Here is a 113,560-nt window from a genome sequence, read left to right as displayed (position 1 = left end):
GACCATCGAGTGCTTCGACATCTCGCACACGGCTGGGGAGGCGACGCAGGCGTCGTGTGTCGTGTTCCATCACCACAAGATGCAAAACAGCGAGTACCGCCGCTACAAGATCGAGGGCATCACCGGCGGCGACGACTATGCCGCCATGCGCCAGGTGCTCACCCGGCGCTACTCGCACGTGGCCGAGGCGCAGCGCGAGGCCGGCGGCGCCGAGGTCACCAACCGCCAGGCGCGCCTGCCCGACCTGGTGCTGGTGGACGGCGGCAAGGGCCAGGTCAGCATGGCGCGCGAGGTGTTCACGCAGCTGGGCCTGGACGTCTCGCGCATCGTCGGCGTGGAGAAGGGCGAGGGCCGCAAGGTGGGGCTGGAGGAGCTGGTCTTCGCCGACGGGCGGCCCAAGATCTGGCTGGGGCGCGACTCGGCCGCGCTGATGCTGGTGGCGCAGATCCGCGACGAGGCGCACCGCTTCGCCATCACCGGCATGCGCGCGGCCCGTGCCCGCGTGCGCGTGGGCGGCAGCCGGTTGGAGGACATCCCCGGCGTGGGCCCGAAGAAGCGCGCCCGTCTGCTGCAGCGTTTCGGTGGCGTGCGCGGCGTGCAGGAGGCCAGCGTGCAGGACCTGGCCACGGTGGAGGGCATCTCCCAGGCGCTGGCCGAGGACATCTACCGCGCGCTGCGCTGAGCCTTTCTCAGGAAAACCCCCATGCCACAATCGCGCTCCATGTTTCTCACCATCCCCACCGTCATGACCTGGACGCGCATCGTCGCGATACCGCTGATCGTGGGGGTGTTCTATTTGCCGCTGAGGCCCGAAACCTGCAACCTGGTGGCCACGGTGATGTTCATCGTGTTCGCCGCTACCGACTGGCTGGACGGTTTTTTGGCGCGCAAGCTCAACCAGACCTCGGCCTTCGGCGCCTTCCTGGACCCGGTGGCCGACAAGTTCCTGGTCTGCGCCTCGCTGCTGGTGCTGGTGCACATGCAGCGCGCCGACGTGTTCGTGGCGCTCATCATCATCGGCCGCGAGATCGCCATCAGCGCCCTGCGCGAGTGGATGGCGCAAATCGGCGCCAGCCGCAGCGTGGCGGTGCACATGCTGGGCAAGCTCAAGACCACGGTGCAGATGGTGGCCATCCCCTTCCTGCTGTACGACGCCCGCGTGCTGGGCGTGGACACGCGCCTGTGGGGCACCTGGCTGATCTGGCTGGCGGCGGTGCTCACCGTCTGGTCCATGGCTTACTACCTGCAAAAAGCCCTGCCTGAAATTCGCGCGCGCGTGTCGCGCTGAGCGGCCCGGCCGGCTTGTCAATCCGGGCTGCGCCCTAGCGCTTGCGTTTGCGAGACAGCCCGGCGGTGACTGTAAATGCGACTAGAATTTGCCGTTGCACTTGCGCAGCCGTCGACAGGCTGCAAGCGGTCACATCCCCTTCGCCACGCGCCTCTGCCGATGCAGCGCACGGCGCCGCCAAGGCGGACCAAGACGCCAGAGACCCAACCTTTTCACCTACCGTTTACGCGAGAGGCTTCCTGTGAACAAGACCGAATTGATTGAGCACATTGCCAACAATGCAGACATCTCCAAGGCCGCCGCGGCACGCGCGCTGGAGTCGACGATCGACGCGGTCAAGAAGACGCTCAAGCGCGGCGGCACGGTGTCGCTGGTGGGTTTCGGCACCTTCGCGGTGGGCAAGCGCGCAGCGCGCACCGGCCGCAATCCGCGTACCGGAGCAACGATTAAAATCAAGGCTGCTAAAGTGCCGAAGTTTCGTCCGGGCAAGGCATTGAAGGATGCCCTGAACTGACATTTGAGATTGAAGGGGGGTGCTTAGCTCAGTTGGTAGAGCGGCGCCCTTACAAGGCGTAGGTCAGCGGTTCGACCCCGTTAGCACCCACCACCCGAATCCCCCGAAAAAATCAATCACAAGGCGAACGCGAGTTCGCCTTTTGTTTTTGCCTCGCCGTTGAAAGACTGACCGACCATGTTCGAATCCATCCGCAAGCACTCCAAGCTGGTCATGCTCTTGCTGTTCTTGCTGATCATTCCTTCGTTCGTCCTCGTGGGCATCGACAGCAACTACTTCACCGGCGGCAGCCCGGTGGTGGCACGCGTCGACGGCAAGGACATCACGCAGGACGAGTGGGACAACGCCCATCGCATGGAAAGTGACCGCCTGCGCGCCCAGTCGCCGGGCATCGACGGCCGGCTGCTGGATTCGCCCCAGGCGCGCTACGCCACGCTGGAGCGCCTGGTGCGCGACCGCGTGCTGCAGGCCGCTGCCAGCAAGATGCACCTCATGGCTTCCGACGCGCGGCTGGCGGCCGAGCTGCAGGCCATCCCGCAGATCGCCGCCCTCAAGCGCGCCGACGGCACGCTGGACGCAGAGGCCTACCGCGCCCTGGTGGGTGCGCAGGGCCTGACGCCCGAAGGCTTCGAAATGCGCATGCGCCAGGATCTGGCCATCAGCCAGGTGCTGGGCAGTGTCATCAACACGGCCACTCCTGCTCCGGCGGACGCGGCCCTGGCCTTCGACGCACTGCTGCAGCGCCGCGAGATCCAGGTGGCGCATTTCAAGGCGGCAGATTTCGCCAACAAGGTGAAGGTGACGGACGCGGATGTGCAGGCCTACTACCAGGAACACCCGGCACAGTTCCAGCAGGCCGAGCAGGCCACGGTGGAATACGTGGTGCTGGACATGGACGCAGTCAAGGCCGGCATCACCCTGAGCGAGGACGACCTGCGTACCTATTACAGAGAAAACCTGGCCCGCCTGGCCGGCCAGGAAGAGCGCCGAGCCAGCCACATCCTTATCAACGCCACCAAGGACGCCCCGGCGGCCGAGCGCGAGAAGGCCAAGGCACGCGCCGAGGAACTGCTGGCTCAGGTGCGCAAGGCCCCGGGCAGCTTCGCCGAAGTGGCCAAGAAGAATTCGCAGGACCCCGGATCGGCTCCCGAGGGCGGCGACCTGGGCTTCTTCGGTCGTGGCGCCATGGTCAAGCCGTTCGAGGACGCCGTGTTCGCCCTGAAGAAGGGCGAGATCAGCGATGTGGTGGAAAGCGACTTCGGCTATCACATCATCCAGCTGACCGACATCAAGACGCCGCGCCAGCCCAGCTTCGAGGAGTTGCGCGCGTCGCTGGAAACGGAGCTCAAGCAGCAACAGGCGCAGCGCAAGTTCGCCGAGGCCGCGGAAGCGTTCGCCAACGGGGTCTACGAGCAGTCCGACAGCCTGACCGCCGTGGCCGAGAAATTCCACCTGCAGGTGCGCACCGCATCGGGGGTGACTCGCCAGCCTGCGCCCGGCGCCGAAGGCGCACTGGCCAGCCCGCGCTTCCTGGAGGCGCTGTTCCAGCCCGAATCGCTGCAGAGCAAGCGCAATACCGAAGCCGTGGAGATTGCCACCAGCACTTTGGCAGCCGGTCGCGTCACCGCCTACCAGCCCGCGATGACGCTGCCGCTCGACCAGGCGCAGGGCAAGGCCCGCACGCTGTACCTGGCCTCCAAGTCCGCCGAACTGGCGCGCGAGGAAGGTGTGGCCAAGCTTGCCGCCTGGAAGGAAAACGCTGGCGCCGCCTCGGGCCTCGGCCAGCCGGTCATCGTCTCGCGCGAACAGCCCCAGGGCCAGGCGCGCGCCATCGTGGATGCCGCGTTGCACGCGCCGGTGGATGGTCTGCCCGCCTGGGTGGGCGTGAACCTGGGGCCGGACGGCTACGCCGTGCTCAAGGTCAACCGCATCGTGCCGCGAGAAGGCGTGGACGACGCTCGCCAAACCATGGAACGTCAGCAGTACGAACGCACCTGGTCCACGGCCGAAGCGCTTGCGTACTACGAAGTGCTCAAGCAGAACTTCAAGGTTCAGATCAAGGCCCCGCGCCCCAGCGCCAATCCTTCTGAGTAGGGCGAATCGGCGAATTGATGCGTTTTGCCTAAAATCGGCTTTTTGCCGCGCTATAATGCATGGCTACGGTGGCTGTAGCTCAGTTGGTAGAGTCCAGGATTGTGATTCCTGTTGTCGTGGGTTCGAGTCCCATCAGCCACCCCAGATACCCCAGATAAACAAAGGCGCTGCAACTTTCAAGGTTGCAGCGCCTTTTGTCTTGTGGCGTGTCAGTGACAGGCAGCCAACCCCAGTGATTGCTCCAGCGCCGCTGCCGGCATCGGTTTGGCGAAGTGATATCCCTGTGCCTCCTCGCAACCCTGCTCGCGCAGAAAGGCCAGTTGTTCGGGCGTTTCCACACCTTCTGCGGTGGTGCGCATTCCCAGGGCCTGGGCCATGCGGATGATGGCGCTGACGATGGCGCGATCGTTGCCGTCGTGGCCCAAGTCGCGTACGAAGGACTGGTCGATCTTCAGCCGGTGGATGCGAAAGCGCTTGAGCTGGCTGAGCGACGAGTAGCCCGTGCCGAAGTCGTCCACGGACAGGCGCACGCCCTGAGCGTGCATCCGGTCCATGATCTGCGCGGCGGCACCGGGGTCGCCCACGGCCACGTTCTCGGTCAGCTCCAGCTCCAGCCGGTCGCCGGGCAGCCCGTGCTCGGCCAGCAACTGGGCGATGAGTTCGGGCAGCTGCGGGTGGCGGAACTGCGCGGCCGACAGGTTCACGGCCATGGTCAGCGGTGGACGGCCCTGGTCCTGCCAGCGCTTGAGCTGCGCCAAGGCCGTGCGCAGCACCCACTCGCCGATGGCCACGATCTGCCCGCTGTCTTCGGCGATGGAGATGAACTCGGCCGGGCCGATGGGGCCCAGCTCGGGGTGGTCCCAGCGCAGCAGCGCCTCCACGCCGCACATTGCGCCCGTGGTCAGGCACATCTGTGGCTGGTAGTGCAGCGTCAGCTGCTGACGCTCCAGTGCCCGGCGCAGGGCGTTGGTCAGCGTCAGGGCCCGGGCCGACTGGGCCTGCATGCGCGGTGAGAAGAAGCGGTAGCCATTGCGGCCCTCGGCCTTGGCGTGATACATGGCCGTGTCGGCGGCCTGGATCAGCGTGTCGAAATCTTCGCCATGGTCGGGAAACAGGGCAATGCCCATGGACGGCGACATGCACAGCTCATGGCGGCCCAGCTGCAGTGGCTGGCGTGCGGCCTCCTGCATTTTGGCGGCTACACGGGCGGCGCCCTGGGCGTTGGCGCCCACCAGCAGCAGCACGAACTCGTCGCCACCCAGGCGGGCCACGGTGTCGCGGTCGCGCACGGTACCGCGCAGGCGATGGGCGATCTCCATCAGCAGGGTGTCGCCGGCGCGGTGGCCCAGCGAATCGTTGACATGCTTGAAGTTGTCCAGGTCCAGGAACATCACGGCCAGCGGGCTGCCACTCTCGCGCGCCGTGCGCACGGCCTGCTGGCCGCGCTCGGCCAGCAGCACGCGGTTGGGCAGGCCGGTGAGGGCGTCGTAGTGCGCCATCCAGTGGATGCGCTCCTGGTCGTACTTGCGCTGCTCGATCTCGCGGTGCAGGTCGGCCACGGTTTCACGCAGCTCCTGCGTGCGGTCGCGTACCTGCTGCTCCAGCGCACTATGCATGTGGGCCAGTTGTGCCTGGATGCGCAGCCGCTCACTGACATCCAGAACGATCCACAGCGTGCCCTGCGACAGGTCCTGCGGGTCGATGGCGCGACTGCGCACCTCGCACACCACGGCGCGGCCGTCCTTCGTGCGCAGTGTCATCTCCCCCTCGAAGTCGCGGCCGTGCTTGATGGGGGTGTAGCACTGCTCGCCTGCGCGCTGCCAGTCCGCCTCGGTCAGGTACCAGTGGCGCGAACTCAGGCCCAGCAGTTCGCCCGGCTCGTAGCCCAGGATGCGTTCGAAGTGTCGGTTGCAGCGGGCGAGGTGGCGTTCGCGCAGCACCACGATGCCGACCATGGCGTGGTCGAACAGCATCTGCTTTTCGCGCACCGCAGCGTTCAGCTCGGCCTGTGCGCGCTTTTGCTCGTCGATGTCGTCGACGATCCAGATGGAGCCTTCCGCGCTGTCGGCGGGGTCGATCAGTCGGCCGGTCAGGTGGGCCCAGAACAGGCGGCCGTTGGCGCGCCGCATCTGGCGCTCCGTGCGATAGGCCAAGCCTTCGGCCAGTGTCGGGAAGGCGGCACGCCCCAGCTCGCGGAAGGCGTCTCGGCTGGGGTGCATGCCCTCGCTGCTGTGGCCAACGGCATCATCAGGCGAGCGCAAGCCGAAGATCTCAGCGTAGCGCTGATTGCAGCGCACCACCGCGCGGTGGCGGATGAAGACGATGCCGACGCCCGCACTGTCCAGCAACGTCTGCTGCTCGCGCAGGATGCGCTGCAGGGCCAGCGTGGAGGACTGCCTTGGCTCCAGCGCCAGGGCGTCAGGCAAAAAAGACATGGACTGGGGGAGGCTCCGCAAAAGAAGAGGCGGAAAGTGCAATTTGTACCAAAGTGTTGCTTTATCCGCAAGCAACGTTACATGGTCGCTGGTAGCTGCAAGGGCTAAAGGCGCGGCCGGCGGCGGCAGGTCCTGTCATGAAAATGTCACGAGGCCTTTCAATACTGGCGCCCGTGCCTCCCACCCTGCTCGCGTCATGATGTCCCTGCTGCTGCCTTCGCCCTCCGACGAACACGCCGGGCAGGGCAATGGGCTGCCGCCTGGAGGCGCCAGTGGCGCCAGCCTGGTCCTTCTGGACCGTGACCACAGTATCCTGGCCTTCAACGAGCGTGTGCTGGACTGGGCCGTGCGCGAGGATGTACCCCTGCTCGAGCGCCTGCGCTACCTGTGCATCGTCTCGTCCAATCTGGACGAGTTCTTCGAGGTGCGGGCGGCCGCGCACCTGGGTGCGACCCCTGACGGCGGTTCCAAAAGCGCCTACGGCGTCAACTCCTTCGAGGCCCTGGCGCTCAAGGCCCAGGCGCTGGTAGCGCGCCAGTACGCGCTGTACAACGACTCGCTGATGCCCGCCTTTGCGGCGCTCGGCATCCGCATCGTGCCCCACGGCGAGCGCACGGCGGCGCAGCGGCGCTGGGTGCGCGAGCACTTCGCGCGCGAGGTGCGGCCCCTGCTGATCCCCGTGGGTCTGGATCCGGCCCACCCCTTCCCGCAGGTGGCCAACAAGTCGCTGAACTTCATCGTGCGCCTGCGCGGCGGCGACGCCTTCGGGCGCGAGAACGAGATCGCCATCGTCAAGGTGCCCCGGGCCCTGCAGCGCGTCATGCGACTGCCGGCCAAGGTGGCGCCCTCTGGTACCAAATTCGTCAGCCTGTCGAGCATCATCCGCACCCACCTGGCCGACCTCTTCCCCGGCCGCCAGGTGGTGGAGTTCTCGCAGTTCCGCGTCACGCGCCACTCTGACCTGGCGGTGGACGAGGAGGACGTGCGCAACCTGCGTACCGCGCTGCGCCAGGGCCTCCAGCACCGCCACTACGGCCAGGCCGTGCGGCTGGAGGTCTCGGCCGGCTGCTCGGCTTTTCTGGCCGATTTTCTGCAGACGCAGTTCGCGCTGCCGGCGGCCGCCCTGTATCGGGTGCACGGCCCCGTCAACCTGGTGCGGCTGGGGCAGCTGGTGGACCTGGTGGGCGACACGGCGCTGCTGTTTCCCGCCTGGCGGCCGGCCTGGCCGGCGCAGCTGCCGCGGCCTGGCGGCATCCTGGCGCGGGTGCGCCGGCGCGACCTGCTCATCCACCAGCCGTTCGAGAGCTTCGACGGCGTGCTGGGCTTTCTGCGCGAGGCCGTGGGCGACCCGCAGGTGCTGGCCATCAAGCAGACCATCTACCGCACGGGAGCCGACTCCGAGCAGATGGAGCTGCTGCGCGAGGCCGTGCGCCGCGGCAAGGAGGTCATGGCAGTGGTGGAGCTGAAGGCGCGCTTCGATGAGGAAGCCAACATCAACTGGGCCGAGGCGCTGGAGTCCATCGGCGCGCAGGTGGTGTACGGCGTGGTGGGACTGAAGACCCACGCCAAGATGCTGCTGGTGACCCGGCGCGAGGGCGGCGGCCTGCGCCGCTACGGCCACCTGTCCACCGGCAACTACAACCCGCGCACCGCGCGGCTGTATACCGATCTGAGCTACCTGACCGCCGACCCGCACGTCACGGCCGACATGGACGCGGTCTTCGACCACCTGGCCAACCAGAACCGGGTGCCCAGGCTCAAGCGCCTGCTGCTGGCCCCGTTTGATCTGCAGCGGCGCATGATCGAAAAGATCGACGCTGCCGGCCTGGCCGCCGAGCGCGGGCAGGATGGGCGCATCGTGGCCAAGATGAACGCACTGACCGACGAGGCACTGATCGCCGCGCTGGTGCGCGCCGCCCGGCGCGGCGCCAGTGTGGACCTGATCGTGCGCGGCGCCTGCATGCTGCCGGCCGGGGTGCCGGGCATGACGGACAACATCCGCGTGCGCTCGGTCATCGGCCGCTTCCTGGAGCACACGCGGGTGTTTTACTTTCGCAGCGGCGCGCAGGAGGACGTCTACCTGTCCAGCGCCGACTGGATGAACCGCAACATGCTGCGCCGGGTGGAAATCGCCTGGCCAGTGACCGACGGCAAGCTGCGCCAGCGCATCATCGACGAGTGCCTGGTGGCCTACCTGCACGATGACCGCGACGCCTGGACGCTCGCCAGCGACGGCAGCTATGCGCGCGCGCCCCGCGCTCTGGACGGCCACGGCGCGCAGGGCGCCCTGATGGCGCGCTACGCGCCGCGCACGCCGGCCCTCAGGGGCGCGGCGGATCTGTGATGGATCTCATCCTCTGGCGCCACGCCGAGGCGATCGAGGCACGCGACGGCGAGGACGACCTGCAGCGCGCCCTGACGCCGCGCGGCGAAAAGCAGGCCGCGCGCATGGCTGCCTGGCTGGACCGCCAGGTGCCCGAGGGCCTGCGTGTGCTGGCCAGCCCCGCCCGGCGCACCGAGCAGACGGCCCGCGCACTGGGCCGCAAGTTCAAGCTGCGCGCCGAACTGCTGCCCGGCGGCAATCCCGATGAACTGCTGGAACTGGTGCAGTGGCCGGGTGCCCGCGGCGCCGTGCTGGTGGTGGGCCACCAGCCCCTGCTGGGCCAGACGGCGGCGCGGCTGCTGGGCATGCGCGAGGCGGATTGCGCCATCCGCAAGGGCGCCGTGTGGTGGCTGCGCCAGCGCCAGCGCCAGGACGTGGCGCAGACTGTGCTGATGGTGGTGCAGTCGCCTGACTTCCTCTAGCCGGCTATCCTTTTGATAGCTTCCAGCGCTTGACTGGCGGGCGCTAGAGGCACTTTTCATTCATATTCACGCCAGCTCGGCGCAATAGTCCCAGGGCGTCTTCTGCCAGGCCTGCGCCTCCTCGCGCAGCAGGTAGGCCGACTGCGGATAGGCCTGGGCCCAGCCCGGGCGCGTGCGCACGGTGCAGCAGCGGCCGTGCAGGCGCAGCTCAAGCCCTTCGGCGTCAGGCTCGCGGCGGGCGTGGCACACGGCCACGGCGGTGCGCAGGCACATCAGCTGCAGGGCCAGCACCGGGTCGGCGAGGGCGGCCTCCAGCTTGCGCAGCTTGCCGCGGTGGCCCAGCACCAGCTGGCTCAGGGCGTGCAGCTCGGCCTGGGCAAAGCCTGCCGCGTCGGCGTGATCCAGGATGTAGGCGCCGTGACGGTGGTAGCCGTCGTGCGAAATACGGCAACCGATCTCGTGCAGCCGGGCCGCCCACCGCAGCTGGCGCGTCGCGTCCTCGCTGCCGGCGGGTGCGGCCTGCGCGAACAGCCGGCTGGCCAGGGCCGACACGCGGGCGGCATGGGCCTCGTCCACGCCGAAGCGCTGCACCAGGCCCTGCACGCTGGCCGAGCGCAGGTCGGCGCCGGGCTGGTCGCGGTCCAGCAGGTCGTACAGCGCGCCCTGGCGCAGCGCGCCCTGGGCCACGGTGATCTCCTCCAGGCCCAGCAGATCGAACAGGGCGCGCACGATGCTCACGCCGCCGCCGATGACCGGGCGGCGGTCTTCCTTCAGCCCGTCCAGCCGCACCCGGTCGGCGTGGCGGGCGCGCAGCAGCTGCTCGTGCAGCCAGTCCAGGCCGTCGCGGGTGATGCGGCCCTCGCCGTGACCTGCAGCGGCCAGCACCGTGCCCACCGCGCCCATGGTGCCGGACGAGCCATACGCCACGTCCCACAGCCCGCCGTGATAGGCCTGGGCCGCCTCGTCCAGCACGGCGCGGGCGGCGGTCTCGGCAGCCTGGAAGGCCTCCCGCGTGAAGGCGCCGTCCGCAAAGTAGCGCGCCGACCAGGCCACGCTCCCCACGCGGTACGAGGCCACGGCGCTGGCCGTGAACTGCCGCCCCAGGATCAGCTCGGTCGAGCGCCCGCCGATGTCCACCACCAGCCGCCGCTCGTCCGACTGCGGCAGCAGGCGTGAGACGCCCTGGTAGATCAGCCGTGCCTCCTCGGAGCCGGAGACCACCTCGATGGGAAAGCCCAGGATCTCGCCGCCGCGGCGGATGAACTCCTCGCGGTTGCGCGCCTCGCGCAGGGTCTGCGTGGCCACGGCGCGCACCCGGGCGGGCGCAAAGCCCGCCAGCCGCTCGGCAAAGCGCGCCAGGCAGTCCCAGCCGCGCTGCATGGCATCGGCAGAGAGGTTGCGTTCCTCGTCCAGGTCGCCGCCCTGGCGGACCGTTTCCTTGCGGTATTCGACCCGGTGGATGAACCCGTGGTCGAGGCGGCCGATTTCGAGGCGAAAGCTGTTGGACCCCAGGTCCACGGCCGCAAGCAGTGTTCCGTCTTGCATGGATGTGCGCGTGCTGCGCGGTTCTTTTGGCGGGGCCGCATGGTACCTGCCGCCGCGCGGGTGGGCGGGTAGGCGTCAGCCGACGATGCGGCCGTCCCCCGCCAGCATGCTCTGCGTCACCAGTCCGCCGGCCGGTCGCCGCCCCTGGTAGGCCACCACGTAGCCGCCCAGGTGCACCTCGCGGCGCTGCCTGAAGGCGGCCAGCGCGCTGGCGCGGGTCAGGGGGCCGGCCACCGAGGCCAGCACCTCGGCCGTGTAGCGTGCGGCGATGAAGCCCGCCAGGCCCTGGGGCGAGGGCGGCTCGTCGTACAGCCGGCCCATCACCTCGCGGTAGGCGCGCACTATGGGCAGGCCGGCGGTGACCAGAGGCACCGGCTGGGTGGCGATCACCGGCACGTTGTGCCGCGCGCCGCCCAACTGGGCCAGCACCTGCAGGTTCACGTCGGCCAGGGCGACCACGTAGCACTGGCGCCCGCGCGGCAGCTCCAGCCGGGCCACGTAGTCGTGCAGCTCGGGCGTGCCGCCCACGAACAGCACGATGGCCGGCGGCGCGGTGCGGCGCTGCGCGGCGGTCAGCACCTGGGTGCGCAGCCCCATGGCCGTGCCAGCCTGCAGCACTCCGGCCTGCAGCTGCTGTTGCAGGCCGGGATGGGCGAAGACCACACCTGCCTGCTGCACGCCCATCGCCGCCAGCGAACGCACGGCGTGGCCGATCTGCGCCTGGTAGCCGGGGAAGATGCTGAACACGGTGTCGCCCTCGTCCTGCCACTGGCGGTGCAGCCAGGGCGCGGCCAGCGCCAGGGTGCTGCCGCCCGCCTGCAGCTGCGCCACGGCGGCGGCGGCGCTGTCGCCGGCGCAGCCCGAGAGCGCGACGCAGGCCGGATTCTGGTGCGCCGCCTGCCAGGCGGCCTGTATGGCGGCGGGCGAGCCGTCGGTCTCCAGCCCCAGATGCTGCACCGGCTGGCCGCGCAGGCCGCCCCGGGTATTGAGGTCCGCCCAGGCGGCGCGCGAGCCGATCAGGAAGTCGCGGCCCACGTCCTGATGGCGGGCCGACAGGTCGACGATCTGCGCCACGGCGATGGGGCGCCCCTCCTGGGCCAGCGCGCGGGGCAGGGCGCCGGCCGCGGCGCAGGCGCCCGCGGCACGCAGCAGCGCGCGGCGGCCCGGGGCCGTGAGGGTGGACTGGAACGAGGGGTGGCGGAACATGGTTTTTTTCTCCCGTGCGGTGCGCCGTCATGGGCGGCGGCGGGAGACTAAGCAGCGCCTGCGACAGCCATGTGACAAGGACGCGGCGCCCGTTCCGAAGAGAGAAAACGTATTTGTGACCGTCACGCTGTATGTCACGCACCTGTCACAGACGGCTCCTACATTGCCGACATAGCGATTTTTCCAACCAAGAGGTCTCTTCCATGAAACTCTCCGCGATTCGGGTTCTGGTGTCTGGTGTAGTGGCGTTGGGCGCTGTCACAAGCGCCTGGGCCCAGCAGGAAGCCACGGGCGCCGGTGCCAGCTTCCCTGCGCCGCTGTATTCCAAGTGGGCCGCCGACTACAACAAGGCCACCGGGGTGAAGATCAACTACCAGTCGGTGGGTTCGGGAGCCGGCCTGCGCCAGATCGAGGCCAAGACGGTGGACTTCGGCGCCTCTGACGCGCCCCTGAAGGACGAGGAACTGGCAGCCAAGGGTCTGGTGCAGTTTCCCACCGTGATCGGCGGCATCGTGCCGGTGGTCAACATCCAGGGCCTGCAGCCCGGCCAGCTCAAGCTGAACGGCCAGGTCATCGGCGACATCTACCTGGGCAAGATCACCAAGTGGAGCGACGCGGCCATCAAGGCGCTGAACCCCGGCGTGAACCTGCCGGACGCCACGATCGCCCCGGTGCGCCGTGCCGACGGCTCGGGCACGACCTTTGGCTTCACCAACTACCTGTCCAAGGTCAACGCCGAGTGGAAGTCCAAGGTGGGCGAGGGCACGGCCGTGAACTGGCCTACCGGAGCGGGCGGCAAGGGCAACGAGGGCGTGGCCGCTTTCGTGGCGCGCCTGCCCAATTCCATCGGCTACGTGGAGTACGCCTACGTCAAGCAAAACAAGCTGACCTACGCGCAGCTGCAAAACAGCGCGGGCAACTTCGTCTCGCCGGACGAGGCCTCCTTCAAGGCCGCCGCCGCGGGTGCCGACTGGGCCAAGAGCTTCTACCAGATCCTCACCGACCAACCTGGCAAGGATGCCTGGCCCATCACCTCGGCCACCTTCATCCTGATGCACAAGAAGCAGGACAAGCCGGTGCAAGCCGCCACGGCGCTGAAGTTTTTCGAGTGGGCCTACAAGAGCGGTGACAAGACCGCCTCCGACCTGGACTACGTGGCCATGCCCGAGAGCGTCAAGGGCGTGATCATGAAGTCCTGGGGCGACATCAAGGACGCCTCCGGTCAGGCCGTTTCCCTGAAGTAAGCTGGCGCGCTGGCCCGCCCCTCGCCCGGCGGGCCAGCCGGCTTGTTTTTCTCCCTCTCTAGGCAACGGACGTGTCCACCATGCTGCCAGCCCCCCAGGTGCCGCCGCTCGATGCGGCTCGCCGGCTTTCCCAAAGCACCCCGCCTGCGCGCCGCGCCATGATTTCCAGCGTGCTCGTCGACCGCATCTTCGGCTGGCTGGCGCGCGGCGCCGCGCTGGTCACGCTGGCGCTACTGCTGGGCATCATGGCCTCGCTGGTGCATGGCGCCTGGCCGTCCATCCAGGCCTACGGCCTGGGTTTTCTGACCAGCAGCGTCTGGGACCCGGTCAAGAACGAGTACGGCGGCCTGGTCATGATCTACGGCACGCTGGCCACGTCCTTCATCGCCCTGCTGATCGCCGTGCCAGTCAGCTTCGGCATCGCGCTGTTCCTGACCGAGCTGTCGCCCGCCTGGCTCAAGCGCCCGCTGGGCACGGCCATCGAGCTGCTGGCGGCCGTGCCCTCCATCGTCTACGGCATGTGGGGCCTGATGGTGTTCGGCCCCATCCTGGCCGCCTGGGTGCAGCAGCCGCTGCAGGCGCTGCTGGCCGGTGTGCCCTACCTGGGCGCGCTGGTGTCGGGCCCGCCGGTGGGCATCGGCATCCTGTCGGCCGGCATCATCCTGGCGATCATGATCATCCCGTTCATCGCCTCGGTGATGCGCGACGTGTTCGAGGTCACGCCGGCGCTGCTCAAGGAGTCGGCCTACGGACTGGGCGCCACCACCTGGGAGGTGGTCTGGAAGGTCGTGCTGCCCTATACCAAGTCGGGCGTGCTGGGCGGCATCATGCTGGGCCTGGGCCGCGCGCTGGGCGAGACCATGGCCGTCACCTTCGTCATCGGCAACATGAACCAGCTCAACACCCTGTCGGTCTTCGACGCGGCCAACAGCATCACCTCGGCCCTGGCCAACGAGTTCGCCGAGGCTGGCGAAGGCCTGCACCAGGCCTCGCTGATCTACCTGGGGCTGGTGCTGTTCTTCATCACCTTCATCGTCCTGTCGCTGTCCAAACTGCTGCTGGCCCGCCTGAAAAAGGGCGAAGGAGCACGCGCATGAGCACCCGCACGGAGATTCGCACCTCGCAACGGCTGATCGCCGCCGCCGACCTGGCCCAGGTGCGCGCCCAGCGCTACGCGGCGCGCAAGCGCGTGAACCAGGTGGCCCTGGCGCTGTCGCTGCTGGCCATGGCCTTCGGCGTGTTCTGGCTGATCTGGATCCTGTGGGAGACCGTCCGCCTGGGCCTGGGCGGCCTGAGCGTGGCCCTGTTCACCCAGATGACGCCGCCGCCCAACGAGGCCGGCGGCCTGGCCAACGCCATCTTCGGCTCCTTTGTCATGGTGCTGCTGGCCACCTTTGTGGGCACGCCCATCGGCATCATGGCCGGCGTCTACCTGGCCGAGTACGACCCGCGCGGCTGGCTGTCCAGCGTCACGCGCTTCGTCAACGACATCCTGCTGTCGGCGCCCAGCATCGTCATCGGTCTGTTCGTCTACGCCGTGGTGGTGGCGCGCTTCAAGAGCTTTTCCGCCTGGGCCGGCATCATGGCGCTGGCGCTGATCGTCATCCCGGTGGTCATCCGCACTACCGAAAACATGCTGGTGCTGGTGCCCGCCAGCCTGCGTGAGGCGGCCTACGCCCTGGGCACGCCGAAGTGGAAGGTCATCACCCTGGTGACGCTGCGCGCGGCGCGTGCCGGCGTCATCACCGGCGTGCTGCTGGCCGTGGCGCGCATCGCCGGAGAGACGGCGCCGCTCTTGTTCACCGCGCTAAACAACCAGTTCTGGAACGGCGACCTGTCCAAGCCCATGGCCAGCCTGCCGGTGACCATTTTCAAGTTCGCCATGAGCCCCTACGAGAACTGGCAGCAGCTGGCCTGGTCCGCGGTGTTCCTGATCACGCTGGCCGTGCTGGCCCTGAACATCCTGGCGCGCGTGCTGGCGCGGCAGAAGTAGTAGCAACGCAACGAGCAAACCCCTGAAGCGAGAGTTTCATGCCCTCCACCCGGACTTTTGAGCCCCCGCGAGCCAAGCTCAGCGTGCGCGACCTGAATTTCTATTACGGGCGCTTCCATGCGCTCAAGAGCATCAACCTGGACATTCCGGAGAACAAGGTGACGGCCTTCATCGGGCCGTCCGGCTGCGGCAAGTCCACGCTGCTGCGCACCTTCAACCGCATGTTCGAGCTGTACCCCGAGCAGCGCGCCGAAGGGCAGATCCTGCTGGACGGGCAGGACCTGCTGACGGCCAAGGAAGACGTGGCGCTGATCCGCGCCAAGGTGGGCATGGTGTTCCAAAAGCCCACGCCGTTCCCGATGTCCATCTACGACAACATCGCCTTCGGCGTGAAGCTGTTCGAGAGCCTGAACGCCACCGACATGGACGAGCGCGTGGAATGGGCGCTGCGCAAGGCTGCGCTGTGGGGCGAGGTCAAGGACAAGCTGCACCAAAGCGGCGCCAGCCTGTCGGGCGGGCAGCAGCAGCGCCTGTGCATCGCCCGCGGTATCGCCATCAAGCCCGAGGTGCTGCTGCTGGACGAGCCCTGCTCGGCGCTGGACCCGATCTCCACGGCCAAGATCGAGGAGCTGATCGCCGAGCTGAAGAACGACTACACGGTGGTCATCGTCACGCACAACATGCAGCAGGCCGCGCGCTGCAGCGACTACACGGCTTACATGTACCTGGGCGACCTGGTGGAGTTCGGCGAGACCGAGGCCATGTTCTTCAAGCCCCAGCGCAAAGAGACCGAGGACTACATCACAGGAAGGTTCGGATGACCGAGAAGCATCTTTCCACACAGTTCGACAGCGAGTTGAACGCCATCTCCGCCCGCGTCATGGAGCTGGGCGGGCTGGTGGAGTCGCAGATCCGCCAGGCCATCCACGCGCTGTCGCACTTCAGCCCCGAGGCGGCGCAGGAGGTCGAGACGCTGGAGCAGCGCGTGAACGCCATGGAGGTGGAGATCGATCACGAGCTGACCACCATCATCGCCCGGCGCCAGCCCACGGCGCGCGACCTGCGCCTCTTGATGGCCTTTTCCAAGGCCACGGCCAATCTGGAGCGCATGGGCGACGAGGCCACGCGCATGGCGCGCATGTGCCTGTCCATCATCGACAGCGGCGCCGCCCGCGCCCTGCCCACCAGCGACCTGCGCGTGGCGGCCGATCTGGCCTCGGGCCTGCTGCGCAAGGCGCTGGACGCCTTCGCCCGGCTGGACACCCGCGCCGCGCTGGCCATCCTGAAGGAGGACGACCTGATCGACGAGGAGTTCGACGGCTTCGTGCGCAAGCTGGTCACCTACATGATGGAAGACCCGCGCAAGATCTCGCCCAGCCTGGACCTGCTGTTCCTGGCCAAGGCCATCGAGCGCATCGGCGATCACTCCAAGAACGTGGCCGAGCTGATCATCTACCTGGTCGAAGGCCGCGACGTGCGCCACCGCGCGCTGCACGAGATCGAGTCCGCGCTGGGCTGAGCGCCCGCCCATCCACCACGCGTCCACCCTGCACCCGCCCTACCGCCGCATGAAGAAACTGCCCCGCGTGCTCATCGTCGAGGACGAGCCGCCGATCGCCGAGCTCATCGCCGTGAACCTGCGCCACAACGGTTTTGCACCCGTCTGGGCCGAAGACGGCGAGGCCGCCCAGCGCGAGCTGGACGCCGTGCTGCCCGACGTCATCCTGCTGGACTGGATGCTGCCCGGCATGAGCGGCCTGCAACTGGCCCGCCGCTGGCGCGCCGACAGCCGCACCAAGGCCGTGCCCATCCTGATGCTGACGGCGCGCGGCGACGAGCCCGACAAGGTCGCCGGTCTGGACGCCGGCGCCGACGACTACGTGACCAAGCCCTTTTCCACCCAGGAGCTGCTGGCGCGCATGCGCGCCGTGTTGCGCAGGCGCGCGCCCGAGCAGCTCAGCGACAGCGTGACGATAGGCGCGCTGGTGCTGGACGCCTCCACCCACCGCGTCAGCTGGCGGGACGAGCCTTTGAAGCTCGGCCCGACGGAATTTCGCCTGCTGCACTACCTCATGAAGCACGCCGAGCGCGTGCACAGCCGCGCCCAGCTGCTGGACAAGGTCTGGGGCGACCACGTCTTCATCGAGGAGCGCACGGTGGACGTGCACATCAAGCGTCTGCGCGAAGCCCTGGGCGGCGCCGGGCGCATGGTGCAGACCGTGCGCGGCGCCGGCTATCGCCTGACCGGCGAGGCCGCGCCCGATGCGCAGGCGTGAATGCGGCAGTACTACCAAAACAATAGCTGCTGCCGCGTGAAGAGCAAGGTTTTCAATGCGTTTCAATGCTGAAACCGCCTTCCATCAAGCGCAAGCAGCTCCTTAAACCATAGCGAATCCCGCCATGCTCCTGCGCCTGTTCGTCCTGATCCTGTGCCAGCTGGCTGGCGCCGCGCTCGGCTGGTGGCTGGCGCGCGCCTGGGGTGCGGCGGCCGGAGCGGCCCTGGGCGCCTGCCTGTGGCTGGCGGGGGACAGCTGGGCCGCGGCGCGACTGCTGGCCTGGCTGCGCGGCGGCGCGGCCGCCGAGGCACCGCGCCTGTCCGGCCCCTGGGGCGAGGCCGCGGACCGCGCCCGCCGCCTGCTGCGCGAAGGCCAGCGGCGCGAGCAGGCCAGCCAGGCGCGGTTGGACGAGATCCTGGCCGCGCTGCAGGCCTCGCCCAACGGCGTGACGCTGCTGGACGCCGCCGGGCGCATCGAGTGGTGCAACCAGATGGCGCAGGAGCACTTCGGCCTGGAGGCCGCGCGCGACGAGCTGCAGTCCATCGGCAACCTGGTGCGCGACCCCGAGTTCACCGCCTACCTGGCCGGCGGCGACTACGCCCAGGGCGTGGTGCTGCCCGGGCGCGGCAGCACCCCCTCGCGGCCGGTGCGCATCGCCGTGCACCTGCACCCCTATGGCGACGGGCGGCGCCTGCTGCTGTCGCGCGACATCACCCAACTGGAGCAGGCCGAGGCCATGCGCCGCGACTTCGTGGCCAACGTCTCGCACGAGATTCGCACGCCGCTCACCGTGCTGATCGGCTTCGTCGAGACGCTGCAGACCCTGCCGCTGGACGCCGGCGAGCGCGCCCACTACCTGGGCCTGATGGCGCGCCAGGGCGAGCGCATGCAGCGCCTGGTGCAGGACCTGCTGACCCTGTCGCGCCTGGAGGGCAGCCCGCTGCCCGGCCGCCACGAATGGGTCAGCGTGCGCGAGCTGCTGCGCCGCTGCCAGGACGAGGCGCAGGCTCTGTCGACCGCCCTGGCGCAGGGCGGGCGGGCGCACCACATCACCTTTCCCGAAGCGGCGCAGGCCGAGGCCGCCGGCGAGATCGCGGGCAGCGCCGCCGAGCTGCACAGCGCCCTGGCCAACCTGGTCAACAACGCCGTGCGCTACACGCCGGCAGGCGGCTCCATCACCGTCCGCTGGGAGGCGCAGCCGGGCGGCGGGGCGCGCTTTTCCGTCACCGACAGCGGCCCGGGCATCGCGCCCGAGCACCTGGCGCGCATCACCGAGCGCTTCTACCGCGTGGACCGCAGCCGCTCGCGCGACACCGGAGGTACCGGCCTGGGCCTGGCCATCGTCAAGCACGTGGCGCAGCGCCACGGCGCCGTGCTGCGCGTGGCCAGCCTGCTGGGCGAGGGGGCCACGTTCAGCGTCGAGTTCCCGGCTTCGCGGCTGCGTGCCGCGCAAGCGATCAGCGCTGCCGGGACTGCGCCCTGAGCACGAAGGCCAGCAGCGCCCAGAAGGCCAGCGCCACCCCGGCCAGGGCCGCCGCGCTGGCCATCCAGAAGGCCGCGGGTGAGTGCAGCGGCCCGAAGCCGGCCACGCCGCGGTAGGCCAGCGCGTAGCCGCCGCCCAGGCCCGCGCCCCACAGCATCACGCCATACACCAGCAGTGGCGCCAGCGTGATGTGCCAGCTGCGCAGCACGAAGATGCACAGCGTCTGCACCGCGTCGGCCACGTGGTAGGCCGCCACCCAGGCCAGCAGGCCAGTGGTCAGCGCGACCACGGCGGCGTCGCTGGAGTAGAGCGCCGCCATCGGCCCTCGTACTATCAAAAGAAGAGCTGCCAGCGCAATACCCATCAGCGCTGCAAGCCAAAAACCCTTCCAGACCGCGGCCGCTGCCTGGACCTCGTCCCCGCTACCGCGCCAGAAGCTGGCGCGGGCGCTGGTGGCAATGGCCAGCGACAGCGGCACCATGTACAGCACGGCCGCCAGGTTGCCCGCGATCTGGTGCGCCGCCGAGGCCAGCACGCCCTGGCGCGCGACGAACAGCGCCATCAGCGTGAAAGAGGTCACCTCCACCATGATCGCCAGCCCCGCCGGCACGCCCAGCCGTAGAAAGCGCGCCAGCTGCGCGCCCTGCGGCGGCTCGGGCCACCGCCACAGGGCCAGTGGCGCGTACATGGGCTGGCGGCGCATCATCCACAGGCCCAGAAGCGCCAGCGCGTAGTTCACGGCCAGCGTGGCCCAGGCGCAGCCGACCACGCCCTGAGGCTCAAGCCCGGCGCCGCCGAAGGTGAACCAGATGGACAGCGGCACCTTGAGGACCAGCGAGCCCAGCTGCAACCAGGTGACCAGCTGCGGCCAGCCCAGCGCCTGGTTCAGCGTGCCGTAGATACGAAACAGCAGCGCCGGCGGCAGGCCGAAGGCCAGGATGGCCAGGTAGTCCGCAACCAGGCCGCGCAGCTCGGGCGGTACGTCGGTGGCGCGCAGGACGGGCCCGGGCGCCAGCAGCGCGGCCATGCCCAGCACACTGGCGGCCAGCCACAGGTACAGCGACTGGCGCACGCTGGCGCCTATGGATCCGTGCTGGCCGGCGCCGCGCTGCTCGGCCCACACCGGCAGCAGGGCCTGCAGCACGCCCATCAGCGCCACGTAGACGCTGACGAACACCGCCGAGCCGATGGACAGCGCCGCCAGCGAGTCCTGCGAGTGGCGCCCGGCGACGATGGTGTCCGTCACGCCGAAGGCCATCACGGCCAGTTGCCCGGCCAGCACCGTCAGGGCGTGCCGGGCGATGGTGGACAGCTCGCTCATCAGTGGTCGGTTGCAGGGGCGGGCAGCACGGCGCGGCGCAGCACCAGCAGGCGGTCGCTGCGCTCGGTCGGACGGCTCACGCTGGCCACCAGCTCCCAGCGCTCGGCCGGCCCGGCCGCGGCCAGGCGGGCGCGGGCGTCGCCGTCGGCGATCAGCCAGTCGCAGCGGGCGGCCTGCGCAGCGGGCACCACCTCCAGGCCGCCGTGGTAGGACAGGGCGGCCAGCTGCGCGCGGCTCAGGTCCAGGCCGGACACGCAGCCCGGCTGTGGCCCCAGCACGGCGGAGACACCGGCGATCTGCGGCGCAAAGCTGCGGCCATAGTCCAAGAGCGGGAGCCACAGCGTCATGACCAGCAGCCAGCCCAGCGTAGCGCCGGTGGCGGGCAGCACCAGGCTCTTCCACAACGCGGCGCGGTGGCGCCCAGCGCGCCACCACACCAGCGCGCCCCAGGCCAGCGTGGCGGCTACCGCCACGGCGAAGGCCACGATGGAGAACTGCGGCACGTAGCCTGGCGCCAGCCGTGCCACATTGGCCGCCGGCTTGGCCGGCACGCCGGTCTGCACCGCCAGCCAGACCACCCACACGGCGATGGCGCCGATGCTGAAGAACAGCAGCGTGAACCAGTCGACGAGCGCCGCCAGGCCCCGGCGCAGCGTGGGCAGGGCGAACGCGGCCAGCGTGGCCAGGGCCGGCAGGGCCAGCAGCAGGGCGCGGTCGGCCGGCTGGGTCAGCAGCGCCGTGCCGGCCGAAACTAGTGCGAACCACAGCGGCAGCCACAGGTGGCGGTGCCAGGCGCGGCTGGCGATCTGCTGTCGCCAGCGCCAGCAGGTCCACAGCGCTAGCGGCCAGGCCGGCCAGGTGAACCAGATGAAAAGGCGCACCAGGCTTTGCCACTGCTTGGCCTCTTCATAGCTGACGACGCGCCAGCGCCACAGCCCCAGTGCCGTGGCCAGCAGCGCGGCGGCCGCTGTCAGCGCCAGCAGCAGGGCGGTACCCACGGTACGCTGGCGCGGCGTGGCCGGCAGTGCTTGCCACGCCAGCCAAGCGCTGCCCATGCCCAGTAGCGCCGCCATGGTCGGCGCGCCGCTCAGCACCAGCCCGGCGAGGCCCGAGGCGGCCGCCGCAGCGCCCCAGGCCAGGCGCGCCGGCAGCAGCGCGCCGCCAGCGAATACCAGGGTGCTGCAGGCCAGCTGGGTCAGGTAGCTGGTGGTCTCGTGCGAGTACTGCATCAGCCCCAGGCAGGCGATCAGGGCCAGCAGGGCCGCGTCGGCCATGGTGCGGGCGTAGTCCACGGGGCTGGCCTCGCCGCCGAAGGCGAAGGCCACCGGCTGTGCGCCGGGACTGCGCGCCAGCTCGCGTACGGCGTACCAGGTCGCGGCAAAGGTCAGGGCCAGCAGCGCCATGAAGGGCATGCGCGCGGCCAGGGCCGCTGGCAGCCAGCCGTCCAGCCCCTGGATGGCCCAGGCGCCCAGCCAGTAGGGCAGCAGGCCGTCGGTGTCCGGCGGCAGGCCGGCCAGCAGCGGCGCGGACCAGTCCGTGCGCCCCAGGGCCAGTTCGCGCATGTAGCCGAAGGCGGTCATGTCCTCGCCGCGCCAGGGCGTGCGGCCCAGGTAGCCGGCCACGGTGTAGGCCAGGCACAGCAGCGCCAGCGCCCAGCGCGGTAGCGGGCGCACGGCGTTACGGGCAACGATGGCGGGGGAGGGCAGGTTCACGCTGGAGGCAGGACAAGGCGGCGGCTGCCGCGACCGGCTGGAGGATAGCGGGGAAAACGCGCATGTCAGGCGCCGCGCGGCGCAGGGCGCGAGCAAGAAAAAAGGCAGCGCGGCGTGCCGGGCTGCCTTTGTGGGGGGGGCTGTGGCGCGCGCGGGGCGCTGCCGCAGCCTGCCTGCGGTGCTTACTTCGCGGCTGCGGTGCTCTTGCCAAAGCGGTTGCGGAAGCGCTCCACGCGGCCGCCCATGTTGTCCACGGACTTTTGCGTGCCGGTGTAGAACGGGTGCGACTCGGAGGACGTGTCCAGCTTGTACAGGGGGTATTCCTTGCCCTCGAAGGTGTCGGTTTCCTTCGTGTTCACGCACGAGCGCGTCACGAACTTGAAGCCGTTGGACAGGTCCACGAAGAGCACTTCGCGGTAGGTGGGGTGGATGCCTTCTTTCATGGTCTTGCCTCAGCAGTCAGCGGCGGCAGCCGTGCCGGATGGGAAACAACCCTTGTTTCGCAAAACATCCAGCGTACTTGCCGCACAGGAAAAGCCCGCGATTATACCGCGCGGCGCCAAGAGGGGCTACGCCTGACCCAGTGCCAGCGTGGCGTAGGCCTTGTCCAGCGCCTCGATACCGTGGCGCAGCACCTGGGCCGCGTCCACGCCGCAGGCCGCGGCAGGCACATCCAGCGCCTCGGTCTCGGGGTTTTCGTGGGCGCGCGCCAGGGCCAGCGCATCGCCGTAGATGCCCGGCTGGCCCAGCAGTGCCTGCTGCACGGCGTCCGGCAGGCGGGCGGCCTGGGCCAGCGCGGGCAGGCTCTGTCCGGTCAGCAGGTCGAGCATCGAAAACAGACCCTGCAGGAACAGCTCGTCCGGGCGGTCGGGCACACGGCCCTGGCCGGCCAGGCCTTCCAGAAAAAAGGCCCGCGTGAGGGCCTGCTCGGACAGCAGCCGCTCGCGGAAACCCGCCTGGCGGATGTCAAACAGCAGCAGCGACAGCCATCGGTAGCAGCGTTCGCGCCCGAGCAGCTGCAGAGCCGAGTCGATGGTCAGCACCGGCTCGCGCAGGCCCATGGCGGGCGAGTTCAGGTAGCGCAACAGCTTGAAGGTCATCACCGGGTCGGTGGTGATCTGCCGGGCAATGCTGCGCAGGTCTTCATCGCCGCGCAGCAGGTTCAAGAGCTTGAGGGTAAGCGCCTGATTGGTTTCGCTCTGGGGCGGGTGCCAGTCGTCGCGGCGGGTGACGAAATCGCCCAGAAAGTAGTCGAATCCCATCCGGAAGCACAGGTGGAATTCCTCGTAAGCGCGCAGCTCCTGCGCCATCAGCCGCAGGGCAGGCGCCTGGGGCGGGTGCTGGCGCTGCAGGGACTGGCGCAGCGCGTCCAGTTGCAGGCCATCCATTCCAGCGGTCTGGAACTGCACGTACTCGCCCTGGGCGGCCAGTTGCTCCAGGGCCGGATGCTCGGCCAGCGCGCGGGCGTCCAGTACCCAGCCGATGGCAAAGCCCGCCTGGCGCAGGGCGTCCAGTCGGGGCAGCAGCAGCTCGGGCCGCAGCGGCTGGCGGCCGGGTTTGAGCATCAGCACGCTGTTGTGCGCGGGCAGTCGGTCCAGCAGCGGGTTGTCCAGCGACACCGGCGACAGGCCGACGAAGGCCAGGCGGTGGCCCAGCAGGCTGTGGATGCCCAGCGACGCCAGGCTGCGCAGCAGGACGTCGTCATAGACCTTGTGCCGCAGGTCCTGCTTGCCCTGCAAGCGCGACTGCAGGTTGTTCTGCAGATTGAAGGTGTAGCCGGCGATGCGCTCGTCGCGGCCCAGCACGGGCTCGCGGCGCACGAAGGAGGGCGTGGCCGCCGGTGCGCTGGCCGTGGCCAGGGGCGCCAGCCGGTCCAGCGCTTCGAACTGCTGTCGGCTGCGCAGCTCGGGCGACGGCGGTGGTGGCGTGGGCGCTGGGCGCGAGCGCCCCAGCAGGCGGCGCAGGATGTCGAGCATGGTGGTGCGCTGGCCCGATGCCGCCGTGGGTGCCTTAGCCGCCGCGGCGCATGGCCTCGAAGAATTCGACGTTGTTCTTCGTCTCCTTCATTTTCTTGATCATCAGCTCCATGGACTCGATCTCGTCCATGTTGTACATGAACTGGCGCAGGATGCGGGTCTTTTGCAGGATCTCGGGCGGCAGCAGCAGCTCTTCGCGGCGCGTGCCGCTCTTGTTCATCTCGATGGCGGGGAACACGCGCTTTTCATAGAGGCGCCGGCTCAGGTGCACCTCGCTGTTGCCCGTGCCCTTGAATTCCTCGAAGATCACCTCGTCCATGCGGCTGCCGGTGTCCACCAGTGCCGTGGCGATGATGGTCAGCGAGCCGCCTTCCTCGACCTTGCGTGCCGCGCCGAAAAAACGCTTGGGACGCTGCAGCGCATTGGAGTCCACGCCGCCCGATAGCACCTTGCCGCTGGAGGGCACGACGTTGTTGTAGGCGCGGGCCAGGCGGGTGATGGAGTCCAGCAGGATCACCACGTCCTTCTTCAGCTCGACCAGACGCTTGGCGCGCTCGATGACCATCTCGGCCACGTGCACGTGGCGCGCCGCGGGTTCGTCGAAGGTGGAGGCAATGATCTCGCCCTTGACCGAGCGCTGCATCTCGGTCACTTCCTCGGGCCGTTCGTCCACCAGCAGCACCATCAGGTGCACGTCCGGGTTGTTGGCGGTGATGGCGTGGGCGATGTGCTGCATCATCACCGTCTTGCCGCTCTTCGGGGGGGCGACGATCAGCGCGCGCTGGCCGCGGCCGATGGGGGCGATGATGTCGATGATGCGGCCGGTGATGTTTTCTTCGCCCTTGATGTCGCGCTCGAGCTTCATCTGCTCCTTGGGGAACAGCGGCGTCAAGTTCTCGAACATCACCTTGTGCTTGTTCTGCTCGGGCGCCATGCCGTTGACCTTGTCCAGCTTGGTCAGGGCAAAGTAGCGCTCGCCGTCCTTGGGGATGCGCACCTCGCCCTCGATCATGTCGCCGGTGTGCAGGTTGAAGCGGCGCACCTGGCTGGGCGAGATGTAGATGTCGTCGGTGCTGGCGGTGTAGCTGGTGTCCGGGCTGCGCAGGAAGCCAAAGCCGTCGGGCAGGATCTCCAGCACACCGTCGGCGAACACCTGTTCGCCCGCCTTGGCGCGTTTCTTGATGATGGCGAACATCAGCTCCTGCTTGCGCATCCGGCCGCCGTTTTCGATCTCCAGCGCTTCGGCTTGCTTGAGCACTTCGGACACGTGCAAAGCCTTGAGTTCGTTGAGGTGCATGTAGTGACTCCTTGAGCGGAGTGAGGACAGGTGTCTTGGGGTGGGAGGGGCTGCGTTCCATGCGTGCCACGGAGCGTGGCGTGGAGGACGAGCCGGTGATCCGGGCCCGCCGCGACTGTGGGTGGTGCGGCGGTGCGATCAGCGTGCAAATTATGACAGGAAATCCCCGCAGGCCTGCAGCGCGTTGCGCCTGGCCTGGGCTACGGGGCAAAACAAAGCGGCTGCGCCAGGCAGCCGCGGTGTGCCGGCAGGGCCGGCGAATATCAGGCCAGTTGCTGGTCGATAAAGGCCGTGAGTTGCGCCTTGCTGAGCGCGCCCACCTTGGTGGCGGCCAGCTGGCCGTCCTTGAACAGCATCAGCGTCGGGATGCCGCGGATGCCGAACTTGGCCGGCACCTCGCGGTTGTCGTCCACGTTCATCTTGGCCACCGTCAGGCGGCCCTGGTAGGCGCTGGCGACCTCGTCCAGGATGGGTGCGATCATCTTGCAGGGACCGCACCACTCGGCCCAGTAATCCACCAGCACCGGGGTGCTGGCCTTGAGCACGTCGGCGTCGAAGCTGGCGTCGCTGAGTTGCTTGATGAGTTCGCTGGCCATGGGCGTTTCCTTCGGTTCCTTCCCGTGTCTGGGGCTGTCTGCTGCGTTTAAAGTCCGGTCATTGTGACAGAAACCCGAACCCCGCGCGGCGCTGCGGCCGTATCCCCGATGCTATGACAGTCATAGCGACAGACGATTGCCCGGCGCAGGGCTGGAGCGAGGTGTTCGCCCGCGTGCAGGCTCTCGCCGCCGAGCGTGGGGTACGCCTGTGCGCCGTGGTGGTGCTGGTGCCCTACGCCCAGCTCATGGCCCAGGCCGGCCGGCAGTGGCAGCGCCTGTACTCCCAGGGTTTCTCCCCGCGTTTTGAAACCACGCGCAACTGGGCGGGACGGTTCGCAGCCCCCGCGCCGCACGCCAGCGAATACACGGGCGAGAGGGCGCGCGACGCCATCACCGCCCGCGCCTTGCTGGAGCGCGCCGGCCTGGCCGAGCACCGCGAGATGCTGGCGCAATTGGTGCTCGAGATGGCCGGCCAGCTGGCCAGCGCGGTGGCCGCCGTCGCGCCCGACCAGCGCCCGCAGTGGGGCGAGGCGGCGCGCGCGCTGCTGCCTGCCGGCGGCGAGGGCGCCGCGCTGCGTTTCGAAGCGGCCGCCGCGCGCATCGCGCTGGAATGGGTGCTGGCCTCGCGCCACGCCGGCGACGTGCTGTTCACGCCGTTGGCGCGCCAGGCAGCGCGGCTGCTGGTGGTATTGGAAGGTCTGCAGCCCGATCCGCTGGCCCGCGCGCTGCTGGCGCACTGGGGTAACGACGGCTGGTCCGCCTCCCTGCATCTGCCCGTTGCCGACGCGCCGCGCATCGCATTGCACACCGTGGACGACGGCGAGGCCGAGGCCCAGCGCGCCGCCGCCTGCGTGCTGACCCACCTGGCGGCCGGCCGCGCCCCAGTAGCGCTGGCCGCCACCGACCGCGCGCTGACCCGCCGCATCAGCGCCCTGCTGCACGCTGCCGGCGTCAGCGTGCAGGACGAGTCCGGTTGGACGCTGTCCACCACGCGGGCGGCCGCTCGGCTCATGGCGCTGCTGCGCGCCTGTGCCTGGGACGCGCCGGCCGACGAGGTGCTGGACTGGCTTAAGCATTGCCCCGGCGCCGATGCATCGGCGCTGCGCGCGCTGGAGCGCTGGCTGCGTCGCCAGGGCACGCGCCAGTGGAGCGCTGGCGCCGCCGAGCTGGCCGCGCGCAGCGCCCACCTGCCGCTCGAGGCCGCGCTGGCCGCGCAGTGCGAGCACTGGCGCAGCCAGCTGCAGGCGGCGCGCCCGCTGGCCGCCTGGCTGGCGGCGCTGCGCCAGCTGCTGCAGGACTGCGGCGCCTGGGACGCCCTGCAGGCCGACGCCGCCGGCGAGCGCGTGCTGGCCGAGCTGCGTCTGCCGCCCGGCCTGGGCGACGACCTGCATGCCGTGGACGGTGCGGGCCGGCGCCTGAACCTGGCCGAGTTCACCCGCTGGGCCGGCGAGGTGCTGGAAAGCGCCCGCTACCGCCCCGAATACCCGGAAGGCGCGCCCGTCGTGGTGCTGCCCCTGGCGCAGCTGCTGGCGCGGCCCTTCGCAGCGCTGGTCGTGCCCGGCTGCGATGAAAAGCGCCTGCAGGCCGCCCCCGAGCCGCCCGGCCCGTGGACAGCCGCGCAGCGCGAAGGCCTGGGCCTGCCCACGCGCGAGGCGCTGGCCCAGGCCCAGCGCGCCGCCTGGCAGTACGCGCTGGGTCTGCCGCATGTGGAGCTGGTCTGGCGCACCGGCGACGGGCGCAGCGAGCCGCTGCTGGCCAGCCCGCTGGTGCAGGCGCTGCGTCTGTTGGACGTGGCTGGGCAGGGGCAGGACGCCTGCGTGCCGCGCGCCGTCACTGCCGCACCCGTGGCCCGGCCCCGGGCCGACGGCCGTGCGCTGCCGCTGGCGCGGCTGTCTGCGTCCGCCTATGCCGACCTGCGGCACTGCCCCTACCGCTTCTTCGCGCTGCGCCAGCTGGGCTTGCAGGAAGACGGTGAGCTGGACGGCCAGGTGGACAAGCGCGACTTCGGCACCTGGCTGCACCGGCTGCTGCAGCACTTCCACGAAGGACTGGGCACGGCCGCCAGCGCCGCCGAGCGCGTCGCGCTGATGGACGAGGCCGCGGCGCGCGCCACACACGAGTTGCGCCTGGAGGGTGGCGACTTCCTGCCCTGGACCAGCGGCTGGCCCCTGCTGCGCGACGGCTACCTGAGCTGGCTGAGCGGCTACGAGGCCGGCGAGGGTGGTGCCTTCACCCACGCCGAGCTGCACGCCCGCCAGCCGCTGGACAGCGGCGTCGAGCTGATCGGCACGCTGGACCGGGTGGACGTGATCCAGCCCGCGGGGCAGCCGCCCGTGCACCTGATCATCGACTACAAGAGCGAAAACGCCATGCGCACCCGCGAGCGCATCGGCGCCGGCGGCGAGGACATTCAATTGGCTTTCTACGCCGCGCTCATGCCGCCGGGCCACACGCTGCGCGCCGCCTACCTGAACGTGGGCGAGCGCGGCGAGACCCGGCTGTACGAGCAGGACGGCCTGCAGCAGCTGCACCAGCAGCTGCTGCGCTCCATCGAGCAGGACATGGCGCGTATTGCCGAAGGCGCGCCCCTGCAGGCGCTGGGCGAGGGCGCCGTGTGCGACTGGTGCGCCGCGCGCGGCCTGTGCCGCAAGGACTTCTGGAATGAGTAGCAGGGACACCCCCGTGAGGCGCTGCGCGCCTTCCCCCCTCTCTCTACGCGCTGCGCGCTCCGGGAGGGGGGGACGACGCCTTCGCTGCGGGGCGGCCATTGCTTGGCGTCTGCTGGCCTGCGTCGCGCCAGTTGCGTGGGGCGTGGGTGCTGCATGGCGTACTGGACGAGAAAAATGACTGTGCAAGCCGCCTATGAATTGAACGGCCGCAGCGTCTCGCGCGAGGCGTTTTATGCGATTGCCTGTGACCCGCGGCGCAGCGTGGCGGTGGAGGCCTGCGCCGGCGCGGGCAAGACCTGGATGCTGGTGTCGCGCATGCTGCGGGCGCTGCTGGAGGGCGCCGCGCCGCACGAGATCCTGGCCATCACCTTCACCAAGAAGGCCGCGGGCGAGATGCGCGAGCGGCTGCAGCAGTGGCTGCAGGACTTCGCCGCGCGCCCGGCGGACGAATTGCCGGCAGAGCTGATTTCAAGGGGAATCGACCCGCAAGCCGCATGGAACAAGCGCGAGCAGCTACAAAAACTGTATCAGCATACGCTCGACGCAGGCCGCCCGCTGCAGATCCGCACTTTCCATAGCTGGTTCGCCGCGCTGCTGTCTACGGCACCGCTGTCGGTGCTGCAGCAGCAGGGCCTGCCCACGGGCTACGAGCTGCTGGAGGACGACGCCGATGCGGTGGCCGAGGTCTGGCGCCCCTTTCTGCGCGCCGTGGCGCAGGACGAGCAGCTGCGCGCCGACTACGGCGCCTGCGTGGCCGAACACGGTCGATCGCAGACGCACAAGGCGCTGGAGGCGGCGCTGGCCAAGCGCGTGGAATTCGCCCTGGCCGACGAGTCCGGCGTGGTCGATGCCTCGGTGCCGCACTGCGGCCAGCACTACCCGGAGCTGGCCGGGCTGGAGCAGCCCAGCCAGGCGCTGGACGGCGATGCGGCCCGCGCGCGCTGGCAGGCCTGGGCGCGCGATCTGGGCACGCAAAGCGGCAAGACCGCGCCCAAGGCGGCCGATGCCATCGTCACCGCCTTCGAGCTGCCGGATGCGCAGGCACGGCTGCAGGCCCTGCGCAAGGCACTGTTCGTCGCGGCGGAAGACCGGCTGACCAACCACCTGCAGAAGTTCGAAGCCGCGGCCGCGGCCGAGGCCGAGCTGCAGCGCCTGTGCGCCGCCCAGCGTCAGCACCAGGCCTGGCAGCACCAGCAGCGGATGGCGCGGCTGGCACGGCGGTTGATCGCCGAGTTCGCGCAGCTCAAGCGCGAACGCGGCTGGGTGGACATGAACGACGTGGAGCGCACGGCGCTGGTGTTGCTGTCCGACCCGGTGCTGTCCGGCTGGGTGCAGGAGCGCCTGGACGCGCGGGTGCGCCACCTGCTGATCGACGAATTCCAGGACACCAACCCGCTGCAGTGGCAGGCGCTGCAGGCCTGGCTGTCGGGCTATGCCGGCGCGGGCGGGGGCCAGCAGGCGCCCAGCGTGTTCATCGTGGGCGACCCCAAGCAGAGCATCTACCGTTTCCGCCGGGCCGAGCCGCAGGTCTTTCGCGCCGCGCAGGCCTTCGTGCAGGACGCCCTGGGCGGCGACCTGCTGGCCTGCGACCACACGCGGCGCAACGCCGCGGGCGTGATCGGCTGCGTCAACCGCGTCATGCAGGCTGCCCAGGCAGCGCGGCTGTACAGCGGCTACCGCGATCACACCACCGAATCAACGGAAGCTGGCAGCTTGCTGCAGCTACCGCCCATCCCGCGGCCTGCCCGGGCCGGTGGTGGGGACGCCGCCGCGCAGGAAGACGAACTCCTGCCCTGGCGCGACAGCCTGACCCAGGCCCGCCACGAGGCCGAGGAGACGCTGCGCATGCGCGAATGCGCCCAGGCCGCGCAATGGGTGGCGGCGCAGATCGCCGCCGGCACCCGGCCGCAGGACATCATGGTGCTAGCGCGCAAGCGCGACCGCTTGGGCACCATGCAGGACGCGTTGCGCGCCCTGCACATTCCCTGCGTGCAGCCGGAAAAAGCCCAGCTGGCCGACGCCCCCGAGGTGCAGGACGTGGTGGCGCTGCTGGACGCGCTGGTCTCCCCCGGCCATGACCTGGCCCTGGCGCGCGCGCTCAAGTCGCCGCTGTTCGGCCTGCCCGACGAAGCCCTGGTGCGCCTGGCCCTGCTGCGCCGCCAGCAGGCCGCGCAGGCCCCCGAAGAAGAGCCGTGCAGCTGGTTCGATCTGCTGCAAAAAAGTGAGCTACTGGCGCAGGACCTGCAAGGCGTAGGGGCCGATTTGGCTCTATACCAGCAATGGGTGGCCACGCTGCCGCCGCACGATGCGCTGCAGGCCATCTACCAGCACGCCGACGTGCTGGCGCGCTACGCCGCGGCGGCGCCGGCCACGCAGCGCGCCAGCGTGCTGGCCCACCTGCGCGCGCTGCTGTCTGCCGCGCTGGACGAGGGCGGCGGGCGCTATCTCACGCCCTACGCCTTCGTGCGCGCCATGAAGCGCGCCGGCCCGCGTGCCCCAGGCCGGGTCGACGGCGAGGCCGTGCGCCTGCTCACCATCCACGGCGCCAAGGGCCTGGAGGCCGACGCCGTGCTGCTGCTGGACACCGACGCCGGCGCCCAGCGCGCCGAGACCATGGGCGCGCTGGTGGACTGGCCGGGCGAGCACCCCGTGCCGCGCCACTTCGTTTTTCTGGCCAGCGAGAAAAACCCTCCGCCCAGCGTGCAGGACGTGCTGGCCGCCGAGCTGGCTGAGCGCCAGCGCGAGGAGATCAACAGCCTGTACGTGGCCGCCACCCGCGCCCGCCACACCCTGGCGCTGTCGTGTGTGCAGGCCAGGGCCGACGGCCACGCGCAGGACAGCTGGTGGAGCCGGCTGCTGCCCGACCTGCAGCCCGCCGTGCTGACCGATGCGCAGGGCGCTGCCGACGCACACGAGGGAGCTGCCATCGTGCTGCCTGTGCTGCCGGCCTATGTGGCGCCGGCGGCCGGCCCTGGCGCCGTGCCGGCGAGCACGCCGCTGTCGCGCCAAGGGGAGGCCATGCACCAGCTGCTGGAGCAGGCCGGTGGCCACGGCGCAGCCGCCGGCTGGGACGCGCAGCGTCTGGCCCGCCTGGCGCGGGACTTCGACATCACGCCGGACGCTGCCGCACGCGCCGCCGCCCTGGCGGGGGCCATCCTGCAGGGCGAGGGCGCGTGGGCCTGGGACGAGGCCTGCGTCGAGCAGGCCATGAACGAGGTGCCGCTGACCTGGCAGGGCCAGGGCCTGCGCCTGGACCGTCTGGTCTGCCTGCGCCAGCCCCGGGACGGCGCGCGCTGGTGGGTGCTGGACTACAAGAGCGCCGCGCAACCCGAAAGCCAGCAATCCCTGGTGGCCCAAATGCAGCGCTACCGCGAGGCGCTGGACGCGCTGCTGCCTGGCGAACCGGTGCGGGCGGCGTTTCTGACGGGCGATGGCCGGCTGGTGGCGCTGGATGCGCCTGGTGTGACGCGCGCGCCGCATCAGGCGGCGCTGTTTTGATGACTGAATGATGACTGACCAACTTTCAAACTCGCACCTGCCGGGCATGCCGCAGGACGAAACGCTGGTGTGCGACCTGGCCGTGATCGGCGCCGGCCCCGCCGGGCTGATGGCGGCCGAGGCGGCTGCCTCTGCGGGCGTGCGCCGCGTCCATGTGTTCGACGCCATGCCCTCGGTCGGACGCAAGTTCCTGCTGGCCGGCAAGGGCGGACTGAACCTCACGCACTCCGAGCCGGTCGCCCCTTTCCTGGCCCGCTACGGCGAGCGCGAGGCGGCGCTGGCGCCCCTGGTGCAGGCCTTCGGCCCGCAGCAGCTGCGCGACTGGGCGCTGGAGCTGGGGGTAGAGACCTTCGTGGGCACCTCCGGCCGGGTGTTTCCGACCGACATGAAGGCCGCGCCGCTGCTGCGTGCCTGGCTGCAGCGCCTGCGCGCGGCCGGTGTGCAGCTGCACATGCGTCAGCGCTGGCTGGGCTGGGCGCATGCGCCCCAGGTGGGCGAGCCGCAGTTGCTGCGCTTTGCCACGCCCGCTGGTCCGGCCATGGTGCGGGCGCGCGCCCTGGTGCTGGCCCTGGGCGGCGCCAGCTGGGCGCGGCTGGGCTCGGACGGTGCCTGGGTGCCGTTGCTGGAGAGCCAGGGTGTGGCCATCGCACCGCTGGCCCCGGCCAACTGTGGCTTCGACGTGCTGGGCGCGCGGGCGCCCGCGGGCGAGACGCGGCGCGATTTCTTGCGAGAGCTGCTGGGCCGCCAGGACGCGGCGCGGCCGGGCTGGTCGCCGTATTTCGCCGAGCGCTTCGCGGGCCAGCCGTTCAAGGCGGTGGCGCTGTCGTTCACCGACGGGCAGGGGCGGCACTTCCAGCGCCGCGGCGAGTTCGTCGCCACAGCCACCGGAGTGGAGGGGAGCCTGGTCTACGCCGTCTCCAGCCTGCTGCGCGACGAGATCGCGGCGCACGGCCATGCCACCTTCCACCTCGACCTGCTGCCCGACCATTCGCCCGAGCGGGTGCTGGCCGAAGTGCGCCACCCGCGGGGCGCGCGCAGCCTGAGCAGCCACCTCAAGGGCCGCCTGGGCCTGGGCGGCATCAAGATGGCCTTGCTGCACGAGGTGCTGGGCAAGGAGGGGGTGCAGGACGCCGCGCGGCTGGCCGAGGCCATCAAGGCCCTGCCCGTCACCGTGGGGGCACCCCGGCCGCTGGACGAGTGCATCAGCACCGCCGGCGGCGTGGGCTTCGAGCAGCTGGACGAGGCGCTGATGCTGCGCCCGCTGCCGGGCGTGTTCGTGGCCGGCGAGATGCTGGATTGGGAGGCGCCCACCGGCGGCTACCTGCTCACCGCCTGCTTTGCCACCGGCCTGGCGGCGGGGCAAGGCGCGGCGCGCTGGCTTGCAGCCGCGGCGGATCAGAACTTGGCGCGGTAATAGAGCATCGGCCCGCCGCGCTTGGCGCGCAGCAGCAGCTTGGCGTCGCCCTGCAGCTGCACGCCGATGGCGCCGAACTCCGGCACCAGGCCGCCGGTGCGCGAGGGCTTCCACTGCACTTCCAGCCGCGTGCCTACGCTGGCAGGCTCGCGCGACCAGATCATGCCCATGGCGTCATAGGCGGCGAACTGCTGCGGGGTGCGTGTCCAGGCCTGTACGTCTAGGTGGACCCGCTGCTCCAGCCGGCTGCGCCAGCGCACGCCCAGGTCATAGGCCAGGGGTGCAGCCCGGCTGCCGCTTCCGGGCAGGTTGGCGGATAGCACGCCCAGCGTCAGCCCTACGCTGGCGGGCTTGGACGGAGTGAGCCAACCCGTCACCTCGCCATAGTGGGAGGCTGGTTGGCGGCGAGGGTCGGCGGGCTCAGTAAATGCGGGCGCATCCTCGCTGCGCAGGGTGAAGGCGGGGGGTGGCAGCTCGTCCGGCTGCTGCATCAGCGCCTCGGCGCTGCCGGCCAGGCCTTCGGCGGCCCGAGTGGACATGCTGGCGCAGAGGCCCAAAACGATGATCGCCAGCACCGGGCTGGCAGGCAGCGGGAGGGTGGGGCGAGCAGTCATGGCGTTCACACGTTGAGTGGCCGATGGGCTGGCTCAAAGTATGGACGCACTCCCACACGCGGCGGGCGCTGGTTGGCGCGCCTGTCTGTCGGACAAAGCCCCGTGGGGCTGCTTGGGAGAATGAGGAGAGAAGAAAGAGGTGACGAGCCTTACCCCCGGCACTGGCTCCACGGTTAGGGCTGCTTGGTTCCCCACCTGACCCGGTTGGCCGCTTCCCCATGCGGGGAGGCCCGTCACCGCCGATTGTACCCGCGCCCGCAAGGCCGCAGCGTGGGACGGGACACATAGAATCGCACCCCATGTCGTATCTCGTGCTCGCTCGCAAATACCGTCCCAGGACCTTCTCGGAGATGGTGGGCCAGGAGCACGTGGTGCAGGCGCTGACCAACGCGCTGACCCAGCAGCGCCTGCACCACGCCTACCTGTTTACCGGCACGCGCGGCGTGGGCAAGACCACCGTCTCGCGCATCCTGGCCAAGTCGCTGAACTGCCAGGGGCCTGACGGCCAGGGTGGCATCACCGCCACGCCTTGCGGCGTGTGCCCGGCCTGCACGGCCATCGACGCCGGGCGCTTTCCCGACTACACCGAGCTGGACGCCGCCTCCAACCGTGGCGTGGACGAGGTCCAGGGCCTGCTGGAGCAGGCCGTCTACAAACCGGTGCAGGGCCGCTTCAAGGTCTTCATGATCGACGAAGTGCACATGCTCACGAACACGGCGTTCAACGCCATGCTCAAGACGCTGGAGGAGCCGCCGGAATACCTGAAGTTCGTGCTGGCCACGACCGATCCGCAGAAGGTGCCGGTCACCGTGCTCAGCCGCTGCCTGCAGTTCAACCTGCGGCCCATGGCGCCCGAGGTCGTGCTGGAGCACCTGGGCCACGTGCTGGGCACCGAGGGCATCGCCGCCGAGCCGCAGGCGCTGCGCCTGCTGTCGCGCGCCGCCCGCGGCTCCATGCGCGATGCGCTGTCGCTGACCGACCAGGCAATCGCCTTCGGCGGCGGGCAGCTGCAGGAGTCCACGGTGCGCCAGATGCTGGGCAGCGTGGACCGCAGCCACGTCTTCGCGCTGATCGACGCGCTCGCGCGCGCCGACGGCGGCGCCGTGCTGCAGACGTGCGAGGTGCTGCGCACGCACGGCCTGTCGGCTGCCTCCACGCTGGAGGAGATGAGCGCCGTGCTGCAGCGCATGGCGGTGCTGCAGGCCGTGCCGCAGATGGCCGAGCAGGCCGACCCCAGCGACCCGGACGCCGCCGAGATCGCCCGCCTGGCCGCCCTGCTGCCGGCCGACGAGACGCAGCTGCTCTACAGCATCTGCTTGCACGGCCGCGCCGAATTGGGCCTGGCGCCGGACGAGTACGCCGCGCTGACCATGGCGCTGCTGCGGCTGCTGGCCTTCAAACCCGCACCCGAGCCAGGGCAGCCAACGCCGCAGCCCGGCCCGGCTGAAAAAAAAACTCTGAGCCCCGCGCTGGCTGAGCCGGCTACCGGCGTGGTGCCGGCACCGGCACGGCCGGCGGTGTCTGTGCAGATGCCGTCCGCTCCTGCACCTGCCGCCCCGGCACCGGCGGCCGAGCCGCCCCAGGCACCGCCGCCCGCCGACCCGCATCCGGCCGTGCGCCTGCCCGTACGGGCGCCCGAAGAAATTGCACAAAAAAGGCCCCCAGCGCCCGCCAGTGTTGCGCAAGCAGCTACTGAAACCGTAGCAGTGCCGGTGCGTGCCGCCCCCGAGCCGGGCGCGCGCACGCAGCCCCTGCGCGGCGCGGGCGGCCTGCCGGCATCCGAGCCGCTGGTGCGCACCGAGGAGGGCGACGTCTGGCACGCCACCGTGCAGCGCCTGGTCGATGAGGGTGCCATCACCGCGCTGCCGCGCGAGCTGGCGCTGCAGTCGCAACTGATCGCCCGCGACGGCGACCACTGGCTGCTGCGTATCGAGCGCGAATCGCTGAACCAGGGCGCGGCGCACGAGCGCCTGCGCGCCGCGCTGGAGGCTGCCGGCTGCGCCAGCCAGATCAGCGTGGAGGTGGGCCGCATCAGCGACAGCCCGGCGCGGCGCAACGCCCACGCCGCCACCGAGCGCCAGCGGCGCGCCGAGGCCATCGTCCACGCCGACCCCTACGTGCAGGAGCTAGTGCGCGAGTTCGGGGCCAAAATCGTGCCGGGCAGCATCCGGCCTGCATAGCGCAGCGCAACGCCCTGCGGGGCGCGCCAGTCTTCAGCTTTTCCCTCCAGTGGGAAACCGTTCAACCAAGAAAGCAAAGGAAAACCACCATGTTCAACAAGGGACAGCTCGCCGGCCTGATGAAGCAGGCCCAGGCCATGCAGGACAACCTCAAGAAGGCACAGGATGAGCTGGGCAACATCGAGGTCGAAGGCGAGGCCGGCGCCGGCCTGGTCAAGGTGCTGATGACCTGCAAGCACGACGTCAAGCGCGTGACCATCGACCCCAGCCTGCTGGCCGAGGACAAGGACATGCTGGAAGACCTGGTGGCCGCCGCCTTCAACGCCGCCGTGCGCCGCGCCGAGGAGACCTCGCAGGAGAAGATGGGCAAGATCACCGCCGGCATGCCGGGGCTGCCGCCGGGCATGAAATTCCCGTTCTAAGGACAACCCCCTGAGGCCCTTCGGGCCTTCCCCCTTCTCTGGCGCGCTGCGCGCTGGGAAGGGGGACGACGCCACTGGACCGGCGGAGCCGGATCCACGGCGTCTGCTGGCTTGGGGCGCGCCGGTTTTGCGCGTGGCTTTGCATAACGTACCGGGTTTGAAACCATGTCTGACACCAGTTCGCTTGATGCGCTGATCCAGGCCCTGCGGCGGCTGCCTGGGGTGGGGCAGAAGTCGGCGCAGCGCATGGCCTTCCATCTGCTGCAGCACGACCGGGCCGGGGCGCAGGTGCTGTCGCAGGCGCTGGCGCAGGCGGCGGGAAACGTGCGCCACTGCGCGCGCTGCCACACTTTTACCGAGGCGGCAGTCTGCGAGGTCTGCCAGGACCCGGGGCGCGATGCCTCCCGGCTGCTGGTGGTGGAGACGCCTGCCGACCAGGCGGCCATGGAGCGCACCGGCGCCTTTAAGGGGTTGTACTTCGTGCTCATGGGCCGGCTGTCGCCGCTGGACGGCGTGGGCCCGCGCGACATCGGCGTGCAGCAGCTGCTGGAGCGCGCGGGCGACGGCGTGGTGCAGGAGGTCATCCTGGCCACCAGCTTCACCGCCGAGGGCGAGGCCACGGCCCATGCCCTCGGCGAGGCGCTCAAGCGCCGCGGCGTCAGCGTCACGCGCCTGGCGCGCGGCGTGCCCGTGGGCAGCGAGCTGGAATACGTGGACCTGGGCACCATCGCCCACGCGCTGGCCGACCGGCGCTAAGGCAGGGAGCGCTGCCCAGGTGTAGCGGGCAGGCCGCAGGCTTGCATGCGCGGCAATCGTCGCTAGACTCTTTTGTATACACGCCGGCGCCGTTTGCCGCGCGTACAAGCTCCATGCCCGACACATTGCCCCAACCGTCCGAGTTTCCCCACGCCCCGGGGATGATGAGCGCCAAGGTGCGCGCGTTCGACTGGGCCTCGCACCCGCTGGGCCCCATCGACGGCTGGCCGCTGGCGTTGCGGGTGGTGCTGGACTTCATGCTGTCCTCGCACTTCCCCAAGTTCCTGGTCTGGGGCGAGCACCAGACCATGTTCTACAACGACGCCTACGGCCCCATCCTGGGGAACAAGCCGGAGGCGCTGGGGCGGCCCATGCCCGAGGTCTGGCACGAGACCTGGCCCGTGGTGGGCGGCATCGCCGCGCGGGCCATGGCGGGCGAGGCCACCTTCATGCAGGACATGCCGCTCACCGTGACCCGGCACGGCTACAGCGAGCTGGCCTACTTCACCTTCTGCTTCAGCCCGGTGCGGGACGAGCGCGGCGTGGTGGGCGGCTGGGCCGCCACCGTCATGGAGACCACGCAGATCAACCACGCCCAGGAGCAGCTGCGCGCCGAGGCCAATTCGCTGGAGCAGGAGGTTGCCCTGCGCACCGCCGACCGCGATCGCCTGTGGGCGCTGTCGGACGCGCTGATGATCGTTTCGCGCTTCGACGGCGTCATAGTCGCCGCCAACCCCGGCTGGACGCAGGCCCTGGGCTGGAGCGAGCTGGAGACCGTGGGCCGGCACGTGCGCGCCTTTGTGTTTGACGGCGACACCACGGCGCTGGACGCCGAGGGCAATCTGCTGCGCTCCGAGGCCTACCGCCGGCAGGTGCACATGCGCTTTTTGCGCCGCGACGGGCAGGTGCGTCACATCGCCTGGTCGGTGGTGGCGGCCAACGGCTTCCTGCACGCCGTGGGGCGCGACGAAACCGAGGAGATCCAGCGCAGCGAGCAGCTCAGCGAGGCCCAGGAGCGCCTGCGCCAGGGCCAGAAGATGGAGGCTATCGGCCAGCTGACGGGCGGCATCGCACACGACTTTAACAACATGCTGCAGGGCATCGTGCTGCCGCTGCAGCTGATGCAGCGGCGGCTGGAGCAGGGCCGCGCTGAGGAGGCACAGCGCTACATCGACGCGGCGCTGGCCTCCGCCCGGCGCGCCGCCTCGCTCACGCAGCGACTACTGGCGTTCTCGCGGCGCCAGCCGCTGGACGTGCGCCCCACCGATGTGGCCGCCATGCTGCAAGGGCTCGAATCCATGCTGCGCAGCAGCTGCAGCGAGAACGTCACCCTGACGATCGATGCGCAGCCCGAGGGGCTGTGGAACGTGCGCACCGACTTGCACCAGCTGGAGAGCGCGGTGCTCAACCTGGCCATCAACGCGCGCGACGCCATGCCCGGCGGCGGCACGCTGCGCCTGGCCGTGTGCAACCAGACCGTGGGCGACGGCCGTGACATGGCCCGGGGCCGCAGCGGCATGGCCGCGGGCGACTATGTGCGCGTGAGCGTGACCGACACCGGCACCGGCATGACGGCCGACGTCATCGAGCGCGCCTTCGACCCGTTCTTCACCACCAAACCCATCGGTCTGGGCACGGGCCTGGGCCTGTCCATGATCTACGGCTACATGCGCCAGACCGGCGGGGCGGTGGAGATCGAAAGCCGCGAGGGGGGCGGCACCACCGTGCACCTGTACCTGCCGCGCAGCGAACAGGAGGCCGATGAGGAGCCGCACCCGGCACTCAGCACCCAGCCGCAGGCGCGCCGGCGCGACTCGGTGCTGGTGGTGGAGGACGACGCTACGGTGCGCTCGCTGGTGGTGGAGCTGCTGCACGACATGGGCTTTCAGGTCATGCAGGCGGCCACCGGCGCCGAAGCCATGGCCCTGCTGTCCGGCGTGCTGCAGTACGACCTCCTGATCACCGACGTGGGTCTGCCCGGACCCAACGGCCGCCAGGTGGCCGATTTCGCCCGCGAGCGGCTGCCGGCCATCCGCGTACTGCTGATGACCGGCTACGCCGAGCGCGCCGCCATGGGCGACGATTTGGTGGGCACGGCCATGGAGCTGATCGTCAAGCCCTTCGACGCGCCGGCCTTCGTGCACAAGGTGCAGCAGATCATGCACCAGGAAGGTTCGACGTAAAATAGGCTTCCTAGCGCCGCCAGTACGGCGCTGGCAGCTACGCTTTTAATAGCGCGCCGGCCGTAGTGCGCGGTCCGCATCGGGCGCTGTCCCATCATTTTTACCCCGCCACGCCGCGTGTCCGCAGGCCGCCTGCGGCGCGGCGCTTTTTCGCTTCCTGCACTTTTGTTCATGATCGACCTTCGGGGTATCACCCAGATCTACCAGGGCCCCAGCGGCCCCGTCGAGGCCCTGCGCGGCATCGACCTGCACATCACGCCGGGCGAGGTGTTCGGCATCATCGGGCGCAGCGGCGCCGGCAAAAGTTCGCTGGTGCGCGTGATCAACCTGCTCAACCGGCCCAGCAGCGGCCAGGTGCTGGTGGCGGGGCGCGACATGACGCAGCTGTCCGACAGCCAGCTGCGCGCCGCGCGGCGCGAGATCGGCATGGTGTTCCAGCACTTCAACCTGCTGTCCTCGCGCACCGTGTACGGCAACGCGGCGCTGCCGCTGGAGCTGGCCGGGCTGTCGGCAGCCGAGATCCGCGAGCGCGTCGGGCCGCTGCTGGAGCTGGTCGGCCTGTCGCACCTGGCCGACCGCTACCCGGCGCAGATCTCCGGCGGGCAAAAGCAGCGGGTGGGCATCGCCCGGGCGCTGGCCAGCCGGCCGAAGGTGCTGCTGTCCGACGAGGCCACCAGCGCGCTGGACCCGGAGACCACGCGCTCCATTCTGGACTTGCTGCGCCAGGTCAACCGCGACCTGGGCGTGACGGTGGTGCTGATCACGCACCAGATGCAGGTCATCAAGCAGATCGCCGACCGTGTGGCGGTGATCGACGCCGGCCGCATCGCCGAGATGGGCAGCGTCATTGACGTCTTCACCCGCCCGCGCGAGTCCATCACCAAGAGCCTGATCGACGAGATCGTGCCGCAGGAGCTGCCCGCCAGCGTGCTGGCACGCGTGCGCCAGTTGGCGGCGCGGCTGGCGCCGGGCCATAGCGGCCAGCTGCTGCGCCTGTCATACGCCGGCGAGCAGGCCTACGAGCCCATCCTGTCGCACCTGATCCGCGAGCTGGGGCTGGACCTGTCCATCCTGCACGGGCAGATCGACGAGATCCAGCAGCAGACCTTCGGCTCGCTGGCGCTGTATGCCAGCGGCCCCATGGCGCGCATCGGCGCCGCCATCGATTACCTGCGCGGACACGGCGTGGCCGTGCGCACGGTGGACGTGAACCACGACTGAGGCGAGGGCGAGAGACGTGTTCGAGAATTTTTCGGAAATGATGCTGGAGCTGTTTGCCACCTCGCTGTGGGAGACGGTGGTCATGGTCGGCGTGTCCGGCGTGCTGGGCGGGCTGATCGGCATTCCGCTGGGGGTGTTTTTGCGGCTGACGGACACCGGCGGCATCCTGCAAAACGGCTGGTCCAACCGGCTGGTGGGCGGCATCGTCAACGCCGTGCGCTCCACCCCCTTCATCATCTTGCTGGTGGCCATCATCCCGTTCACGCGGCTGGTGACGGGCTCGTCCATCGGCACCTGGGCCGCCGTGGTGCCGCTGACGCTGGCGTCCGCGCCCTTCGTCGCGCGCCTGGTCGAGACGGCGCTGCGCGAGGTGGACAACGGCCTGGTGGAGGCCGCGCAGTCCATGGGCGCCACCACTGGCCAGATCGTCTGGAAGGTGCTGCTGCCCGAGGCGCTGCCCGGCATCGTGGCCGGCCTGACCATCAGCTTCGTCAGCCTCACCGGCTACTCGGCCATGGCCGGCGCCGTGGGTGGCGGCGGGCTGGGCGACCTGGGGATCCGCTACGGCTACCAGCGCTTTCTGCCGGACGTGATGCTGGCCGTGGTGGTCATCCTCATCGTCTTCGTGCAGGCCATCCAGAGCCTGGGTGACTGGGCCGTGCGCCGGCTGTCGCATCGCTGACAGTTTGCTCTTGTTTCAATAGCTGCCAGCGCTTGTCTGGCAGGCGTTAGAGGTCGATTTGGCTCTGAAAACGGGCCTGCCGCATACTCGGGGCAGAACCACACAACGGAGACTTCCGCCATGATCGACACGCCCCGCCTTTTTGCCCCGCTGGACGACGCCCTGCTGCAGCGTGCGCTACCGCTGCTGGACGACGAATGGCTGCAGCGCGACGCCGACCTGGCGCCCGTGCTGCCCATCGTGCTGGCCCGCGGCGTGGGGCAGGATTGGCACAAGGCCGGCACCTTCCGCCACCACCTGGTGGGCGTGGCCCGCTCGCTGGCCCTGTGGCAGCAGCCGCGCGACGTGCGCCTGCTGGGCCTGCTGCACAGCGTCTACGGCAATGCCTTCGTGGACCTGGTGAAGTTCGACGCCGCCAGCGAACGCCAGCGCCTGCAGGGCCTAGTCGGCGAAGAAGCCGAGCATCTGGTGCACCTGTTTTGCACCATGAGCCGGGCGCAGTTCGTGCAGAAGGTGCTGGCCGGCGAGGTGCAGGACGATGGCTCGCTGCAGGTGGAGCTCAATGGTGCCGCTCCGCGCCAGAGCGTGCGCCTGAGCGCCTACGAAGTGGCGGCATTCACCATCGTCAGCATGGCCGACACCATCGAGCAATGGTTCAGCTGGCAGGACGAGATCTACTCGCGCTTCCCCGGCACCGACACCTCGCGCCGCCAGGCCGTGCACTGGGGCGCGTCGCTGTGGCCCGGCCCGATGCGGCCCACGGCCCGCATGGTCAGCCAGGTGGCGGCGCTGGGCCGCGCGCTGCACCACCCGGCGCTGGCCGGGCAGCTGCCGCTGCCGCCAGTGTTCGCCGGCTGCCGCGAGGCCCTGGCACCCCGGGATGAGGCGGCGGCCTGCGCGCTGTACTGGTCGGTGGTGCAGCTGGCCCAGCCGCTGGTGGACCTGGACGCCGCCACCGCCACGCTGGAGCAGGCCGTGCAGCTCAACCCCTGGGTGGGCGAGCCGCAGATGGTGCTGGCGCAGCTGTACCTGTCCGCCGGCCGGGGCGAGGACGCCGAGTGCGCCGCGAATGGGGCGCTGCAGCAGTTCTGCACCTGGGGCAATTCGTGGGACAAGCGCGTGCAGTGGGACGCTTGGGTGGCCTGGACGCGCATCCTGGCGCAGTCGGCGGCCCAGGGCAGTTGGCCCGAGCGGCTGGACAAGCTGAACAACCTGGCGCTGCGCTGACGGCTGACAGACACACGGGACGTGCGGGCGCTGATGCGCCGGCGCGCCAGGCCGATGATGGGCGGGTTGTTTTCTCACCCCCAGCCGCGCTCAGCCAGGAGCGCAGAAAGGCCCACCGTGGATACATACCGCATCGCCGTCGTCGTCGGCAGCCTGCGCAAGGATTCGCTCAACCGCCAGCTCGCCCGCGCCCTGGAGCGCATGGCGCCGCAGGACTTCCGCTTGACGCAGGTGCGCATCGACGACCTGCCCCTGTACAACCAGGACGACGAGGCGCAGCCGGCCGACGCCGTGCGCCGGCTCAAGACCGAGATCGCGAGTGCCCAGGGCGTGCTGTTCGTCACGCCGGAATACAACCGCTCGGTGCCCGGCGTGCTCAAGAACGCCATTGACCATGCCTCGCGCCCCTACGGCCAGAGCGTGTGGGCCGGCAAGCCGGCCGGGGTGATCGGCGTGTCCACCGGCGCGCCCGGCACCTGCATGGCGCAGCAGCACCTGCGCAACGTGCTGGCCTATCTGGACATGCCCACCCTGGGCCAGCCCGAAGCGTTTCTGCAGGCCCGCGACGGGCTGTTCACCGAGGACGGACGGATTGGCGAGGCCAGCCGCCTGTTCGTGCAGGGCTGGCTGGACAAGTACGTGGCCTGGGTGCGGCGCTTCGCCCAGCTGTGAAAGCTATCAAAAAAATGGCTGTCCGCGCTTGACTGGCGGGCGATTGCGCCGTTTTTTGTGCTGAGACCCTGGGGTTTCAAGCCACCTGCGCCAGGCGCTCCTGGTTGGCAGCGGTGGGCCGCACATGGGTGGCGATGTCGCCGGCAGCGGCGGCCAGGGCCTTGGTGCGGGCCTCCGGGCCCATGCCCACCCCTTCGGCACGCACGAAGCGCACGTCCGTCACCCCGAAGAAGCCCATGATGGTCTGCAGGTAGCTCTCCTGGTGCTCCAGGGCGCGGCCCTGCTCGCTGGTGGAGTACACGCCGCCGCGGCTGGAGGCCACGATGACCGTCTTGCCCTTTGCCAGGCCTTCGGGGCCGCTGGCGGTATAGCGGAAGGTGCGGCCGGGCTGGGCGATGCGGTCGATCCAGGCCTTGAGCTGCGTGGGGATGGTGAAGTTGTACAGCGGCGCGCCGATGACCACCACGTCCGCCGCCAGGAACTGGCGTACCAGGCGCTCGGACACGGCGTTCTCGCGCAGCTGGGCCTCGCTCAGCCCCTCCGTCTGGCCGGTGCGGGGCGCCAGCGAATCCATGGTGAAGTGCGCGGGGGCGTCGGCCGCCAGGTCCAGGTGCTCGACCTGGGTGCCGGGGTGGCTGGCCACCCAGGCGCGCACGATGTCGGCGCTGAGCTGGCGGGAAACGGATTGGTCGCCGGTGATGGCCGAGTCGATGTGCAGCAGTCTCATGGGATGTCCTTTTTCGTCACTGTTTGTATGGGTAAACCCGCAATAGGGCGGATGTATAGATTGTGTCTTTGGAACTAAATCTTGATAACCCCTATAAAGCGCGATAGATTGTCCTGACATTGGAACAACCAGTCGGAGGCGCACGGTGCAGGACCTGAACGACATGCTGTACTTCGCCGAGGTCGCCGAGCGTGGCGGCTTCGCTGCGGCCGGGCGGGCGCTGGGCATTCCCAAGTCACGCCTGTCGCGCAGGGTGGCCGAGCTGGAGGCGCGCCTGGGCGTGCGCCTGCTGCAGCGCACCACGCGCAGCCTGTCGCTGACCGAGGTGGGCCAGGCCTACCTGCGCCACTGCCTGGCGCTGCGCGAGGCGGCCCAGGCTGCACAGGACACGGTGGATCAGGTACACAGCGAGCCCTGCGGAACCGTGCGCGTGACCTGCCCGGTGACGCTGGCGCAGTCGGTGCTGGGCGAATTGATGCCGCAGTTCCTGGAGCGCCACCCGGCCGTGCGGGTGGAGATGCAGGTCAGCAACCGCGTGGTCAACGTGGTGGAGGAGGGCGTGGACGTGGCCCTGCGCGTGCGCAGCTCGGTGGACGACAGCGCCAGCATGGTGGTCAAGCGCCTGGGCGAAGGCCGTCAGTTCCTGGTGGCCAGCCCGGCGCAGCTGGCGCGCCAGGGCTTGCCTGCCACGCTGGAAGACCTGCGGCGCATGGACACCCTGGCCATGTCCGCCGCGGAAGGCCGCGCCAGCCTGGACTTGCGCGGGCCCGGCGGACGCCAGGAGACGGTGCAATTCGCCCCCCGGTATGTGGCCGACGACCTGGTGACGTTGCGCCTTGCCGCCCTGGCAGGCACGGGACTGTGCTGGCTGCCCGACTACATGTGCATGCCCGATATCCAGGCCGGCCGGCTGGTGCAGCTGCTGCCCGAGTGGGCGCCGGCGCGCGGCATCGTGCATGCCGTGTTCGCTTCTCGCCGCGGTCTGGCGCCAGCCGTACGCAGCTTTCTCGACTTCCTCGGGGAGGTGCTGCCGCCGCGTGTGAGCCTGGAGGACGTCTCCGCGACGGTCCCTTATTCAAGAATTGGATAAATTTAAAATAATATATTCTTTTGAGTTCTAAGAAGGCGGCCGCACAATGTCTGGAGCTTTTTCTTACAGCCCAGGATTTGTACCGATGACCTCGAAGAAGACCGTCCTCAAGACCCTCATTGCCTCGGTGGCCCTGGCCGCCAGCGGCCTGGCTGCGGCGCAGGCCAACTCGCTGCTGAACGTGAGCTACGACGTGGCGCGCGAGTTCTACAAGGACTACAACCAGGCCTTCATCGCCCACTACAAGAAGACCAAGGGCGTGGATGTGCGCGTGGATCAGTCGCACGCCGGCTCCAGCGCCCAGGCGCGTGCCGTGAACGACGGCCTGGCGGCCGACGTGGTCACCTTCAACACCACGACCGACGTGCAGTTCCTGGCCGACAACGGGGTGGTGGCCAAGGACTGGGCCAAAAAGTTTCCGCACGACGCCTCGCCCACCACTTCCACCATGCTGTTCCTGGTGCGCCACGGCAACCCTAAGAACATCAAGGACTGGGACGACCTGGTCCGCCCGGACGTGAAAGTCATCGTGGTCAATCCCAAGACCGGTGGCAACGGCCGCTACGCCTACCTGGGCGCCTGGGGCAGCGTGCGCGAGAAGGGCGGCACCGACGCGCAGGCGGCGGAGTTCGTCGGCAAGCTGTACAAGAACGTGCCGGTGCTGGCCAAGGGCGGGCGCGACGCGACGGCCACCTTCCTGCAGCGCAACATCGGCGACGTGCTGATCACGTTCGAGTCGGAAGTCGTATCGGTTGAGCGCGAGTTCGGCAAGGGCAAGGTCGATGCCGTGTACCCGTCCACCAGCGTCACCGCCGAGAACCCGGTGGCCGTGGTCGAGCGCACCGTGGCCAAGAAGGGCACGGGCGAACTGGCCAAGGCCTACCTGGATTACCTGTACTCCGACGAAGCGCAGGAAATCGCCGCCAAGCACGCCATCCGCCCGCGTTCGGAGGCCGTGCTCAAGCGCCACGCCGACCTGTTCAAGCCCATCCAGCAGTTCACGGTGGCCAAGTACTTCGGCAGCCTGACCGAGGCGCAGAAGGTGCACTTCAACGACGGCGGCCAGTTCGACAAGCTCTACCAGCCGGGCAAGTAAGCCAGCCATGACGACGCTGACGCTGGGCACGGCCCAGCCTGACGCACCGCGCCGGCGCAAAGGCCGGCGGGTGCTGCCCGGCTTCGGCCTGACGCTGGGCTACACGCTGTTCTATCTGAGCATCATCGTGCTCATCCCGCTGCTGGCGCTGGTGCTCAAGAGCTTCTCGCTCACCTGGCCCCAGTTCTGGGAGGCCGTGGCCGCGCCGCGCGTGCTGGCCTCGTACCGCCTCACCTTCGGTGCCTCCTTCATCGCCGCCTGCGTGAACCTGGTCTTCGGCCTGCTGATCGCCTGGGTGTTGGTGCGCTACCAGTTCCCGGGCAAGAAGATCGTCGACGCGCTGGTGGACCTGCCATTCGCACTGCCCACGGCCGTGGCTGGCATCTCGCTCACGGCGCTGCTGGCCGGCAACGGCTGGATCGGCCAGTACCTGGAGCCGCTGGGCATCCAGCTGGCCTTCAACCCCAACGGCGTGGTCATCGCGCTGATCTTCATCGGCCTGCCCTTCGTGGTGCGCACGGTGCAGCCGGTGCTCGAGGACACCGAAAAGGAACTGGAAGAAGCCGCCACCAGCCTGGGCGCCACGCGCTGGCAGATCTTCCGGCACGTCATCTTCCCGGCCATCCTGCCGGCGCTGCTCACGGGTTTCGCCATGGCGTTCGCACGGGCGATCGGCGAATACGGCTCGGTCATCTTCATCGCCGGCAACATGCCCATGGTCTCGGAGATCACGCCCCTCATCATCATCGGCAAGCTGGAGCAGTACGACTATGCCGGCGCCACGGCCGTGGCCGTGGTCATGCTGGTCATCTCGTTTGCCATGCTGCTGGTCATCAACGCGCTGCAGGCCTGGCAGCGCAAGCGCGCGGGGATGCCGGCATGAGCGGCGGCACTTCTCCCACCACGCGCCGCGCCCGGGCCGGCACCACTGAGGCACCTTGGGTGCGCCGCGTCCTGATCGGCGTTGCGCTGGTCTTCTTGCTGCTGTTTCTGGTACTGCCGCTGGCTGCCGTGTTCACCGAGGCGCTGCGCAAGGGGCTGGATGCCTACCTGGCCGGCCTGCGCGAGCCCGATGCCTGGTCCGCCATTCGACTGACGCTGATCACCGCCGCCATCTCCGTGCCGTTGAACCTGGTGTTCGGCGTGGCGGCTGCCTGGTGCATCGCCAAGTTCGAGTTCAAGGGCAAGGCGTTCCTGACCACGCTGATCGACCTGCCGTTTTCCATCTCACCGGTGGTCGCCGGCCTGATGTACGTGCTGGTGTTCGGCGCCAACGGCTGGCTCGGTCCGTGGCTGGCGGCGCACGACATCAAGATCATCTTCGCCGTGCCGGGCATCGTGCTGGCCACCGTGTTCGTCACCTTCCCCTTCATTGCGCGCGAGCTGATTCCGCTGATGCAGGCCCAGGGCAACGACGAGGAGCAGGCCGCCGTGGTGCTGGGCGCCAATGGCTGGCAGACCTTCTGGCACGTGACGCTGCCCAACATCAAGTGGGGCCTGCTGTACGGCGTGATCCTGTGCAACGCGCGCGCCATGGGCGAGTTCGGCGCGGTGTCGGTGGTCTCGGGCCACATCCGCGGGCAGACCAACACCATCCCGCTGCACGTGGAGATCCTCTACAACGAGTACCAGTCGGTCGCGGCGTTCGCCGCCGCCTCGCTGCTGGCCCTGCTGGCGCTGGTCACGCTGGTCATCAAGACGGTGGCCGAGTGGATGAGCGAGCGGGAACGCAAGGCCGCTGCCGCCTTGCCTCCGGAGCGGCCTCAACCCGCGCCAGCATTGCGCTGAAAGCTATTGATTTATGAGCATTGAAATCCGCAACGTCAGCAAACGGTTCGGCGACTTCCAGGCGCTGCAGGGAGTGGACCTGGACATCCGGTCCGGCGAACTCATCGCGCTGCTGGGCCCGTCCGGCTGCGGCAAGACCACGCTCTTGCGCATCATCGCCGGGCTGGAAACGCCCGACGTGGGCAGTATCCATTTCAGCGGCGAAGACACCACGGATGTGCACGTGCGCGAGCGCGGCGTGGGGTTCGTCTTCCAGCACTACGCGCTGTTTCGCCACATGACGGTGTTCGACAACGTGGCCTTCGGCCTGCGCATGAAGCCGCGCAAGGAGCGGCCTGCCGAGTCCGTCATCCGCCAGAAGGTCATGGACCTGCTGAAGCTGGTGCAGCTGGACTGGATCGCCGACCGCTACCCGTCGCAGCTGTCGGGCGGGCAGCGCCAGCGCATCGCCCTGGCGCGCGCCCTGGCGGTGGAGCCCAAGGTGCTGCTGTTGGACGAGCCCTTCGGCGCGCTGGACGCCAAGGTCAGGAAGGAACTGCGCCGCTGGCTGCGCCGCCTGCACGACGAGCTGCACGTGACCAGCATCTTCGTGACGCACGACCAGGAGGAGGCGCTGGAGGTGGCCGACCGCGTGGTCGTCATCAACCAGGGCCGCATCGAACAGGAAGGCACGCCGCGCGAGGTCTGGGACAACCCGGCCAGCCCCTTTGTCTACGGCTTTCTGGGCGACGTGAACCTGTTCAAGGGCCGCGCCGCCGCCGGGCGCATCCATCTGGACGACGGCCTGCAGCTCGACAGCACGGAGGCCGCGGGCGCCGAGGGCGCGGCCGCCTTCGCCTACGTGCGCCCGCATGATCTGGACGTGCAGCGCTACTCTCCCGGGCAGGCGCTGGACGCCGACGGCCGGCCCAGCGGCATCGTGGCGCAGCTGGCGCGCGCCATCGTCGTGGGGCCGATTGCGCGGCTGGAACTTATCCCCGAGGGTAGCACCCAATCGGCGGACAATGCGCAGGAAGACGCGCTGATCGAGGCGCAAATCCCGGCGCAGCAGTTCTACGACATGGGCCTGCGCGAGGGCGAGACGCTGGTGGTGACACCGCGGCGCGCCAAGGTGTTCCTCGACCAGGCTGCCGGCATCTGAGCGTTCTTTCTTTCTCTTCTTTCTAGGGAAAGGAAGGGCGCCCGGCCCCGGCAGGCGCCCCCAACTCTCCAACGACAGAAAGAAAAGAATTCCAATGCTGCTCCACTGGTTCGACACGGCGCCGCGCCGTCTCCTGGGCCTGATCGCCGCCGCCTGCGTGGGCCTGCTGGCCTTTGGCATGTACCTGCAATACGTCGTCGGGCTGGAGCCGTGCCCGATGTGCATCGTGCAGCGTTACGCTCTCATTGGTGTAGCGGTCTTCGCAGGCCTGGCAAGCGCTAGAGGCCAAAAAGGCTGGTGGATGACATGGGGCTTGCTGGCCCTGGTAGCGGCCGGGTTCGGCGCCTTCGTGGCGGCGCGCCAGAGCTGGCTGCAGTGGTATCCGCCCGAGACCGCCACCTGCGGGCGCGACTTCTACGGAATGATCGAGAACTATCCCCTGAGCCGTGCCATTCCCATGATCTTCCGCGGTTCGGGCGACTGCACGGCGGTGGACTGGACCTTTCTGGGTGGCTCCATCGCCAACTGGTCCTTCATCTGCTTCGTGCTGATAGGCCTGGCGCTGGTGCTGCTGCTGGCGCGCGGTGGCCGGCGAGCGGCCCGCTAACTCCTCTTTCCTACAGGCCGCTGGGCCAGGTCTCCGGCACCTCGCCTTCGCCCTCGTGCCAATGGCGCTCGGGCACCAGGGGCTGCAGGGCGTGGGTGCGATCGATGTGCAACAGTGCGTCGAACTGGCCCGGCAGCCGGGTGTGGAAGTAGTGGCTCTGGCGCTCAGTTTCTGGCTGGTAGATGACGCCAATGGCGCGCTGCAACCGCTCTTGATGCAGTAGCCGCGCCACCTCGCCTTCGCCGCGCAGCGGCAGCCACAGGCGGGCGTGGCCGCTGTCGTGCAGCAGCCGTTCAAAGCTGCCGGGTAAGGCGTCGCGCACGCGCTTGCGCTCGGCCGGCCCGTCCCATTCCGAGGCTGCCGTCACGCTGCCGTGGTAGGTGGACAGGCCGATCAATACTGCATCGCGCCCCCAGCGCTCGCGCGCCAGCTGGCCCACATTGAATTCGCCAAGGCGGCCCATCTCGGTGGCGCTGGCATCACCCAGGTGCGAGTTGTGCGCCCACACGGCCATGCGCGGCGCCGCGCCCCGGGTGGTTTGCAAATGCTTGTCCAGTGCCGCCAGGGTCTGCACCATGTGCGTGTCGCGCAGGTTCCAGGACGACACCCGGCTGCCGAACAGCGTGCGGTAGTACTCCTCGGCGTTGCGCACCAGGCGGGCGTTCTGCTGGGCGTAGAAGGCCTCATCGCGGTCGGCGCCCAGCGTGGCTCCGGCGCGCCGGTTCATCTCCATCAGCTGGTCGATGGCCTCGTCCTCGCAACTGGGCACGGCGCCGAAGGCGGCGCCGTAGCCGTAGGCCTGGCTGTCCTCGCCCGCGCGGTGGTCGAAGCAGGCATAGCGCGCCCGGGCGCGCGCTGCGGCTTGCGGGTCCACGCTGTCCAGATGGGCAATAACGGCGCGCAGCGAGGTGTACATGCTGTACAGGTCCATGCCGAAGAAACCTACCTGGTGCGAGGCGCCCACGCGGCTGTTGTGCTCGCGCAGCCATTCGACGAATTCGCGCATCACGGTATTGCGCCACATCCAGGTGGGGAAGCGCTCGAAACCGGCCAGAGCGGCCTCGGCGTCCACGTCATCCGAGCGGCCACGCACGTAGCGGTCCACGCGCAGGGCGTCGGGCCAGTCGGCCTCGGCCACCACGGCGGTGCAGCCGTGCTCGACGATGAGGTGGCGGGTCAGGCGCGCACGCTCCAGATAGAACTCGTGCGTGCCGTGGCTGGCTTCGCCAATCAGTACCAGACGCGCCGAGCCGATGAAGTCCGCCAGGCCAGGGGCCGTGTCGGCACGTTGAAAGGGGTGCAGATGCGGCGCCAGGTCGCGCAGCAGTTGTGCGTCCTCGGAGGGGCTGGGGGTGCGCGGGGCGGCTTGTTCAGCGGTGGTCATGTCTGGGCTCCCTCGGTTTGCTGCAGGGCGCGCTCCATCAGCGCCTGCACCTGCTCGTCCTCCACTTGTTCGAAGTCGAGGTACCAGCGGCCCACGGCGTCGAACGGCTCGGGCTGGAGCGGGCAGACCACTTCGTCCGCAAGGGCGCGCAGGGCCTCGCAGGCGTCTGGTGCGCCCACGGGTACAGCGAGCACCAGGCGCGCCGGGCCCTGGGCGCGGATGGCCTGGGCCGCGGCGCGCATGCTGGCGCCGGTGGCCAAGCCATCGTCCACCACGATCACCGTGCGCCCGGCAAGGGAGGGCAGGGGGCGCTCGCCCCGGTAGCGGCGCTCGCGGCGCGACAGCTCCTGCAGCTCGCGCTCCACCACGGCGTCCAGCTCGTGCGCAGGTACGCGCTGCAGGCTGTCATTCATGGTGCGCACACCGCCGCTGGCGACGGCGCCCAGGGCGTATTCGGGGTGCTGGGGATGGCCGATCTTGCGCACCACGAGAACGTCCATGGGCAAGGCCAGGGTGCGTACCACCTCGTAGGCGACGGGTACGCCACCGCGCGGCAGGGCCAGCACCAGCGCGCCCGGTGCGTGGCGGTAATGCTCCAGCGCACGGGCCAGCGCCTGGCCGGCCTCAGTGCGGTCTGCGAAGGTCAAAGCGCTCATGGCCATCTCCTTGGCGCCATCCTAGGGCGGGGCCAGGCGCTGCCCCGTCCGCACGCGTGAATAGGGGCCGTAGGACGGGCGCTTAAGGGATGGCGCTCTCGACGTCCGGCGCCACCTCGGGCTGCCGGGAGGACGTCCATGTCTGGTCCTGCAGGAAGAACTTGGCCACCATTTCCTTGGTGATCTGCACGGCGCGCTTGAGGCTCAGGTCGATGTGGTCGCTGAGTGCGGCGAGCGCCGGCTCCAGCTTGCGGGCCTGCAGCAGGTCCAGCAGCTGCGCGTGGGCGTTGAAGGCGCGCGCGTTCCAGTCGGACTGCTCCAGGTCGATATGCCGGGCCACGTGGATGCGGCGGGTGACCTGCTCGAGGAACTGGCTCAGCTCGCGGTTGTGCGACAGGGCCGTGAGGCGGCGGTGGAACTCCTCGTCGGCCAGCAGCAGGTCGCCGATGGACATGCCCGAGGCCTCGGCCATCACCCCATCCCAGTAGCTGCGCAGGCTGTCGATCTCGGCGTCGGTGGCGTTGTGCACGGCCAAAAAGACGGCCCGGCGCTCCAGCGCGATGCGTACCTGGTAGAGGTTGTACAGCTCCTCCACGCTGATGGCCTTGCGAAAGAACCCCTTGTTCATCACGAAGTCCAGGAAGCCCTCGGCCACCAGGCGGTTCAGCGCCTCGCGCAGGGGCGGGCGGCTGATGTCGAACTCGCGGCCCAGCGCCTGCTCGTTGATGCGCGCGCCGGGGCGGAAGTCGTAGTTCATGGCGCGCTCGCGCAGCTCCAGGTACAGGCGCTCCACGCTGCTGGCGTCGCGTGTCTGGGGCACATGCGTGCCTTCTTTGCTGGTTTTCTTCTTGACGGCCATGGGTGCTAATGAAGCAGTAGGCCCGCCGCAAGCGCTGCGCCGGGACAAAAAAAAGGCTGGGTGAAACTCATTCTAGGCCTTGTATTGCCGGCGGCAGAGCGTGTTCCACATAGGGGACGCTATTTTGTTGACTAATGTCTTCATAAGTGTCTACACTTTGTGTAAAGACTGGTTCCGGCGCGGGGCAGTGACCTTGAAGCCGCGCGGGCCGGGCTGGCCAACCTATTACAGGCAAGGAGATATTCGGGATGAGCGATCTGAGCGTCGGCAGCAGCCTGCGGGCCGTGGGCCTGGAAGACAAGTACACCGCCACGCAGGGCACAGTCTATCTGACCGGCGTGCAGGCCCTGGTGCGCCTGCCCATGATGCAAAAGCGCCGCGACCGCGCGGCAGGCCTCAACACCGCCGGCTATATCACCGGCTACCGGGGCTCGCCCCTGGGCACCTTCGATGATCAGCTGGTCAAGGCGCGCAAACACCTGCAGGCGCATGACGTGGTGTTCGTGCCCGGCGTGAACGAGGATCTGGCCGCCACGGCCGTCTGGGGCAGCCAGATGGCCGAGATTGGCGGGGAGGGGCGCTTCGACGGCGTGTTCTCCATCTGGTACGGCAAGGGGCCGGGCGTGGACCGCTCGGGCGACGCCTTCCGCCATGGCAACCTGGCGGGCAGCTCCAGGAACGGCGGCGTGCTGGTGCTGATGGGCGACGACCACACCTGCGAATCATCCACCACCTGCCACCAGAGCGAGTTCGCGCTGATGGACGCGCAGATGCCCATCCTCTCGCCCGCCGGCGTGTCGGAGCTGATCGAGTACGGCCTGTACGGCTGGGCGCTGTCGCGCTACTCTGGCTGCTGGGTGGGCATGAAGTGCATCAAGGACACGGCCGATGCCTCGGGCTCGGTGGAGGTCAACGAGGCCGGCCCGGCCTTTACGCTGCCCGCGCTGCCGGACATGCCGGCGGACGGCCTGAACATCCGCCTGCCCGACACCCCGCACGCGCAGGAATTCCGCCTGGTCAACCACAAGCTGGCGGCGGTGCAGGCCTTCGCGCAGGCCAACCGCATCGACCGCGTGGCGTTCGGGCGGCGCGAGGGCGCGCGCATCGGCATCGTCACCTCGGGCAAGAGCTGGCTCGACGTGCGCCAGGCGCTGGCAGATCTCGGCATCGACGAGGCGCGCGCGCAGGCGCTGGGCCTGGCGGTCTACAAGGTCGGCCTGGTCTGGCCACTGGAGGCCGAGGGCATTGCCGAGTTCGCCCTGGGCCTGGACAAGGTCATCGTCATCGAGGAAAAGCGCTCGCTGCTGGAAGCGCAGCTCAAGGACATCCTTTATGGCCAGGAGGGTGCGCCGCAGGTCATCGGCAAGAAGGACGAGCGCGGCGCCAAGCTGCTGCGCGTGGAGATGGCGCTGGACGCCGCCATGATCGCCCAGGTGCTGGGCCACCGCCTGGCTGAGATCGACCCGGCGCTGCTGGACGTGACCCACGCCCTGGCGCGGCGCAAGCCCGTGCTGGGTGCGGTGGACGTCATGGCGCGCAGCTTCTACTTCTGCGCGGGCTGCCCGCACAACACCTCCACGCGCATCCCTGAGGGCAGCCGCGGCTACGCCGGCATCGGCTGCTCGTGGATGGCGCAGAGCATGGACCGCGGCACGCTGGGCTACACCCAGATGGGTGCCGAGGGCATGGCCTGGGTGGGCGAGGCGCCGTTTTCCAAGCGCGCGCACATGTTCCAGAACATGGGCGACGGCACCTACTTCCACTCCGGCATGCTGGCCATTCGCGCGGCCGTGGCGGCCAAGACCAACATCACCTTCAAGGTGCTCTACAACGACGCCGTGGCCATGACCGGCGGCCAGCGCCACGACGGACCGCTGGATCCGGTGCGCATCACCCAGCAGGTGCATGCGGAAGGCGTGGCGCGCATCGCCGTGGTGACGGACGAGCCCGGTAAATACGACGGCGTGACCGGCTGGGCGCCGGGCGTCACCATCCACCACCGCGACGAGCTGGATGAGGTGCAGCGCCAGCTGCGCGAGGTGGCCGGTACCAGCGTGCTGGTCTACGACCAGACCTGCGCCGCCGAGAAGCGCCGCCGGCGCAAGCGCGGCGAGTTTCCCGACCCCGACATGCGCCTGGTCATCAACGAGGCCGTGTGCGAGGGCTGCGGCGATTGCGGCGCCAAGTCCAACTGCGTGGCCGTGGTGCCGGTGGAGACGGAGTTCGGCCGCAAGCGCGCCATCGACCAGTCGGCTTGCAACAAGGATTTCTCCTGCCTCAAGGGCTTTTGCCCCAGCTTCGTCACCGTGCGTGGCGGCCAGCTGAAGAAGGGCGTGGCCGCGGGCAAAGAGGTGCTGGACGCGCCGCTGCCCGATCCCCAGCTGCCCGACCTGGCGCAGGGCGTCTACAGCCTCATCATCACCGGCGTGGGCGGCACCGGCGTGGTCACCATCGGAGCGCTGCTGGGCATGGCCGCGCACCTGGAGGGCAAGGGCGTGGGCGTGCTGGACATGGCGGGCCTGGCGCAAAAGGGCGGCTCGGTGTGGACGCACATGCGCTTCGGCGCCACGCCGCAGGCGATTGCCGCCGTGCGCGTGGCCCCCGGCGGGGCCGATGCGCTGATCGGCTGCGACCTGGTGGTGGCCGCGGCCAGCAACACCCTGACCATGACGCGCAAGGGCGCCACCCGCGCCATCGTGAACACGCAAGAGGTCATGCCGGGCGCCTTCACGCAGAACCCGGACCTGCAGTTCCCCGGCAACCCGCTGGTCAAGACCATCGTGCGCGCCCTGGGCGAGGGCAACGTGGAGCAGGTGGACGCGGGCCGCCTGGCGCTGGCCCTGTGCGGCGACGCCATCGCCACCAACCTGTTCATGCTGGGCGCCGCCTACCAGCGCGGCCTGGTGCCGGTGAGTGCGCAGGCCATCGAGCGCGCCATCGAGCTCAACGGCGCGGCCGTGAAGATGAACATCGCCGCCTTCCGCTGGGGCCGCCGTCATGCGGTCGACCCGCAGGCCGTGGCGGCCAGCGCCGGCGCGGCGCCGCGCCAGCAGGCGGCCACCCTGGACGAGGCCGTGCAGCGGCGCGTGGATTTCCTCACCGGCTACCAGAACGCCGCCTACGCCGCGCGCTTCAAGGCGCTGGTGGATGCCGTGCGCACGCACGAAGCGCGTGTCTGGCCTGGCCAGGAGCAGCTGACGAGCGCCGTGTCGCAGAGCTTCTTCAAGCTCATGGCCTACAAGGACGAGTACGAGGTGGCGCGCCTGTATGCCGCGCCCGCCTTTCGCCAGCAGATCGCCGCGCAGTTCGAGGGTGCACCGCGCCTGGCCTTCAACCTGGCGCCGCCTCTGCTGGGCGACAAGAAGCGCGAGTTCGGCGCCTGGATGCTGCCGGCCTTCGGCGTGCTGGCGCGCCTGAAATTTCTGCGCGGCACGGCGCTTGACCTCTTCGGCCACACCGAGGAGCGCCGCCACGAGCGCGCCATGGTCGATGACTTCGAAGCCCTGGTGCGGCGCCTGCTGCAGGAGGCGCGGCCCGACCAGTACGCGCTGGCCGTGCAGATCGCCCAGGCGCCGCAGAAGGTGCGCGGCTTCGGCCACGTGAAGGAGGCCGCGCGCCAGGCCTATGAGGCCGAACTCGCCCAGCTGCTGCAGCGCCTGCGCAGCGACGCCTGAGTATCAAACTTCATAGCTGCTGGCGCTTGATTTGCAAGGGTTTCGCATGATTTTCATGCTGAAAGCCTTTCAGTTAAAGCGCTGGCAGTTCCTTTTTTCATAGCATCAACCGGAACCCCCATGCCCACACCGCCCGCTGCCGGAGCGCGCCCGGCCCTGCCTCGCGGCAGCCTGGTGGCGCTGCTCACGCCCTTCACCGACGACCTGCGCCCGGACCTGCCGGCGCTGCGCCGCCTGATCGACTGGCACATCGACAGCGGCACGGCCGGCGTCGTCATCGCCGGCACCACGGGCGAATGCGCCACGCTGAGCCATGCCGAGCACCGCGAGCTGCTGGCCGCCGCCGTGCAGCACGCAGCGGGCCGCACCCACGTCATGGCCGGCGTGGGCGCCAATTCGACGGCCGAGGCGGTGGCGCTGGCGCGTTTTGCCCAGGAATGCGGCGCCGACTCGCTGCTCAGCGTCGTGCCCTACTACAACAAGCCCACGCAGCAGGGGCTGGTGGCGCACTTCACCGCGCAGGCCGACGCCGCCGCGCTGCCGCTGGTGCTCTACAACGTGCCCGGCCGCACCGTCATCGACCTGCAGGTGGACACCGTGGCCGCGCTGGCACGGCATCCGCGCATCGTGGGCATCAAGGATGCGACGGGCGACATGGCCCGCGCGGCCGACGTCGCCCAGGCCGTGCCGCCGGGCTTTGCGCAGTACAGCGGCGACGACTTCACCAGCCTGCCCTACCTGGCGCTGGGCGGGCAGGGCGTGATCTCGGTGGTCGCCAATATGCTGCCGGCCGAGGTGGCCGCGCTGTGCGCCCACATGGAAGCCGGCCGGCTGCACGAGGCGCGTGCGCTGTTCGCGCGCCTGCTGCCGCTGACGCGCGCCCTGTTCATGGAAAGCAGCCCCGGCCCGGCCAAGCTGGCGGCGCAGCTGCGCGGCCTGTGCGGCGGCGGGCTGCGCCTGCCGATGTGCGAGGTGTCGTCCGCCACGGCGGCGGCGGTGCGCGCCGCGCTGCAGCCCTGGTCGGAAGCCTGATAGCGCTATCAAGAAAATAGCTGCCAGCGCTTGATGGGCAAGCGCTGTAGACGTTTCCCTTCAAACCGCCGACCCTGCCAAACGCTGTGGTTCGGCCCAGGTGCCGCCCGGCAGCCCCAGCCCTTCTGCAGCGAGCGTTCGCGCTGGCGGTAGCGGCGCTCGCCCGGCTGGCGGGTCTGGCCCGCTCCGCCCATGGCGCGCACCAGGGTTTTGCAGCGCTCGACGATGGCATGGCGCGCAGCGATCTGACGTTGCCAGGGGCGATGGCGCTGGTCGCCGGGTCGAACACCAGGCGGATCGTGCCCGGCGCGCGGCGCGGCAAAGGCAGTGGGGTTGGTACCGAACAGCGCCCGGGTGCCGCCGCTGGGCACCACGCAGGCCATGCTGTTGACCAGAGCCAGCGCCACCAAGCCGTCGCGCGCCAGGGGCTCCACGTCGGGCCACAGGGCGGCGAAGTGGCGCGAATTGCGGACGGCCGCCAGTGCGATGCCGTTGGCGCGTGCCTTGGCCATCAGCGCCGGGTGGGCAGCCTGCCAGGCTGGCTGGGCGAAGCCGTTGCCCGCATCCATGGCCAGGTAGTCGGGACGCTATGGCTGTGCGACCCGAGGGGCCTAAGACGAACAACAGCGGTACCAGGAACCCGCGCGACTTTTCTATGCATCCGGGAAAACCAGAACTTCATCACGTTGTCTGTTTTTGGGAAACTGTCTACACTTGTATAGTCAGATTGGTGAATGCTAATAGACACACCTTCTGGCCGCAGCTTATTTAGCGCGTCAAGCTTTTCAACCCCAATCCAAGGAGACAAACATGGCCGGTGTTGGTAGTGAGAAACTTTTCGAAAACGACAAGGTGATCGTGTGGAACTTCGAGCTGAAGCCAGGTGAGCAGACCCCGATCCATACGCATGAGCATTCATACGTGTGGTATTCCATCCAGGGGACGGATCTGCAGGTGTTCGATGAGCATGGAAACGACCTGGGGACTCTGGAGGTCCCTACCGGGGCGGTCTATTCACTGAAGGTGGAGGACGGGTTTATCGAGGTGATGTCTGAGATTTGCAAGGGCGTCAAGATCCCTGCCAAGCACAGCGCCAAGAATGCCGGCACCACGCATTACCGTGAGATCCTCGTCGAATACAAAACTTGAGCTTCAGCGCTTGAGTTCTCCCTGAATGCGAGCTCCGGCATGGTGTGGCATCAGGCAGCCAGCCGGAATCGACGGCCCGTCCAACGTCCATGGCATTGTTTTTAGCCGCGCCATAGGCCCTGTGTGCGGCGGGGCCGCGTCAGCCGCCCGGTGTTGTCTCGCGCAGCAGCCAGGCGCGGAACGCCTGCAGCGCCGCTGTGGGCGGGCGCGACTTGAGACGGAATAGCCAGTACTGCCGGACGCGGAGCGCGAGAGCCTGGACGCGCGCGTGGGTTTCGGCCGAGGCGGCCTGGTGGAATACTCGCCGCGGACCGAGCCGCATGCAGACCGGGAGGGCATGACGGTGGCCGAGCTGTGCGAAGCCACCATGGTGCTGAGCGACAACACCGCGGCCAACCTGCTGCTGCGCCGGCAGGGCGGGCCTGCGGGCCTGACTGCGTGGCTTCGGGGGCTGGGCGACACCCACACGCGCCTGGACCGCACAGAACCCGCGCTGAACGACGTGCCGCCCGGCGAAGTGCGCGACACGACCACGCCGCTGACCGTGCTGTGCACCGTGCAAATGCTGGTAATGGGCGAGGCGCTGGCGCCGCCATCGCGCGCGCAACTGCAGGCTTGGCTGCTGGGCAACCTTACGGGCGACAGGTGCTTGCGCGCCGGCATGCCGCCCGGCTGGCGGGTCGGGGAAAAGACCGGCACCGCCGAGGGCACGGGCAACGACGTGGGCGTGGTGCGGCCAGCGCCGGGGCAGGGCGCGCCGGCCGTGGTGGCCTGCTACCTGACCGAGTGTCCGGCCGCGCCCGCGCAGCGCGACGCGGCCATCGCGCAGGTAGGGCGGCTCGCCGCCGCTTGGCTCAGAGCTTCTTGACCAGCACCTGGCTCTTGCGGTCCCAGTTGTACTTGCGCTTGCGCGCCTCGGGCAGCCAGTCCGGGTCCACCGGGGCGAAGCCGCGCTTCAGAAACCAGTGCATGGTGCGCGTGGTCAGCACGAAGATGCTGTCCAGCCCCAGCATGCGGGCGCGCTGCTCGATGCGCTTGAGCAGCTTCTCGCCGTCGCCCGTGCCCTGGCTTTGCGAGGACACGGTGACGGCGGCCATCTCGGCCGTGCGGGCCTCGGGGTAGGGGTGCAGCGCGGCACAGCCGAAGATCACGCCGTCGTGCTCGATGACGGTGTAGCTGGCAATGTCGCGTTCGATCTCGGTACGGTCGCGCTTGACCAGGGTGCCGTCGCGCTCGAAGGGCTCGATCAGCTGGATGATGCCGCCCACGTCGTCGATGGTGGCCTCGCGCAGCTCTTCGAGCTTTTCGTCGATGACCATGGTGCCGATGCCGTCGTGCACGTAGATCTCCAGCAGCAGCGCGCCGTCCACGGCAAAGGGCAGGATGTGGCTGCGCTCCACGCCGTGCTCGCAGGCGCGCACGCAGTGCTGCAGGTAAAAGCCCACGTCGGTGGGCTGCAGGGCCGGCGGCAGCTGGGACAGCAGGCGGCGCGCGGCGGCCAGGGGCAGCTCGGTGTCGATGGGGTTGTCGTCGCCAGGGGGCTCGAAGGGCTGGGTCAGCACGCCAGGCACCTCGGTCAAAAACAAAAGCTTGTCGGCCTGCAGCTCGGCGGCCACGCGCGTGGCCACCTCTTCCATGGCCAGATTGAAGGCTTCGCCCGTAGGCGAAAAGCCGAACGGCGAGATCAGCACCATGGCCTGCGACTCCAGCGTGCGGCGGATGCCTTCCACGTCCACCTTGCGCACCAGGCCGGTGTGCTGGAAGTTGACGCCGTCGACGATGCCCACCGGCCGCGCGGTGATGAAGTTGCCCGAAATGACACGCACGCGTGCGCCGGCCATGGGCGTATTGGGCAGGCCCTGGCTGAAGGCGGCCTCGATCTCGTAGCGCAGCTGGCCGGCGGCCTCCTGGGCGCTGTCCAGCGCCACCGGGTCGGTGATGCGCATGCCGTGGGAGTAGCGCGCCTCGTGGCCCTTGGCGGCCAGCTGCTCGTTGACCTGCGGGCGAAAGCCGTGCACCAGCACGATCTTCACGCCCATGGCCTGGATCATGGCCAGGTCCTGCACGATGCTTTGCAGCTTGCCCGCGGCAATCGCCTCGCCCGTCAGGCCCACCACGAAGGTCTGGTTGCGAAACTTGTGGATGTAGGGCGCCACCGACCGGAACCAGGGCACGAAGGTGAAGTTGAAGACCGTGGACATGAAGGCGGGCGCAAAGGGCAAAAAAGCCTGCGCGCCCCGTGGCGCCATTCAGGCGGCCGGGGGCTGGGCAAGCAAAAGGGCGCAGTGTAGCGGCAGTGTGCCGGGCGCGTTCGTGCTATGAAATGCATAGCTGCTACCGCTGGGGCTGCGCCAGTTCCAATATGTTTTATATCTGGAGTCCAGGGTGAGTAAGCGGCGGCAGCTACCATTTGCATAGCAAACGCCGCCGCCCGGCGTTCAGCGCCCGGACAGCGCCAGCTTGGTCGGCTGCCGGGCCGGCCGCTTGTCCGGTGTGTGCGCCGTCCCGCCGTCGCGCAGGCGCATGGCCCAGCGCTCCACCGTCCAGTACGACAGCGCCGCCAGCGCGGTGGACAGGGCAAAGCCCAGCACCACCGTGGCGGGCCAGGGCAGGTCGGCGCGCAGGTAGCGCACGATGGGGTAGTGCCACAGATAGATACCGTAGGACAGCTTGCCCACCCACACCAGGGTCGGCGCGCTCAGCAGCTCATACGCCGGGCCGCGCCGGTGCAGCACGGCCATCAGAACCACCATGGTGGCAACTTCCACCACCGTCATGCCCCAGGCCAGGGCGTTCATGTCGTCCCAGCCCTGTTCCATCAACAGCGGCACGGCCAGCACGAACCATATGCCGTGAGACAGCCGGGCGCGCACAGCGGTGAACCAGGCCGGCTGCTCGTGCACCAGGGTCGCCAGCAGCGCACCCATCAGCAGGCCGGTGGCGCGGGTATCGAAGCGAAAGAAGATCTCGTAGAACTGCTGGCCTTGGGTGATCCAGAACAGGCGCCAGACCCAGGCCAGCAGCACCAGCCCGGCCACCGGCCGCCACATCCGGCCCTTGGGCGAGAACCGCACGATCAGCATCAAAAGCGGCGGCCAAACCAGGTAAAAGTGCTCTTCCACCGACAAAGACCACATGTGCAGCAGCGTGTCCGGGCTGTCGAAGAAGGCGATGCCGTAGTCCGCCAGGTACAGCAGCGACACCAGCGCGTCTGAATAGATGTCGGTCAGATCAGGCCAGATGAAGGGTGCAAACAGGCAGTAAGCCGCCAAGAACAGCGCCAGCGCCGGCATGAGCCTGAAAAAGCGCCGGCGGTAGAAGCGCCAGTAGTCCAGCCCGCCCGTGCGCTCGCGCTCCAGCAGCAGCAGCGAAGTGATCAAGAAGCCGCTGAGCACGAAGAACACATCCACGCCGTAGAAGGCGCCGTCGAACAGGGGCGCATGGGCGTGCGAGAGGAGAACTAGCGCGATCGCCACGCCGCGCAGGCCGTCCAGCGCCGGGTTGTAGGCCAGCGCGACGCCGGCCGAACCGGCCGGCTTGTGTTTCACTTCCATCCCAGACAAAGCCCGCCACCTCCTCATTCAAATCCACCCGGGCAGGCATGCCGCCGCCGGTCGAGGAGGCGATTGTAGGCAGGCAATCTCAGGGATTACCCGGTCCAACTGTCACCAAAGATTGGTAAAAGTGACTTTTATTCCGACACCCGGAAAGCGCTAAAGCGGCGTGAGGCCCAGCGCGAAGACGGAGTTGGGTACCTGCGGCGCGGGGGTTTGGCGCGCCGGCCGGGCTGCACGGCGTGCTGGCGGGCTGACCGCGGCTGGGGAGCGCGTGGCCACGTGGCGCGCCAGCAGGTCCGCCACGGTGATGGACTGCAGGTAGTCCATGACGCGCGACTGGAAGCTCGCCCACAGTTCGGCCGTCATGTCCTCGCTGCCGCCGGCGCGCGGGCTGCCGGGCGCGGCCAGTGCGGCTTCGGCGGCGGTGACGATCTGGGCCACGGTCAGCTCGCGCGGTGCCCGCGTCAGCGTGTAGCCGCCGCCCGGCCCGCGTGTGCTGGTTACCAGTTCGGCACGGCGCAGGGCGCTGAAGATGTCCTCCAGATAGGACAGGGAAACGCCCTGGCGCGCGCTGATGGCGGGCAAGGGCACGGGCTGGCCGTGCGAATGCAGGGCCAGGTCGGTGATGGCGGTCACGGCAAGCTTGCCGCGGGTGGTCAGTCGCATAGACGGATCCTGGAAAAGAAGGGGGCACGGAGGCGGCACCCGGGCAGGCACCGCGAAGACGGGCGGGAAGGGCGACTCGGCCCGCGCAGGGCCGGCGCAGCTCAGGCGCGCGGCGGCCGCAGCCGCCGCTGGGGCGTGCGGGAGGCCAGCAGGGCAGTGCGCAGCTGCGGGCAGGGGAAGTGCGCACCCCGTGCGTCCGGTGCCGGGCGCTGGAATTCCTGGTCGTCCGGCAGGTCGATGCCGCAATCGGCCGCAACATCAGCGGCAAGGTCGGCAGCAGTGCCGGCCTTCAGGTCCTCAATGCCGTAGTGGTGCTGCATGGCGCTGCATTGCCCGACAGGGCTGGCGCCCAGGCCCGCCTGCGGCGTGGCGGCAAACGCGGACACGCCCGCCATCAGCAGGAAATGCAGGGTAAATACAGCGAGCAGCCACCGGACCATAGGTGGATGGATTATAGAAAACGCTGCCGGCGGCCCCTTCAGGGCGGGTCATGTGTGCGCGTTATCCCTGTATAGACAGGTGCCGCGCGGCGCGCATCATGCGCCCATCCCTTCCCTTTGCATTCACTCAACCAATCAATCAACCGGGAGACAACGGATGGCACGGCGGACAACGGTGGTGCGCATGGGCGCAATGGTGGTGGCAGGCATGGCGCTGGCCCTGGGCGGCGCTGCGCAAGCCCAGCAGACAACCAAGCTGGCGCTGGGCATGTCGGGCTGGACGGGCTTTGCGCCGCTGTCGCTGGCCGACAAGGCGGGCATCTTCAAGAAGCACGGCCTGGACGTGGAGCTGAAGATGATCCCGCAGAAGGACCGTCACCTCGCCCTGGCCTCCAAGGCCATCCAGTGCGCCGCCACCACGGTGGAGACGCACGTGGCCTGGAACGCCAACGGCGTGCCCATTGTGCAGATCTTCCAGTTGGACAAATCCTACGGCGCCGACGGCATCGCCGTAAGGAACGACATCAAGACTTTCGCCGACCTGAAGGGCAAGACCGTGGCGGTGGACGCCCCCGGCACGGCCTCGTATTTCACCCTGGCCTGGCTGCTGTCCAAGAACGGCATGAAGGTCAAGGACGTGAAGACCGTCACGCTGGCGCCCCAGCCGGCCGCGCAGTCCTTCGTGACCGGGCAGAACGACGCGGCCGTGACCTATGAGCCGTACCTGTCCACCGTGCGCGCCAACCCCGACGCCGGCAAGATCCTGGCCACCACGCTGGACTTTCCGCACATCATGGACACGGTGGGCTGCGCACCCGAATGGATCAAGGCCAACCCCCAGGCTGCCAAGGCGCTGGCGGACTCGTACTTCGAAGCGCTGGAGCTGATCGGCAAGGACCAGGCCAAGTCGTACGAAATCATGGGCGCGGTGGTCAAGCAGCCGGGCGAGGCCTTCGGCAAGTCCGCCTCCTTCCTGCGCTGGCAGGACAAGGCGGCCAACCAGAAATTCTTTGCCGGGGAGCTGCAGCAGTTCATGAAGGATGCGGCAGGCATCCTGCTGGAGGCCGGGGTGATCCGCAAGATGCCCGAGAACTGGTCGGCCATGTATGACGACAGCTTCATCAAATAAGTAAAGCGGCGCGCGCCGGAAGACCACCCCGATGGACCCCATGACGCAAGCCCTGCCGCCGGCCGCGGCGTCCCCCGTGCCTCCCGCGCGCCGCCGGCCCCGCCTGGCCCCCCTGCAGCCCGTGCGCGCCGGCACGCGCTGGCTGCTGGGCGCCTCGTTCTTCGTGCTGTTCGTGGCCGTGTGGGCGGTGGCGACGCTGGGCGGCTTCGTCTCGCCCACCTTCCTGGCCAGCCCCATCACCATGCTGCGCGAGGGCTGGGCGCTGTTTGCGGAGTTCAACTTCGCCCACGACGTGGGCATGACCGTGTGGCGCGTGCTGGGCGGCTTCGTCATGGCAGCGGTCGTCGCCGTGCCGCTGGGCATCGCCATGGGCGCGCACAAGGGGGTCGAGGCTTTTCTGGAACCCTTCGTTTCCTTTTGCCGCTATCTGCCGGCTTCGGCCTTCATTCCACTGCTGATCCTGTGGGCTGGCCTGGGCGAGCTGCAAAAGCTGCTGGTCATCTTCATCGGCTCCGTGTTCCAGATCATCCTGATGGTGGCCGTCATCGTCGGCAATGCACGCCGCGACCTGGTTGAGGCCGCCTACACCCTGGGTGCCACGCCGCGTGGCATTGTCAAAAGCGTGCTGATCCCCGGCGCGGCCCCCGAGATCGCCGAGACCCTCCGCCTGGTGCTGGGCTGGGCCTGGACGTATGTCATCGTGGCCGAGCTGATCGGCTCGTCCTCGGGCATAGGCCACATGATCATTGACAGCCAGGCGCTGCTCAACACCGGGCAGATCATCTTCGGCATCATCGTCATCGGCCTGATCGGGCTGGTGTCCGATGCCTTGTTCAAGTGGGCCAACCGGCGCCTGTTCGCCTGGAGCACGCTGTAAATGAGCGAAGTCCTGATCCAAGGGGTGTCGCGCACCTTCACCAACGCGCGCGGGCAGGCCACCCAGGCCCTGCTGCCGGTGGACTTCCACGTGCGCGACAACGACTTCGTCACCATCCTGGGTCCGTCCGGCTGCGGCAAGTCGACGCTGCTGCGCATCGTCGCCGGGCTGGACGAGCCCACCGCCGGCCGCGTCCTGCTGGATGGCGTGCCCGTGCAGGGGCCGGGGGCCGACCGCGGCATGGTGTTCCAGAGCTACACGCTCTTCCCCTGGCTGACGGTGGAGCAGAACATCCGCTTCGGCCTGCGCGAGCGCGGTGTCTCCGCGGCGCAGCAAAAGGAGCGAAGCGACTATTTTCTGGCGAAGGTCGGCCTGGCCGGCTTCGCCCAGCACTATCCCAAACAGCTGTCGGGCGGCATGCAGCAGCGCACCGCGATTGCCCGCGCCCTGGCCAACGACCCCAAGATCTTGCTGATGGACGAGCCCTTCGGCGCGCTGGACAACCAGACCCGCGTGCAAATGCAGGAGCTGCTGCTGTCCATCTGGGAGGCGCAGCGCAAGACCGTCATGTTCGTCACCCATGACATCGACGAGGCCATCTTCATGGCCAACCGTGTGGCCGTCTTCAGTGCCCGGCCCGGCCGCATCAAGACCGAGTTGGCCGTGCCGCTACCGCATCCGCGCCACTACACCGTCAAGACGGCGCCTGAATTCATGGAGCTGAAGGCGCGGCTGACCGAAGAGATCCGCGCCGAAGCCCTGCACGGGGCGTTGCACTGAATGACCACCAGCGCCACTCCGCTCGCCGCCCAGGGCACCGAAGGGCCGGCTGCTGTGGCCCGCTACCAGCAGGTCAAGGACTTCATTACCCACCGCATCCAGGACGGGCAATGGCAGGTGGGCGACCGCCTGCCGTCCGAGAACGAACTGGTGCAGCAGTTCGGCATCTCGCGGATGACCGTGAACCGGGCGCTGCGCGAACTGGCCGAACAGGGGCGCATCGAGCGCGTGGCCGGCGTGGGCAGCTTCGTGGCCCCGGAAAAGCCACAGTCCACCCTGCTGCGCATCGCCAACCTGGCGGCTGAAGTGCGCCAGCGCGGACATGACTACAGCTGCCGCGTGCTGCTGGTGGAGCGCGTCGCCGCGCCCGTGGAGGCTGCCGCGGCGCTGGAGCTGCGCACCGGCGAATCGGTGTTCCACGCCGTCTGCGTGCACCTGGAGGACGGCGTACCGGTGCAGCTGGAGGACCGTTGGGTCAACCCCCACATGGCGGCGGACTTCGGCGCGCAGGACTTCTCGCGCCTGCAGCCCTCCGAATACCTGGTGCGCAACGTACCTTACGACCAGATGGAGCACGTGGTGGACGCCGTGCTGCCCACGCCCGAGCAGGCGCGCCTATTGCAGATGCCCCAGGCCGCCCCCTGCCTGCTGCTCACGCGGCGCACCTGGTCCGGCGGCGTGCCGGTGACGGTGGTGCGCTGCCTGCACCCGGGCTCGCGCTATCGCCTGGGCAGCCGCATGCAGGCGGACGGCAACCCGCTGGTGGGCTGATCCCGGTCGAACTACGGGTTTAACCTGTATATACAGGTTTCCCACAGAGTGGTGCAATCTGACCCATGCCATGCTAAACAAAGGCGTATTGCTGCTGTGAGGCTTGTCTATACAGGAAGGATTCATGAGCGCCACACCGACCCTCGTCCTGCGGCCTGGCCGCGTCAGCCTGACCGAATTGCAGCGCATTCAGGCGGGCGGCCTGCGCCTTGAGCTGGATACCGCCGCGCTGCAGGGCATGGCCGACTCCTTGGCCACGGTGCAGCAGATCGTCGAGCAGGACGCCGTGGTCTACGGCATCAACACCGGCTTCGGCAAGCTGGCCAGCACCAAGATCCCGCACGACCGCCTGGCCGAGCTGCAGCGCAACCTGGTGCTGTCGCACAGCGTGGGCACGGGCGAGCCGCTGCCGGACGGCGTTGTGCGCCTGGTGTTGGCCACCAAAGCCGTCAGCCTGGCGCGCGGACATTCGGGTGTGCGCCCGCAGCTGGTGCAGGCGCTGCTGGCGCTGGCCAATGCCGACGTGCTGCCTGTCATTCCTGCCAAGGGTTCGGTGGGTGCCTCGGGCGACCTGGCACCGCTGGCGCACCTGGCCTGCGTGCTGATCGGCGAGGGCCAGGCCCTGGTGCAGGGCCGGGTGGTGGGCGGGCGCGAGGCCATGGCCGCCATCGGCATGGATCCCTTCGTGCTGGGCCCCAAGGAAGGGCTGGCGCTGCTCAACGGAACGCAGGTGTCCACCGCGCTGGCGCTGGCCGGGCTGTTCGGCGCCGAGGCCGCGTTCGGCGCCGCGCTGGTGTCGGGCTGCCTGACGCTGGAGGCCATCAAGGGCTCGGTCAAGCCGTTCGACGCGCGCATCCACGAGGCGCGCGGCCAGGGCGGACAGATCGCCGTGGCGGCGGCCGTGCGCGCGCTGCTGCACGGCAGCGAAATCGATCCCTCCCACCCCAACTGCGGCCGGGTGCAGGACCCGTATTCCATCCGCTGCATCCCGCAGGTCATGGGCGCCTGCCTGGACAACCTGGGCCATGCGGCCCGCGTGCTGGCTATCGAGGCCAATGCCGCGTCCGACAACCCACTGGTCTTCACGGACACGGGCGAGGTCATCTCCGGCGGCAACTTCCACGCCGAGCCAGTCGCCTTCGCCGCCGACATCATCGCCCTGGCCCTGGCCGAGATCGGCGCGATTTCCGAGCGCCGCCTGGCCCTGTTGCTGGACCCCGGCCTCTCCGGTCTGCCGGCCTTCCTGGTGGAAGACAGCGGAGTGAACTCGGGCTTCATGATCGCCCAGGTCACGGCCGCCGCCCTGGCCGCCGAGAACCAGTGCCTGGCCAACCCCAGCAGCGTGACCAGCCTGCCCACCTCGGCCAACCAGGAGGACCACGTCTCCATGGCCACCTATGGCGCGCGCCGCCTGCTGGACATGGCGCGCAACACCGCCGTCATGGTGGGCATCGAGGCCATGGCCGCCGCGCAGGGCATGGAATTCGACAGAACGCTGAAGTCTTCGCCCCTCATCGAACAACAATTCGCCGACATCCGCACGCGCGTCGCCTTCCTGGAGCAAGACCGCCTGCTCGCCCCCGATATCGAGGCCATGGGCCTGTGGGCCAGCCGCCACGACTGGCCCGGCGCCATCACCGCCTGCCTGCCCAGCCACGCCGACTCATCCGAAGGAGACCAGCCATGAACGCCAACGACGCCATCCTGCGGACCAGTGCCGATCCGCGCGTGGATCCGACCCGCACCGTGCGTGCGCCGCGCGGCAGCCAGCTGCATTGCAGGAACTGGCTGGCCGAAGCCGCCTTCCGCATGATCCAGAACAACCTCGACCCGGACGTGGCCGAGAACCCCCAGGCCCTGGTGGTCTACGGCGGCATCGGCCGCGCCGCACGCAACTGGGAATGCTTCGACCAGATCCTGGCGTCGCTGCGCCAGCTGGAGGCCGACGAGTCGCTGCTGATCCAGTCCGGCAAGCCCGTGGGCGTGTTCAAGACGCACGAGAACGCACCGCGCGTGCTGCTGGCCAACTCCAACCTGGTGCCCAAGTGGGCCACCTGGGAGCACTTCAGCGAGCTGGACCGCAAGGGCCTGTTCATGTACGGCCAGATGACGGCCGGCAGCTGGATCTACATCGGCAGCCAGGGCATCGTGCAGGGCACCTTCGAGACCTTCGTCGAGGCCGGCCGCCAGCACCACGGCGGCGACTGGACGGGCAAGTGGATATTGACGGCCGGCCTGGGCGGCATGGGCGGCGCCCAGCCGCTGGCCGCCACGCTGGCCGGCGCCTGCTCGCTGACCATCGAATGCCAGCAAAGCAGCATCGACTTCCGCCTGCGCACGCGCTACGTGGACAAGCAGGCGCGGGACATCGACGACGCCCTGGCGCTGATCCGGCATCACACGGGCAAGGGCGAGGCCGTCTCCATCGCCTTGCTGGGCAACGCCGCCGAGGTGCTGCCGCAGCTGGTCGAGCGCGCCCGCGCCGGCGGCTGCAAGCCCGACTTGGTGACCGACCAGACGTCCGCCCACGACCTGGTCAACGGCTACCTGCCCATCGGCTGGAGCGTGCCCGAGTGGCGCGCCGCCGCCCAGGATGACGCACGCCACGCCGAGCTGAAGGCCGCCGCCGCGCACAGCTGCGCCCGGCACGTGCAGGCCATGCTCGACTTCCAGGCCCTGGGCGTGCCCGTGGTGGACTACGGCAACAACATCCGCCAAGTGGCATTCGACGCCGGCGTGAAGAACGCCTTCGACTTTCCCGGGTTTGTGCCGGCCTACATCCGGCCGTTGTTTTGCGAAGGCAAGGGGCCATTTCGCTGGGTGGCGCTGTCCGGCGACCCCGAGGACATCTACAAGACCGACGCCAAGATCAAGGAGCTGTTCCCCGAGAACCTCCACACCCACCGCTGGCTGGACATGGCGCGCGAACGCATCGCCTTCCAGGGCCTGCCCGCGCGCATCTGCTGGCTGGGCCTGGGCGAGCGCCACAAGGCGGCGCTGGCCTTCAACGAAATGGTGAAAAACGGCGAGCTGAAAGCCCCCATCGTCATCGGCCGCGACCACCTGGACACCGGCAGCGTGGCCAGCCCCAACCGCGAGACCGAGGCCATGAAAGACGGCACCGACGCCGTGAGCGACTGGCCGCTGCTCAACGCCCTGCTGAACACTGCCGGCGGCGCCACCTGGGTCAGCCTGCACCATGGCGGCGGGGTGGGTATGGGCTATTCGCAGCACGCCGGCGTGGTCATCGTGGCCGACGGCACCGATGCCGCCGCCGAGCGCCTGGCGCGCGTGCTATGGAACGATCCGGCCTCGGGCGTCATGCGCCATGCCGATGCGGGCTATGAGCTGGCTATCGCCACGGCCAAGGCCCAGGGACTCAACCTGCCCATGGTGCGGTGACCATCATGCAAGCCCTCATCATCCCCGAGATCGAACGCCGTGTGCAGGAGCGCGTCACGCCCGACGTGGTCGAGGCCTTCGCGCGCGATGGCGCCGTCTGCCTGCGCCAGCTGCTGAACCCGGACGAGGTGGCGCTGCTGCGCCAGGGCATCGACGCCAACCTGGCCGCGCCCAGCCCCCGCGCCAAAGTGGCCAGCCGCCCCGACGACCCTGGTCGCTTCTTCGAGGACTTCTGCAACTGGCAGGACATCGACCAATTCCAGCGCTTTGTCACCGAAGCACCCGTGGCCCTGGCGGCGCAGCGGCTGATGCGCTCGCCCAGCGTGCGCCTGTACCACGACCACGTGCTGGTCAAGGAGCCCGGCACGCGCCAGCGCACGCCCTGGCACCAGGACCAGCCCTACTACAACATCGAGGGGCGGCAGAACATCAGCATGTGGATCCCCGTGGACCCTGTGCCGCGCGCGTCCACGCTGGAGTTCGTCGCCGGCTCGCACCTGGGTCCGTGGCTCATGCCGCGCAGTTTCATGGACCACCAGGCCAAGTGGTTCCCCGAGGGCAGCCTGCAGGACCTGCCCGACATCGAGGCCGACCGCGCGGCTCACCCCATACTGGGCTGGCAGGTCGAGCCCGGCGACGTGGTGTGCTTTCACATGCTCACGCTGCACGGCGCCGGCGGCTTCGAGGGGCCGGGACGCAGGCGCGTGTTTTCCGTGCGCTTCATGGGCGAGGACACGCGCCACGCCCCGCGCCGCTGGACCACCTCGCCCGACTTTCCCGGGCTGGAGCGCGAACTGCCCGCCGGCGCGCCCATGGAGCACCCGCTGTTTCCTCTGCTGCTGGGCTGACCGCCGCAGACCATGCAGCGCTTCGACCTGGCCGCCATCGCTCCCGCGCCCTGGAAGAACGGCGGCGGCGCGACGCGCGAGCTGGCCTGCTGGCCGCCCGGCGCGGGCATGGACAACTTCGAGTGGCGCGCCAGCGTGGCGCGCATCGAGCAGTCGGGGCCGTTCTCGGCCTTCCCTGGCGTGGACCGGCAGATCCTGCTGCTGCAGGGCGGCGGCGTGCTGCTGCGCGGCCAGGGGCTGGAGCACCGGCTGGATCGGCCGCACCAGCCCTTTGACTTCCCCGGCGACGTGCCGCTGCAGTGCCAGCTGCTGGGCGACGGCCCGTCCATCGACTTCAACCTGATGCTGCGCCGCGGCGCCTGGCGCGGTGCGCTGGCCGTCACCGGCCAGTCGCTGCAGGCCGGCCCGTACCCAGCGGGGCTGTGCCTGGCGCTGCAGGGCGCCTGGCGCACCCCGGCGGGCGAGGTGCTGGACCCCGGCCAGGGCCTGTGGTGGTGTGGACCGGAAAACGTCCTGCAGCTGTCGCCCCTGCCCGGCGGGCAGGAGCCAGCGGCGCTGGCCTGGGTAGGGCTGCAGCGTGGTTGAATATGAGTGAAATCGGCCTCCAGCGCTTATCCAGCAAGCGCTGGCAGCTATTGAAAGGGTATAGCAATGCATGCTTCTCCACCCCATACCGATGCCGGCGGCGTGTGGCACGGTCTGCGCCTGGCCCCCGGGCTGGCGCAGCCCGACGAGCCGCTGGCCGATGGTGAGCCCGCCAGTCTGGTCGTGCAACAGGGCGTGCTGCGCTGGGTGGGACCGGCCGCGCGGCTGCCCGCCGCCTGGGCACAGACGCCACACCACGACGGTGCCGGCCTGCTGGCCACGCCGGGATTAGTGGACTGCCACACCCATCTGGTCTATGGCGGCCAGCGCGCCGGCGAGTTCGCAATGCGCCTGGCGGGCGCCAGCTACGAGGAGGTGGCGCGCGCCGGCGGCGGCATCGTCTCCACCGTGCGCGCCACGCGCGCTGCCAGCGAGGACGAGCTGTTCGCCTGCGCCCTGGCACGCCTGCGTCCGCTGATGGAGGAGGGGGTGTGCGCCATCGAGATCAAGTCCGGCTACGGCCTGGCGCTGGAGCACGAGCGCCGCCAGCTGCGCGTGGCGCGCCGCCTGGGCCAGGCCACGGGCCTGGCGGTGCGCACCACCTTCCTGGGCGCGCACGCACTGCCGCCCGAGTACGCCGGCCGCAGCCAGGACTACATCGACCACGTCTGCAACGACATGCTGCCCGCCCTGCACGCCGAGGGGCTGGTGGACGCGGTGGATGTGTTCTGCGAGCGCATCGCCTTCTCGCTGGCCGAGACCGAGCAGGTCTTCGCCGCCGCGCAGCAGCTGGGCTTGCCCGTCAAGCTGCACGCCGAGCAGCTGTCGGACATGGGCGGCGCGCAGCTGGCCGCGCGCTACCGGGCCCTGTCGTGCGACCACATCGAGCATTTGTCGCAGGCCGGGGTGGACGCCATGGCCCGGGCCGGCACCGTGGCCGTGCTGCTGCCCGGCGCCTTCTACACGCTGCGCGACACGCAGCTGCCGCCGATCGCCGCGCTGCGCGCCGCGGGCGTGCCCATGGCCGTGTCCACCGACCACAACCCGGGCACGTCCCCAGCGCTCAGCCTGCTGCTGATGGCCAACATGGCCTGCACGCTGTTCCGCCTGACGGTGCCCGAGGCGCTGGCCGGCATCACCCTGCACGCCGCGCGCGCCCTGGGCCTACAGGACACACATGGCCTGATCGCCGCCGGGCGGCCGGCGCACTTCGTGCTGTGGCCGGTGGCCGAAGCCGCCGAGCTGGCCTACTGGTTCGGCCGCCAGCGCGCCCACACCATCGTGCGGGGTGGCCGCATCGTGCAGCGGGGGTTGGCTTGACGCCCGGCCGCCTGTTCGCCCGCCACGCCCTGCTGCCCGGCGGCTGGGCGCAGGACGTGCTGCTGCAGTGGGACGCGCAGGGCCTGCTGACCGCCGTCACGCCCCAGGCCACGCCGGAGGACGCGCCGCGCGCCGCCGGGCCGGTGCTGCCGGGCATGCCCAACCTCCACTCGCATGCCTTCCAGCGCGCCTTCGCCGGACTGACGGAATACCGCGGCACGGCGCACGACAGTTTCTGGAGCTGGCGCGAGCTGATGTACCGCTTCGCCGTGCGCATCGGCCCCGAGCAGCTGCAGGCCATCGCCACCTGGCTGTACGTGGAGATGCTGGAGGCGGGCTACACCAGCGTCTGCGAGTTCCACTACCTGCACCACGACGAGGCAGGGCGGCCCTATGCCGACGACGCCACCTTGTCGCGCGCCCTGCTGCGCGCCGCGCGCGAGGCGGGCCTCGGCATCACGCTGCTGCCGGTGCTCTACCAAAGCAGCGGCTTTGGCGGCCAGGCGCCCCGGGCCGACCAGGCGCGCTTCATCCGCAGCACCGACAGCATGCTATCGTTATTGGAGCTGCTCGCGCTTGATGCACAAGGGCTGGAGGCACATTTGGGCCTTGCTCCGCATTCGCTGCGGGCGGTGACGCCGGACAGCCTGCACACCGCCGTGGCGGCGCTGCACTCCATGGCCCCGCGCGCGCCCGTGCACATCCACATCGCCGAGCAACTGCAGGAGGTGCAGGACTGCCTGGCCTGGAGCGGCCGGCGCCCGGTGCAGTGGCTGCTGGACCATGCCGCCGTGGACGAGCGCTGGTGCCTGGTGCACGCCACCCACCTGGACGAGGACGAATACCGCCGCGCCGCCGCCACCGGCGCCGTGGCCGGCCTGTGCCCCAGCACCGAGGCCAACCTGGGCGACGGCATCTTCGACGCCGCCCGCTGGCAGGGCCTGGGCGGCGTTTGGGGGCTGGGATCGGACAGCCACGTCTGCGTGAACGCCGCCGAGGAGCTGATGCTGCTGGAATACAGCCAGCGCCTGGCCCGGCGCGAGCGCAACGTGCTGGCCACGCCGGAGCAGCCCGAGGTGGCCAGCGCCCAGTGGCTGGCGGCGGTGCAGGGCGGGGCGCGCGCCGCCGGCCGGCCCGTGGCCGGGCTGCGGGCCGGGCAGCTGGCGGATTTTGTCGAGCTGGACCCGCGCCATGTCGCCCTGGACGGCTTGGCGCCGGCGCAGATGCTGTCGGCCCACGTGTTCGCCAGCCAGCGCACCTCGGCTGTCGCCGGCGTGTGGACACACGGGCAGCGCCGGGTTGCGCACGGCCGCCACGCACTGCACCATCAGGCGGCACAGGCTTTCATCGCGGCGCGCAAGGCGCTGCTCAACCCGCGGGACTGACATGGCCCTGGACCACTTTTCTTCTTCCTCTCCTTCTTTTGCGTCGACCATCACCGACCAGCCGGCCTTCACGCTGCACCGCGGCAGTGCGCCGCTGCTGGTCTCCATTCCGCACGCCGGCACGCACCTGCCGCCGGCCATCGCCGCGCGCCTGAGCGAGCACGGCCGCCAGGTGCCGGACACCGACTGGCACCTGGAGCGGCTCTATGGCTTCGCCCGCGAGCTGGGCGCCACGCTGCTGGTGGCCACGCATTCGCGCTACGTCATCGACCTGAACCGCCCGCCGGACGACGCCAGCCTGTACCCCGGCCAGAACGTCACCGGCCTGTGCCCGGTGGACAGCTTCGACGAGCTGGCGCTGTACCCGGCCGGCGATGTGCCGGATGCCGCCGAGGTGGCCGCCCGGCGCGATGCCGTCTGGGCACCGTACCACGCGCAGCTGCGCGAAGAACTCGACCGGCTGCGCCAGGCGCACGGCCGCGTGGTGCTGTGGGAGGCGCATTCCATCCGCTCGGTGCTGCCGCGCTTCTTCCAGGGCCGCTTGCCCGATCTGAACCTGGGCACGGCGAACGGCAACAGCTGCGACCCGGCCTTGGCCAGCCGGCTGCTGGCCATTGCGCGCGCGGCGCAGGGCTACAGCAGCGTGCTCAACGGCCGCTTCAAGGGCGGCTACATCACCCGCCAGTACGGCGCGCCGGCGCGGGGCATCCACGCCGTGCAGCTGGAGCTGACGCAATGCAGCTACATGCAGGAGTCGCTGCCCTTTGATTACCTGCCCGATGAGGCCGCGCGGCTGCAGCCGGTGCTGCGGGGCCTGCTGCAGGCGGCGCTGGACTTTGCGGGCGCGGGCGGCCAAAGGTAAGATCCGGCCCCATGCACGCCCTTGCCCATCCCTCGACCGCGCCGGACCCCTCCGAAGTGCCCTGGGGCTGGAGTCCCATGTTCCGCATGCCGCTGTACAAGCCGGGCGCCCGGGTGCGCCACGGCAGCTCCTGGGAGACGGTGAGCCACGTGGGGCTGCGCCGCCACGAGATGACGGTCTACCTGGTCGGCCGCACCGAGCCGGTGGATCCGCTGGAGCTGGAGCTGACGCCCACGGTGTTCACCACCGCGCGCGTGCACCAAGCACAGTAACTCAGGGGCGGCGCGCCATGGCTTCGCCCAGGCGCGTCGGGCGCAGGGCCTGCCAGCCGGGCTCAAAGCGCACGGCCCCGCGCTCGAACAGCAGCACCACCGTCGAGCCGAGCAGAAAGCGCCCCATCTCCTCGCCCTGACGCAGCGTGATCTGCCGGTCCGCATAGTCCCAGTGCCGCAGCTGGCCCGTGCGCGGAGGGTTCACCTGGCCGTGCCAGACGGTGGCCATGCTGCCGACGATGGTCGCGCCCACCAGCACCAGCGCCATGCGCCCTAGCGGGGTGTCGAACAGGCACACCACGCGCTCGTTGCGCGCGAAGAGCCCCGGCACGCCGCGCGCCGTGAGCGGGTTGACCGAGAACAGTGCGCCGGGCACGTGGTCCATGCGCAGCAACCGACCGTCGCACGGCATGTGGATGCGGTGGTAGTCGCGCGGGCTGAGATAGATGGTGGCGAAGCTGCCGTCCTGGAAGGCGGCGGCCAGCTGGCCGTCGCCACCCAGCAGCGCCGTGGTGCTGTAGTGGTGGCCCTTGGCCTGGAAGATCTGGTCGCGCTCAATGGCGCCCAGCTGGCTCACCGCTCCGTCGACGGGGCAGACCACGTCCGCCTGCGCGATGGGACGCGCGCCCGGACGCAGGGCGCGGGTGAAGAAATCATTGAAGGTGGCGTAGCGGGCGATGTCCGGCTGCTCGGCCTCGTGCATGTCCACGCCGTATCGGGCCACGAAGCGACGGATGGCTGCGGTGGTGAGCGCGCCCGCGCGTGCCGAGGCCAGCCGTCCGGCCAAAGCGGTGAGGGCCTGCTTGGGCAGCAGGTACTGGGGCAGGACTGCGAGGCGGTCAGACACGTGGCGGTTTCCAGCCCCGGGGGCCAGCGAAAGAGGGAAACGGACCATTGTAGGTGCGCCCGTGCAGGCCACGGCGACACGCCCGATAATGGCGGGTTTACCCGCGCCACAGCGCCGGCGCGCCTTCGCGGTGCGGCGGTTTTCCTGCCCCATGCCCACCTCCCGCTTCTCTGCCGCTGCTGCCCCGATGGGCGCCGCCGGGCCCGCCGCGCGCCGCCTGCTCGAGTGGCTGCGGCGCTTCTTTCCGCAGCCGGTGGGTCTGAACTGGCGCGAGCGCCTGCGCATGGTGCTGGGCACCGGACTGTGTATCGCGGTGGTGGCGGTGCTGGCGCACGAGCTGGTGACAACCCTGCCCACGCCGTGGCTGGTGGCCTCGATCGGCGCCAGCGCGGTGCTGGTGATCGCCGTGCCGGCCAGCCCGCTGGCCCAGCCTTGGGCGGTGCTGGCCGGCACGGCGCTGTCGTTTCTCATCGGCATCGGCTGCGCCACCTGGGTGACCAACGTGGTCGCGGCCTGCGCGCTGGCCGTGGGCCTGTCGGTGGCGGCGATGCTGGCGCTGCGCTGCCTGCACCCGCCGGGCGGCGCCATGGCCCTGTTCGCCGTGCTGCACCCGCCCGAGGCCACGGTGCCCGCCACCGGTCCGCTGCTGCTGAACGTGGCCGTGCTGGTGCTGACGGCCCTCGTCTATAACAATCTGACGGGCCGCAGCTACCCGCACCAGGCGCAGAAAAAAACTGGCCTCGAAGGCGCGGCGGCCAGCCCCTTCATTGCGGCGGACCTGGACGCCGCCCTGGCGCACTACGACGAGGTGCTGGACGTGAGTCGGGCTGACCTGGAAGGCCTGCTGCACCTGGTGGGCCGGGCGGCCTTCCAGCGAACGCTGGGGGACCTGCGCTGCCGCGACATCATGTCGGCCCCGGTGCACGCCGTAGTGCCGCAGGCCTCACTGACCGACGCCTGGGCCCTCATGCGGCGCGAGGCCGTGAAGGCGCTGCCCGTGGTGGACTCCCACGGCGTGGTGCTGGGCATCATCACCGTGGCGGACTTCATGCGGCTTGCCAACCTGGACACGCACGAAGGCATGGGCCAGCGGCTGCGCAAGCTGGTCCTGGGCCGACCCCGGCAGCCGGACAAAGTCGAAGGACTGATGAGCAGCCCGGCGCAGCAGGTGCATGCCGGCCAGCCCGTGATGGATCTGGTGCCGCTGTTCTCCGAAGCCGGCCACCACCACTTTCCCGTGGTGGACGAGGGCGGCCAGCTCGCCGGCATCATCACCCAGACCGATCTGGTGCGCGCCCTGGCCCGGGCTGTGGCGTATTCGTAGATGACGGACGCCACGGCGGCGCGATACAATTGACCGGTTTAGCGCAGCGTCATGCCTGCTGCTGCCGTCCGATCTCTGCGCCCACGGGCGCAGTGTTTTTTCCAGCCTGCAACCGCACCCTGCGTGGAACCGGAGCTGGCAAACGGGCTGTGGTTCATGGCCTACGGGCAGTTCAGACTTGCGGCATCGCGCAAACAGTTTCATAGAACCATCATCATCCATGGCCAAAGAAGAACTCATCGAGATGCAGGGCAGCGTGACAGAAGTGCTGCCCGACTCGCGCTTTCGCGTGACGCTGGACAACGGACACCAGCTGATCGCCTACACCGGCGGCAAGATGCGCAAGCACCACATCCGCATTCTGGCCGGCGACAAGGTGTCGCTGGAGATGTCGCCCTACGACCTCACCAAGGGCCGCATCACCTTCCGCCACCTGCCCGGACGCGGCCCCGGCCCGTCTTCTTCCAGCCGCTGAACGGGCGGCAAATAGTGCGCTGCTTCGGCCGTGCGCTGCTTTTGCCAGGGTAGAATGCCAGCTGTCGGAGCGTAGCGCAGCCTGGTAGCGCATCTGCTTTGGGAGCAGAGGGTCGCGAGTTCGAATCCCGCCGCTCCGACCAATGAAATCAAGGGGTTGCATCTTCACGGTGCAACCCCTTTTGTCTGCGCGGTGCCCTGCGCCATGCCGTAAGCTCGGCACATGGCTCACGTCACGTTTTCGCCTCCCTACACACCGCCGTGCCACGTTGTGCAGCAGTTGCGCGACCGCGGCTATGCCGTGTTGCGCCCCAACGACACGGCGCAGTGGGCCGGCTGCACGCTGGCGCAGCTGCAGGCGCTGGAGGCCGACTGGGCGGTCCTGCCGCCCGACGAGTTTCTGAAGGACGGCGGGCGCTACCGCAACCGGCGCCATGCCAGCTTCGTGATGGACAGTGGTGCGGCGCACCAGGTGCCGCATCGGGCGCACTACCAGCCGGTGCAGTACAACGCGCTGCATGGCGGCATGCGCCGCTGGTTTGCGCCCATGCTGGAGGCCACGGTGGCGCAGCCGGCCTGGCAGGCGCTGCTGGGCGCGGCGGCCGATACCGCGCGCGCCGCGCTGGCGCCGCAGGTGGATCGCTGGTTCGTCGAGGCGCACCAGTTCCGTATCGATACCGAGGGTGGCATAGGACGGCCCACGCCCGAGGGCGCGCACCGCGACGGGGTGGATCTGGTGGCAGTGTTCCTGGTCGGGCGTGAGAACATCAAGGGCGGCGAGACGCGCATCTTCGAGGCCACAGGCCCCAGCGGCCAGCGCTTCACGCTGAGCGAGCCCTGGTCCGTCATGCTGCTCGACGACGCGCGCATGATCCACGAGACCACCCCTATCCAGCCCGAGAGCGGACACGGCTGGCGCGACACGCTGGTGCTGACCTGCCGGCGTGGTGCCTTTTTAGGCGACGATGAGCCGGATGCTTGACCACGACCAAGGCGGTGGCGCGCTTTTGACGCACACTCGGCAGGCTGATACGGCATTCCAACGATGACAACCAAGGAGGTTCCATGTTCAAGCACATCCTGATCCCGGTGGACGGTTCCGAGACGTCGATGAAGGCGCTCGCCAAGGCGGCTGAACTCGCCAAGGTGTTCGGCAGCGCGGTGACTGCCATGTATGTCATCGATCCCTATCCCTTCACCGGCGTGGGTGCGGACTTTGCCTACGGCCAGGCGCAATACCTGAGCGCCGCCACGGCCGAGGCCAACACCGCGCTGGACGCTGCCAAGACGGCCCTCAGCCAGGCCGGCGTGGCCAACATCAACGTCCTGGTGGGCGAGGGCCACGCCATCCACGACGGCATCGTGCGCGCCGTGGAGAACACCGGCGCCGATCTGATCGTCATGGGCTCGCACGGTCGGCGCGGGCTGGAAAAGCTGGTGCTGGGCAGCGTCACGCAGCGCGTGCTGGGCGCGGCACACATCCCCGTGCTGGTGGTGCGCGACTGACAAGACAAGCGCTCGCCCCACCCCATAAAGAAAACGGCTGCCCCAGGGGCAGCCGTTTTGCATGGCGGGCCTGAAGCGGCCTATTCGATGCGGGCGCCGGAGGCCTCGACGATGCCCTTCCACTCGCCGTATTCCTTCTTCACCAGGGCGGAGAACTGCTCGCTCGTCATGGCCTGGGGCTCGGCGCCCTGGGCCTGGATGGCGGCCTTCATCTCGGGGGTCGCCAGCAGGCGGTTGATCTCGGCGTTCAGCGTCTTGACGATGGGCGCAGGGGTGCCGGCCGGGGCCAGCACGCCGTACCAGGTGCTCACGTCGAAGCCCTGGTAGCCCGATTCGGCCACCGTGGGTACGTCCGGCAGCGAGGAGCTGCGCGTGGCCGAGGTCACGGCCAGCGGGCGCAGCTTGCCCGACTTGATCTGCCCCATGGCCGAGGGCAGGGAGGAGACCAGCAGGTCCACGTTGCCCGCCAGCGCGTCCATCAGCGCCGGGTTGGAGCCCTTGTACGGGATGTGGCTCAGCTTGATGCCCGCGGCCTTCTCGAACAGGTCGCCGGCCAGGTGAATGGACGTGCCGTTGCCGGGCGAGCCGTAGGTCACCGTGCCCGGCTGGGCCTTGGCGGCGCTGACCACGTCGGCCAGCGTCTTGAACTTGGAGGTGGCGCTGGTGGCGATGACCACCGGCGTGTAGGCCACGTGGGCCACGGCCGTCAGGTCGCGTGTGGGGTCCCAGGGCAGGTTCTTGTACAGCCAGGGGCCGATGACCAGGTTGTCCTTCTGGCCCATGACCAGGTCGTAGCCTGTGGGCGCGGCCTTCACCGCTTCGCCGATGCCGATGGTGCCGCCGGCGCCGGGCTTGTTGTCGGCCACCACGGTCCACTGCTTGGCCTCGGTCAGCTTGGCGGCCACCAGGCGCGCCAGGATGTCGGTGCCGCCGCCGGGCGGGAAGGGCACGATCATGCGCACCGGCTTGGTGGGGTAGGCGGCGGCCGGTGCGGCGGTCTGGGCCTGGGCGCTGCCCAGGGCGCAGCCGATCGCGGCCAGGGCGAGAAGGTTGCGGCGAAGCATGGAGTGTCTCCTTGGATTGTGCTGAAAGGCGGCGGTGCGCGCGGGGGACGCGCGCACGCGGCAGGCGATCATGGCCCAGCCGCGTGCGCCGCCGCCATGCCATTGCAGGAGGCTGCCATCGCGCGCGGCGATGGCTGGCCGCCTGCCGCAGCCGCTTACATGCGTTCGAAGATGGCGGCGATGCCCTGGCCGCCGCCGATGCACATGGTCACCAGCGCGTAGCGGCCCTGCACGCGCTGCAGTTCGTGCAGCGCCTTCACGGTGATCAGCGCGCCGGTGGCGCCGATGGGGTGACCCAGCGAGATGCCCGAGCCGTTGGGGTTGACCTTGGCCGGGTCCAGCCCCAGGTCGCGCGTGACGGCGCAGGCCTGGGCGGCGAAGGCCTCGTTGGCCTCGATCACGTCCAGGTCGGCCACCGTGAGGCCGGCTTTCTTCAAGGCCGCCTGGGTGGCGGGCACGGGGCCGATGCCCATGTACTTGGGGTCCACGCCGGCGTGGGCATAGGCCACCAGGCGGGCAAGGGGCTTGGCGCCGCGGTCCTTGGCGGCCTGGGCGTCCATCAGCACCACGGCGGCGGCGGCGTCGTTGATGCCCGAGGCGTTGCCGGCCGTCACCGTGCCGTTGTCCTTGGTGAACACGGGCTTGAGCTTGGCCATGTCGTCCAGCGTTGCGCCGGGGCGGAAGTGCTCGTCAGTGGTGAACTGCACCTCGCCCTTCTTGCTCTTGAGCGTGACGGGCACGATCTGTCCGTTGAAGTAGCCCTCCGCCGTGGCGCGCTCGGCGCGGTTGTGGCTTTCCACGGCCAGACGGTCCTGGTCCTCGCGGGTGATGCCCCACTTGGCGGCGATGTTCTCGGCTGTCACGCCCATGTGGATGTTGTGGAAGGGATCGTGCAGGGCGCCGATCATCATGTCGATCATCTTGAAGTCGCCCATGCGCGCACCCCAGCGGCTGGCCAGGCTGGCATAGGGGGCGCGGCTCATGACCTCGGCGCCGGCGCCGATGGCGACGTCGGCATCGCCCAGCAGGATGCTCTGCGCGGCCGAGACGATGGCCTGCAGGCCCGAACCGCACAGGCGGTTGACGTTGAAGGCGGGCGTGGACTCGGCGCAGCCGCCCTCGATGGCGGCCACGCGCGACAGGTACATGTCGCGCGGCTCGGTGTTGACCACGTGGCCGAACACCACGTGGCCCACGTCCTTGCCCTCGACGCTGGCGCGCGCCAGCGATTCGCGCACCACGGTGGCGCCCAGCTGGGTGGGCGGCACGTCCTTCAGGCTGCCACCAAACGTGCCGATGGCGGTGCGCACGGCGCTGACGACGACGACTTCACGGGTCATGGGAATTGCTCCTGTTACTGTGGTTTTATGAATGAAAAACGGCTCCAGTGCTTATATGGAAAGCGCTGGCAGCTATGAAAACGATAGTGTTTGGCCTTCAGGCGTCGCGCACGTCGGCCACCGGGTTGGCGCCGAAGTCCTCGCGTGCCAGCCAGGCCAGCAGGCGGCGGGCGGCCTCCTCGGGCGAGGTCAGCGAGCCGCTGCTTTTCAGCTGGGCGAAGTTGCCCACGTCGGGGAAGTCCGCCGCATCGGCGCTGCGCAGCTGCACCTGCATGTCGGTGTCGATCACGCCGGGCGCCAGCGAGCACACGCGCGCGCCGTTCGGCTTGGCTGCCTCGTCCAGCGCCAGGCAGCGGGTGAAGTGGTCCATGCCCGCCTTGGCGGCGCAATACGCTGCCTGCGAGGCCATGGCGCGCCGGCCCAGCCCGGAGGAAATGTTGAGCACCTTGCGCGGCACGCCCCAGCCCTCGGTGGCGCCCAGGAAGGCGGCGGTCAGCTGCATGGGCGCCTCCAGCCCCACGCGCAGGGCGTTGGCCAGGTCAGCAGGGTCGCTGGCCGACAGCGGGGCGATGCGCGGGATGACGCCGGCGTTGTTGATCAGCGTGGCGCTGGCGTAGCGGCCGGCGGGCTGGGCGGCCAGCCAGGACTGCAGCCGGGCGGCGGCCTGCGCGCCGTCGGCCAGGTCCAGCGTCCACTGCTCCAGCTGCGCGCCCTCGGGAGCGGCCAGCTCGGGGTTGGCGCGGCGGGCGATGCTGACGAGGGAGTGGCCGGGCACGAGCAGCTGCCGGGCCAGGGCCAGGCCCATGCCGCGCGAGCCGCCGGTGAGGATGAAGAGGTGCTGGGTCATCCGGCAATGGTAGCGGCTGGGGCCGCGTCGGGCATCTGCGTCAGCACGTAGTCCACCCAGGCGCTCGGTGCTATTGAAAAAAGAGCTGCTCGCGCTTGCTGGGTAAGGGCTGGAGGTCGATTTGATCAAAATCCGCCGGCAGCTCGAAGCGGCAGGGGCGGCCGTGTGTGGGGTGGTCGAAGGCCAGGGCGCTGGCGTGCAGCAGCAGGCGGGGCGCCAGGGCCAGCGTGGCGGCATCGGCATACAGCGCGTCGCCCAGGATGGGGTGGCCGATGGCGGCCAAATGCACGCGCAGCTGGTGCGTGCGGCCGGTGACGGGCTCCAGCTCTACGCGCGTGGTGCCCGCCGCCGCGCCCTGGCCGCAGGCACGCCAGCGCGTCAGGCTGGGTTTGCCCCGGGCGGGGTCGATCACGCGCAGCGGCCGGCGCTCCCAGTCGGCGGCGATGGGCAGGTCTATGTCACTCCAGGCGCCATCGGCCTGATCCGGCAGGCCACGCACCACGGCCTGGTAGCGCTTGGCCACCTGCCGATCGGCGAAGGCCTGGCTCAGACGGCGCTGGGTGGGCAGGTTGCGCGCCATGAGCACCAGGCCGGAGGTGGCCTGGTCCAGCCGGTGCACGACCAGGGCCCCGGGCCAGTACTGCGCGGCACGGGCACTCAGGCAATCCTGCTTGCCCTCGCCGCGTCCGGGCACGCACAGCAGCCCGGCGGGCTTGGCCAGCACCAGCAGGTCGTCATCGGCGTGCAGGCACTGCGGCGGCGCAATGGTCGCGTCGATTTCCTCAGCCGCCATGGATCAGCTGGTCCACGGTGGCGCACAGCTCCTGCACGTCGTTAGGCTTGTGGATCAGGGCGCGCGCGCCCTCGGCCAGGGCCTGGCGCTCGATGTCGGCCGTGACGTAGCCCGAGGCCAGGGCGATGGGCAGGTCGGTGCGGATGGCATGGGCGGCGCGCACCAGCTCCAGGCCGGAGAAGCCGGGCATGTTGTAGTCGGTCACCAGCAGGTCGTACCGGGTGGGCGCGGCGCGCAGTGCCTCGATGGCCTCGCGCGGGTCGGTGAAGCCGGTGACCTGATAGCCGCGGCGGCGCAACAGGCGCTGCACCAGAAACACCAGGGCCTCGTCGTCGTCCACGTACATCACGTGGCGCTGGCGGCCCGGCGCGGCCGCCGGCGCCGGGGCCGGGGCCGCTGATGCCTGGGCTGGCGCCGGCTCGGGCGCGACGCTGGGCGCATTGCCCGGCGCGGCGGGGAAGTACAGCGTGAAGCGGCTGCCCTGGCCCGGCGTGCTGTGCACGTCGATGGCGCCCTCGTGCGTGCGCATCACGCCGTGCACCACGGCCAGGCCCAGGCCCGTGCCCTGGCCCACGGGCTTGGTGGTGAAGAAGGGCTCGAAGATGCGCGACAGGGTGGCCGCTTCCATGCCCGGGCCGTCGTCGCGCACGGTCACGGCGGCGTAGTGCTCGCCCGACAGACCCAACCGCTCGCGCAGGCGCTGGCCCGGCCGCGCGGCGGCCACGTCGATGTGGATGGCGCCGCGGCCGGCGCCGATGGCGTGGACGGCGTTGGTGCACAGGTTCAGCAGCGCCTGCTCCACCTGCGTGGGGTCGGCCAGCACGGGCGGCACGTCCTCGGCCTCGTGCACCGTCAGTTCGATCTGCGGCGGCTGGGTCACGCGCAGCAGGCGCTGGGTATCGCGCGCCACCTCAGCCAGCGCCACGAGCGTGCGCCGGGGCGCCTCGTTGCGGCTGAAAGTGAGGATCTGCCGCACCAGGTCGCGCGCGCGCCGGCCGGCCTTGTCGATCTCCAGCAGGCTTTCATACGCCGGCGTGCCGGGCTTGCCGTCGGCCTTGGCCAGTTCCACGTTGCCCAGGATGGCGTGCAGGATGTTGTTGAAGTCGTGCGCGATGCCGCCGGCCATGGTGCCCACCGCCTGCATCTTGTGCGATTCGCGCAGTTGCACCTCCAGCTCCGCACGGCGGGCCTCCTCGCGCTTTCTGGCCGTCAGATCGCGGGCGAAGACGGTGGTGGTCTCGCCCCCGGCGTGGCGTTCGAAGGACACGCTGATCTCCACCGCCAGCTCGCGCCCCGAGGCGGTGAGAGCGGTCATCTCGCCCAGCACCGCCTGTGTGGTCAGCTGGGCGAAGGCCAGCAACTGCTCCGCGTTGGGGATGAAGCGCAGGATGGGGCTGCCCAGCGCGTCACTGGCCGCGCACTGGAACAGTACGGCCGCCGTGGGGTTGAAGACGGTGATGCGCTGGTGCTGGTCCACGCAGATGATGGCGTCCAGCGCCGAGTTGATGACGGCCTCCAGGCGCTTTTCGCTGGCCTGGATCTGTTCATTGCGCACCTGCAGCTCCCAGGTGCTTTGCTGCAGCGCCCGGCGCTCGGCCAGCAGCGGGCCCTGGTCCACCACGGCGCACAGGTACTGGTGCTGTGTGCTGCCGTCCGTATCGGCCGCTTCAATGCGCGCGATGTGCAGGTCGCCGGTGATCTGGCCGTCCTGGCCTATGCGAAAGACCACCTCGGTGGCTTCGGCGCGGCCGTCGGCGCTGGCCTGGTTGAAGGCATGGCGCACGCGCTGGCTGTGCGACGGATCGACGAAGGGCATGAGCGCCGTCAGCGGCCGGTCGTGCTCCAGCGGCTGGAACGAGCGGTGTGCCATCGGATTGGCCTGCACCACGACGTCGTGCGTGTCGATGACCAGCAGCGCCAGAGGCACGCTGGCAAACAGCGCTTCAAACCGCTCGGAGGCACTTTCCGCCGCTGCCTGGCTGTAGCGCAGCACCTTGTTCTGCGCCTCCAGTTCGGCCTGCGACTTGCGCAACTCGCCAATCAGGCGGGCCACCGGGCCCGTGGCGCGTTCACCCGGTTTGCGCTGGTCCGGGCGCGGGGGCGCGGGCTCGGCAGGCGGCGACGCGCCAGCCGGGTCGGATTTGTGCAGCAGATAGGAGAGGTCGGGCTCGTTCATGGCGGGGCCGTCAGGGGCCGGGTCAGTGTAAGCCTGCCCGCAAGCGCGCCGGCGCGCTCGCCCCCACCTATGCAGAGGGCGGCTGGCTTTGGGTCAGGGCTTGGTCAGCGGTTGAGCAGATGTGCCGGGACGCCTGGCAGTGTGCGCCAGCATGCCGCGATGCGGCACCAGCACTGGAGCCGTGCGCACCAGCGCTACCCGCACGTCCCACTGCCGGGCCCACTTGGCCTCGCGCTCCTAGGCCGCGTACAGGCGGCTGCGGAATTCGGGCCGGCCGGGCGGACTGTCTTCGCCAGCGGCTGTTCGCCGCAGTCGCCATGCCAGCCCACCACCGACCCCGACATCAGCATCGGCGGCGGCGGCGGCGTGCCGCGCTGCCTCAGCCCTTCCGTGTCTTCGGGCCAGCGACCGACGCGCTCATGCGGTGCCCCAGAGCTGGCGGTAATGGCCATCGGGGTCGTACCGGCCCGCCTGTCGGGCCGGATCGAAGCGGCGCCGCGCGCGCGGGTGAGTGCGGCGGCTCGCGAGGAAGATCCAGTTGCCCCGGTTGCTGTAGACGTCGTAGTCAAGCAGCTGGTGCTCGAACCAGGCCGCCCCGGCGCGCCATTCGCACGCCAGGTCATGCACCAGAAAGCTTGCGACGATCTGCCGCAGCCGGTTGCCCAGGTAGCCAGTGGCGGCCAGCTCGCGCATGCCTGCGTCCGCCAGCGGCTGGCCGGTACGGCCTGCGCACCATGCGGCAAACCGGTCGGGTTGGTGCGTGGGCGTAGGCGCCTGTGCCAGGCCACGTGCGCGGTACAGCCCCGGGCCATGCCGCAGATGCAGGAAACGGAGGTGGTCGCGCCACAGCAACTCCAGCCACAGGCAGCGCGTGCCTTCGCTCGCGCCGTGCACCGCTTCATAGCGCCGCAGCTGCTCGAGCGCTTTGCGCGGTGACAGCGCTCCGGTGGCCAGCCAGGGCGACCACTTGCTGGAGTAACCCTGTCCGGCCAAGCTGTTGCGCGCGCGCTTGTGGCGTGCGGGCTGGTCACTGGCCAGGTAGCGTGCCAGGTGCGCGCGCGCAGCCGATTCGCCGGCATGCAGGCCGGACTGCAGGTAGGGAAACGCACTGCGGGCATCGGCCGCCGGGGCGATCGCGCTCAGGCGTGCCCAGGTGCGACGCTGCGCTTCCAGCACGCTGTCAGGCACGCCCCGGGGCCAAGGCGCCAAACGGCCCACGGGCGGCAGCGGCGCTGCCGGGGTCAGGCCAGTCTGTTCGACAGCCTGGCGGAAATGAGTGAAGCTGTCCGGCAGCTGCTGCAAGGGCCAGGGCAGCTGTGCCGGGTCAAACAGGCTGCTGTGCCAGATGGTGAGGACCGGCAGCCCTGCTGCCCGAACCGCGGCCACTTCGGCCTGCTCATCGGGGGCTGCAATGTCTTCGCAGACCACCCCGTCGGCCCCCACGGCTTGAGCCAGGGCGGGCAGGGCGGTGGCGGGCGGCTCGTCCAGCACCAGGAGCTGGCTGCCTGCCGTTTGCAGGGCACGGGCAAGATGCCGCACCGCACTGGCCCACCACGCACGGCGGTGCCGTCCCATGCGTGCAAAGCCCCATGCGGTGGGGGCATCCATGCCGGGCGTGCAGACGACTGGCAGTAGCCGCCGTGCGCCCATGGCCGCCTGCAGTGCCACCTGGTCGTGCAGGCGCAGATCGTTGCGGAACCAGAAGATTGTGGTGGTCATGCCGCCTCCTGGCGGGTGCGCCGCCGCCCGTTGTGGGGCTGCGCAGTGCGCGGCGCGAGGTACCGCACCGCGCACCGGCCTCAGGGCGCGGGAAGGATGACTTTGTCCAGCACGTGGATGACGCCGTTGGACGCCAGCACGTCCGTGGCGACGATGCCAGCCTGGCGCCCCCGCTGGTCGGTGATGGCCAGGGCCGGTGTCACCGCGAAGGTGCCGCCCTGCACGGTCTTGATGGGCGTGCCCACCGGCACCTCGGCCTTCAGCACCAGGCCTGGCACCACGTGGTAGGTGAGCACCTGAGTCAGCAGCGCGCTGTCGGCCAGCAGTTGCTCCTTGGTCACACCCAGTTCGCCGAGCAGCGCGGCAAACGCGGCGTTGGTCGGCGCGAACACCGTGAACGGTCCTGGGCCGCTCAGCGTGTCAGCCAGGCCTGCGGCGCTCACGGCCTCCACGAGCAGGCTGAAGTCGGCATTGGCCTGAGCCGTTTGCACAATGTTCTTGTCCGCGGGCAGCAGCACCTTGTTCACCGCGTGGATCACGCCATTGGACGCCTCGACATCGGTTTGCACGATCGTGCTGGCGCGGTTGCGGCCATCGGTGATCACCAGATCGCTGTCTTGCTTGTCCACCTTGAAGAAGCCGCCCTCCACGGGCCTGATGGGCTTGCCCAGCGGAACTGCGCTGCTGGGCACCGCGCCTGCAACGACGTGGTATTTCAGCACCGCGGTGAGCAGCGGCTTGTTGCCCAGCAGCTGGTCCTTGGTCACGCCCAGCTCCCCCAGCAGCGCGGCAAAGGCGTCGTTGGTGGGCGCAAAGACGGTGAACGGCCCGGGGGCGCTCAGGGTGTCGGCCAACCCGGCCGCCTGCACTGCCTCCACCAAGATGGTGAATCGGCTGTCGCCCTGGGCGACCTCCACGATATTGCCGGGGTGGTCGTCACCTCCGCTGCCGCCGCAGCCTGCGGCTGCAGCAAGCACGAACACTCCAAGTAGTCCTTTGATCCAGTTCAGCATGCCAGTTCTCCTGAGAAATGAATGGGGGGCGATGGCCCTTCGGTGCAGTCCATCTGTTCAACAGGTCATCGACGGTCCTCCTGCAAAGAATCCTGGCAATCAACGCCGTCACCGCACCGGCTCAGTGCGCCGAGTCCTGGCGCTCGTGCGGCACCCAGATCAGCGCCTGGGTGTCCACTCCCAGGGCGCGTGCGCGCGCCGTGATGTCCTCACGCAGCTGCGCCGGCATCTGTTTTTCGCGCGCCAGAATCCAGCAGTAGTCCGTGCTCGGCCCAAGCACCAGCGTCCAGCGGTAGTCGGGATCGAGCGCGACCACGTGGTAGCTGCCGTAAAACGGGCCGAAAAAAGACACCTTCAACGCACCCGTGGTGGGCGCGCCGGTGAACACGGCGCGGCCGACGGCCTCGCGCCATTGGCCAGTGGCCGGCACGTAGCCCCGGTTGACCACGCGCACGCTGCCGTCCGCCTGTTCGCTGTAGGTGGCCGACACATCGGTCATGCCGCGCTCAAAGGCGTGGTCCAGCCGCGCCAGTTCGTACCAGCGGCCCAGGTAGCGCTGCAGGTCAAAGGGCGACACAGCCCGTGCCCCGGATGGAGGCTGGTCGCTGGCGCAGCCCGTGAGTGCCGCGCCGCCCGCCAGCAGCAAACTGAGCACGCCGCGGCGCGCCAGGCCGCGATGCTCGCGGGATGCAGGAGTGGGCGGCGTAGCAGTCATGGGAAGGCTCTCCGGTCTTTCAGTGGGCGTGGCGCCACTGCGCCACCAGCGGTGGCAGGCTGGACAGCTGCTGCACCGTGCTGACCCCGGCCAACGGCATCTGGTGCAAGGCGTGGCAGGAACCGCCGACCCACAGCGCCGTGGCCGCGGGCAGCAGCGCGCGAAGTTCGCGCAGGCTGGTGCGCACGGCGGATGCCTTGTGCACGTTGCTGAAACTCAGCGCCACGATGTCGGCGCGGTGGGCTTGCGCCGCCTGCGCGATGTCCGTCACGGGTGTTTGGGTGCCGAGGGACACGCAGGTGCACCCTTCCAGCACCAACAGCGCCTCGACCATCAGCAGCCCCAGCCCGTGCAACTCCTGCGGCAGCGTGGTCAGCAGGACCGTGGGGCCCTGCAGCACGGGCGGGGGCGTCAGCGATGCAATGGCCTGTCGCAGCACACCGGTGAGCACGTCGGTATAGAGGTGCTCTTCGAAGACCTCAAAGCGTCCCTGTGCCCATGCCTCACCTACCGCAATGGTCAGTGGCGCGACCAGTTCGGTCACGAACGGGGCCAGGCCCATGCGCATCTGCGCCGTGCCCAGGGCATGGCGCAGTGCTTGGGGATCGTGGCTGCCGATCGTGGCGAGCAATTCCTCCACGGCCCCATCCACGCTACGATCCATTGAAGTTGTCTTGGACAAATAGCTTGCTGTCGCGGTACCGTTGTCTGCCAGCAGCGCCTGCAGTTCGCGCGTGCTCAGGCCAACCACCTTGCCCGGCCGCAGGCCTCCGTCCAGCAGCCGGCGGATCAGCTTGAGTTGCTGCACCTGTTCGGTGCTGTAGAGCCTGTCGCCGGCCGCATCGCGGGTGGGTGCAGGAAAACCATAGCGCTTTTCCCAGACGCGCAGGGTGTCCTTGCCCAGACCGGTCTCGCGCTCCACCGTGGAAATGGGCAGACCGAGGAGGTCGGGGAGCGGTGCGTCCGTTGCGATCGGTGTGATTTCTGTGGTCATGGCAGTTGCGTGCTAGGAAATATTGTCTAAGACAAAAATAAATTTGTCTAGTACATTACGCCACAGCGCAACGGCCCTGTGCCGCTTGCATGCAGGCTCACCGAGGGGAACAGGCCATGAAAGTTGCTGTCGTTGGATCGGGTATTTCAGGCTTGGCGGCGGCACACCGGCTGCGCGGGCAGGCGCGGGTGACGCTGTTCGAGGCCGGCAGCTATTTCGGCGGGCACACACACACGGTCGACGTGACCTTGCCCAACGTCCGCAAGCAGGCCGTCACGCACGGTGTGGATACCGGCTTTCTGGTGTTCAACGAGCGCACCTATCCCGGCCTGATCGCGCTGTTCGATGCGCTGGGTGTGCCCACCGTGGCGTCCGACATGTCTTTTTCCGTGCAGGTGCCCGGTGCCGGAGCCTGGGGACTTGGTGCGCTGGAGTGGAGCGGCTCCAGCCTCACAACCGTGTTCGCGCAGCGCCGCAACCTGCTGCGCCCGCGGTTTCTCGGCATGCTTGCCGAACTGCTGCGCTTCAACCGGCTGTGCACCGCCTTGGCGCTGCGCGGTGGCGAGGAGGCGCTGGCGCAGCCGCTGGGCGACTTTCTGGACCAGCATGGCTTCAGTGACGCGTTTCGCCACTGGTACTTCCTGCCCATGCTGGGTTGCATCTGGAGCTGTCCGACCGACCAGATGCTGCGCTTTCCCGTGGCCACCATGGTGCGCTTTTGCCACAACCACGGCCTGATCCAGGTGAATCACCGGCCGCCATGGCGCACCGTGCAGGGCGGGGCGCGTCAGTACGTGCAGGCGCTGCTGCGTGGCTTGGACGCCCGCCTGGCCACGCCGGTGCAGCGCGTGGAGCGCCACGCCGCCGGGGTGCTCGTGCGAACGGCCGCCGGCAGCGAGCACTTCGACGCCCTGGTCCTGGCCGTACACAGCGACCAGGCGCTACGCCTGCTGGCCCGCCCCAGCATCGCCGAGCAGCAGATGCTGGCCGCCATCCGCTACCAGCCCAACCGGGCCGTGCTGCACACGGATACCCGGGTGCTGCCGCGCCGGCGCGCCGCCTGGGCGGCCTGGAACTACGAGCGCGCGGCTGATGGCGCACAGGAGTCGGCCCGCGTCTGCCTGCACTACTGGATCAACCGGCTGCAGCCGCTGCCGTTCGCCCAGCCGGTGCTGGTGTCGCTCAACCCGGTGCGGCCCATTGATCCGGCGCAGGTCATCGGGGAATACGACTACGAGCATCCGGTGTTCGACCTGGCCGCCCTGGCGGCGCAAAAGCAGGTCGCGCAGCTGCAAGGTGTGCAGCGGACCTGGTTCGCGGGCGCGTGGACGGGTTATGGGTTTCATGAGGACGGCCTGCAGTCCGGCTACCGCGCGGCCGACGCGCTGCTGGCCCAGCTGCACCGGCGCGAGGCCGCATGAGCGACGTCGCCGCTGCTGCGTGCGTTCCGCACATTGGGTTCGGCCATGTGTGGCATACGCGGCTGCGCCCGCGGCTGCACCGCTTCGCGGTACCGACCTTCTTCGTGCTGCTGCCCATGCGTACGCTGGCGCGGCGGCCCGAGGCCGCGGGCGTGCTGGCTCTCAATCGGCCGGGTGTGCTGTCTTTTCACGACGCCGACCATGGCTGGGGCATGCACCCGCGCCGGGGCAATGCGCTGGCCTGGCTGGAGGGCCTGCTGCAGGCCCAGGGCATCGACGACGCGGACGGCGAGATCTGGCTGCAGTGCTACCCACGGGTGCTGGGCTACAGCTTCAAGCCGGTGAGCTTTTGGTATTGCCACCGCACGGATGGCAGCCTGCGCGTCATCGTGGCCGAGGTGAACAACACCTTTGGCGAACGCCATGCCTATGTGCTCGACCAGCCTTGTTACGGCCAGCCGCTGCAGGCGCACAAGGTGTTTCACGTCTCGCCGTTTTGCGCGGTGCGGGGCCACTACCGTTTCAAGTTTCTGCGCACCGGGGCGGGCGGCCTGCAGTCGGCGCGGGTGCGCATCGACTACCACGACGACACCGGCCCGGTGCTGCTGACCGGCATGGCAGGGCGGCTGGAGCCCCTGACCGCCGCCAGCCGGCGCCGCGCCCTGTGGCGCTACCCGCTGCTCACCCTGGGCGTGACGGTCCGCATCCTCTGGAACGCGCTGCTGCTATGGGCCAAGCGTGTGCCCGTGCATTCGCACCCTGCCGCGCCGGCCGTGCCCGTGTCCCGTTCCTTTCCCTGCGAGCCTTGACCATGAACACGACGACCAGTGCTTCGTTTTCCCCGCGCCTGCCGGCTGGTGTGCCCGCTGCCGGGCGCAGCGTGCTGCGGCTGCTGCAGCGCCTGCAGCATGGCACCCTGCATCTGGAGCTGCCCGACGGCAGCGCGCTGCAGCTGGGCTGCGCAGGCCCGCCCCAGGCCAGCATGCGCCTGCAGCGCTGGAAGGTCCTGGGCGCGGTACTGCGCTCGGGCGACATCGGGCTGGCCGAGAGCTATATCGACCAGGACTGGAGCACGCCGCACCTTGCCGACCTGCTGCGCCTGCTGATGGCCAACCGCGATGCCCTGCAGTCGCTGGTGTACGGCGGCTGGTGGGGCCGGCTGGCCTACCGGCTGCGCCACCTGCTCAACCGCAACACGCGCAGTGGCAGCCGGCGCAACATCCAGGCGCACTATGACCTGGGCAATGCCTTCTACCGGCTCTGGCTGGACCCGAGCATGAACTATTCCTCGGCGTGGTTCCAGGGCGACCTGTCGGGCGACCTGGCACAGGCGCAGCTGGCCAAGATGCGCCGCGCGCTGGACAGCGCCGGCGTGCGGCCAGGCAGCCGGCTGCTGGAGATCGGCTGCGGCTGGGGCGCCGTGGCCGAGCTGGCGGCCAGCCAGTACCAGGCCCACGTGACCGGTGTGACGCTGTCCGCCGAGCAATTGGCCTTTGCCCGCGAGCGCCTGCAGGCGGCAGGTCTGACTGGCCGCGCCGACCTGCGCCTGCAGGACTACCGCGACATCGACGATGCGCCCTTCGATGCCATCTGCTCCATCGAGATGGTGGAGGCCGTCGGCCAGGCCTATTGGCCAAGCTACTTCGCCACCGTCCAGCGCCTGCTCAAACCTGGCGGACGTGCGTGCGTGCAAAGCATCGTCATCGACGACCGGCTGTTCGAACGCTACGTGCGCGGCACCGATTTCATCCAGCAGTATGTGTTTCCCGGCGGCTGCCTGCCCAGCCCCACGCGGTTTCGCGCGGCCGCCCGGCAGGCGGGACTGCGGGTGGTGGAGGAATTCGCTTTCGGCGCCGACTATGCCGAAACCCTGCGCCGCTGGCACCGCGAATTCACGCGGCAGCGGGCACAGGTGCTGGAGCAGGGATTCGACGCCGCCTTCCTGCGCACCTGGGAGTTCTACCTCGCCTACTGCGAGGCGGCCTTCGACAGCGGCAGCATCGATGTCGTGCAGTACACGCTGGCCCGAGATTGAAAAATGATAGCTGCTCACGCTTGCTGCATATGCCTTGGAGCCTGATTTCATCCTTGATGCGATGCGCCTTGGCGCAGGGACTGGCGCTGGGCCTGACCCTGAACCTGACGGGTGTGGCGGCCGCGGTGCCGACCGGGCCTGCACCGCTGGCGCCCGCCGCCGTGCGCGAGACCCTGGGGGACGCGGCGGTCAGCGGGCAGGGAGCACTGCGCTTTCTCGGCCTGCACGTGTACGACGCCCGGCTGTGGGTGGCTCCTGGGTTCGAGGCGGAGACCTTCGAAAGGCATCCGCTGGCGCTGGAGCTGCGCTATCACCGCGCGTTCCTCGGCGCCGCCATCGCCCAGCGTTCGCTCGAAGAAATCAACCAGCAGGCTAGTGTGACGCCCGCGCAGGCGCAGCAATGGCGCACGCTGCTGGCGCAAGTGCTGCCCGATGTGCAGGCAGGCGATGTACTGACGGGGCTGTACCTTCCGGGCCAGGGCCTGCAGTTGTGGCGGGGCGACCGGCGGCTGGGCAGCATCCAGGATGCCGAGCTGGCGCGGCGCTTCTTCGGCATCTGGCTGTCTCCGCGCACCTCGCAGCCGGCGCTGCGCCGGGCGCTGCTGGGGCAGCAGGCGCCCGAAGCACCATGAGCAGCATGGCGGCGCCACCGGTCGCGCCTGGGCTGCCCTGGCAGGCCGGACTTGCCTATGGCCTGCTGGGTCTGCCGGTGGCTTTTGCCGCTTTGCCGCTGTACGTGGTGCTGCCGCACCACTACGCCAGCGGGCTCGGGCTGCCGCTGGCCACCGTGGGCACGCTGCTGATGCTGGTGCGGCTGATCGACGCCGGCGCCGAGCCGCTCATCGGCCGCTGGAGCGACCGGCTGTACCGCCGCAGGCTGCCCGAAGTGATGGCGGTGCTGGCAGTGGCCGCGGCGCTGCTGGGCCTGGGCATGGCGGGGCTGTTCTTCCCTGCGGTGGCCACGCCCGCTGCGCTGGCGGCGTGGATGGTCGCGGGGTTGCTGCTGACCTGTCTGGCACACAGCCTGCTGGTCATCGCGCACCAGGCCTGGGGCGTGCGCCTGGGTGGCGACGGCGTGCAGCGCAGCCGCATCGTTGCCTGGCGCGAAGGGGCCGGTCTGGCGGGCGTGGTGGCTGCCAGTGCGGCGTCGCTGGCCTGGGGGGCCGCTGCGATGCTCGGGCTGCTGGCTCCCGCGCTGCTGCTGGGCTGGCTGGCCCTGTGGCGGGCGCCGCAGCCGCCGCGGCAGGCGCCCGCAGCTGCGGGGTCAGGTCAAGCCTGGATGTGGGAGCCCCTGGCCCAGCCGGCCTTTCGGCGGCTGCTGGCGGTTTTCCTGTGCAACGGCACCGCCAGCGCCATACCGGCCGCGCTCATGCTGTTTTTTGCCGATGACCGCCTGGGGGCCACCCAGGCGCAGATCGCGCTGTTCCTGGTTGTGTACTTCGTCAGTGGCGCCCTGTCCCTGCCGCTGTGGGTGCGCGCGGTGGGCCGTGCCGGGCTGGAGCGCGCCTGGCTTGCCGGCATGCTGCTGGCGGTGGTCTGCTTCGGCTGGGCGGCGGCGCTGGGCAGCGGCCAGGTGCTGGCCTTCGGGCTGGTGTGCCTGCTCACCGGCGTGGCCCTGGGCGCCGACCTGGCCGTGCCGGGTGCGCTGCTGGCCCTGCTCATCGAGCGCCAGGGCGCACAGGGCGTGCGCGACGGCGCCTACCTGGGCTGGTGGAACCTGGCCAGCAAACTCAATCTGGCCCTGGCCGCCGGCGCCGCCCTGCCGCTGCTGCAGTGGCTGGGCTACACGCCGGGCAGCCAGGACGGCGCGGCCTTGCACCGGCTGGCCTGGATCTACGCGCTGCTGCCCTGCGCGCTCAAGCTGGTGGCCGCCGCGGCGCTGCACCGGCTGCTCATCAAGCCTTCATCCACTCGCCAAAGAGGTCTCCCATGACAAATCGTCGCTATCTTCTGCTGGGCCTGCTGGCAGGCTCGGCGGTCCTGGTCGGCTGTGCAAGCCCCCGGGTCACCGACTATGCCCAGGAGAGCCCCGCCCTGGAGCTGGACCGCTACTTCAACGGTCGGGTGCGCGCCCACGGCCTGTTCCAAAAGCGCGGCGGCGAGGTGGTGCGCCGCTTCACGGTGGTCATGGACTGCCGCTGGGAGGGCAACCAGGGCGTGCTGGACGAGACCTTCACCTATTCCGATGGCACGGCGCAGCGCCGCATCTGGCGCCTGACCAAGCACGAAGGCGGCCGCTACACCGGCACGGCCGGCGATGTGGTGGGCGAGGCCGAGGGCCAGACGTCGGGCAACGCCTTCCGCTGGAATTACACGCTGCGCCTGCCGATCAACGGCAAGGAGTACGACGTGCAGTTCGACGACTGGATGTTCCTGATGGAGGACGGGGTGCTGCTGAACCGGGCGACCATGAGCAAGTTTGGCGTGACGCTGGGCGAACTGCTGGTGTCCTTCACCAAGGAATAAGCCGTGGCGCTCAATCCTCCCATCAGCGACTGGCATGGGCGGCGGGTGTGGCTGGTGGGCGCCTCCAGCGGCATCGGCCGCGCCGTGGCGTCGCTGCTGCACGCGCGGGGGGCGCAGGTGTGCGTGTCCGCCCGCAGCCAGGGCCGGCTGGATGGGTTTGTGCGCGAGCACCCGGGCAGCCAGGCGCTGGCGCTGGACGTGACCGACGCGGCAGCGGTGGCCAGCGCTGCCCGGCAGCTGCTGGCCACCGGGCCGCTGGACCTGGTGTGCTACTGCGCAGGGCACTACACCCCCCAGACCGCCGACGCGCTGGACCTGGACGAGCTGCTGCGGCACCAGCGGGTCAACGTCGGCGGCGCGCTGCATGTGCTGGCCGCCGTGGTGCCCGCCCTGCTGCAGGCGGCGAAAGCGGGTGGCACGCCGCACGTGAGCCTGGTGGCCAGCGTGGCGGGCTGGCGCGGCCTGCCGCAGAGCCTGGGCTACGGCCCCACCAAGGCGGCGCTCATCAACCTGGCGGAGAACCTGTTCCTGGACCTGCGCCCGCGCGGTGTCGCCGTCAGCGTGATCAATCCGGGCTTTGTCGACACGCCGCTGACCGCGCAGAACCGCTTTGCCATGCCGGCGCTGCTCAGCCCCAAGCAGGCCGCGCGGGCCATCGTGCACGGCTGGGGCCGGGGGCACTTCGAGCTGCACTTTCCGCGCCGTTTCACCGCCGCACTCAAGCTCATGCGCTGCCTGCCTTATCGCTGGTATTTCTTCCTCGTGCACCGCATCACCGGGCTTTGACCATGCGACCTTCCCCCGACCGGCAGGCCGGAACCGCCACGCAGTCCCAGCACGCCTGCACCGTGGCTGCGACGCAGCGGCTGATCGCACTGTACGAGCGGCTCTCGCCGGCAGATCTGCCGATGCTGGGGCAGTACTACGCGGTCGATGCGCGCTTCAAGGACCCCTTCAATGACGTGCGCGGCGTGCCTGCTATCACGCAGGTGTTTGCCCACATGTTCGAGACGCTGGAGCAGGCGCGCTTCGTCGTCACCCGGCACATGGTGGAGAGCGACCAGGCCTTCCTCGCCTGGGAGCTGCACTTTCGCATGCGCCGCTGGCGCCCGGGGCTGGACCAGCGCATCCAGGGTGCCAGCCTGGTGCGCTTCAATGCCGAGGGCCGGGTGGCGGACCACCGGGACTACTGGGATGCGGCCGAGGAGCTGTACGAGAAGCTTCCCGTGCTGGGCGCGCTTATGCGCTGGTTGCGCGCGAGGGCTGGCGCTGCCACGCACGCCGCCGCACGCGTGCGCTGAGGCGCTGGCCGGCGGCGGCGCCCCTGGGGCTGCGCCGCCGCTGTGCTCAGTCCGGGTCGCCCACCGGCAGGCAGCTGCAAAAAAGATTGCGGTCGCCGTAGACGTTGTCCACGCGCCCCACGGGGCTCCAGTACTTGTTGCGCCGCAAGGCATCGACGGGATAGGCCGCCGCTTCGCGCGGGTAGGGGTGGTCCCACTGCGTGCCCAGCAGGCTTTCGGCCGTGTGCGGGGCGTTCTTCAGGGGGTTGTCGTCGCGCGGCAGCGCGCCGGATTCAATCTGGCCGATCTCTGCGCGGATGGCGATCATCGCGTCGATGAAGCGGTCGATCTCGGCCAGGTCCTCGCTTTCGGTGGGCTCCACCATCAGCGTGTTGGGAACGGGAAAACTCAGCGTGGGCGCGTGAAAGCCATAGTCGATCAGCCGCTTGGCCACGTCCTCGGCCATCACGCCGCTGCTTTCCTTGAAGTGGCGCAGGTCCAGGATGCACTCGTGCGCCACGTGGCCGTTGGCCGAGGCGTACAGCGTGGGATAGTGGTCCTTCAAGCGGGCGCTGATGTAGTTGGCGCTGAGGATGGCGACCTCGGTCGCGGCCTGCAGGCCCTGCGCGCCCATCATGCGGATGTACATCCACGAGATCGGCAGCACGGCCGCGTTGCCCAGCGGCGCTGCGCTGACGGCGCCCACCTTGCCCGCGATGCCGGCCGTGGCGTGGCCGGGCAGGTAGGGCACCAGGTCCTCGACCACGCACACGGGGCCCACGCCAGGCCCGCCGCCGCCGTGGGGGATGCAGAAGGTCTTGTGCAGGTTCAGGTGGCTCACGTCGCCGCCGAACTCGCCCGGCGCGGCCACGCCGACCAGGGCGTTCATGTTGGCGCCGTCCACATACACGCGCCCGCCGTGCTGGTGCACGATCTGGCACAGCTCCTTGACCTGGGTCTCGAACACGCCGTGCGTGCTGGGGTAGGTGATCATCACGCAGGCCAGGTTCTGGCTGTGCTGCTCGCACTTGGCCCGCAGGTCGCCCATGTCCACGTTGCCGTTCTCGTCGCACTTGGTGACCACCACCTGCATGCCCACCATCTGCGCGCTGGCCGGGTTCGTGCCGTGGGCGCTGCTGGGGATGAGGCAGATGTTGCGCTGCGTGTTGCCCTGCGCCGCATGCCAGGCCTTGATGGCCAGCAGGCCGGCGTATTCGCCCTGGCTGCCGGCGTTGGGCTGCAGGCTGACGCCGGCATAGCCCGTGGCCTCGCACAGCCACTGGCGCAGCTGCGCGTCCAGCTCCCGGTAGCCCTCCAGCTGGTCGGCCGGAGCGAAGGGGTGCACCTGGGCGAATTCGGGCCAGGTGATGGGGATCATCTCGCTGGTGGCGTTCAGCTTCATGGTGCAGGAGCCCAGCGGGATCATGCTGCGGTCCAGCGCCAGGTCCTTGTCGGACAGGCTGCGGATGTAGCGCAGCATGGCCGTCTCGCTGTGGTGCGTGTTGAACACCGGGTGCGTGAGGAAGGCGCTGCTGCGCTGCAGCGCGGGCGGGATCAGCGTGTCCACGCCCATCTCGAAGTCGGCGAAGGTGAGCGTGGCCTGGCCGTCCTTGGCGAAGATCTTCCACAGCAGCTCGACGTCGGCCCGCGTGGTGGTCTCGTCCAGCGAGATGCACAGGTACTCGTTCCAATAGATTCGCAGGTTGACGCCCATGGAGACTGCGCGGGCAGCTATTGTTTTGGTAGCGTCGCGGGTGTGCAGGCTCAAGGTGTCGAAGCTGGCGTGCTCGCGCAGCGGCGCACCCAGGCTTCTCAAGCCCTGCGCCAGGATGGCCGTGTAGGTGGCCACGCGCCGGGCGATGCGCGTCAGGCCCTCGGGGCCGTGGTACACGGCGTACATGCTGGCGATCACGGCGGGCAGCACCTGCGCGGTGCAGATGTTGGAGGTGGCCTTTTCGCGCCTGATGTGCTGCTCGCGCGTCTGCAGCGCCAGGCGGTAGGCCCGCTGGCCGTGCACGTCCACGCTCACGCCCACCAGGCGCCCGGGCAGGCTGCGCTTGAAGGCGTCGCGGCAGGCCATGTAGGCGGCGTGCGGGCCGCCCGCGCCCATGGGCATCCCTAAGCGCTGTGTGGTGCCGACGACGATGTCGGCGCCCCATTCGCCCGGCGGCACGATCAGGGTGAGCGCCAGCAGGTCGGCGCAGGCGATGACGGCGGCCTGGCGCGCGTGGGCCTTCTCGGCCGCGGCACGCAGGCTGTCCACGTCGTCGATGCGGCCGCTGGTGGCGGGGTACTGCACCAGCAGCGCGAAATAGTCGCCGTCGACGGCCGCGTCCCATTCCTCGCGCGAATTGGCCAGCACTACTTCGATGCCCAGCGGCGCGGCGCGCGTCTGGATGACCTCGATGGTCTGCGGGTGGGCGTCGCCGGCGACGATGAAGCGGTTGCTCTGCGCCTTGACCGAGCGGCGCGCCAGCGTCATGGCTTCGGCGGCAGCGGTGGCCTCGTCCAGCATGGAGGCGTTGGCGATGTCCATGCCCGTGAGGTCGGTGACCATGGTCTGGAAGTTGACCAGCGCCTCCATGCGGCCCTGGCTGATCTCGGCCTGGTAGGGCGTGTAGGCGGTGTACCAGGCGGGGTTCTCCAGCACGTTGCGCAGGATGACGCCGGGCGTGTGCGTGCCGTAGTAGCCCTGGCCGATGAAGCTCTTGAGCACGCGGTTCTTGCCCGCGATGGTGCGCAGCTCGGCCAGCGCCGCCGCCTCGGTCGTGGGCGCGGGCAGCTGCATGCTGCTGGTGCGGGCGATGGATCGCGGCACGATGGAGTCGATGAGGGCGCGGCGCGAGGCCTCGCCGATCACGGACAGCATGTGCGCCTCGTCCGAGGCGTCCGGACCGATGTGGCGCGGCAGGAATTCGGCGGCGTTTTCAAGCGCGGCCAGGGGCAGGGCGGCGGGCATCTGCATGGGACGGAGCCTTCGGTTTGCTATTGAATAAAGAGCTGCTGCCGCTTGCCTGGCAAGGGTTTGAGCTCGATTTGACTAATATTTCTGACCAGCGGCCCGCGCGCCCTCCAAGGCGCCGCGGGCCGGCGCGCCGTCAGGCGTTGGCCGCGAACTCGTTGTAGGCCGTCTCGTCCATCAGGCTGGACAGCTCCTTCTCGTCGCTCAGCTTGACCTTGAAGAACCAGCCGCTGCCCAGCGGGTCGGAATTGGCCAGCGAAGGGTCGGCGCGCAGGCTTTCGTTGACTTCGACGATCTCGCCCGAGATCGGCATGTACACGTCGGCGGCGGCCTTCACCGACTCCACCACGCCGGCCACTTCACCCTGCTTGAAGGTGGTGCCCACGGCGGGCAGGTCCACGAAGACGATGTCGCCCAGGGCGTCCTGCGCGTGCACGGTGATGCCGACCACGGCGGCGGCCGGCTCGGCGGTGTTGATCCACTCGTGGTCTTTGGAATACTGGATGGTCATGGGGCGGCTCCGAAGGAAAGTTGGAACGAAAAAAGGATCGATAAAGTGGGCGGTGCGCCCGCTGGCACTGTAGCCGCGGGTGCCCGGCCCGGCCGTCAGCCGCGGTGGTAGCGCGGCGGCAGGAAGGGGGTGGGCGCCACCTCCATGGGCACGGCCTTGCCGCGCACCAGGGCGTTCAGGCGCGTGCCGGGCTGGGCCAGGTGCGGCGGCACGTAGGCCAGGGCGATGGGTTTGTCCAGGCTGGGCGCCAGCAGGCCGCTGGTCACCGTGCCGGCGCTCTCGCCCGCTTCCGTCTGCAGGGCAGTGCCCTCGCGCACGGGCACGCGCTCCAGGGCCACCAGGCCCACGCGCTTGCGCGTCAGGCTGCTCGGGTCGTCGATCTGCGCCAGCACCCGGGCCGCGCCGGGAAAGCCGCCGGCGCGCGCGCCGCCCGTGCGCCGCACCTTCTGGATGGCCCAGTTCAGCGCGGCCTCGGGCGGCGTGGTGGTGGTGTCGATGTCGTTGCCGTACAGGCACAGGCCGGCCTCCAGGCGCAGCGAATTGCGCGCGCCCAGGCCCACGGGCTTGACCTCGGGCTGCGCCAGCAGGGCGCGCGCCAGGCTCTCGGCGTTCGCGGCGGGCACGGAGATCTCGAAGCCGTCCTCGCCGGTGTAGCCGCTGCGGGTGATGAACAGCGGCACGCCCTGCCAGTCGAAGTGCCCGCCGCTCATGAAGACCAGCTGCTGCACGCCCGGCACCAGCCGCGACAGCGCCGCGGCGGCCTGCGGGCCCTGCAGCGCCAGCAGCCCCTGGTCGGGCAGGGGGCGCACCTCGCAGCGGTCGCCGATGCGCGCCTGGATGTGCGCGATGTCGGCCGCCTTGCAGGCGCCGTTGACGATCAGGAACAGTGTGCTTGCACCGTCCACCAGCCCCTGGTTGAAGCACATCAGGTCATCGATGACGCCGCCGTCCTCGTTCAGCAGCAGGCCATAGCGCTGGCGGCCGACGGGCAGGTCGATCACGTCCACGGGCATCAGCGTTTCCAGCGCCGCGGCGGCATCCGGCCCCACCAGCAGCAGCTGGCCCATGTGCGAGACGTCGAACAGGCCGGCCTGCGCGCGCGTGTGCAGGTGCTCGGCCATCAGGCCGCTGGGGTACTGCACGGGCATGGCATAGCCGGCGAAGGGCACCATGCGCGCGCCCAGCTCCAGGTGCAGGGCGTGCAGGGGGGTGGTCAGCAGGGATTCGGTGGTGGTCACGGGCGAACAGGCTCCGGGGCAAATGGTGATGCGGCCCGCCTCGTCTGGCTTGGCCGCAGGATTTGCCCGGCTGTCCGCTCGACCTGAGAGATTCGCCCCGGGTACGGGGGTTGCTCCTTCGGTGGGCCGGCTCAATCTGTCTAGCGCGCGTCCAGCCTCTCTCCAGCAAGGGAAACGCCCGCATCCCTGCGGGCGTGTCGTCAGTCCTTTTGCCTGAGCGTTCGGCTGCTGCCTGCGCCTTCGGCGGCCCTTGGCGCGTGCATCGCGTACGGGCTCTCTCCTGACGCGGCGGATTCTAAGCCAGCGCGGGGGCCGGCGCGGGCTTCATCCCCATCCTCAGCGCGCGTAGACGATGTCGCGCAGGAACAGCGACAGCTGCGGCACGTAGGTAATGACCAGCAGGCACAGCAGGATCACCCCGACGAAGGGCAGCAGGTGCCCGACGATGCGGTCCAGTGAAATCCGCGCCACCGTGCAGGCGGCGAACAGGTTCACGCCGAAGGGCGGGGTGATCATGCCCAGCGCCAGGTTGACCACCATGATCAGCCCGAAGTGCACCGGGTCGACGCCGAAGTGCGCTGCCACCGGCGCCAGGATGGGCCCGAGCACGATGATGGCGGCGCTGGTCTCGATGAACATGCCGATCAGGAACAGCGCCACGTTCACGCCCAGCAGGAACAGCGTCGGCGTCTGCAGCACCTCCTGCAGCCAGCGGCCGATGGCGTCGGGCACGCCGGCGCGGGTGATGAGGAAGGCGAACAGTCCTGCGTTGGCGATGATGAACATGATCACGGCCGAGGAGATCGCCGATTTCTTGAGCACCGCGTACAGGTCGCGCACGCCGATCTCACGGTACACGACCATGCCCACCACCAGCGCGTAGAACACCGCCACGGCCGAGGCCTCGGTGGGCGTGAAGACGCCGCCGTAGATGCCGCCCAGGATGATCACGGGCATCAGCAGTGCCCAGCCGGCCTGCAGCAGCGCGCGGCCAAAGGGCATGCGGCCGTCGCCGTCGTGCTTGCCCCAGCCCTTGTACTTGCAGTAGGCCCAGACGAACAGCATCAGCGCGCCGCTGATGAGCAAGCCGGGTCCGAAGCCGGCGATGAACAGCTCGCCGATGGAGACCTCGGCGCTGACGCCGTACAGGATCATGGGGATTGAGGGCGGGATGATCACGCCCAGCTCGGCGCTGGTGGCCTGCAGCGCGGCGGCGTAGCTGGTGGGGTAGCCATGTTTGATCAGCGCCGGGATCAGGATGGCGCCGATGGCGAAGGTGGTCGCCACCGACGAGCCGGAGACGGCCGCGAAGATCATGCAGGTCAGCACGCAGGTCATGGGCAGGCCGCCCTGCACGCCGCCCACCAGGCTCTTGGCGAACTCGACCAGGCGGCGCGAGATGCCACCGGTCTCCATCAGGTTGCCCGCCAGGATGAAGAAGGGAATGGCCGCCAGCGGGAACTTGTTGATCGCGCCGAACATTTCCTTCACGGCGATCAGCATGTTGGCGTTGGCCATCTGGATGCCCAGGATGGACGCCAGGCCGATGGACACGGCCACGGACACCGTCAGCGCAAAGCACAGCGCCATGGTGGAGATCATCACGGCGGTCATGGCTGGGCTCCCTGGCGTGTCGTAGCCTGGGCCGGCGCCCAGTGCGTGGGGTGCGGTGCGGCGGTCATTGCGCGGTCTCCAGTTCCTCACGGCGCGGATCGAGCAGGTTGCCCACGATGCCGGGAATGCTCAGCACCGCGCCCACGGGCACGGCCAGGTACGCCCAGAACATGGACAGCGACTCGAGCCCGGCCATGGTCTGCACGCCGCCGCGGCGCGCGTAGTCGAAGCCCCACCAGATCAGCACGGCGCACAGGGCCAGGGCGGCCAGGCACACCACCCAGTCCAGCACGCGGCGCAGCGGCGGCGGGCTCCAGCGGTACAGCACGTCCACGCTGACCATAGCCCCGTGACGGAACGCCATGGGGATGGCCAGGAATACCATCCAGATCAGGCTGAAGCGGATCAGCACCTCGGTCCACTCCGCCGGTTCTTCAAACACGAAGCGCATCAGGATCTGGAACATGCCCAGGCTGGCGGCCACGGCCAGCATGGCGCAGGCGCCCATCATGGCGGCGCCGGTGCTGAACCGCTCGACGCCGAGGAACAGGGATTTCATGCGCATGGGGAAAACTTCTTTTTGAACGAAAAACGCCCGTGGCGCATGAACCACGGGCGCGGGCAGCTATGAAAAACGTAGCGTCAACGCTGCGTTGCTCACTGGTAGTTGCGGATCTTGTCCAGGTTGGCCTTGCCGAATTCCTTCTCGAACTGCGTGTTCACCGGGGCCAGGGCGGCCACGAACCTGGACTTGTCCAGGTCGTCGATGACGGTCATGCCCTTGGCGCGCAGGTCGGCCACGCCCTTGGCATCGTCCTCGTCCACGCGGGCGCGGTTGGCCTTGGTGCCTTCCTTGGCGGCGTCGATGAAGGCCTGCTTGTCGGCGGCGGAGAGCTTGTCGAACACCCCCTTGTTCATCACGAAGATGCAGGGCGAGTAGACGTGGCCGGTGAGCGACAGGTGCTTTTGCACCTGGTCGAACTTGGCCGAGATGATGACCGGCAGGGGATTCTCCTGGCCGTCCACCGTGCCCTGCTGCAGGGCGGTGAAGACCTCGGGGAAGGCCATGGGCGTGGTGATGATGCCGAAGCCCTTGTAGGCGGCGATGTGCACCGGGTTCTCCATGGTGCGCATCTTCAGGCCCTTCAGATCCTCGGGCGTCTTCACGTCGCGCTTGCTGTTGGTCATGTGGCGAAAGCCGTTCTCGGCCCAGGCCAGGGCCTTGAAGCCCTTGGCGTCGAACTTGGCCAGCAGGTCCTGGCCGATGGGGCCGTCCAGCACGGCGCGGGCGTGCGCCTTGTCGCGAAACAGGAAGGGCACGTCCAGGATCTTGGTCTCGGGCACGAAGTTGGGCACCGGACCGGTGGAGGAGAAGGCCAGCTCCTGCGTGCCCAGCTGCACGGCTTCGATGGACTCGCGCTCGCCGCCCAGGGCGCCGTTGTAGAAGGTCTGCACCTTGTAGCGGCCGCCCGTGCGCTTTTCCACTTCCTTGGCGAAGGTGTCGATGGCCACGCCCTGGTGGGAGTTTTGCGCTGTGGAAATGCTGATGCGCATCGTGGTCTGCGCGAGAGCGGTGCCGGCCAGGCCGAGGGCCAGCGCCAGGCCGAGGGCGAGTTTGGTGGGTTGCATGGGGAAATCGTCTCCTGAATGGCTTGCGGTGATGCCGCCGAAAAATTATGGCGGTGCAGCATCCAGGGGCCATCGGGGTTTGTGCCGGTTTGGGGCAGGTCAAGACGCATGGGTGACAGCGCCTGCTTGCCAAGCCCCCGCCCGGCGGTAACCGGGCGGGGCTGTGGTCAATGTCGTGCGCCCCGGTAAGAGCGCCTTGATGGAAGCTGAGTATGCTCGCCGGGGCGTGGATGGATTTGCTGTATTTCCGATCTATTCGGCGCTTGGCAGAATAATTTTCTGAAAAAGGCGATTTCGCTAAATAATCATCTTCATGGACCGCCTCGACAGAAAAATCCTCTCCGTCCTGCAGCGCGACTCGCGTGCGAGCCTGCAGGAGATCGGCGCCGCCGTGGGCCTGTCGCCCTCGCCCTGCTGGGGCCGCATCAAGAAGATGGAGGAGGCCGGCGTCATCCAGGGCTATACCGTGCGGCTGGACCCGCTGGCTCTGGGGCTGGGCGACACGGTGCTGGTCATGGTCACGCTGGACAGCCACTCCGACAACACGCTGGAGAAATTTGGCGAGGTGCTGGCCAGCATCCCCGAGGTGGTGGAGGCGCACCTGGTCTCGGGCGACTACGACTATCTGCTGCGCGTGGTGGTCAAGGACACGCGCGACTACGAGCGCTTGCTGCGCGAGAAGCTCTACAAGATCAAGGGCATACGCCACAGCCGTTCGAGCTTTGTGCTGCGCACATTGAAAAAGGCCGATCTGCCCCTCGGTGATTGAGGGTCAAATCGGCCTCCAACGCCCGCCAGTCAATCGCTGGCAGCTATCAATAGCGTAGCGATGGCGTCAGCCCAGCAGCAGGGCGTCGTCGGCCAGCTTCTCGCCACGCACGGTCTCGAACATGCGCAGCAGGTCGGGCACGTCCATGCGCGCGCGTTCCTCGCCCGACACGTCCAGCACCACCTGGCCCTGGTGCAGCATGACGGTGCGCTGGCCCACGTCCAGCGCCTGGCGCATGCTGTGCGTGACCATCATGGTGGTCAGCTGGTTCTCGGCCACGATGCGGCTGGTCAGCTGCAGCACGAAGTCGGCGGTGCGCGGGTCCAGCGCCGCGGTGTGCTCGTCCAGCAGCAGGATGCGGGACGGCTGCAGCGCTGCCATCAAGAGGCTCACTGCCTGGCGCTGGCCGCCCGAGAGCAGGCCGATGCGGTCCGTCAGGCGGTTCTCCAGCCCCAGGCCCAGAGTGGCCAGGCGCTCCCGGTACATGGCGCGCTCGCTGGCCTTCACGGCGCCGCGCAGACCGCGGCGCGTGCCGCGCTGCTGGGCCAGGGCCATGTTCTCCTCGATGGTCAGGTCCTCGCAGGTGCCGGCCATGGGGTCCTGGAAGACGCGGGCCACGCGCTGCGCGCGCGACCACACGGGCTGGCGCGTCACGTCCAGGCCGTCGATGGCGATGCGGCCGGAGTCCACGCCCAGGTCGCCCGAGATGGCGTTCAGGAAGGTGGACTTGCCGGCGCCGTTGGAACCGATGACGGTGACGAACTGCCCAGCCGGAATCTCCAGCGACATGCCGCGCAGGGCGCGGGTCTCGATGGGCGTGCCGGGGTTGAAAGTGATGTGCAGGTCTTGTGCGCTCAACATGGTCGGTGCCTCCGGTTCACAGGCTCTTGGGCGCATCGGACAGGCGCCGGCTCTTGAGGCGGCGCTTGAGCTGCGGAATGATGAGGGCCACGGTCACCAGCACGGCCGTGACCAGGTTCAGGTCCTGCGCCTTCAGGCCGATGAAGTCGCTGTTGAGCGCCAGCGCGATGAAGAAGCGGTAGACGATGGCGCCGATGATGACGGCCAGCGTGGCATAGACGATGCGCCGCGAGGGCAGGATGCTCTCGCCCACGATCACGGCGGCCAGGCCGATGACGATGGTGCCGATGCCCATGGAGATGTCCGAGCCGCCCTGCGTCTGCGCGAAGAGGGCGCCGGCCAGGCCCACCAGGGCGTTGGAGACGGCCATGCCCAGCAGCACCATGGCGCCGGTGTTGATGCCCTGCGCGCGCGCCATGCGGGCGTTGGAGCCAGTGGCGCGGATGGCCAGGCCCCGTTCGGTGGCGAAGAACCAGTCCAGGGCCAGCTTGGCGGCGATCACCACCACGGCCAGCAGCAGGGGGCGCGACCAGTAGTCCTCCAGCCCTGGCGGCTGCAGCAGGGTGAACAGCGTGTCGTCGTTGATCAGCGGCACGTTGGGGCCGCCCATGATGCGCAGGTTGACGGAGTACAGCGCAATCATCATCAGGATGGAGGCCAGCAGGTCCATGATCTTCAGGCGCACATTCAGCCAGCCGGTGATCAGGCCCGCGGCGGCGCCGGCGGCCGTGGCGGCCAGCGTGGCCAGGAAGGGGTGGGTGCCCGTGGAGATCAGGATGGCGCACACCGCGCCGCCCAGCGGAAAGCTGCCATCCACCGTCAGGTCGGGAAAGCGCAGCAGGCGAAAGGAGATGTACACGCCGAGGGCGACCAGGCTGAAGATCAGCCCGATCTCGATGGCGCCCAGCAGGGAAAACAGGGACATGGGAGGAGGGCGGGGGCTAAAAATAAAAAAGCAGGAGCCGAGGCTCCTGCGTGGTCATGGGAACGAGGCCGGTCCCAAGGACCCCACGTACTTATTGCACGACCTGCGCTGCGGACTTCACCAGCGCTTCGGGCAGTTTCACGCCCTGCTTTTCGGCGGCGCCGGGGTTCACGAACAGTTCCATCTTGGTGGTGGTCTCGGGCTTGATGTCGCCGGGGTTCTCGCCCTTGAGGATGCGGGCCACCATGCGGCCGGTCTGCTCGCCCAGGTCGCGGTAGTTGATGCCCAGGGCGGCGATGGCGCCGCGCTTGACGCTGTCGGTGTCGGAGGCGATCAGCGGCAACTTGGCCTCCTGGCCCACCTTGACCAGGGACTCATACGACGAGACGACGTTGTTGTCGGTGTTGGTGTAGATCACGTCCACCTTGCCCACCAGGCTGCGCGCGGCACTGCCCACGTCCACCGAGCGCGGGGCCGAGGCCTCCACCAGCGTCATGCCCTGCTTGGACAGCAGGTCCTTCATCTCCTTGACCACCACGACCGAGTTGGCCTCGCCGGGGTTGTAGACCATGCCCACGCGCTTGGCATTGGGCACGACCTGCTTGATCAGGTCGATCTGCTTGTCCAGGGCCAGCAGGTCGGACACGCCGGTCACGTTGTTCTTGGAGGGCTCCCAGTTCTTGACCAGCTTCGCGGCGACGGGGTCAGTCACGGCGGAGAACACCACGGGCACGTTCTTGGTGGCAGCAATGACGGCCTGGGCCGAGGGCGTGGCGATGGCGACGATGGCGTCCGGCTTGTCACCCACGAACTTGCGGGCGATCTGCGCGGCCGTGCCGGTGTTGCCCTGGGCGCTCTGGTATTGCCACTTGAGGTTCTTGCCCTCTTCGAAGCCGGCGGCCTTCAGGCCGTCCTTCACGCCGTCGCGCACGGCGTCCAGGGCCGGGTGCTCGACGATGGCGGTCACGGCCACGGACTTCATATCGGCGGCGTGGGTGGCGGGGGCGAGGGCGGCGGCGGCCAGGGCCAATGCGCTCAGGGGCGCCCAGGTCAAGCTCTTCATTTCGGTTCCATCTCCAGTTTTATGAATGCGGGGCCGGCTCGGAGCACGTTGCGGCGTGCTGCGGCTCCGGGGCGGGAGTCTATCGGCTGCGGCATGCCCGGCGGGGCTCGAAGGCCGTTGCCGGGCACAAAGGGGCGGAGTGCGCCCCGGTGCTTACATGCCCGAGTAGTTGGGGCCGCCGCCGCCTTCAGGCGTGACCCAGACGATGTTTTGCGTCGGGTCCTTGATGTCACAGGTCTTGCAGTGCACGCAATTCTGCGCGTTGATCTGCAGGCGCTGGGCATTGCCGCCCTTGGCTTCGTCGGGCACGAACTCGTACACGCCGGCGGGGCAGTAGCGGCTTTCGGGTCCGGCGTAGATCGGCAGGTTGATCTCGGTGGGAACCTTGCTGTCCTTGAGTTTGAGGTGCGCGGGCTGGTTCTCGGCGTGGTTGGTGTTGCTCACGAACACGCTGGACAGGCGGTCGAAGGTCAGCTTGCCGTCGGGCTTGGGGTAGATGATGGGCTTGCACTCGGCCGCGGGCTTGAGCGACGCGTGGTCGGGCGTTTCGCGGTGCAGCGTCCAGGGAATGTGGCCCTTGAGCACGAACTGCTCGATGCCGTTCATCAGCGTGGCCGTGGTCAGGCCCTTCTTGAACCAGGCCTTGAAGTTGCGGGCTTTGTTCAGTTCCTCGTACAGCCAACTGGCCTCGAAGGCCTTGGGATATGCCGTCAGCTCGTCGCCCTGTCGGCCGGCCACCACGGCGTCGTAGGCGGCATCGGCGGCCAGCATGCCGGTCTTGATGGCGGCGTGGCTGCCCTTGATGCGGCTGGCGTTCAAGAAGCCCGCATCGCAGCCCACCAGCGCGCCGCCGGGGAAGACGAACTTGGGCAGGCTCAGCAGGCCGCCGGCCGTGATGGCCCGCGCGCCGTAGCCCAGGCGCTTGGCCGGCTTGATGCCCTTGGACTCGTCGCCCTCCAGGTACCAGCGGATGTTGGGGTGCAGCTTCCAGCGCTGCATTTCCTCGAACGGGCTGAGGTAGGGGTTGGCGTAGTCCAGCCCGGTGATGAAGCCCAGGGTGACTTTGTTGTCCTCCAGGTGGTACAGGAAGCCGCCGCCGTAGGTGTCGCTTGCCAGCGGCCAGCCGGCGGTGTGCAGCACGAAGCCGGGCTGGTGGCGCTTCGGGTCGATCTCCCACAGCTCCTTCACGCCGATGCCGTAGGCCTGCGGGTCGCGGCCGTCGTCGAGCCTGTAGCGGGCGATCAGCTGCTTGCCCAGGTGGCCGCGCGCGCCTTCGGCAAAGATCGTGTACTTGCCGTGCAGCTCCATGCCCAGCTGGAAGTCGCCCGTGGGCTCGCCTTCCTTGCCGATGCCCATGTTGCCGGTGGCCACGCCCTTGACCGAGCCGTCGTCGTTGTAGAGCACCTCGGCGGCCGGGAAGCCGGGGAAAATCTCCACGCCCAGGCTTTCGGCCTGCTCGGCCATCCAGCGCACCACGTTGCCCAGGGCGACCACGTAGTTGCCGTGGTTCTGGAAGCACTCGGGCAGCAGGAAGTTGGGAGTGCGCAACGACGACTTTTCGCCCAGGAAGACCATGGCGTCGTCGGAGACGGGCTGGTTCAGGGGCGCGCCCTTGGCCTTCCAGTCGGGGATGAGTTCGGTCAGCGCGCGCGGGTCCATGATGGCGCCCGAGAGGATGTGCGCGCCGGGCTCGGAGCCCTTCTCCAGCACCACCACGGACACGTCCTTACCGTCGGCGGCCGCCTTCTGCTTCAGGCGGATGGCCGTGGCCAGGCCGCCCGGGCCACCACCGACGATCACCACGTCGTATTCCATGGCTTCGCGCGGGCCGTACTGCTGGAGGATTTCGTCGTTCGTCATGGGTGTCTCGTCTGCGTGGGAATAGTGGGGAAAGAGGCGGCGGCCGGTGCACGGCCGCCATTGGCGGACGATTGTATGCACCCGGGCCGCATGAAAACGCACGATCGTTCATTTCCGTGCCACCCAGGCGACGCGGGCCGCCGGCCGGGGGCGCCAGAATGCGGCCCATGAAGATTTCCCTGCCAGAACTGAAGAAACAGGTGCACCAGATGCCCATGGACGTGCGCTGGGGCGACATGGACGCCATGGGCCACGTGAACAACGCCGTGTACTTCCGCTACATGGAGAGCGTGCGCATCGCCTGGATGACGGCCGTGGGCGCCGTGCCGCAGCCCCAAGGCGAGGGACCGGTGATCGCCAACGCCTTTTGCAGCTTCCTGCGCCAGATCGAATACCCGGCGCGGCTGCTGCTCAGGCTCTACGTGAGCGACCCGGGGCGCACCACCTTCGAGACCTGGACCACCATCGAGCGCGAGGACCAGCCCGGCGTGGTCTTCGCCGAGGGCGGGGCCACCGTCATCTGGGTGGACTTCCCCAGGCAGAAGGCGGCGACCCTGCCGCAGTGGATGCGCGACATCGTCACTGGCTGAACCGGCTCAGGCGGCCGGTTGCAGCAGCAGGCGCACTTCCAGCCCGGTGCCGCCGTCCGGCGGGGGCGAGGCCAGCGTGAGCTCGGCGCCATGCTTGTGCGCGATGGTGGCGACGATGGACAGGCCCAGTCCATAGCCGGTGCGGCTGGCGTTGTGGCGCACGTGGCGCTGCTGCAGCGTGGCCAGCTGGTCGGGCACTACGCCCGGGCCGTGGTCGCGCACCGCCAACTGCGCGCCGGGGCCGACGCGGATCTCCACCGCGCTGCCGGCGCCGTAGTGCAGGGCGTTTTCCACCAGGTTGCGCAGGGCGATGGCCAGGGCGTCGAAATCGCCCAGCGCCGGCGTCGCCTCGTGCGGGGCGGGCAGGACCAGGTCCAGCCGGTCGGCGGCCCGCTCGTCCTGCCAGAACTCCTGCGCCACGGTGGTGGCCAGACGGGACAGGTCCACGCTGCCACGCGCCAGCGGGGCGCTGGATTCGGCGCGAGAGAGTTGCAGCAGCTTTTCCGTGCGGTGTGACAGGGTTTGCAGGGCCTGCAGCGCCGCCTGCACGTCGCTGCGCGCCAGGCCATGCTCCAGCGCGGTCTGCAGCCGCAGACGGGCCACGGCCAGGGGCGTGCGCAGTTCGTGCGCGGCGTTGGCGGCCAGGGCACGCTCCACGTCCAGGGCGCCGGACAGCCGCTGCAGCAGGCGGTTGACGTGGTCCTCCACGCTGCGCAGCTCGTGGGGCAGGGCGGGCAGGGCGATGGGTCCCAGCTGCTGGCCGTCGCGCAGGCTGATCTCGTGGGCCAGCTGGTCCAGCGCGTGCAGCTCGCGCCGCGCGATGCGCTGCAGCAGCAGGGCCAGCAGCGGCAGCACCGCCACCAGCGGCACGATCAGCCCGACCAGGGTGCGGTTGACGGCCTCGCGGCGCTCTCGCAGTGGGTCGGCCACTTGCAGGAAAACATCGCGTGCGGGGTGGCGCAGCGTGTAGACGCGCCAAGCCGGCGTGTTGGCGAAGCCGGGCGCCAGCGGCACGTCGAACTGCGCGGGTTCGGCGCCGGCCGAGCGCGCCAGCACGCGCGAGTCGGGGGTGGTCAGCTGGAAGGGCACGTCGGCCTCCGGGAAGGAGTTGGGCGCTGGGATGACCAGCGTTGCTCTGCCCGCCCCGGGCGGGGCCTGGTCCACGTGCTCCAGCGCCACGTCCAGCAGGCGGTGCGAGACCTCCACCAGCTCGCTGTCGAAGTTGTAGTTGATCTCGCTGCCCACGTACCAGACCACGCCCAGCACGCAGGCCAGCCACACACCTCCCACCCACAAGATGAGGGTGCGGGTCAGCCGTCCGGCCAGGGTGTCGCGGGACGCGTTCATGGATTGCCGCCCGGCTCGCCAGCGCTTGCTAGCCGGTAGCCCAGGCCGCGCACGGTTTCGATGTGCTGGCGCCCGAGCTTGCGGCGCAGCCGGCTGATGAACACCTCCAGCGTGTTGCTGTCGGACTCGTCGCCCCAGCCGTACAGGGCATCCTGCAGGCTTTCGCGGGTGTGCACGCGCTGGGCGCGCGTGGCCAGCACCCGCAGCAGCGCCCATTCCTTTTGCGTCAGCGCCACCGGCACGCCGGCGCGGCGCACCTGCTCGCGCGACAGATCGATCTGCAGCTCGCCCAGCTCCAGCACGGGCTGGCCGGCGCTGGCGCGGCGGCGCTCGACGGCGCGCAGGCGCGCCAGCAGCTCGCCAGGATCGTAGGGCTTGACCAGGTAGTCGTCGGCGCCCGCGTCCAGGCCGTGGATGCGGTCGCTGACCTGGTCACGGGCGGTGAGCGCGATGACGATGGGCCGCTCCTTCAGGCGGGGCAGCTCGCGCAGCAGTGCCAGGCCGTCGCCGTCGGGCAGGTGCAGGTCCAGCAGCACGGCGGCGTAATGGGCCGCGTGCAGCGCGGCGCTGGCCTGGGCCAGGCTGGCCACGGCATCCACCACGAAGGCCTTGGCGCGCAAATAGCCGCACACGGCCTCGCGCAGGGCCGTATCGTCTTCCACCAGCAGCACGCGCATGGGACTCCCTGTCTCCAATGAATGGCTCGAAAGTGTAGGGCGGCGCGGCGTTCAGGGCCCGTTCAGGGCAGGCGCGCAGA

The 113,560-nt window shown here is 69.4% G+C and carries 100 protein-coding genes, 3 tRNA genes, 1 other RNA gene, 1 pseudogene and 2 riboswitches (1 of these 107 only partly in view); of the genes and pseudogenes, 63 read left to right on the top strand and 42 right to left on the bottom strand.

Annotated features, from left to right (window positions below):
- From uvrC to RT282_RS10145, 6 genes are all read left to right on the top strand, one after another.
- On the top strand, positions 1-682 hold the final stretch of the coding sequence (uvrC, locus tag RT282_RS10170) for an excinuclease ABC subunit UvrC (RefSeq protein ID WP_313313625.1). 1,274 nt of this gene lie to the left of the window's left edge; 682 of the gene's 1,956 nt are visible here — the last part of the coding sequence; its start codon lies off the left edge, out of view; its stop codon occupies positions 680-682.
- 39 nt (positions 683-721) lie between these two features.
- Positions 722-1,288: a CDP-diacylglycerol--glycerol-3-phosphate 3-phosphatidyltransferase gene (pgsA, locus tag RT282_RS10165; protein ID WP_312307306.1), complete on the top strand. Its 567-nt coding sequence runs from the start codon at positions 722-724 to the stop codon at positions 1,286-1,288.
- Between the two features lie 88 nt (positions 1,289-1,376).
- Complete coding sequence (locus RT282_RS10160; RefSeq protein WP_313313623.1) at positions 1,377-1,802, top strand: HU family DNA-binding protein; 426 nt, start codon at positions 1,377-1,379, stop codon at positions 1,800-1,802.
- A gap of 17 nt (positions 1,803-1,819) precedes the next feature.
- Positions 1,820-1,895: transfer RNA gene (locus RT282_RS10155), tRNA-Val, on the top strand.
- Between the two features lie 84 nt (positions 1,896-1,979).
- Positions 1,980-3,896, top strand: a complete 1,917-nt coding sequence (locus tag RT282_RS10150; protein WP_313313621.1) for a SurA N-terminal domain-containing protein — start codon at positions 1,980-1,982, stop codon at positions 3,894-3,896.
- A 68-nt stretch (positions 3,897-3,964) separates the two neighbouring features.
- A tRNA-His gene (locus tag RT282_RS10145) sits at positions 3,965-4,040 on the top strand.
- 65 nt (positions 4,041-4,105) lie between these two features.
- On the opposite strand, the gene RT282_RS10140 is transcribed toward RT282_RS10145, so the two are convergent.
- Entirely contained in the window at positions 4,106-6,331 is a 2,226-nt protein-coding gene (locus RT282_RS10140; protein ID WP_313313619.1) for an EAL domain-containing protein, read from the bottom strand.
- A 196-nt stretch (positions 6,332-6,527) separates the two neighbouring features.
- Here RT282_RS10140 and ppk1 point away from each other — a divergent pair, with 196 nt between their 5' ends.
- A complete protein-coding gene (ppk1, locus tag RT282_RS10135; protein ID WP_313313616.1) occupies positions 6,528-8,675 on the top strand; it encodes a polyphosphate kinase 1 in 2,148 nt (715 codons plus the stop codon).
- Complete coding sequence (locus RT282_RS10130) at positions 8,672-9,136, top strand: histidine phosphatase family protein (RefSeq protein ID WP_313313614.1); 465 nt, start codon at positions 8,672-8,674, stop codon at positions 9,134-9,136. Before ppk1 ends, RT282_RS10130 begins: the two co-directional genes overlap by 4 nt.
- Before the next feature lie 66 nt (positions 9,137-9,202).
- Here the strand turns inward: RT282_RS10130 and RT282_RS10125 are convergent, their stop codons facing one another.
- On the bottom strand, positions 9,203-10,681 hold the full coding sequence (locus RT282_RS10125) for a Ppx/GppA phosphatase family protein (RefSeq protein ID WP_313313613.1): 1,479 nt from the start codon (positions 10,679-10,681) through the stop codon (positions 9,203-9,205).
- 75 nt (positions 10,682-10,756) lie between these two features.
- On the bottom strand, positions 10,757-11,887 hold the full coding sequence (locus tag RT282_RS10120) for an ABC transporter substrate-binding protein (protein WP_313313611.1): 1,131 nt from the start codon (positions 11,885-11,887) through the stop codon (positions 10,757-10,759).
- A gap of 203 nt (positions 11,888-12,090) precedes the next feature.
- Between RT282_RS10120 and pstS the strand changes: the two genes are divergently transcribed.
- The 7 genes from pstS (at position 12,091) to phoR (ending at position 18,883) form a co-directional block, all read left to right on the top strand.
- Entirely contained in the window at positions 12,091-13,131 is a 1,041-nt protein-coding gene (gene pstS / locus RT282_RS10115; RefSeq protein ID WP_313313609.1) for a phosphate ABC transporter substrate-binding protein PstS, read from the top strand.
- A gap of 80 nt (positions 13,132-13,211) precedes the next feature.
- Positions 13,212-14,228, top strand: coding sequence for a phosphate ABC transporter permease subunit PstC (gene pstC, locus RT282_RS10110; protein ID WP_409519478.1), 1,017 nt, complete (start codon positions 13,212-13,214; stop codon positions 14,226-14,228).
- Between the two features lie 14 nt (positions 14,229-14,242).
- Positions 14,243-15,124, top strand: coding sequence for a phosphate ABC transporter permease PstA (gene pstA / locus RT282_RS10105; RefSeq protein ID WP_313314051.1), 882 nt, complete (start codon positions 14,243-14,245; stop codon positions 15,122-15,124).
- 38 nt (positions 15,125-15,162) lie between these two features.
- Positions 15,163-15,945, top strand: coding sequence for a phosphate ABC transporter ATP-binding protein PstB (gene pstB, locus RT282_RS10100; protein WP_313313607.1), 783 nt, complete (start codon positions 15,163-15,165; stop codon positions 15,943-15,945).
- On the top strand, positions 15,942-16,643 hold the full coding sequence (gene phoU / locus RT282_RS10095) for a phosphate signaling complex protein PhoU (RefSeq protein ID WP_312302918.1): 702 nt from the start codon (positions 15,942-15,944) through the stop codon (positions 16,641-16,643). Before pstB ends, phoU begins: the two co-directional genes overlap by 4 nt.
- A 49-nt stretch (positions 16,644-16,692) precedes the next feature.
- On the top strand, positions 16,693-17,400 hold the full coding sequence (gene phoB / locus RT282_RS10090; protein WP_312302916.1) for a phosphate regulon transcriptional regulator PhoB: 708 nt from the start codon (positions 16,693-16,695) through the stop codon (positions 17,398-17,400).
- Between the two features lie 124 nt (positions 17,401-17,524).
- Entirely contained in the window at positions 17,525-18,883 is a 1,359-nt protein-coding gene (phoR, locus tag RT282_RS10085) for a phosphate regulon sensor histidine kinase PhoR (protein ID WP_313313604.1), read from the top strand.
- On the opposite strand, the gene RT282_RS10080 is transcribed toward phoR, so the two are convergent.
- From RT282_RS10080 to trxA, 6 genes are all read right to left on the bottom strand, one after another.
- Positions 18,858-20,204 (bottom strand): MATE family efflux transporter, encoded by a 1,347-nt coding sequence (locus RT282_RS10080; RefSeq protein ID WP_313313602.1) that lies wholly within the window; start codon positions 20,202-20,204, stop codon positions 18,858-18,860. The genes phoR and RT282_RS10080 overlap by 26 nt on opposite strands.
- Positions 20,204-21,916, bottom strand: coding sequence for a hypothetical protein (locus RT282_RS10075; protein ID WP_313313600.1), 1,713 nt, complete (start codon positions 21,914-21,916; stop codon positions 20,204-20,206). Before RT282_RS10075 ends, RT282_RS10080 begins: the two co-directional genes overlap by 1 nt.
- A 182-nt stretch (positions 21,917-22,098) precedes the next feature.
- Positions 22,099-22,359: a type B 50S ribosomal protein L31 gene (locus RT282_RS10070; RefSeq protein WP_312302905.1), complete on the bottom strand. Its 261-nt coding sequence runs from the start codon at positions 22,357-22,359 to the stop codon at positions 22,099-22,101.
- 126 nt (positions 22,360-22,485) lie between these two features.
- Positions 22,486-23,892: an HDOD domain-containing protein gene (locus tag RT282_RS10065; RefSeq protein ID WP_313313598.1), complete on the bottom strand. Its 1,407-nt coding sequence runs from the start codon at positions 23,890-23,892 to the stop codon at positions 22,486-22,488.
- A gap of 34 nt (positions 23,893-23,926) precedes the next feature.
- Positions 23,927-25,189, bottom strand: coding sequence for a transcription termination factor Rho (gene rho, locus RT282_RS10060; protein ID WP_312757389.1), 1,263 nt, complete (start codon positions 25,187-25,189; stop codon positions 23,927-23,929).
- A 263-nt stretch (positions 25,190-25,452) separates the two neighbouring features.
- Positions 25,453-25,785, bottom strand: coding sequence for a thioredoxin TrxA (trxA, locus tag RT282_RS10055; protein ID WP_312302897.1), 333 nt, complete (start codon positions 25,783-25,785; stop codon positions 25,453-25,455).
- Positions 25,786-25,898: 113 nt separating this feature from the next.
- Between trxA and RT282_RS10050 the strand changes: the two genes are divergently transcribed.
- The 3 genes from RT282_RS10050 (at position 25,899) to RT282_RS10040 (ending at position 33,366) form a co-directional block, all read left to right on the top strand.
- Positions 25,899-28,454 carry a PD-(D/E)XK nuclease family protein gene (locus RT282_RS10050; RefSeq protein ID WP_313313593.1) on the top strand — a complete coding sequence of 852 codons (2,556 nt, stop codon included), beginning with the start codon at positions 25,899-25,901 and terminating at the stop codon, positions 28,452-28,454.
- A 174-nt stretch (positions 28,455-28,628) separates the two neighbouring features.
- Positions 28,629-31,952 (top strand): UvrD-helicase domain-containing protein, encoded by a 3,324-nt coding sequence (locus RT282_RS10045; RefSeq protein WP_313313592.1) that lies wholly within the window; start codon positions 28,629-28,631, stop codon positions 31,950-31,952.
- A 10-nt stretch (positions 31,953-31,962) separates the two neighbouring features.
- Positions 31,963-33,366, top strand: a complete 1,404-nt coding sequence (locus RT282_RS10040) for a TIGR03862 family flavoprotein (protein WP_313313589.1) — start codon at positions 31,963-31,965, stop codon at positions 33,364-33,366.
- On the opposite strand, the gene RT282_RS10035 is transcribed toward RT282_RS10040, so the two are convergent.
- Positions 33,348-33,980, bottom strand: a complete 633-nt coding sequence (locus RT282_RS10035) for a hypothetical protein (protein WP_313313587.1) — start codon at positions 33,978-33,980, stop codon at positions 33,348-33,350. The genes RT282_RS10040 and RT282_RS10035 overlap by 19 nt on opposite strands.
- Before the next feature lie 138 nt (positions 33,981-34,118).
- Positions 34,119-34,215: signal recognition particle sRNA small type (ffs, locus tag RT282_RS10030), an RNA gene on the bottom strand.
- Between the two features lie 64 nt (positions 34,216-34,279).
- Here ffs and dnaX point away from each other — a divergent pair.
- The 8 genes from dnaX to RT282_RS09990 all read left to right on the top strand — a co-directional run bounded on the left by dnaX (position 34,280) and on the right by RT282_RS09990 (position 43,323).
- Entirely contained in the window at positions 34,280-36,160 is a 1,881-nt protein-coding gene (gene dnaX, locus RT282_RS10025) for a DNA polymerase III subunit gamma/tau (RefSeq protein ID WP_313313584.1), read from the top strand.
- 89 nt (positions 36,161-36,249) lie between these two features.
- A complete protein-coding gene (locus tag RT282_RS10020; protein WP_312302883.1) occupies positions 36,250-36,582 on the top strand; it encodes a YbaB/EbfC family nucleoid-associated protein in 333 nt (110 codons plus the stop codon).
- Positions 36,583-36,747: 165 nt separating this feature from the next.
- On the top strand, positions 36,748-37,338 hold the full coding sequence (gene recR, locus RT282_RS10015) for a recombination mediator RecR (protein WP_312302881.1): 591 nt from the start codon (positions 36,748-36,750) through the stop codon (positions 37,336-37,338).
- Positions 37,339-37,451: 113 nt separating this feature from the next.
- A complete protein-coding gene (locus RT282_RS10010; RefSeq protein ID WP_313313581.1) occupies positions 37,452-39,521 on the top strand; it encodes an ATP-binding protein in 2,070 nt (689 codons plus the stop codon).
- Between the two features lie 171 nt (positions 39,522-39,692).
- Positions 39,693-40,742 carry a methionine ABC transporter ATP-binding protein gene (locus RT282_RS10005; protein WP_313313579.1) on the top strand — a complete coding sequence of 350 codons (1,050 nt, stop codon included), beginning with the start codon at positions 39,693-39,695 and terminating at the stop codon, positions 40,740-40,742.
- Positions 40,743-40,758: 16 nt separating this feature from the next.
- Positions 40,759-41,424 carry a methionine ABC transporter permease gene (locus tag RT282_RS10000; RefSeq protein WP_312758981.1) on the top strand — a complete coding sequence of 222 codons (666 nt, stop codon included), beginning with the start codon at positions 40,759-40,761 and terminating at the stop codon, positions 41,422-41,424.
- 120 nt (positions 41,425-41,544) lie between these two features.
- Positions 41,545-42,651 (top strand): tetratricopeptide repeat protein, encoded by a 1,107-nt coding sequence (locus RT282_RS09995; protein WP_313313575.1) that lies wholly within the window; start codon positions 41,545-41,547, stop codon positions 42,649-42,651.
- A gap of 117 nt (positions 42,652-42,768) precedes the next feature.
- Entirely contained in the window at positions 42,769-43,323 is a 555-nt protein-coding gene (locus RT282_RS09990; RefSeq protein WP_313313573.1) for an NAD(P)H-dependent oxidoreductase, read from the top strand.
- Between the two features lie 76 nt (positions 43,324-43,399).
- Here RT282_RS09990 and RT282_RS09985 read toward each other — a convergent pair whose 3' ends face one another.
- The gene (locus tag RT282_RS09985) at positions 43,400-44,050 is read right to left on the bottom strand and encodes an FMN-dependent NADH-azoreductase (RefSeq protein WP_313313570.1); all 651 of its coding nucleotides are present in this window, start codon (positions 44,048-44,050) and stop codon (positions 43,400-43,402) included.
- A 145-nt stretch (positions 44,051-44,195) separates the two neighbouring features.
- Between RT282_RS09985 and RT282_RS09980 the strand changes: the two genes are divergently transcribed.
- From RT282_RS09980 to RT282_RS09955, 6 genes are all read left to right on the top strand, one after another.
- On the top strand, positions 44,196-45,140 hold the full coding sequence (locus RT282_RS09980) for a LysR family transcriptional regulator (protein ID WP_313313568.1): 945 nt from the start codon (positions 44,196-44,198) through the stop codon (positions 45,138-45,140).
- A gap of 85 nt (positions 45,141-45,225) precedes the next feature.
- Positions 45,226-46,236, top strand: a complete 1,011-nt coding sequence (locus RT282_RS09975) for a sulfate ABC transporter substrate-binding protein (protein WP_313313566.1) — start codon at positions 45,226-45,228, stop codon at positions 46,234-46,236.
- A 7-nt stretch (positions 46,237-46,243) separates the two neighbouring features.
- On the top strand, positions 46,244-47,119 hold the full coding sequence (gene cysT / locus RT282_RS09970) for a sulfate ABC transporter permease subunit CysT (RefSeq protein ID WP_313313564.1): 876 nt from the start codon (positions 46,244-46,246) through the stop codon (positions 47,117-47,119).
- On the top strand, positions 47,116-48,024 hold the full coding sequence (cysW, locus tag RT282_RS09965) for a sulfate ABC transporter permease subunit CysW (RefSeq protein ID WP_313313562.1): 909 nt from the start codon (positions 47,116-47,118) through the stop codon (positions 48,022-48,024). Before cysT ends, cysW begins: the two co-directional genes overlap by 4 nt.
- A gap of 13 nt (positions 48,025-48,037) precedes the next feature.
- On the top strand, positions 48,038-49,165 hold the full coding sequence (locus tag RT282_RS09960; protein WP_312302858.1) for a sulfate ABC transporter ATP-binding protein: 1,128 nt from the start codon (positions 48,038-48,040) through the stop codon (positions 49,163-49,165).
- A 94-nt stretch (positions 49,166-49,259) separates the two neighbouring features.
- Positions 49,260-49,772, top strand: coding sequence for a disulfide bond formation protein B (locus tag RT282_RS09955; RefSeq protein ID WP_313313559.1), 513 nt, complete (start codon positions 49,260-49,262; stop codon positions 49,770-49,772).
- A gap of 10 nt (positions 49,773-49,782) precedes the next feature.
- Here RT282_RS09955 and RT282_RS09950 read toward each other — a convergent pair whose 3' ends face one another.
- The 3 genes from RT282_RS09950 to RT282_RS09940 all read right to left on the bottom strand — a co-directional run bounded on the left by RT282_RS09950 (position 49,783) and on the right by RT282_RS09940 (position 52,632).
- Positions 49,783-51,156 carry an erythromycin esterase family protein gene (locus RT282_RS09950; protein ID WP_313313557.1) on the bottom strand — a complete coding sequence of 458 codons (1,374 nt, stop codon included), beginning with the start codon at positions 51,154-51,156 and terminating at the stop codon, positions 49,783-49,785.
- Entirely contained in the window at positions 51,153-51,812 is a 660-nt protein-coding gene (locus RT282_RS09945; RefSeq protein ID WP_313313555.1) for a phosphoribosyltransferase family protein, read from the bottom strand. The genes RT282_RS09950 and RT282_RS09945 overlap by 4 nt, the downstream gene beginning before the upstream one ends.
- 82 nt (positions 51,813-51,894) lie before the next feature.
- Positions 51,895-52,632, bottom strand: a complete 738-nt coding sequence (locus RT282_RS09940; RefSeq protein ID WP_313313552.1) for a GntR family transcriptional regulator — start codon at positions 52,630-52,632, stop codon at positions 51,895-51,897.
- 287 nt (positions 52,633-52,919) lie between these two features.
- On the opposite strand from RT282_RS09940, the gene RT282_RS09935 reads away from it, so the two are divergent.
- Together RT282_RS09935 and dapA are read left to right on the top strand one after the other, a co-directional pair.
- Positions 52,920-56,345, top strand: coding sequence for an indolepyruvate ferredoxin oxidoreductase family protein (locus RT282_RS09935; RefSeq protein ID WP_313313549.1), 3,426 nt, complete (start codon positions 52,920-52,922; stop codon positions 56,343-56,345).
- A gap of 120 nt (positions 56,346-56,465) precedes the next feature.
- Entirely contained in the window at positions 56,466-57,377 is a 912-nt protein-coding gene (gene dapA / locus RT282_RS09930; RefSeq protein ID WP_313313547.1) for a 4-hydroxy-tetrahydrodipicolinate synthase, read from the top strand.
- Positions 57,378-57,385: 8 nt separating this feature from the next.
- Here dapA and RT282_RS09925 read toward each other — a convergent pair whose 3' ends face one another.
- Positions 57,386-57,946 (bottom strand): Ldh family oxidoreductase, encoded by a 561-nt coding sequence (locus tag RT282_RS09925; protein WP_313313545.1) that lies wholly within the window; start codon positions 57,944-57,946, stop codon positions 57,386-57,388.
- A gap of 241 nt (positions 57,947-58,187) precedes the next feature.
- On the opposite strand from RT282_RS09925, the gene RT282_RS09920 reads away from it, so the two are divergent.
- Together RT282_RS09920 and bla are read left to right on the top strand one after the other, a co-directional pair.
- Positions 58,188-58,526 (top strand): hypothetical protein, encoded by a 339-nt coding sequence (locus RT282_RS09920; RefSeq protein ID WP_103738332.1) that lies wholly within the window; start codon positions 58,188-58,190, stop codon positions 58,524-58,526.
- 238 nt (positions 58,527-58,764) lie between these two features.
- Positions 58,765-59,394: pseudogene (gene bla, locus RT282_RS09915) on the top strand (class A beta-lactamase); the annotation flags it as partial.
- On the opposite strand, the gene argA reads toward bla, so the two are convergent.
- From argA to RT282_RS09895, 4 genes are all read right to left on the bottom strand, one after another.
- Positions 59,381-60,727 carry an amino-acid N-acetyltransferase gene (gene argA / locus RT282_RS09910; protein WP_312302838.1) on the bottom strand — a complete coding sequence of 449 codons (1,347 nt, stop codon included), beginning with the start codon at positions 60,725-60,727 and terminating at the stop codon, positions 59,381-59,383. The pseudogene bla and the gene argA sit on opposite strands and share 14 nt — an antisense overlap.
- Positions 60,728-60,964: 237 nt before the next feature.
- Entirely contained in the window at positions 60,965-62,080 is a 1,116-nt protein-coding gene (locus RT282_RS09905) for an acyltransferase (protein ID WP_313313542.1), read from the bottom strand.
- Between the two features lie 159 nt (positions 62,081-62,239).
- Positions 62,240-62,749: an Rrf2 family transcriptional regulator gene (locus tag RT282_RS09900; protein ID WP_313313540.1), complete on the bottom strand. Its 510-nt coding sequence runs from the start codon at positions 62,747-62,749 to the stop codon at positions 62,240-62,242.
- A 101-nt stretch (positions 62,750-62,850) separates the two neighbouring features.
- Complete coding sequence (locus RT282_RS09895) at positions 62,851-63,135, bottom strand: hypothetical protein (protein WP_313313538.1); 285 nt, start codon at positions 63,133-63,135, stop codon at positions 62,851-62,853.
- A 211-nt stretch (positions 63,136-63,346) separates the two neighbouring features.
- Between RT282_RS09895 and RT282_RS09890 the strand changes: the two genes are divergently transcribed.
- The 12 genes from RT282_RS09890 to RT282_RS09835 all read left to right on the top strand — a co-directional run bounded on the left by RT282_RS09890 (position 63,347) and on the right by RT282_RS09835 (position 75,420).
- The gene (locus RT282_RS09890; RefSeq protein WP_313313536.1) at positions 63,347-64,318 is read left to right on the top strand and encodes an ABC transporter substrate-binding protein; all 972 of its coding nucleotides are present in this window, start codon (positions 63,347-63,349) and stop codon (positions 64,316-64,318) included.
- 40 nt (positions 64,319-64,358) lie between these two features.
- Entirely contained in the window at positions 64,359-65,195 is an 837-nt protein-coding gene (locus RT282_RS09885) for an ABC transporter permease (RefSeq protein ID WP_313313534.1), read from the top strand.
- The gene (locus tag RT282_RS09880) at positions 65,196-65,975 is read left to right on the top strand and encodes an ABC transporter ATP-binding protein (protein ID WP_313313531.1); all 780 of its coding nucleotides are present in this window, start codon (positions 65,196-65,198) and stop codon (positions 65,973-65,975) included. It begins immediately after the preceding gene.
- Positions 65,976-66,746 carry a histidine utilization repressor gene (hutC, locus tag RT282_RS09875; protein WP_313313529.1) on the top strand — a complete coding sequence of 257 codons (771 nt, stop codon included), beginning with the start codon at positions 65,976-65,978 and terminating at the stop codon, positions 66,744-66,746.
- Between the two features lie 124 nt (positions 66,747-66,870).
- Complete coding sequence (hutH, locus tag RT282_RS09870; RefSeq protein WP_313313527.1) at positions 66,871-68,433, top strand: histidine ammonia-lyase; 1,563 nt, start codon at positions 66,871-66,873, stop codon at positions 68,431-68,433.
- A complete protein-coding gene (gene hutU, locus RT282_RS09865; RefSeq protein WP_313313525.1) occupies positions 68,430-70,148 on the top strand; it encodes a urocanate hydratase in 1,719 nt (572 codons plus the stop codon). Before hutH ends, hutU begins: the two co-directional genes overlap by 4 nt.
- A gap of 5 nt (positions 70,149-70,153) precedes the next feature.
- Positions 70,154-70,996: a phytanoyl-CoA dioxygenase family protein gene (locus RT282_RS09860; RefSeq protein WP_313314048.1), complete on the top strand. Its 843-nt coding sequence runs from the start codon at positions 70,154-70,156 to the stop codon at positions 70,994-70,996.
- Positions 70,997-71,008: 12 nt separating this feature from the next.
- Entirely contained in the window at positions 71,009-71,581 is a 573-nt protein-coding gene (locus RT282_RS09855) for a HutD family protein (RefSeq protein ID WP_313313523.1), read from the top strand.
- A gap of 66 nt (positions 71,582-71,647) precedes the next feature.
- Positions 71,648-72,901 carry an imidazolonepropionase gene (gene hutI, locus RT282_RS09850; RefSeq protein ID WP_313313521.1) on the top strand — a complete coding sequence of 418 codons (1,254 nt, stop codon included), beginning with the start codon at positions 71,648-71,650 and terminating at the stop codon, positions 72,899-72,901.
- Complete coding sequence (locus tag RT282_RS09845; protein ID WP_313313519.1) at positions 72,898-74,286, top strand: formimidoylglutamate deiminase; 1,389 nt, start codon at positions 72,898-72,900, stop codon at positions 74,284-74,286. The genes hutI and RT282_RS09845 overlap by 4 nt, the downstream gene beginning before the upstream one ends.
- Position 74,287: 1 nt before the next feature.
- The gene (hutG, locus tag RT282_RS09840) at positions 74,288-75,148 is read left to right on the top strand and encodes an N-formylglutamate deformylase (RefSeq protein ID WP_313313517.1); all 861 of its coding nucleotides are present in this window, start codon (positions 74,288-74,290) and stop codon (positions 75,146-75,148) included.
- Between the two features lie 11 nt (positions 75,149-75,159).
- Positions 75,160-75,420, top strand: a complete 261-nt coding sequence (locus tag RT282_RS09835; RefSeq protein ID WP_312307351.1) for a hypothetical protein — start codon at positions 75,160-75,162, stop codon at positions 75,418-75,420.
- Position 75,421: 1 nt separating this feature from the next.
- On the opposite strand, the gene asd is transcribed toward RT282_RS09835, so the two are convergent.
- Entirely contained in the window at positions 75,422-76,267 is an 846-nt protein-coding gene (gene asd, locus RT282_RS09830) for an archaetidylserine decarboxylase (protein ID WP_313313514.1), read from the bottom strand.
- A gap of 151 nt (positions 76,268-76,418) precedes the next feature.
- Here asd and RT282_RS09825 point away from each other — a divergent pair, with 151 nt between their 5' ends.
- The 5 genes from RT282_RS09825 to RT282_RS09805 all read left to right on the top strand — a co-directional run bounded on the left by RT282_RS09825 (position 76,419) and on the right by RT282_RS09805 (position 79,571).
- Positions 76,419-77,591 carry an HPP family protein gene (locus RT282_RS09825; RefSeq protein WP_312307349.1) on the top strand — a complete coding sequence of 391 codons (1,173 nt, stop codon included), beginning with the start codon at positions 76,419-76,421 and terminating at the stop codon, positions 77,589-77,591.
- A 220-nt stretch (positions 77,592-77,811) separates the two neighbouring features.
- Entirely contained in the window at positions 77,812-78,066 is a 255-nt protein-coding gene (gene infA / locus RT282_RS09820; protein WP_106846161.1) for a translation initiation factor IF-1, read from the top strand.
- 65 nt (positions 78,067-78,131) lie between these two features.
- Positions 78,132-78,208, top strand: a tRNA-Pro gene (locus tag RT282_RS09815).
- Positions 78,209-78,288: 80 nt separating this feature from the next.
- Positions 78,289-79,047 (top strand): 2OG-Fe dioxygenase family protein, encoded by a 759-nt coding sequence (locus RT282_RS09810; protein WP_313313510.1) that lies wholly within the window; start codon positions 78,289-78,291, stop codon positions 79,045-79,047.
- 83 nt (positions 79,048-79,130) lie between these two features.
- Positions 79,131-79,571: a universal stress protein gene (locus RT282_RS09805; RefSeq protein WP_313313508.1), complete on the top strand. Its 441-nt coding sequence runs from the start codon at positions 79,131-79,133 to the stop codon at positions 79,569-79,571.
- An 80-nt stretch (positions 79,572-79,651) separates the two neighbouring features.
- Here the strand turns inward: RT282_RS09805 and RT282_RS09800 are convergent, their stop codons facing one another.
- The 9 genes from RT282_RS09800 to RT282_RS09760 all read right to left on the bottom strand — a co-directional run bounded on the left by RT282_RS09800 (position 79,652) and on the right by RT282_RS09760 (position 90,232).
- Positions 79,652-80,635: a tripartite tricarboxylate transporter substrate binding protein gene (locus tag RT282_RS09800; RefSeq protein ID WP_312306633.1), complete on the bottom strand. Its 984-nt coding sequence runs from the start codon at positions 80,633-80,635 to the stop codon at positions 79,652-79,654.
- Positions 80,636-80,790: 155 nt separating this feature from the next.
- Entirely contained in the window at positions 80,791-81,975 is a 1,185-nt protein-coding gene (gene bktB, locus RT282_RS09795; protein ID WP_313313506.1) for a beta-ketothiolase BktB, read from the bottom strand.
- A gap of 97 nt (positions 81,976-82,072) precedes the next feature.
- Positions 82,073-82,822, bottom strand: a complete 750-nt coding sequence (locus tag RT282_RS09790) for an SDR family NAD(P)-dependent oxidoreductase (protein WP_313313504.1) — start codon at positions 82,820-82,822, stop codon at positions 82,073-82,075.
- A 70-nt stretch (positions 82,823-82,892) separates the two neighbouring features.
- A complete protein-coding gene (locus RT282_RS09785) occupies positions 82,893-83,615 on the bottom strand; it encodes an RluA family pseudouridine synthase (RefSeq protein ID WP_313313501.1) in 723 nt (240 codons plus the stop codon).
- Positions 83,605-85,791, bottom strand: coding sequence for an ATP-binding protein (locus RT282_RS09780; protein WP_313313499.1), 2,187 nt, complete (start codon positions 85,789-85,791; stop codon positions 83,605-83,607). Before RT282_RS09780 ends, RT282_RS09785 begins: the two co-directional genes overlap by 11 nt.
- Before the next feature lie 417 nt (positions 85,792-86,208).
- Entirely contained in the window at positions 86,209-87,510 is a 1,302-nt protein-coding gene (locus RT282_RS09775; protein WP_313313497.1) for a DASH family cryptochrome, read from the bottom strand.
- 80 nt (positions 87,511-87,590) lie between these two features.
- Positions 87,591-88,523 (bottom strand): fasciclin domain-containing protein, encoded by a 933-nt coding sequence (locus RT282_RS09770; protein ID WP_313313495.1) that lies wholly within the window; start codon positions 88,521-88,523, stop codon positions 87,591-87,593.
- A gap of 121 nt (positions 88,524-88,644) precedes the next feature.
- Positions 88,645-89,238: a lipocalin family protein gene (locus tag RT282_RS09765; RefSeq protein ID WP_312759854.1), complete on the bottom strand. Its 594-nt coding sequence runs from the start codon at positions 89,236-89,238 to the stop codon at positions 88,645-88,647.
- A 19-nt stretch (positions 89,239-89,257) separates the two neighbouring features.
- Positions 89,258-90,232: a MerR family transcriptional regulator gene (locus RT282_RS09760; RefSeq protein WP_313313492.1), complete on the bottom strand. Its 975-nt coding sequence runs from the start codon at positions 90,230-90,232 to the stop codon at positions 89,258-89,260.
- Between the two features lie 116 nt (positions 90,233-90,348).
- On the opposite strand from RT282_RS09760, the gene RT282_RS09755 reads away from it, so the two are divergent.
- The 8 genes from RT282_RS09755 to RT282_RS09720 are packed head-to-tail and all read left to right on the top strand — an operon-like array spanning position 90,349 to position 97,455.
- Positions 90,349-91,653: an NAD(P)/FAD-dependent oxidoreductase gene (locus tag RT282_RS09755; protein ID WP_313313490.1), complete on the top strand. Its 1,305-nt coding sequence runs from the start codon at positions 90,349-90,351 to the stop codon at positions 91,651-91,653.
- Positions 91,650-92,462 (top strand): DUF1365 domain-containing protein, encoded by an 813-nt coding sequence (locus RT282_RS09750; RefSeq protein ID WP_313313488.1) that lies wholly within the window; start codon positions 91,650-91,652, stop codon positions 92,460-92,462. The genes RT282_RS09755 and RT282_RS09750 overlap by 4 nt, the downstream gene beginning before the upstream one ends.
- Before the next feature lie 2 nt (positions 92,463-92,464).
- Complete coding sequence (locus RT282_RS09745; protein ID WP_313313485.1) at positions 92,465-93,688, top strand: cyclopropane-fatty-acyl-phospholipid synthase family protein; 1,224 nt, start codon at positions 92,465-92,467, stop codon at positions 93,686-93,688.
- A 56-nt stretch (positions 93,689-93,744) separates the two neighbouring features.
- Positions 93,745-94,320, top strand: a complete 576-nt coding sequence (locus RT282_RS09740) for a chalcone isomerase family protein (RefSeq protein ID WP_313313483.1) — start codon at positions 93,745-93,747, stop codon at positions 94,318-94,320.
- Complete coding sequence (locus RT282_RS09735) at positions 94,317-95,621, top strand: MFS transporter (protein WP_313313481.1); 1,305 nt, start codon at positions 94,317-94,319, stop codon at positions 95,619-95,621. Before RT282_RS09740 ends, RT282_RS09735 begins: the two co-directional genes overlap by 4 nt.
- Positions 95,618-96,154, top strand: a complete 537-nt coding sequence (locus tag RT282_RS09730; protein WP_313313480.1) for a DUF3833 domain-containing protein — start codon at positions 95,618-95,620, stop codon at positions 96,152-96,154. Before RT282_RS09735 ends, RT282_RS09730 begins: the two co-directional genes overlap by 4 nt.
- A 3-nt stretch (positions 96,155-96,157) precedes the next feature.
- The gene (locus RT282_RS09725; RefSeq protein WP_313313479.1) at positions 96,158-96,940 is read left to right on the top strand and encodes an SDR family NAD(P)-dependent oxidoreductase; all 783 of its coding nucleotides are present in this window, start codon (positions 96,158-96,160) and stop codon (positions 96,938-96,940) included.
- Between the two features lie 2 nt (positions 96,941-96,942).
- Positions 96,943-97,455: a nuclear transport factor 2 family protein gene (locus tag RT282_RS09720; RefSeq protein WP_313313478.1), complete on the top strand. Its 513-nt coding sequence runs from the start codon at positions 96,943-96,945 to the stop codon at positions 97,453-97,455.
- Positions 97,456-97,501: 46 nt separating this feature from the next.
- Here the strand turns inward: RT282_RS09720 and gcvP are convergent, their stop codons facing one another.
- The 6 genes from gcvP to RT282_RS09690 form a co-directional block, all read right to left on the bottom strand.
- On the bottom strand, positions 97,502-100,399 hold the full coding sequence (gcvP, locus tag RT282_RS09715; protein WP_313313476.1) for an aminomethyl-transferring glycine dehydrogenase: 2,898 nt from the start codon (positions 100,397-100,399) through the stop codon (positions 97,502-97,504).
- A 133-nt stretch (positions 100,400-100,532) separates the two neighbouring features.
- Complete coding sequence (gene gcvH / locus RT282_RS09710; RefSeq protein ID WP_313079600.1) at positions 100,533-100,907, bottom strand: glycine cleavage system protein GcvH; 375 nt, start codon at positions 100,905-100,907, stop codon at positions 100,533-100,535.
- 95 nt (positions 100,908-101,002) lie between these two features.
- Entirely contained in the window at positions 101,003-102,145 is a 1,143-nt protein-coding gene (gcvT, locus tag RT282_RS09705; RefSeq protein ID WP_313313474.1) for a glycine cleavage system aminomethyltransferase GcvT, read from the bottom strand.
- 60 nt (positions 102,146-102,205) lie between these two features.
- Positions 102,206-102,321, bottom strand: a riboswitch (glycine riboswitch).
- 22 nt (positions 102,322-102,343) lie between these two features.
- Positions 102,344-102,431: riboswitch (glycine riboswitch) on the bottom strand.
- 50 nt (positions 102,432-102,481) lie between these two features.
- Positions 102,482-103,759 carry a TRAP transporter large permease gene (locus RT282_RS09700; protein WP_312305718.1) on the bottom strand — a complete coding sequence of 426 codons (1,278 nt, stop codon included), beginning with the start codon at positions 103,757-103,759 and terminating at the stop codon, positions 102,482-102,484.
- Positions 103,760-103,823: 64 nt separating this feature from the next.
- Positions 103,824-104,318 (bottom strand): TRAP transporter small permease, encoded by a 495-nt coding sequence (locus RT282_RS09695; RefSeq protein WP_312305738.1) that lies wholly within the window; start codon positions 104,316-104,318, stop codon positions 103,824-103,826.
- A 98-nt stretch (positions 104,319-104,416) separates the two neighbouring features.
- A complete protein-coding gene (locus RT282_RS09690; RefSeq protein ID WP_313313473.1) occupies positions 104,417-105,388 on the bottom strand; it encodes a TRAP transporter substrate-binding protein in 972 nt (323 codons plus the stop codon).
- 313 nt (positions 105,389-105,701) lie between these two features.
- Between RT282_RS09690 and RT282_RS09685 the strand changes: the two genes are divergently transcribed.
- Positions 105,702-106,157, top strand: coding sequence for an Lrp/AsnC family transcriptional regulator (locus RT282_RS09685; RefSeq protein ID WP_313313471.1), 456 nt, complete (start codon positions 105,702-105,704; stop codon positions 106,155-106,157).
- Between the two features lie 66 nt (positions 106,158-106,223).
- On the opposite strand, the gene RT282_RS09680 is transcribed toward RT282_RS09685, so the two are convergent.
- The 4 genes from RT282_RS09680 to RT282_RS09665 form a co-directional block, all read right to left on the bottom strand.
- Positions 106,224-107,018, bottom strand: coding sequence for an ABC transporter ATP-binding protein (locus RT282_RS09680; RefSeq protein WP_313313470.1), 795 nt, complete (start codon positions 107,016-107,018; stop codon positions 106,224-106,226).
- A gap of 16 nt (positions 107,019-107,034) precedes the next feature.
- Positions 107,035-107,943 (bottom strand): ABC transporter permease, encoded by a 909-nt coding sequence (locus tag RT282_RS09675; protein ID WP_313313468.1) that lies wholly within the window; start codon positions 107,941-107,943, stop codon positions 107,035-107,037.
- A gap of 91 nt (positions 107,944-108,034) precedes the next feature.
- The gene (locus tag RT282_RS09670) at positions 108,035-109,006 is read right to left on the bottom strand and encodes an ABC transporter substrate-binding protein (RefSeq protein ID WP_313313466.1); all 972 of its coding nucleotides are present in this window, start codon (positions 109,004-109,006) and stop codon (positions 108,035-108,037) included.
- A 153-nt stretch (positions 109,007-109,159) separates the two neighbouring features.
- Positions 109,160-110,866, bottom strand: coding sequence for an electron transfer flavoprotein-ubiquinone oxidoreductase (locus RT282_RS09665; protein WP_313313465.1), 1,707 nt, complete (start codon positions 110,864-110,866; stop codon positions 109,160-109,162).
- A gap of 167 nt (positions 110,867-111,033) precedes the next feature.
- Between RT282_RS09665 and RT282_RS09660 the strand changes: the two genes are divergently transcribed.
- Positions 111,034-111,456, top strand: a complete 423-nt coding sequence (locus RT282_RS09660; protein WP_313079621.1) for a thioesterase family protein — start codon at positions 111,034-111,036, stop codon at positions 111,454-111,456.
- Positions 111,457-111,462: 6 nt separating this feature from the next.
- Here RT282_RS09660 and RT282_RS09655 read toward each other — a convergent pair whose 3' ends face one another.
- Both RT282_RS09655 and RT282_RS09650 read right to left on the bottom strand, forming a co-directional pair.
- Positions 111,463-112,803 carry a HAMP domain-containing sensor histidine kinase gene (locus RT282_RS09655; RefSeq protein WP_313313463.1) on the bottom strand — a complete coding sequence of 447 codons (1,341 nt, stop codon included), beginning with the start codon at positions 112,801-112,803 and terminating at the stop codon, positions 111,463-111,465.
- Positions 112,800-113,480 carry a response regulator transcription factor gene (locus RT282_RS09650; RefSeq protein WP_312305697.1) on the bottom strand — a complete coding sequence of 227 codons (681 nt, stop codon included), beginning with the start codon at positions 113,478-113,480 and terminating at the stop codon, positions 112,800-112,802. Before RT282_RS09650 ends, RT282_RS09655 begins: the two co-directional genes overlap by 4 nt.
- Between the last annotated feature and the right edge of the window lie 80 nt (positions 113,481-113,560).

Source organism: Pulveribacter sp. (assembly GCF_032079985.1).
Taxonomy (GTDB): domain Bacteria; phylum Pseudomonadota; class Gammaproteobacteria; order Burkholderiales; family Burkholderiaceae_C; genus Melaminivora.
The sequence above is the reverse complement of the archived record's forward strand: the minus strand, read 5'-3'. Positions and strand labels throughout refer to the sequence as shown.

Coding starts and splice junctions, on each gene's coding strand:
- RT282_RS09775 (WP_313313497.1), bottom strand. CDS start 87,510: ATGACCACCACAATCTTCTGGTTCCGCAACGATCTGCGCCTGCACGAC.
- RT282_RS09900 (WP_313313540.1), bottom strand. CDS start 62,749: ATGCGACTGACCACCCGCGGCAAGCTTGCCGTGACCGCCATCACCGAC.
- RT282_RS09985 (WP_313313570.1), bottom strand. CDS start 44,050: ATGAGACTGCTGCACATCGACTCGGCCATCACCGGCGACCAATCCGTT.
- RT282_RS10005 (WP_313313579.1), top strand. CDS start 39,693: ATGATCGACCTTCGGGGTATCACCCAGATCTACCAGGGCCCCAGCGGC.
- ppk1 (WP_313313616.1), top strand. CDS start 6,528: ATGATGTCCCTGCTGCTGCCTTCGCCCTCCGACGAACACGCCGGGCAG.
- RT282_RS10080 (WP_313313602.1), bottom strand. CDS start 20,204: ATGAGCGAGCTGTCCACCATCGCCCGGCACGCCCTGACGGTGCTGGCC.
- RT282_RS09805 (WP_313313508.1), top strand. CDS start 79,131: ATGTTCAAGCACATCCTGATCCCGGTGGACGGTTCCGAGACGTCGATG.
- gcvP (WP_313313476.1), bottom strand. CDS start 100,399: ATGCAGATGCCCGCCGCCCTGCCCCTGGCCGCGCTTGAAAACGCCGCC.
- RT282_RS09835 (WP_312307351.1), top strand. CDS start 75,160: ATGCACGCCCTTGCCCATCCCTCGACCGCGCCGGACCCCTCCGAAGTG.
- RT282_RS09655 (WP_313313463.1), bottom strand. CDS start 112,803: ATGAACGCGTCCCGCGACACCCTGGCCGGACGGCTGACCCGCACCCTC.
- RT282_RS09670 (WP_313313466.1), bottom strand. CDS start 109,006: ATGAAGAGCTTGACCTGGGCGCCCCTGAGCGCATTGGCCCTGGCCGCC.
- RT282_RS09770 (WP_313313495.1), bottom strand. CDS start 88,523: ATGCTGAACTGGATCAAAGGACTACTTGGAGTGTTCGTGCTTGCTGCA.
- phoR (WP_313313604.1), top strand. CDS start 17,525: ATGCTCCTGCGCCTGTTCGTCCTGATCCTGTGCCAGCTGGCTGGCGCC.
- RT282_RS09750 (WP_313313488.1), top strand. CDS start 91,650: ATGAGCGACGTCGCCGCTGCTGCGTGCGTTCCGCACATTGGGTTCGGC.
- RT282_RS10020 (WP_312302883.1), top strand. CDS start 36,250: ATGTTCAACAAGGGACAGCTCGCCGGCCTGATGAAGCAGGCCCAGGCC.
- RT282_RS09780 (WP_313313499.1), bottom strand. CDS start 85,791: ATGAACGAGCCCGACCTCTCCTATCTGCTGCACAAATCCGACCCGGCT.
- RT282_RS10035 (WP_313313587.1), bottom strand. CDS start 33,980: ATGACTGCTCGCCCCACCCTCCCGCTGCCTGCCAGCCCGGTGCTGGCG.
- hutC (WP_313313529.1), top strand. CDS start 65,976: ATGACCACCAGCGCCACTCCGCTCGCCGCCCAGGGCACCGAAGGGCCG.
- RT282_RS09945 (WP_313313555.1), bottom strand. CDS start 51,812: ATGAGCGCTTTGACCTTCGCAGACCGCACTGAGGCCGGCCAGGCGCTG.
- RT282_RS09755 (WP_313313490.1), top strand. CDS start 90,349: ATGAAAGTTGCTGTCGTTGGATCGGGTATTTCAGGCTTGGCGGCGGCA.
- pstB (WP_313313607.1), top strand. CDS start 15,163: ATGCCCTCCACCCGGACTTTTGAGCCCCCGCGAGCCAAGCTCAGCGTG.
- hutI (WP_313313521.1), top strand. CDS start 71,648: ATGCATGCTTCTCCACCCCATACCGATGCCGGCGGCGTGTGGCACGGT.
- rho (WP_312757389.1), bottom strand. CDS start 25,189: ATGCACCTCAACGAACTCAAGGCTTTGCACGTGTCCGAAGTGCTCAAG.
- RT282_RS09920 (WP_103738332.1), top strand. CDS start 58,188: ATGGCCGGTGTTGGTAGTGAGAAACTTTTCGAAAACGACAAGGTGATC.
- RT282_RS10070 (WP_312302905.1), bottom strand. CDS start 22,359: ATGAAAGAAGGCATCCACCCCACCTACCGCGAAGTGCTCTTCGTGGAC.
- recR (WP_312302881.1), top strand. CDS start 36,748: ATGTCTGACACCAGTTCGCTTGATGCGCTGATCCAGGCCCTGCGGCGG.
- RT282_RS09960 (WP_312302858.1), top strand. CDS start 48,038: ATGAGCATTGAAATCCGCAACGTCAGCAAACGGTTCGGCGACTTCCAG.
- RT282_RS09975 (WP_313313566.1), top strand. CDS start 45,226: ATGACCTCGAAGAAGACCGTCCTCAAGACCCTCATTGCCTCGGTGGCC.
- cysW (WP_313313562.1), top strand. CDS start 47,116: ATGAGCGGCGGCACTTCTCCCACCACGCGCCGCGCCCGGGCCGGCACC.
- RT282_RS09800 (WP_312306633.1), bottom strand. CDS start 80,635: ATGCTTCGCCGCAACCTTCTCGCCCTGGCCGCGATCGGCTGCGCCCTG.
- RT282_RS09735 (WP_313313481.1), top strand. CDS start 94,317: ATGAGCAGCATGGCGGCGCCACCGGTCGCGCCTGGGCTGCCCTGGCAG.
- RT282_RS09765 (WP_312759854.1), bottom strand. CDS start 89,238: ATGACTGCTACGCCGCCCACTCCTGCATCCCGCGAGCATCGCGGCCTG.
- cysT (WP_313313564.1), top strand. CDS start 46,244: ATGACGACGCTGACGCTGGGCACGGCCCAGCCTGACGCACCGCGCCGG.
- hutH (WP_313313527.1), top strand. CDS start 66,871: ATGAGCGCCACACCGACCCTCGTCCTGCGGCCTGGCCGCGTCAGCCTG.
- RT282_RS09790 (WP_313313504.1), bottom strand. CDS start 82,822: ATGACCCAGCACCTCTTCATCCTCACCGGCGGCTCGCGCGGCATGGGC.
- argA (WP_312302838.1), bottom strand. CDS start 60,727: ATGTCCACGGTCTTCAACTTCACCTTCGTGCCCTGGTTCCGGTCGGTG.
- RT282_RS09650 (WP_312305697.1), bottom strand. CDS start 113,480: ATGCGCGTGCTGCTGGTGGAAGACGATACGGCCCTGCGCGAGGCCGTG.
- RT282_RS10040 (WP_313313589.1), top strand. CDS start 31,963: ATGACTGACCAACTTTCAAACTCGCACCTGCCGGGCATGCCGCAGGAC.
- RT282_RS10125 (WP_313313613.1), bottom strand. CDS start 10,681: ATGCAAGACGGAACACTGCTTGCGGCCGTGGACCTGGGGTCCAACAGC.
- RT282_RS09695 (WP_312305738.1), bottom strand. CDS start 104,318: ATGAAATCCCTGTTCCTCGGCGTCGAGCGGTTCAGCACCGGCGCCGCC.
- RT282_RS09675 (WP_313313468.1), bottom strand. CDS start 107,943: ATGTCCCTGTTTTCCCTGCTGGGCGCCATCGAGATCGGGCTGATCTTC.
- bktB (WP_313313506.1), bottom strand. CDS start 81,975: ATGACCCGTGAAGTCGTCGTCGTCAGCGCCGTGCGCACCGCCATCGGC.
- RT282_RS09690 (WP_313313473.1), bottom strand. CDS start 105,388: ATGCAACCCACCAAACTCGCCCTCGGCCTGGCGCTGGCCCTCGGCCTG.
- RT282_RS09885 (WP_313313534.1), top strand. CDS start 64,359: ATGACGCAAGCCCTGCCGCCGGCCGCGGCGTCCCCCGTGCCTCCCGCG.
- pgsA (WP_312307306.1), top strand. CDS start 722: ATGTTTCTCACCATCCCCACCGTCATGACCTGGACGCGCATCGTCGCG.
- hutG (WP_313313517.1), top strand. CDS start 74,288: ATGGCCCTGGACCACTTTTCTTCTTCCTCTCCTTCTTTTGCGTCGACC.
- RT282_RS09860 (WP_313314048.1), top strand. CDS start 70,154: ATGCAAGCCCTCATCATCCCCGAGATCGAACGCCGTGTGCAGGAGCGC.
- trxA (WP_312302897.1), bottom strand. CDS start 25,785: ATGGCCAGCGAACTCATCAAGCAACTCAGCGACGCCAGCTTCGACGCC.
- gcvH (WP_313079600.1), bottom strand. CDS start 100,907: ATGACCATCCAGTATTCCAAAGACCACGAGTGGATCAACACCGCCGAG.
- RT282_RS09660 (WP_313079621.1), top strand. CDS start 111,034: ATGAAGATTTCCCTGCCAGAACTGAAGAAACAGGTGCACCAGATGCCC.
- infA (WP_106846161.1), top strand. CDS start 77,812: ATGGCCAAAGAAGAACTCATCGAGATGCAGGGCAGCGTGACAGAAGTG.
- RT282_RS10045 (WP_313313592.1), top strand. CDS start 28,629: ATGACTGTGCAAGCCGCCTATGAATTGAACGGCCGCAGCGTCTCGCGC.
- phoU (WP_312302918.1), top strand. CDS start 15,942: ATGACCGAGAAGCATCTTTCCACACAGTTCGACAGCGAGTTGAACGCC.
- RT282_RS10140 (WP_313313619.1), bottom strand. CDS start 6,331: ATGTCTTTTTTGCCTGACGCCCTGGCGCTGGAGCCAAGGCAGTCCTCC.
- RT282_RS10050 (WP_313313593.1), top strand. CDS start 25,899: ATGACAGTCATAGCGACAGACGATTGCCCGGCGCAGGGCTGGAGCGAG.
- RT282_RS09955 (WP_313313559.1), top strand. CDS start 49,260: ATGCTGCTCCACTGGTTCGACACGGCGCCGCGCCGTCTCCTGGGCCTG.
- RT282_RS09925 (WP_313313545.1), bottom strand. CDS start 57,946: ATGGATGCGGGCAACGGCTTCGCCCAGCCAGCCTGGCAGGCTGCCCAC.
- RT282_RS10150 (WP_313313621.1), top strand. CDS start 1,980: ATGTTCGAATCCATCCGCAAGCACTCCAAGCTGGTCATGCTCTTGCTG.
- dnaX (WP_313313584.1), top strand. CDS start 34,280: ATGTCGTATCTCGTGCTCGCTCGCAAATACCGTCCCAGGACCTTCTCG.
- RT282_RS09740 (WP_313313483.1), top strand. CDS start 93,745: ATGCGATGCGCCTTGGCGCAGGGACTGGCGCTGGGCCTGACCCTGAAC.
- RT282_RS09680 (WP_313313470.1), bottom strand. CDS start 107,018: ATGTTGAGCGCACAAGACCTGCACATCACTTTCAACCCCGGCACGCCC.
- dapA (WP_313313547.1), top strand. CDS start 56,466: ATGCCCACACCGCCCGCTGCCGGAGCGCGCCCGGCCCTGCCTCGCGGC.
- RT282_RS09685 (WP_313313471.1), top strand. CDS start 105,702: ATGGACCGCCTCGACAGAAAAATCCTCTCCGTCCTGCAGCGCGACTCG.
- RT282_RS09745 (WP_313313485.1), top strand. CDS start 92,465: ATGAACACGACGACCAGTGCTTCGTTTTCCCCGCGCCTGCCGGCTGGT.
- RT282_RS09785 (WP_313313501.1), bottom strand. CDS start 83,615: ATGGCGGCTGAGGAAATCGACGCGACCATTGCGCCGCCGCAGTGCCTG.
- RT282_RS09810 (WP_313313510.1), top strand. CDS start 78,289: ATGGCTCACGTCACGTTTTCGCCTCCCTACACACCGCCGTGCCACGTT.
- RT282_RS09720 (WP_313313478.1), top strand. CDS start 96,943: ATGCGACCTTCCCCCGACCGGCAGGCCGGAACCGCCACGCAGTCCCAG.
- RT282_RS09950 (WP_313313557.1), bottom strand. CDS start 51,156: ATGACCACCGCTGAACAAGCCGCCCCGCGCACCCCCAGCCCCTCCGAG.
- RT282_RS09760 (WP_313313492.1), bottom strand. CDS start 90,232: ATGACCACAGAAATCACACCGATCGCAACGGACGCACCGCTCCCCGAC.
- RT282_RS09730 (WP_313313480.1), top strand. CDS start 95,618: ATGACAAATCGTCGCTATCTTCTGCTGGGCCTGCTGGCAGGCTCGGCG.
- RT282_RS09935 (WP_313313549.1), top strand. CDS start 52,920: ATGAGCGATCTGAGCGTCGGCAGCAGCCTGCGGGCCGTGGGCCTGGAA.
- RT282_RS09825 (WP_312307349.1), top strand. CDS start 76,419: ATGCCCACCTCCCGCTTCTCTGCCGCTGCTGCCCCGATGGGCGCCGCC.
- RT282_RS09890 (WP_313313536.1), top strand. CDS start 63,347: ATGGCACGGCGGACAACGGTGGTGCGCATGGGCGCAATGGTGGTGGCA.
- RT282_RS10010 (WP_313313581.1), top strand. CDS start 37,452: ATGCCCGACACATTGCCCCAACCGTCCGAGTTTCCCCACGCCCCGGGG.
- RT282_RS09880 (WP_313313531.1), top strand. CDS start 65,196: ATGAGCGAAGTCCTGATCCAAGGGGTGTCGCGCACCTTCACCAACGCG.
- pstS (WP_313313609.1), top strand. CDS start 12,091: ATGAAACTCTCCGCGATTCGGGTTCTGGTGTCTGGTGTAGTGGCGTTG.
- RT282_RS09905 (WP_313313542.1), bottom strand. CDS start 62,080: ATGGAAGTGAAACACAAGCCGGCCGGTTCGGCCGGCGTCGCGCTGGCC.
- phoB (WP_312302916.1), top strand. CDS start 16,693: ATGAAGAAACTGCCCCGCGTGCTCATCGTCGAGGACGAGCCGCCGATC.
- RT282_RS09665 (WP_313313465.1), bottom strand. CDS start 110,866: ATGACGAACGACGAAATCCTCCAGCAGTACGGCCCGCGCGAAGCCATG.
- RT282_RS09855 (WP_313313523.1), top strand. CDS start 71,009: ATGCAGCGCTTCGACCTGGCCGCCATCGCTCCCGCGCCCTGGAAGAAC.
- pstC (WP_409519478.1), top strand. CDS start 13,212: ATGCTGCCAGCCCCCCAGGTGCCGCCGCTCGATGCGGCTCGCCGGCTT.
- hutU (WP_313313525.1), top strand. CDS start 68,430: ATGAACGCCAACGACGCCATCCTGCGGACCAGTGCCGATCCGCGCGTG.
- RT282_RS09700 (WP_312305718.1), bottom strand. CDS start 103,759: ATGACCGCCGTGATGATCTCCACCATGGCGCTGTGCTTTGCGCTGACG.
- RT282_RS10120 (WP_313313611.1), bottom strand. CDS start 11,887: ATGTTCCGCCACCCCTCGTTCCAGTCCACCCTCACGGCCCCGGGCCGC.
- RT282_RS09995 (WP_313313575.1), top strand. CDS start 41,545: ATGATCGACACGCCCCGCCTTTTTGCCCCGCTGGACGACGCCCTGCTG.
- RT282_RS10065 (WP_313313598.1), bottom strand. CDS start 23,892: ATGCTCGACATCCTGCGCCGCCTGCTGGGGCGCTCGCGCCCAGCGCCC.